General features: G+C 71.9%; 101 protein-coding genes, 4 pseudogenes and 1 riboswitch (1 of these 106 cut by a window edge). Of the genes and pseudogenes, 71 read left to right on the top strand and 34 right to left on the bottom strand.

Annotation, left to right across the window (positions count from 1 at the left end; translation table 11 throughout):
• A protein-coding gene (locus tag AC07AB_RS21415; protein ID WP_478569208.1) for a replication-associated recombination protein A crosses the window boundary here: on the top strand, positions 1-320 show its 3' portion. It extends 1069 nt beyond the left edge of the window; only the last 320 of its 1389 coding nucleotides appear in the window; its start codon lies off the left edge, out of view; it ends in the stop codon at positions 318-320.
• 100 nt (positions 321-420) lie between these two features.
• Here the strand turns inward: AC07AB_RS21415 and AC07AB_RS21410 are convergent, their stop codons facing one another.
• On the bottom strand, positions 421-1302 hold the full coding sequence (locus AC07AB_RS21410; protein WP_478569206.1) for a DUF2470 domain-containing protein: 882 nt from the start codon (positions 1300-1302) through the stop codon (positions 421-423).
• 55 nt (positions 1303-1357) lie between these two features.
• Between AC07AB_RS21410 and rpsD the strand changes: the two genes are divergently transcribed.
• The gene (gene rpsD / locus AC07AB_RS21405; protein WP_478569204.1) at positions 1358-1969 is read left to right on the top strand and encodes a 30S ribosomal protein S4; all 612 of its coding nucleotides are present in this window, start codon (positions 1358-1360) and stop codon (positions 1967-1969) included.
• A 20-nt stretch (positions 1970-1989) separates the two neighbouring features.
• On the opposite strand, the pseudogene AC07AB_RS21400 reads toward rpsD, so the two are convergent.
• Positions 1990-4198, bottom strand: a pseudogene (locus AC07AB_RS21400) (ATP-binding protein).
• 188 nt (positions 4199-4386) lie between these two features.
• On the opposite strand from AC07AB_RS21400, the gene AC07AB_RS21395 reads away from it, so the two are divergent.
• From AC07AB_RS21395 to ruvX, 4 genes are read left to right on the top strand one after another with little or no spacing between them, the layout of a single operon-like run.
• Positions 4387-4827, top strand: coding sequence for a DUF948 domain-containing protein (locus AC07AB_RS21395; protein ID WP_478569202.1), 441 nt, complete (start codon positions 4387-4389; stop codon positions 4825-4827).
• 8 nt (positions 4828-4835) lie between these two features.
• Positions 4836-5165, top strand: a complete 330-nt coding sequence (locus AC07AB_RS21390) for a DUF6167 family protein (protein ID WP_478569200.1) — start codon at positions 4836-4838, stop codon at positions 5163-5165.
• Positions 5165-7834, top strand: a complete 2670-nt coding sequence (gene alaS / locus AC07AB_RS21385) for an alanine--tRNA ligase (protein WP_478569198.1) — start codon at positions 5165-5167, stop codon at positions 7832-7834. The genes AC07AB_RS21390 and alaS overlap by 1 nt, the downstream gene beginning before the upstream one ends.
• Positions 7835-7839: 5 nt before the next feature.
• Positions 7840-8304 carry a Holliday junction resolvase RuvX gene (ruvX, locus tag AC07AB_RS21380; RefSeq protein ID WP_478569196.1) on the top strand — a complete coding sequence of 155 codons (465 nt, stop codon included), beginning with the start codon at positions 7840-7842 and terminating at the stop codon, positions 8302-8304.
• A gap of 288 nt (positions 8305-8592) precedes the next feature.
• Here the strand turns inward: ruvX and AC07AB_RS21375 are convergent, their stop codons facing one another.
• Positions 8593-8826: a hypothetical protein gene (locus AC07AB_RS21375; RefSeq protein WP_478569194.1), complete on the bottom strand. Its 234-nt coding sequence runs from the start codon at positions 8824-8826 to the stop codon at positions 8593-8595.
• 21 nt (positions 8827-8847) lie between these two features.
• Here AC07AB_RS21375 and mltG point away from each other — a divergent pair, with 21 nt between their 5' ends.
• The 10 genes from mltG to nusB all read left to right on the top strand — a co-directional run bounded on the left by mltG (position 8848) and on the right by nusB (position 18013).
• Positions 8848-10383, top strand: coding sequence for an endolytic transglycosylase MltG (mltG, locus tag AC07AB_RS21370; protein ID WP_478569192.1), 1536 nt, complete (start codon positions 8848-8850; stop codon positions 10381-10383).
• A complete protein-coding gene (locus AC07AB_RS21365) occupies positions 10383-11255 on the top strand; it encodes a shikimate dehydrogenase (RefSeq protein ID WP_478569190.1) in 873 nt (290 codons plus the stop codon). Before mltG ends, AC07AB_RS21365 begins: the two co-directional genes overlap by 1 nt.
• Positions 11256-11412: 157 nt before the next feature.
• The gene (gene aroC / locus AC07AB_RS21360; RefSeq protein ID WP_478569188.1) at positions 11413-12597 is read left to right on the top strand and encodes a chorismate synthase; all 1185 of its coding nucleotides are present in this window, start codon (positions 11413-11415) and stop codon (positions 12595-12597) included.
• On the top strand, positions 12594-13118 hold the full coding sequence (locus AC07AB_RS21355; protein WP_478569186.1) for a shikimate kinase: 525 nt from the start codon (positions 12594-12596) through the stop codon (positions 13116-13118). The genes aroC and AC07AB_RS21355 overlap by 4 nt, the downstream gene beginning before the upstream one ends.
• A 51-nt stretch (positions 13119-13169) precedes the next feature.
• Positions 13170-14261, top strand: coding sequence for a 3-dehydroquinate synthase (gene aroB / locus AC07AB_RS21350; protein WP_478569184.1), 1092 nt, complete (start codon positions 13170-13172; stop codon positions 14259-14261).
• Positions 14262-14266: 5 nt separating this feature from the next.
• The gene (gene aroQ, locus AC07AB_RS21345; RefSeq protein WP_478569242.1) at positions 14267-14746 is read left to right on the top strand and encodes a type II 3-dehydroquinate dehydratase; all 480 of its coding nucleotides are present in this window, start codon (positions 14267-14269) and stop codon (positions 14744-14746) included.
• A 137-nt stretch (positions 14747-14883) separates the two neighbouring features.
• Positions 14884-15768, top strand: a complete 885-nt coding sequence (locus tag AC07AB_RS21340) for an AAA family ATPase (protein WP_478569182.1) — start codon at positions 14884-14886, stop codon at positions 15766-15768.
• 74 nt (positions 15769-15842) lie between these two features.
• On the top strand, positions 15843-16961 hold the full coding sequence (locus AC07AB_RS21335; RefSeq protein WP_478569180.1) for an aminopeptidase P family protein: 1119 nt from the start codon (positions 15843-15845) through the stop codon (positions 16959-16961).
• A 48-nt stretch (positions 16962-17009) separates the two neighbouring features.
• Positions 17010-17576 (top strand): elongation factor P, encoded by a 567-nt coding sequence (gene efp, locus AC07AB_RS21330; protein WP_478569178.1) that lies wholly within the window; start codon positions 17010-17012, stop codon positions 17574-17576.
• A gap of 2 nt (positions 17577-17578) precedes the next feature.
• Positions 17579-18013 (top strand): transcription antitermination factor NusB, encoded by a 435-nt coding sequence (gene nusB / locus AC07AB_RS21325; protein WP_478569176.1) that lies wholly within the window; start codon positions 17579-17581, stop codon positions 18011-18013.
• Between the two features lie 113 nt (positions 18014-18126).
• Here the strand turns inward: nusB and bldD are convergent, their stop codons facing one another.
• Positions 18127-18627 carry a transcriptional regulator BldD gene (bldD, locus tag AC07AB_RS21320; RefSeq protein ID WP_478569174.1) on the bottom strand — a complete coding sequence of 167 codons (501 nt, stop codon included), beginning with the start codon at positions 18625-18627 and terminating at the stop codon, positions 18127-18129.
• Between the two features lie 196 nt (positions 18628-18823).
• Here bldD and pyrR point away from each other — a divergent pair, with 196 nt between their 5' ends.
• From pyrR to metK, 13 genes are all read left to right on the top strand, one after another.
• Positions 18824-19432, top strand: a complete 609-nt coding sequence (gene pyrR, locus AC07AB_RS21315; RefSeq protein ID WP_478569172.1) for a bifunctional pyr operon transcriptional regulator/uracil phosphoribosyltransferase PyrR — start codon at positions 18824-18826, stop codon at positions 19430-19432.
• Between the two features lie 110 nt (positions 19433-19542).
• Complete coding sequence (locus AC07AB_RS21310) at positions 19543-20565, top strand: aspartate carbamoyltransferase catalytic subunit (RefSeq protein ID WP_478569170.1); 1023 nt, start codon at positions 19543-19545, stop codon at positions 20563-20565.
• Between the two features lie 2 nt (positions 20566-20567).
• A complete protein-coding gene (locus AC07AB_RS21305; RefSeq protein WP_478569168.1) occupies positions 20568-21854 on the top strand; it encodes a dihydroorotase in 1287 nt (428 codons plus the stop codon).
• Positions 21851-22414, top strand: coding sequence for a PH-like domain-containing protein (locus AC07AB_RS21300; RefSeq protein ID WP_478569166.1), 564 nt, complete (start codon positions 21851-21853; stop codon positions 22412-22414). The genes AC07AB_RS21305 and AC07AB_RS21300 overlap by 4 nt, the downstream gene beginning before the upstream one ends.
• Positions 22411-23562 (top strand): glutamine-hydrolyzing carbamoyl-phosphate synthase small subunit, encoded by a 1152-nt coding sequence (carA, locus tag AC07AB_RS21295; protein ID WP_478569164.1) that lies wholly within the window; start codon positions 22411-22413, stop codon positions 23560-23562. Before AC07AB_RS21300 ends, carA begins: the two co-directional genes overlap by 4 nt.
• A complete protein-coding gene (gene carB / locus AC07AB_RS21290) occupies positions 23555-26866 on the top strand; it encodes a carbamoyl-phosphate synthase large subunit (RefSeq protein WP_478569162.1) in 3312 nt (1103 codons plus the stop codon). Before carA ends, carB begins: the two co-directional genes overlap by 8 nt.
• A gap of 91 nt (positions 26867-26957) precedes the next feature.
• Positions 26958-28067 carry a quinone-dependent dihydroorotate dehydrogenase gene (locus AC07AB_RS21285; RefSeq protein ID WP_478569160.1) on the top strand — a complete coding sequence of 370 codons (1110 nt, stop codon included), beginning with the start codon at positions 26958-26960 and terminating at the stop codon, positions 28065-28067.
• Positions 28064-28915 carry an orotidine-5'-phosphate decarboxylase gene (gene pyrF, locus AC07AB_RS21280; protein WP_478569158.1) on the top strand — a complete coding sequence of 284 codons (852 nt, stop codon included), beginning with the start codon at positions 28064-28066 and terminating at the stop codon, positions 28913-28915. Before AC07AB_RS21285 ends, pyrF begins: the two co-directional genes overlap by 4 nt.
• Before the next feature lie 214 nt (positions 28916-29129).
• The gene (locus tag AC07AB_RS21275) at positions 29130-29453 is read left to right on the top strand and encodes an integration host factor (RefSeq protein WP_478569156.1); all 324 of its coding nucleotides are present in this window, start codon (positions 29130-29132) and stop codon (positions 29451-29453) included.
• Between the two features lie 38 nt (positions 29454-29491).
• Complete coding sequence (gene gmk / locus AC07AB_RS21270; protein ID WP_478569154.1) at positions 29492-30097, top strand: guanylate kinase; 606 nt, start codon at positions 29492-29494, stop codon at positions 30095-30097.
• Between the two features lie 55 nt (positions 30098-30152).
• Complete coding sequence (rpoZ, locus tag AC07AB_RS21265; RefSeq protein ID WP_030879741.1) at positions 30153-30425, top strand: DNA-directed RNA polymerase subunit omega; 273 nt, start codon at positions 30153-30155, stop codon at positions 30423-30425.
• 120 nt (positions 30426-30545) lie between these two features.
• A complete protein-coding gene (gene coaBC / locus AC07AB_RS21260; RefSeq protein ID WP_478569152.1) occupies positions 30546-31763 on the top strand; it encodes a bifunctional phosphopantothenoylcysteine decarboxylase/phosphopantothenate--cysteine ligase CoaBC in 1218 nt (405 codons plus the stop codon).
• A gap of 172 nt (positions 31764-31935) precedes the next feature.
• Positions 31936-33159, top strand: a complete 1224-nt coding sequence (metK, locus tag AC07AB_RS21255) for a methionine adenosyltransferase (protein ID WP_478569150.1) — start codon at positions 31936-31938, stop codon at positions 33157-33159.
• A gap of 73 nt (positions 33160-33232) precedes the next feature.
• Here the strand turns inward: metK and AC07AB_RS21250 are convergent, their stop codons facing one another.
• The 4 genes from AC07AB_RS21250 to AC07AB_RS21235 are packed head-to-tail and all read right to left on the bottom strand — an operon-like array spanning position 33233 to position 38477.
• Positions 33233-34420, bottom strand: a complete 1188-nt coding sequence (locus AC07AB_RS21250; protein ID WP_478569149.1) for a hypothetical protein — start codon at positions 34418-34420, stop codon at positions 33233-33235.
• 22 nt (positions 34421-34442) lie between these two features.
• Positions 34443-36398, bottom strand: coding sequence for an ABC transporter substrate-binding protein (locus AC07AB_RS21245; RefSeq protein WP_478569147.1), 1956 nt, complete (start codon positions 36396-36398; stop codon positions 34443-34445).
• Positions 36398-37156: a TIR domain-containing protein gene (locus AC07AB_RS21240; protein ID WP_478569145.1), complete on the bottom strand. Its 759-nt coding sequence runs from the start codon at positions 37154-37156 to the stop codon at positions 36398-36400. The genes AC07AB_RS21245 and AC07AB_RS21240 overlap by 1 nt, the downstream gene beginning before the upstream one ends.
• Positions 37157-37181: 25 nt before the next feature.
• Entirely contained in the window at positions 37182-38477 is a 1296-nt protein-coding gene (locus AC07AB_RS21235; RefSeq protein WP_478569143.1) for a helix-turn-helix domain-containing protein, read from the bottom strand.
• A 291-nt stretch (positions 38478-38768) separates the two neighbouring features.
• Between AC07AB_RS21235 and AC07AB_RS21230 the strand changes: the two genes are divergently transcribed.
• A complete protein-coding gene (locus tag AC07AB_RS21230; RefSeq protein ID WP_478569141.1) occupies positions 38769-40940 on the top strand; it encodes a primosomal protein N' in 2172 nt (723 codons plus the stop codon).
• A gap of 157 nt (positions 40941-41097) precedes the next feature.
• Here the strand turns inward: AC07AB_RS21230 and AC07AB_RS21225 are convergent, their stop codons facing one another.
• On the bottom strand, positions 41098-41733 hold the full coding sequence (locus AC07AB_RS21225; protein WP_478569139.1) for a hypothetical protein: 636 nt from the start codon (positions 41731-41733) through the stop codon (positions 41098-41100).
• A gap of 360 nt (positions 41734-42093) precedes the next feature.
• Between AC07AB_RS21225 and fmt the strand changes: the two genes are divergently transcribed.
• From fmt to AC07AB_RS21190, 7 genes are all read left to right on the top strand, one after another.
• Positions 42094-43029 (top strand): methionyl-tRNA formyltransferase, encoded by a 936-nt coding sequence (fmt, locus tag AC07AB_RS21220; protein WP_478569137.1) that lies wholly within the window; start codon positions 42094-42096, stop codon positions 43027-43029.
• Between the two features lie 52 nt (positions 43030-43081).
• Positions 43082-44548, top strand: coding sequence for an RsmB/NOP family class I SAM-dependent RNA methyltransferase (locus tag AC07AB_RS21215; RefSeq protein WP_478569135.1), 1467 nt, complete (start codon positions 43082-43084; stop codon positions 44546-44548).
• Positions 44549-44891: 343 nt separating this feature from the next.
• The gene (locus AC07AB_RS21210) at positions 44892-45698 is read left to right on the top strand and encodes a class I SAM-dependent methyltransferase (protein WP_478569133.1); all 807 of its coding nucleotides are present in this window, start codon (positions 44892-44894) and stop codon (positions 45696-45698) included.
• Between the two features lie 138 nt (positions 45699-45836).
• Complete coding sequence (locus AC07AB_RS21205) at positions 45837-46967, top strand: DNA polymerase III subunit beta family protein (RefSeq protein WP_478569131.1); 1131 nt, start codon at positions 45837-45839, stop codon at positions 46965-46967.
• 39 nt (positions 46968-47006) lie between these two features.
• Positions 47007-47699, top strand: a complete 693-nt coding sequence (locus AC07AB_RS21200; protein ID WP_478569129.1) for a hypothetical protein — start codon at positions 47007-47009, stop codon at positions 47697-47699.
• A 234-nt stretch (positions 47700-47933) separates the two neighbouring features.
• Positions 47934-48629 carry a ribulose-phosphate 3-epimerase gene (gene rpe, locus AC07AB_RS21195; RefSeq protein ID WP_478569127.1) on the top strand — a complete coding sequence of 232 codons (696 nt, stop codon included), beginning with the start codon at positions 47934-47936 and terminating at the stop codon, positions 48627-48629.
• Positions 48630-48791: 162 nt separating this feature from the next.
• Positions 48792-49781 carry a sugar-binding transcriptional regulator gene (locus AC07AB_RS21190; protein ID WP_478569240.1) on the top strand — a complete coding sequence of 330 codons (990 nt, stop codon included), beginning with the start codon at positions 48792-48794 and terminating at the stop codon, positions 49779-49781.
• Between the two features lie 180 nt (positions 49782-49961).
• Here AC07AB_RS21190 and AC07AB_RS21185 read toward each other — a convergent pair whose 3' ends face one another.
• Entirely contained in the window at positions 49962-51359 is a 1398-nt protein-coding gene (locus tag AC07AB_RS21185) for a tetratricopeptide repeat protein (RefSeq protein ID WP_478569125.1), read from the bottom strand.
• A gap of 317 nt (positions 51360-51676) precedes the next feature.
• Between AC07AB_RS21185 and AC07AB_RS21180 the strand changes: the two genes are divergently transcribed.
• Positions 51677-52633 (top strand): GDSL-type esterase/lipase family protein, encoded by a 957-nt coding sequence (locus AC07AB_RS21180; RefSeq protein WP_478569123.1) that lies wholly within the window; start codon positions 51677-51679, stop codon positions 52631-52633.
• A 27-nt stretch (positions 52634-52660) separates the two neighbouring features.
• Here the strand turns inward: AC07AB_RS21180 and AC07AB_RS21175 are convergent, their stop codons facing one another.
• The 3 genes from AC07AB_RS21175 to AC07AB_RS21165 are packed head-to-tail and all read right to left on the bottom strand — an operon-like array spanning position 52661 to position 54473.
• Positions 52661-53329, bottom strand: coding sequence for a hypothetical protein (locus AC07AB_RS21175; protein ID WP_478569121.1), 669 nt, complete (start codon positions 53327-53329; stop codon positions 52661-52663).
• Complete coding sequence (locus AC07AB_RS21170) at positions 53326-53811, bottom strand: DUF6114 domain-containing protein (RefSeq protein ID WP_478569119.1); 486 nt, start codon at positions 53809-53811, stop codon at positions 53326-53328. Before AC07AB_RS21170 ends, AC07AB_RS21175 begins: the two co-directional genes overlap by 4 nt.
• Positions 53808-54473 carry a DUF6230 family protein gene (locus tag AC07AB_RS21165; protein WP_478569117.1) on the bottom strand — a complete coding sequence of 222 codons (666 nt, stop codon included), beginning with the start codon at positions 54471-54473 and terminating at the stop codon, positions 53808-53810. The genes AC07AB_RS21170 and AC07AB_RS21165 overlap by 4 nt, the downstream gene beginning before the upstream one ends.
• Before the next feature lie 211 nt (positions 54474-54684).
• Between AC07AB_RS21165 and AC07AB_RS21160 the strand changes: the two genes are divergently transcribed.
• The 6 genes from AC07AB_RS21160 (at position 54685) to AC07AB_RS21135 (ending at position 61959) form a co-directional block, all read left to right on the top strand.
• Positions 54685-56151 carry a GuaB1 family IMP dehydrogenase-related protein gene (locus AC07AB_RS21160; RefSeq protein WP_478569115.1) on the top strand — a complete coding sequence of 489 codons (1467 nt, stop codon included), beginning with the start codon at positions 54685-54687 and terminating at the stop codon, positions 56149-56151.
• Positions 56152-56283: 132 nt separating this feature from the next.
• Positions 56284-56988, top strand: coding sequence for a class I SAM-dependent methyltransferase (locus tag AC07AB_RS21155; RefSeq protein ID WP_478569113.1), 705 nt, complete (start codon positions 56284-56286; stop codon positions 56986-56988).
• Between the two features lie 243 nt (positions 56989-57231).
• The gene (locus AC07AB_RS21150; protein WP_478569111.1) at positions 57232-58740 is read left to right on the top strand and encodes an amino acid permease; all 1509 of its coding nucleotides are present in this window, start codon (positions 57232-57234) and stop codon (positions 58738-58740) included.
• A gap of 20 nt (positions 58741-58760) precedes the next feature.
• A complete protein-coding gene (locus AC07AB_RS21145; RefSeq protein WP_478569109.1) occupies positions 58761-59210 on the top strand; it encodes an Lrp/AsnC family transcriptional regulator in 450 nt (149 codons plus the stop codon).
• Between the two features lie 194 nt (positions 59211-59404).
• Complete coding sequence (locus AC07AB_RS21140; RefSeq protein ID WP_478569107.1) at positions 59405-60205, top strand: carbon-nitrogen hydrolase family protein; 801 nt, start codon at positions 59405-59407, stop codon at positions 60203-60205.
• A 53-nt stretch (positions 60206-60258) separates the two neighbouring features.
• Positions 60259-61959 (top strand): flavin monoamine oxidase family protein, encoded by a 1701-nt coding sequence (locus tag AC07AB_RS21135; RefSeq protein ID WP_478569105.1) that lies wholly within the window; start codon positions 60259-60261, stop codon positions 61957-61959.
• Between the two features lie 318 nt (positions 61960-62277).
• Here AC07AB_RS21135 and AC07AB_RS21130 read toward each other — a convergent pair whose 3' ends face one another.
• The 3 genes from AC07AB_RS21130 to AC07AB_RS21120 are packed head-to-tail and all read right to left on the bottom strand — an operon-like array spanning position 62278 to position 63075.
• Positions 62278-62499, bottom strand: a complete 222-nt coding sequence (locus tag AC07AB_RS21130) for a hypothetical protein (protein ID WP_478569103.1) — start codon at positions 62497-62499, stop codon at positions 62278-62280.
• Complete coding sequence (locus tag AC07AB_RS21125) at positions 62500-62745, bottom strand: Cif family virulence factor (protein ID WP_478569101.1); 246 nt, start codon at positions 62743-62745, stop codon at positions 62500-62502. It abuts the gene before it with no gap.
• Positions 62746-62802: 57 nt separating this feature from the next.
• A complete protein-coding gene (locus AC07AB_RS21120) occupies positions 62803-63075 on the bottom strand; it encodes an SDR family oxidoreductase (protein ID WP_478569238.1) in 273 nt (90 codons plus the stop codon).
• A gap of 15 nt (positions 63076-63090) precedes the next feature.
• Between AC07AB_RS21120 and AC07AB_RS21115 the strand changes: the two are divergent.
• From AC07AB_RS21115 to AC07AB_RS21085, 7 genes and pseudogenes are all read left to right on the top strand, one after another.
• Positions 63091-63189 (top strand): annotated as a pseudogene (locus tag AC07AB_RS21115) (TetR/AcrR family transcriptional regulator); the annotation flags it as partial.
• Between the two features lie 70 nt (positions 63190-63259).
• The gene (locus tag AC07AB_RS21110) at positions 63260-63685 is read left to right on the top strand and encodes a TetR family transcriptional regulator C-terminal domain-containing protein (RefSeq protein ID WP_478569099.1); all 426 of its coding nucleotides are present in this window, start codon (positions 63260-63262) and stop codon (positions 63683-63685) included.
• Between the two features lie 116 nt (positions 63686-63801).
• A pseudogene (locus AC07AB_RS21105) lies at positions 63802-63960 on the top strand (IS5/IS1182 family transposase); the annotation flags it as partial.
• 401 nt (positions 63961-64361) lie between these two features.
• Positions 64362-65000: an aminotransferase class V-fold PLP-dependent enzyme gene (locus tag AC07AB_RS21100; RefSeq protein ID WP_478569096.1), complete on the top strand. Its 639-nt coding sequence runs from the start codon at positions 64362-64364 to the stop codon at positions 64998-65000.
• A gap of 189 nt (positions 65001-65189) precedes the next feature.
• Positions 65190-66620, top strand: a complete 1431-nt coding sequence (locus tag AC07AB_RS21095; protein WP_478569093.1) for a cytochrome P450 — start codon at positions 65190-65192, stop codon at positions 66618-66620.
• Positions 66621-66799: 179 nt separating this feature from the next.
• Positions 66800-67825: a terpene synthase family protein gene (locus tag AC07AB_RS21090; RefSeq protein ID WP_478569090.1), complete on the top strand. Its 1026-nt coding sequence runs from the start codon at positions 66800-66802 to the stop codon at positions 67823-67825.
• A gap of 61 nt (positions 67826-67886) precedes the next feature.
• A pseudogene (locus AC07AB_RS21085) lies at positions 67887-68060 on the top strand (IS5/IS1182 family transposase); the annotation flags it as partial.
• Positions 68061-68202: 142 nt separating this feature from the next.
• On the opposite strand, the gene AC07AB_RS21080 reads toward AC07AB_RS21085, so the two are convergent.
• On the bottom strand, positions 68203-68895 hold the full coding sequence (locus AC07AB_RS21080; protein ID WP_478569087.1) for a DUF5995 family protein: 693 nt from the start codon (positions 68893-68895) through the stop codon (positions 68203-68205).
• A gap of 741 nt (positions 68896-69636) precedes the next feature.
• Between AC07AB_RS21080 and AC07AB_RS21075 the strand changes: the two genes are divergently transcribed.
• On the top strand, positions 69637-71070 hold the full coding sequence (locus AC07AB_RS21075; RefSeq protein ID WP_478569084.1) for a uracil-xanthine permease family protein: 1434 nt from the start codon (positions 69637-69639) through the stop codon (positions 71068-71070).
• 166 nt (positions 71071-71236) lie between these two features.
• Positions 71237-71533 (top strand): hypothetical protein, encoded by a 297-nt coding sequence (locus AC07AB_RS21070; RefSeq protein WP_478569081.1) that lies wholly within the window; start codon positions 71237-71239, stop codon positions 71531-71533.
• Positions 71534-71711: 178 nt separating this feature from the next.
• On the opposite strand, the gene AC07AB_RS21065 is transcribed toward AC07AB_RS21070, so the two are convergent.
• The gene (locus AC07AB_RS21065) at positions 71712-72905 is read right to left on the bottom strand and encodes an MFS transporter (protein ID WP_478569078.1); all 1194 of its coding nucleotides are present in this window, start codon (positions 72903-72905) and stop codon (positions 71712-71714) included.
• 117 nt (positions 72906-73022) lie between these two features.
• Here AC07AB_RS21065 and AC07AB_RS21060 point away from each other — a divergent pair, with 117 nt between their 5' ends.
• The 12 genes from AC07AB_RS21060 (at position 73023) to AC07AB_RS21005 (ending at position 85109) form a co-directional block, all read left to right on the top strand.
• Positions 73023-74216, top strand: a complete 1194-nt coding sequence (locus AC07AB_RS21060; RefSeq protein ID WP_478569075.1) for an ROK family transcriptional regulator — start codon at positions 73023-73025, stop codon at positions 74214-74216.
• Positions 74217-74583: 367 nt separating this feature from the next.
• Positions 74584-76095, top strand: a complete 1512-nt coding sequence (locus AC07AB_RS21055) for a UDP-N-acetylmuramoyl-L-alanyl-D-glutamate--2,6-diaminopimelate ligase (protein WP_478569072.1) — start codon at positions 74584-74586, stop codon at positions 76093-76095.
• A 71-nt stretch (positions 76096-76166) separates the two neighbouring features.
• Positions 76167-76297, top strand: a riboswitch (FMN riboswitch).
• Positions 76298-76483: 186 nt separating this feature from the next.
• Positions 76484-77617, top strand: coding sequence for a bifunctional diaminohydroxyphosphoribosylaminopyrimidine deaminase/5-amino-6-(5-phosphoribosylamino)uracil reductase RibD (gene ribD, locus AC07AB_RS21050; protein WP_478569236.1), 1134 nt, complete (start codon positions 76484-76486; stop codon positions 77615-77617).
• Positions 77618-77626: 9 nt separating this feature from the next.
• Entirely contained in the window at positions 77627-78235 is a 609-nt protein-coding gene (locus AC07AB_RS21045; protein ID WP_478569069.1) for a riboflavin synthase, read from the top strand.
• Positions 78232-78888, top strand: a complete 657-nt coding sequence (locus AC07AB_RS21040) for a nicotinamide mononucleotide transporter family protein (protein ID WP_478569066.1) — start codon at positions 78232-78234, stop codon at positions 78886-78888. Before AC07AB_RS21045 ends, AC07AB_RS21040 begins: the two co-directional genes overlap by 4 nt.
• Positions 78885-80165, top strand: a complete 1281-nt coding sequence (locus AC07AB_RS21035; protein ID WP_478569063.1) for a bifunctional 3,4-dihydroxy-2-butanone-4-phosphate synthase/GTP cyclohydrolase II — start codon at positions 78885-78887, stop codon at positions 80163-80165. Before AC07AB_RS21040 ends, AC07AB_RS21035 begins: the two co-directional genes overlap by 4 nt.
• A 77-nt stretch (positions 80166-80242) precedes the next feature.
• A complete protein-coding gene (ribH, locus tag AC07AB_RS21030; RefSeq protein ID WP_478569060.1) occupies positions 80243-80728 on the top strand; it encodes a 6,7-dimethyl-8-ribityllumazine synthase in 486 nt (161 codons plus the stop codon).
• 35 nt (positions 80729-80763) lie between these two features.
• Positions 80764-81036: a phosphoribosyl-ATP diphosphatase gene (locus AC07AB_RS21025; protein ID WP_478569057.1), complete on the top strand. Its 273-nt coding sequence runs from the start codon at positions 80764-80766 to the stop codon at positions 81034-81036.
• 69 nt (positions 81037-81105) lie between these two features.
• On the top strand, positions 81106-81954 hold the full coding sequence (gene hisG, locus AC07AB_RS21020; protein ID WP_478569054.1) for an ATP phosphoribosyltransferase: 849 nt from the start codon (positions 81106-81108) through the stop codon (positions 81952-81954).
• A 36-nt stretch (positions 81955-81990) separates the two neighbouring features.
• Positions 81991-82455, top strand: a complete 465-nt coding sequence (locus AC07AB_RS21015; RefSeq protein ID WP_478569051.1) for a PH domain-containing protein — start codon at positions 81991-81993, stop codon at positions 82453-82455.
• A gap of 189 nt (positions 82456-82644) precedes the next feature.
• Positions 82645-83976, top strand: a complete 1332-nt coding sequence (locus AC07AB_RS21010; RefSeq protein WP_478569048.1) for a hemolysin family protein — start codon at positions 82645-82647, stop codon at positions 83974-83976.
• A complete protein-coding gene (locus tag AC07AB_RS21005) occupies positions 83973-85109 on the top strand; it encodes a hemolysin family protein (RefSeq protein WP_478569045.1) in 1137 nt (378 codons plus the stop codon). Before AC07AB_RS21010 ends, AC07AB_RS21005 begins: the two co-directional genes overlap by 4 nt.
• 83 nt (positions 85110-85192) lie before the next feature.
• Here AC07AB_RS21005 and AC07AB_RS21000 read toward each other — a convergent pair whose 3' ends face one another.
• A complete protein-coding gene (locus tag AC07AB_RS21000) occupies positions 85193-87091 on the bottom strand; it encodes an AAA family ATPase (protein ID WP_478569042.1) in 1899 nt (632 codons plus the stop codon).
• Between the two features lie 465 nt (positions 87092-87556).
• On the bottom strand, positions 87557-88159 hold the full coding sequence (locus tag AC07AB_RS20995) for a uridine kinase family protein (protein WP_478569039.1): 603 nt from the start codon (positions 88157-88159) through the stop codon (positions 87557-87559).
• A gap of 176 nt (positions 88160-88335) precedes the next feature.
• On the opposite strand from AC07AB_RS20995, the gene AC07AB_RS20990 reads away from it, so the two are divergent.
• Positions 88336-89745: a peptidase C39 family protein gene (locus tag AC07AB_RS20990; RefSeq protein WP_478569036.1), complete on the top strand. Its 1410-nt coding sequence runs from the start codon at positions 88336-88338 to the stop codon at positions 89743-89745.
• A 33-nt stretch (positions 89746-89778) separates the two neighbouring features.
• On the opposite strand, the gene AC07AB_RS20985 is transcribed toward AC07AB_RS20990, so the two are convergent.
• Both AC07AB_RS20985 and dnaE read right to left on the bottom strand, forming a co-directional pair.
• The gene (locus AC07AB_RS20985) at positions 89779-90729 is read right to left on the bottom strand and encodes an NAD-dependent epimerase/dehydratase family protein (RefSeq protein ID WP_478569033.1); all 951 of its coding nucleotides are present in this window, start codon (positions 90727-90729) and stop codon (positions 89779-89781) included.
• A gap of 103 nt (positions 90730-90832) precedes the next feature.
• Positions 90833-94414: a DNA polymerase III subunit alpha gene (gene dnaE / locus AC07AB_RS20980; RefSeq protein WP_478569030.1), complete on the bottom strand. Its 3582-nt coding sequence runs from the start codon at positions 94412-94414 to the stop codon at positions 90833-90835.
• Positions 94415-94745: 331 nt separating this feature from the next.
• On the opposite strand from dnaE, the gene AC07AB_RS20975 reads away from it, so the two are divergent.
• A complete protein-coding gene (locus tag AC07AB_RS20975) occupies positions 94746-95570 on the top strand; it encodes an SAM-dependent methyltransferase (protein WP_478569027.1) in 825 nt (274 codons plus the stop codon).
• 23 nt (positions 95571-95593) lie between these two features.
• A complete protein-coding gene (locus AC07AB_RS20970) occupies positions 95594-97753 on the top strand; it encodes a putative bifunctional diguanylate cyclase/phosphodiesterase (RefSeq protein WP_478569024.1) in 2160 nt (719 codons plus the stop codon).
• A 48-nt stretch (positions 97754-97801) separates the two neighbouring features.
• Here the strand turns inward: AC07AB_RS20970 and AC07AB_RS20965 are convergent, their stop codons facing one another.
• From AC07AB_RS20965 to AC07AB_RS20950, 4 genes are all read right to left on the bottom strand, one after another.
• Positions 97802-98206 carry a DUF779 domain-containing protein gene (locus tag AC07AB_RS20965; RefSeq protein WP_478569021.1) on the bottom strand — a complete coding sequence of 135 codons (405 nt, stop codon included), beginning with the start codon at positions 98204-98206 and terminating at the stop codon, positions 97802-97804.
• Positions 98207-98310: 104 nt separating this feature from the next.
• A complete protein-coding gene (locus tag AC07AB_RS20960) occupies positions 98311-98913 on the bottom strand; it encodes an AAA family ATPase (RefSeq protein WP_478569018.1) in 603 nt (200 codons plus the stop codon).
• Positions 98914-98985: 72 nt separating this feature from the next.
• Positions 98986-100593, bottom strand: a complete 1608-nt coding sequence (locus tag AC07AB_RS20955) for a SufS family cysteine desulfurase (RefSeq protein WP_478569015.1) — start codon at positions 100591-100593, stop codon at positions 98986-98988.
• Entirely contained in the window at positions 100580-101962 is a 1383-nt protein-coding gene (locus AC07AB_RS20950; RefSeq protein ID WP_478569012.1) for a family 2B encapsulin nanocompartment shell protein, read from the bottom strand. The genes AC07AB_RS20955 and AC07AB_RS20950 overlap by 14 nt, the downstream gene beginning before the upstream one ends.
• Positions 101963-102461: 499 nt before the next feature.
• Here AC07AB_RS20950 and AC07AB_RS20945 point away from each other — a divergent pair, with 499 nt between their 5' ends.
• On the top strand, positions 102462-102767 hold the full coding sequence (locus AC07AB_RS20945) for a hypothetical protein (RefSeq protein ID WP_478569009.1): 306 nt from the start codon (positions 102462-102464) through the stop codon (positions 102765-102767).
• A gap of 212 nt (positions 102768-102979) precedes the next feature.
• Here AC07AB_RS20945 and AC07AB_RS20940 read toward each other — a convergent pair whose 3' ends face one another.
• The gene (locus AC07AB_RS20940) at positions 102980-103792 is read right to left on the bottom strand and encodes an SDR family NAD(P)-dependent oxidoreductase (protein ID WP_478569006.1); all 813 of its coding nucleotides are present in this window, start codon (positions 103790-103792) and stop codon (positions 102980-102982) included.
• A gap of 157 nt (positions 103793-103949) precedes the next feature.
• Here AC07AB_RS20940 and AC07AB_RS20935 point away from each other — a divergent pair, with 157 nt between their 5' ends.
• The gene (locus AC07AB_RS20935; RefSeq protein WP_478569003.1) at positions 103950-104735 is read left to right on the top strand and encodes a PTS sugar transporter subunit IIAB; all 786 of its coding nucleotides are present in this window, start codon (positions 103950-103952) and stop codon (positions 104733-104735) included.
• A 98-nt stretch (positions 104736-104833) separates the two neighbouring features.
• Positions 104834-106426 carry a PTS ascorbate transporter subunit IIC gene (locus tag AC07AB_RS20930; protein ID WP_478569234.1) on the top strand — a complete coding sequence of 531 codons (1593 nt, stop codon included), beginning with the start codon at positions 104834-104836 and terminating at the stop codon, positions 106424-106426.
• Between the two features lie 152 nt (positions 106427-106578).
• On the opposite strand, the gene AC07AB_RS20925 is transcribed toward AC07AB_RS20930, so the two are convergent.
• The 7 genes from AC07AB_RS20925 to AC07AB_RS20895 form a co-directional block, all read right to left on the bottom strand.
• A complete protein-coding gene (locus AC07AB_RS20925; RefSeq protein ID WP_478569000.1) occupies positions 106579-107940 on the bottom strand; it encodes an MFS transporter in 1362 nt (453 codons plus the stop codon).
• Positions 107941-108230: 290 nt separating this feature from the next.
• Entirely contained in the window at positions 108231-109139 is a 909-nt protein-coding gene (locus tag AC07AB_RS20920; RefSeq protein WP_478569232.1) for a glycoside hydrolase family 19 protein, read from the bottom strand.
• A gap of 279 nt (positions 109140-109418) precedes the next feature.
• Entirely contained in the window at positions 109419-110627 is a 1209-nt protein-coding gene (locus AC07AB_RS20915; RefSeq protein ID WP_478568997.1) for a cytochrome P450, read from the bottom strand.
• A gap of 297 nt (positions 110628-110924) precedes the next feature.
• On the bottom strand, positions 110925-111761 hold the full coding sequence (locus AC07AB_RS20910; RefSeq protein ID WP_478568994.1) for a DUF4097 family beta strand repeat-containing protein: 837 nt from the start codon (positions 111759-111761) through the stop codon (positions 110925-110927).
• A gap of 93 nt (positions 111762-111854) precedes the next feature.
• On the bottom strand, positions 111855-112397 hold the full coding sequence (locus AC07AB_RS20905) for a hypothetical protein (protein WP_478568991.1): 543 nt from the start codon (positions 112395-112397) through the stop codon (positions 111855-111857).
• Positions 112398-112674: 277 nt separating this feature from the next.
• Complete coding sequence (locus tag AC07AB_RS20900) at positions 112675-114045, bottom strand: phenylacetate--CoA ligase family protein (protein ID WP_478568988.1); 1371 nt, start codon at positions 114043-114045, stop codon at positions 112675-112677.
• On the bottom strand, positions 114038-114706 hold the full coding sequence (locus tag AC07AB_RS20895) for a TetR/AcrR family transcriptional regulator (RefSeq protein ID WP_478568985.1): 669 nt from the start codon (positions 114704-114706) through the stop codon (positions 114038-114040). Before AC07AB_RS20895 ends, AC07AB_RS20900 begins: the two co-directional genes overlap by 8 nt.
• Positions 114707-114957: the final 251 nt, after the last annotated feature.

Here is a 114957-nt window from a genome sequence, read left to right as displayed (position 1 = left end):
CGGCCTATCTGGCGATCGACGCGGCGCTCACGGACGTACGGGCCGGGCTCGCCGGCCCCGTGCCGCCACATCTGCGCGACGGGCACTACAAGGGCGCCCAGAAGCTCGGCCACGCGCAGGGCTACCTCTACCCGCACGATCTGCCGGGCGGCATCGCCGCTCAGCAGTACGCGCCGGACGCGGTGCACGGCAAGCGCTATTACGAGCCGACGCGCTACGGCGCCGAGGCGCGGTACGCGGACGTGGTGGAGCGGGTCCGCGCGCGGCTGCGCGGGGAGCAGCCGCCGTCCGCCGGGGACGGCGCGCCCGAGGGGCGCTGACGCCGTCCGCGGGCCGTCGGCTCCCGGCCCCCGCGAGCCGGGGCGCGGAGCCCTTCCCGGCGGCCTTCGCCGCCGGGCCCCGCCGCCCGTCGCCCTGTTCCTATCCGGCGGCGGCGTCGAAGAGCGCGTGCATGGCCCGCCGCAGCTCCGCGACGTCCCGCACCGGCTCCGGGAAGTCGAACCGCGCGTCGAAGGAACGGTCCGCGGGGTCGGTGAAGCGCACCCGGAGCCCGAAGCGGTCCAGGGCCACCGGCACGGCCCGGTCGCGCGTGCCGCAGAGTCCGGCGGCGCGCTCGCCGAGCAGCCCGCACAGCCCGCGCACCTGGTCGCCGTGGGCGGTGTGCAGATGCTGGAGCAGGTCCGCCTCGTGGGCCACGAGCGGGTCGGCGACGGCCGCGGCGAACTCGTCGGGCTCGACGCTCTGCGCGCCCCACAGGTCGTCCACGCACGCCTCGCCGACCTCCAGCCGCAGCAGCGTCCAGGCCGGCCGGCCGTACTGCCCCGGCACGGGCTCCGGCTGGAGCGCCTCGTCGATGCCCAGCAGCTCGCCGACCGGGTGGCGCTCGGCGAGCAGCATCGCGTAGGCGGCCCGCTGCTCGCCGCGTACGGGCGTGAGCCAGCCCGCGATCCAGGCGCGTCCGCGGATGCGGTGCGGTACCGAAACAGGGGCCACATCGGTGATCTCCATCACGGCGGCGAGATCGTCGTCCTGGGCGTGCGCGGCGGCTCGGGCCGCCGGAGAGTCGCCAGGAAGCAGCAGGAGCACGTCACCCTCGGGGGTGATAGTTCGCGCCGCGAGTGACCCGAGAGAGGGTTCCGGGCCCTCCTCGATTCCCGGAATCGAGAGAGAGGCCGTAGCGTTGGATTCGGCGAGGGTGCGTACGCGCTCGGCGGCATCTGGCCGCTGGGCGTCTTCTACGGGACGCGGCTGACTCGACTCGGTGCTATCAGTGCTGGGCAGGGGGCTCCCAGGTCGAAACATGCGTTCTCCTCCGCTAAGGTAAGCCTAACCTAACCTACACGGAGGTCCGTTCCACGTGAACCAGTCGCGTCCCAAGGTCAAGAAGTCACGCGCGCTCGGCATCGCGCTGACGCCCAAGGCCGTCAAGTACTTCGAGGCCCGTCCCTACCCGCCCGGCGAGCACGGCCGTGGCCGCAAGCAGAACAGTGACTACAAGGTCCGCCTGCTGGAGAAGCAGCGTCTGCGCGCTCAGTACGACATCAGCGAGCGCCAGATGGCCCGTGCCTACGACCGCGCTCGGAAGGTCGATGGCAAGACGGGCGAGGCCCTGATCGTCGAGCTTGAGCGCCGTCTGGACGCGCTCGTCCTGCGGTCGGGTATCGCCCGCACGATCTACCAGGCCCGCCAGATGGTGGTCCACGGCCACATCGAGGTCAACGGCCGCAAGGTCGACAAGCCCTCCTTCCGCGTCCGTCCCGACGACGTCGTGATGGTCCGCGAGCGCAGCCGCGAGAAGCACCCCTTCCAGGTCGCGCGCGAGGGTGGCTACGACACCGACGGCGAGACCCCGCGCTACCTGCAGGTCAACCTGCCGGCGCTGGCCTTCCGCCTGGACCGGGACCCCAACCGCAAGGAGATCCCGGTGATCTGCGACGAGCAGCTCGTCGTTGAGTACTACGCCCGCTGATCCAGCGGACCGCAGCACTCTCAGCCCGCCGTCTCCCCGCCGCTCGCGGAGGGGGAGGCGGCGGGCTGCTGCGTGGGCGGCGGCACCGCCGCCACCGCGCCGCGAGCGGCGGACACCGCCGCCGGCCTCGCCCGGCAGCCGCGCAGCGCCCGCGCCACCGCCGCGTCCGGCTCCAGCGCGGCCCCCTCGCGCACCAGCCGCCCGTACCGCTCCGCGCCGATCCGCCGGCGCACCGCCTCCTCGCACAGCGCGTGCGGCGCGTTGAAGAACCGCGAACCGAACAGCGGCAGCCCCACCGACCGCCAGATCCGCCCCGCCGCCCCCTGCAGCACCGCGGCCTCCGCCGGATCGCCGCCCTCCGCGGCCAGCAGCGCCAGCAGCTCGACCGCGAGCACCGCGCCCACCAGATCGTTGAAGGCATGGTCGATGACCAGGCACTCCTCCAGGAACGCCCGGGCCCGGGCCGGCTCGCCGCGGGTCCAGGCGGCGAACCCCAGCACGTACAGCGCGTAGGCCAGGGTCCACCGCTCGCCGTGGTCCTCGCAGATCTCCCGGACCTCCTGGCACAGGTCGACCGCGCCCGCGACATCGCCCTGGAAGGCGATCGCCATGGCCAGCTCGACCTGGCCCATCAGCACATTGCTGTTCAGCTCGCCGATCTCGCGGTACCGCGCGAGCGCCGCCCGCAGCAGCTCCTCGGCGCGCGGCATGTCGTCGGAGACCAGCGCGAGACACCCCATGCGGTGCAGCGCGTACGCCCCGGCCGGCTCGCTGCCCGTACGCTCCGCCTCGTCGCCGCACTCCTGGAGCGCCCCGAGCGCGGCGACCGTGTCCCCCTGGAGCAGCGACACATAGCCCGCCACCCACAGCGCCTTCAGCCGCGCCTCGTCATGACCGGTGTCCAGCTCCAGCGCGCGGTCCAGCCAGAGCCGCCCCTCCGCCAGCCGCCCGCAGCCGACCCAGAAGAACCACAGCGTGCCCGCCAGATACTGGCCCAGATGCGCGTCCTCCTGCGTCAGGCCGCACTCCAGAGCGGCCCGCAGATTCGGCAGCTCCACATCGACGCGCGCCGCGACCTCCGCCTGCCGGGGGCTGAACCACTCCAGCTCGCACCACGTGGCCAGCCCCATGTACCAGTCGCGGTGCCGGCGGCGCATCCGCTCGGCGTCCCCGAGCGAGTCCAGCCACCCCGCCCCGTACATCCGCACGGTGTTCAGCAGCCGGTAGCGGACCCCCGTCGGGTGCTCCTCCCGGCTGAGCACGGACTGGGCGACCAGCCCGGTGAGCACATCGAGCACCTCGCGCTCCGGCAGATCCGGCCCCGAGCAGATGTACTCGGCCGCCTCCAGATCGAAGTGGACCGCGAAGACGGTGAGCCGCGCCCACAGCAGCCGCTCCCGGGGCGTGCACAGCTCATGGCTCCAGCCGATGGCCGTCCGCAGCGCCTGATGGCGCGGCAGCTCGCCGCGGGCCCCGCCGGTCAGCAGCTCGAAGCGGTCGTCCAGGCGGTGCAGCACCTGCTCCACGGAGAGCGCGCCGAGCCGGCCGGCCGGCCGCCAGCTCCAGCGCGAGCGGAATCCCTTCCAGCCGCCGGCACAGCTCGGCGACGGCGGCCCGGGCCGCGGTCCCCGGCCGCGCCGCGAACCCGGGGGCGACGGCCCCCGCCCGGTCCTCGAACAGCGCGACCGCGGCCGGCTCCGGCAGCGGCCCCAGCGGGAAGCGCCGCTCGCCCGCGACGTCCAGCGGCCGCCGGCCCACCGCCAGCACCCGCAGCCCCGGCGAGCGCCGCAGCAGCTCCCGGGCGAGCCCTGCACACTCCTCGACGAACTGCTCGCAGCCGTCGAGCACCAGCAGCAGCCGCCGGTCGGAGAGATGGCCGGCGAGCGCGGCGCGCGGCGCGCGGTCCGTGGCGTCGGCCAGCCCCAGCGCCTCCGCGACCGTGTGGTCCACCAGCGCGGGGTCGTGGAGGGCGGACAGCTCGACCAGCCACACACCGTCGCAGAAGCGATCCTGCACTCGCGCCGCGGCGTGCGCGGCGAGACGCGTCTTGCCCACCCCGCCGACGCCGGTCACCGTCACCAGCCGCGCCTCGTCCAACTGCCGCGTCAGCGCGGCCAGTTCATCCTCCCGCCCGATGAACCGGTTGAGCTCCGCGGGCAGATTGCCCGGCCTGCTGGGGTGCGTGGTGCTGGAGCCGGGGAAGAGCCCGGAGCGCGGAGAGCGTCGCATGAGACACGTAGCGTACTCATAGGTATGCGGACCGTAAACACCTGTGCCGCGACGACCGTTGACCCAGGTCGGTCCGTGTTCTCCGGGGTTCTCCGGGTGCGCACCGGGCGGTAATGCGGTACGGGCCCTTCGCCCCGGCGCGATAGGGTCGGTACCCGACGTTTACGACCAGCAGGGAGCGGTGCAACGTGTCCGGTGGAGAGGTGGCCGGGATTCTCGTGGCCGTCTTCTGGGCGATCCTCGTGTCCTTCATCGCACTGGTGCTGGTGAGGCTCGCGCAGACCCTGAAGGCGACCACCAAACTCGTCTCGGACGTTTCCGAACAGGCCGTGCCGCTGCTGTCCGAGGCGTCCGCGACCGTACGGTCCGCCAACAGCCAGCTCGCCCGCGTCGACTCGATCGCGGCGGACGTCCAGGAAGTCACCGCGAACGCCTCCGCGCTCTCCTCGACCGTCTCCTCCGCGTTCGGCGGCCCCCTGGTCAAGGTCGCCGCGTTCGGCTACGGCGTCCGCCGCGCCATCGGCCGCAAGCCGGCCGCGGCGCCCGCGCCCGAGCGCACCGTCGTCATCGGAAAGAGCCTGCCGTCCGCCCGGCGCGGCAGCCGCCGCCGCACCCGTGGGAAAGGCTGACCCGAGGAATGTTCCGCCGCACCTTCTGGTTCACGACCGGTGTCGCCGCCGGCGTCTGGGCCACCGCCAAGGTCAACCGCAAGCTGAACCAGCTCACCCCGGAGAGCCTGGCCATGCAGGCGGCCGACCGCGCCGTCATCGCCGGCCGGAAGGCCAAGCTCTTCGCCCTCGACGTGCGCGACGGCATGGCGGACCGGGAGGCGGCCCTCAAGGACGCGCTCGGCCTGAGCGCCCCGCCCGGCGGCCCCGAGCCGCAGGCGCTCCCCGCGCGGCGCGGGTTCGCCGCCCTGGACCAGCAGCAGACGAAGTACCCGTACAACCGGAATGAGGACCACTGATGGAGTCGGCTGAAATCCGCCGCCGCTGGCTGCGCTTCTTCGAGGAGCGTGGGCACCATGTCGTGCCGTCGGCGTCGCTGATCGCGGACGACCCGACACTCCTCCTGGTCCCCGCGGGCATGGTCCCCTTCAAGCCGTACTTCCTCGGCGAGGTCAAGGCCCCCTGGCAGCGCGCCACCAGCGTGCAGAAGTGCGTCCGCACCCCGGACATCGAAGAGGTCGGCAAGACCACCCGGCACGGCACCTTCTTCCAGATGTGCGGCAACTTCTCCTTCGGCGACTACTTCAAGGAAGGCGCCATCACGTTCGCCTGGGAGCTGCTGACCAGCTCCGTGGCGGACGGCGGCTACGGCCTGGACCCCGAGAAGCTCTGGATCACCGTCTACCTCGACGACGACGAGGCCGAGCGGATCTGGCGGGATGTCGTCGGCGTCCCCGCCGAGCGCATCCAGCGCCTCGGCAAGACGGAGAACTACTGGTCCATGGGCGTCCCCGGACCCTGCGGCCCCTGCTCCGAGATCAACTACGACCGCGGCCCCGAGTTCGGCCCCGAGGGCGGCCCGGCCGTCAACGACGAGCGCTACGTGGAGATCTGGAACCTGGTCTTCATGCAGTACGAGCGCGGCGCCGGCGACGGCAAGGAGGACTTCCCGATCCTCGGGGACCTGCCCAGCCAGAACATCGACACCGGCCTCGGCCTCGAACGCCTCGCGATGATCCTGCAGGGCGTGCGGAACATGTACGAGACCGACACCCTGCGCGTCGTCATGGACAAGGCCACCGAGCTGACCGGCGTGGCCTACGGCGCCGACTCCGGCTCGGACGTCTCGCTGCGCGTGGTCGCCGACCACCTCCGTACATCCGTCATGCTCATCGGCGACGGCGTCACCCCCGGCAACGAGGGCCGCGGCTACGTGCTGCGCCGCATCATGCGCCGCGCCATCCGCAACATGCGGCTGCTCGGCGCCACCGAGCCGGTCGCCGCCGAGCTGGTGGACACCGTCCTCAAGACGATGGGCCGGCAGTACCCCGAGCTGCTGACGGACCGTAAGCGCATCGAGACCGTCGCCCTCGCCGAGGAGGCCGCCTTCCTCAAGGCCCTCAAGGGCGGCACCAACATCCTCGACACCGCCGTCACCGAGACCAAGGCCGCCGGCGGCCGAACGCTGGCCGGCGAGAAGGCGTTCCTGCTCCACGACACCTGGGGCTTCCCGATCGACCTCACCCTGGAGATGGCCGCCGAACAGGGCCTCTCCGTGGACGAGGACGGGTTCCGCCGCCTGATGAAGGAGCAGCGGGAGCGGGCCAAGGCCGACGCCAAGGCCAAGAAGACCGGCCACGCCGACCTCTCCGCCTACCGCGAGATCGCCGACAACTCCGGCGTGACCGACTTCACCGGCTACACCGCCACCGAGAACGAGTCGACCGTCGTCGGCCTGCTCGTCGGCGGCGTGCCCTCGCCCGCCGCCGCCGAGGGCGACGAGGTCGAGGTCATCCTCGACCGCTCCCCGTTCTACGCCGAGGGCGGCGGCCAGCTCGCCGACACCGGCCGCATCAGGCTGGAGACCGGGGCCGTGATCGAGGTCCGCGACGTCCAGAAGCCGGTGCCCGGCGTCCACGTCCACAAGGGCGTCGTCCAGGTCGGCGAGGTCGTGGTCGGCGCCCCCGCGCTCGCCGTCATCGACGTCAAGCGCCGCCGCGCCATCGCGCGCGCCCACAGCGCCACGCACCTGACCCACCAGGCGCTGCGCGACGCCCTCGGCCCGACCGCCGCCCAGGCCGGCTCGGAGAACTCGCCCGGCCGCTTCCGCTTCGACTTCGGCTCGCCCAACGCCGTGCCCGGCACGGTCCTCACCGACGTGGAGCAGCGGATCAACGACGTGCTCTCGCGCGAACTCGACGTCCAGGCCGAGGTCATGAGCATCGACGACGCCAAGAAGCAGGGCGCCATCGCCGAGTTCGGCGAGAAGTACGGCGAGCGGGTGCGGGTGGTGACCATCGGCGACTTCTCCAAGGAGCTGTGTGGCGGCACCCATGTGCACAACACCGCCCAGCTCGGCCTGGTGAAGCTGCTCGGCGAGTCCTCCATCGGCTCCGGCGTGCGCCGCGTCGAGGCGCTGGTCGGAGCGGACGCCTACAACTTCCTCGCCCGCGAGCACACCGTCGTCGCCCAGCTGACCGACCTGGTCAAGGGGCGCCCGGAGGAGCTGCCGGAGAAGATCTCCGGCATGCTCGCCAAGCTCAAGGACGCGGAGAAGGAGATCGAGCGGTACCGCGCCGAGAAGGTCCTCCAGGCCGCCGCCGGGCTGGCCGAGGGCGCCAAGGATGTACGCGGGGTGGCGCTGGCCGCCGCGCGGGTGCCCGACGGCACCTCCGCGGACGACCTGCGCAAGCTCGTCCTCGACGTGCGCGGCCGCATCCAGGGCGGCCGGGCGGCCGTCGTGGCCCTGTTCACCGTCGCGGCCGGCCGGCCGCTGACCGTCATCGCCACCAACGACGCCGCCCGCGAGCGCGGCCTCAAGGCCGGCGACCTGGTCCGTACGGCCGCCAAGACGCTCGGCGGGGGCGGCGGCGGCAAGCCGGACGTCGCCCAGGGCGGCGGCCAGAACCCCGAAGCGGTCGACGAGGCCATCGCCGCCGTCGAGCGCCTCGTCGCCGAAGCGGCCTGAGCGCCGTGCGGCGCGGCAGACGCATCGCCGTCGACGTCGGGGACGCCCGGATCGGGGTCGCCTCGTGCGACCCCGACGGGGTCCTGGCCACACCGGTCGAGACCGTGCCGGGGCGGGACCTCCCGGCGGCGTACCGGCGGCTCGTGGCCCTCGTCGGTGAGTACGAGCCGATCGAGGTCGTCCTGGGCCTGCCCCGCTCCCTGAAGGGCGGGGAGGGGCCGGCCGCGGCCAAGGTGCGGGCGTTCGCCCGGGAGCTGGCGGTGCGCGTCGCCCCGGTGCCGATCCGGCTGGTGGACGAGCGGATGACCACGGTCACGGCGGCGCAAGGGCTGCGCGCGTCCGGAGTCAACGCGAAGAAGGGCCGTTCCGTCGTCGACCAGGCGGCCGCGGTGATCATCCTGCAGAACGCGCTGGAGACCGAACGGACCTCGGGGGAGGCGCCCGGGGAGGGCGTAGAAGTGGCCGACTGATGGAGGTACGGTAACGTTCCGCGCGAAACGGCAGTCGTTCGAACGCCGGCCGTACAGGAACCAGGCGGCCGGTAGCCAGCTCTATGGAGCGCCGGCCGGCGGCCGACACGCGGCTCTAGGGGATCGATGACTGAGTATGGCCGGGGTCCTGAGCCCCAACCGTGGCACCCCGAGGACCCCCTCTACGGGGACCAGGGGTACAGCGGGCATCAGCCGACGGGCACCCAGGGACCGTACGACGGCCGGCAGGACCCCTACGGCGGTCATCCGCAGCAGTACGCGGATCAGTCACAGCACCCGCAGTACCAGCAGTACGAGCAGCAACACCCCCAGCAGTACGGACAGCAGCAGTACCCCGATCACCAGCAGCAGTACCCCGGTCAGCCGTATCAGGGCCAGCAGTTTCCGGGGTACGGGCAGCAGCAGGATCAGCAGTACCAGAACCAGCAGTACCAGAATCAGCCATACGAGGTCCAGCAGTTCACGGACCCGCATCAGCAGTACGGCTGGGATCCCCTGCAAGGGGCGCCCGTCCAGTACGGGATGAACCCCCAGGATCCGTACAACCAGCCCGTCGACCCTTACGGCGGCGGGCACCCGGACTACTACGGCACCCAGGACGCGTACCCGCCGCCGCAGCCGCAGCACCTGCGGGAGGGGCAGCAGCAGTACGCGCCCCAGCAGGCGCCCGCGCCCCAGCAGGAGCCCCAGCAGCCGCCCGTGGACCAGTCGGCGCAGCGGGAGCAGGGGGAGCAGCCGGAGAACCCGCTGGAGCGGACCCAGGCCCAGCCGCAGGTCCCCGAGCAGGTCGAGGAGTGGGACGCGGAGCCGGACGGCCCCGACGAGCACCCCTTCTTCTCGGGCCGCGGCGACGACGACCCGGATGAGAAGTCCGGGAAGGGCGGGAAGTCAAGGAAGTCCGGGCAGTCCGGGAAGTCCGGGAAGGACGCAGAGGAGGGCCGCGGCGACCGCGAGCGCCGCGGCAAGAAGACCAAGCGCCGCTCCGGCATGGCCTGCATGGTCGTCGTCGTGGTGCTGGTCGGCGGCGTCGGCGGGGGCGGCTATTTCGCCTACCGGTTCTGGCAGAGCCACTTCGGTACCGCGCCCGACTTCCCGGGCGAGGGCACCGGCGAGGTCCAGGTCGAGATTCCGGCGGGCGCGAGCGGGATCGACATGGGCCGGGTGCTCAAGGAGAAGGGCGTCGTGAAGAGCGTCGGCGCCTTCACCGAGGCCGTCGGCAAGAACCCCAGAGGCAAGACCCTCCAGGCGGGCGCCTACACCCTGCGCAAGGAGATGTCGGGCGCGGCGGCCGTGGCGATGATGACGGACCCCAAGACCCGCAACGCTCTCACCATCCCCGAGGGCAGGCGCAACGTCCAGGTCTACGCCGCGATCGACAAGAAGCTCGGCCTCAAGGACGGTACGACCAAGGACGTCGCCAAGAGCGAGGCCAAGAACCTCGGGCTGCCCGACTGGGCCGGCGGCGACCCGGAGATGAAGGACCCGCTGGAGGGCTTCCTCTTCCCCTCGCAGTACAGCGTCAGCAAGGGCGCCAAGCCCGCGGACGTGCTGCGGGAGATGGTCAGCCGCGCCAAGAGCCGGTACGCCAAGTACGACCTGGAGGGCAAGGCCGGCGAGCTGGGTCTCAAATCGCCGCTCCAGCTCATCACGGTGGCCAGCCTGGTGCAGGCCGAGGGCATGACGCACGACGACTTCCGCAAGATGTCGCGCGTCGTCTACAACCGCCTCAAGCCCACCAACAGCGAGACGAACGGCAAGCTGGAATTCGACTCGACGTACAACTACGCGACGGATCAGAGCAGGATCAATCTGAGTCCCCAGAAACTCCGGGCCTTCCAGCACCCGTACAACACGTACTACGTCAAGGGGCTGCCGCCCGGCCCGATCGGCAACCCGGGCAGCGACGCCGTGGAAGCGGCGATGGACCCGGAGCCGGGGGACTGGTACTACTTCGTCGCCATCGACGGCAAGGTCACCAAGTTCGCTAAGACCCTCCCAGAACACGACAAGCTCGTGCAGGAGTTCAACGCGAACCAGAAACACAAGAACGGCGCATGATGACGGACGAGCAGAACCGGGACCGGAGCGGAAAGAACGGGCGGCAGGGCCGTCGGGCGGCCGTCCTCGGCTCGCCGATCGCCCACTCGCTCTCGCCGGTGCTGCACCGCGCCGCGTACGCGGAGCTCGGCCTCACCGACTGGACGTACGACAGCTTCGAGGTGACCGAGGCGGGGCTCCCCGCCTTCGTGGAACCGCTCGACGCCGCCTGGGCCGGGCTGTCGCTGACCATGCCGCTCAAGCGCGCGGTCCTGCCCCTGCTGGACGAGGTCAGCGACACCGCGGCCTCCGTCGAGGCCGTCAACACCGTCGTCCGCACCGCCGACGGCCGGCTGCTCGGCGACAACACCGACATCCCCGGGATGGTCGCCGCGCTGCGCGAACGCGGCGTCGAGCGGGTCGGGAGCGCCGCCGTGCTGGGCGCCGGAGCCACCGCCTCCGCCGCGCTGGCGGCGCTCGCCCGGATCTGCGCGGGCGACGTCACCGTGTACGTGCGCAGCGCGGCCCGCGCCGCCGAGATGCGGGAGTGGGGGGAGCGGCTCGGGGTGCCCGTGCGCACCGCCGACTGGGCGGACGCCGCGGCGGCCCTCACCGCGCCGCTCGTCATCGCGACCACCCCGGCCGGCACCGCGGACGCGCTCGCCGGCGCCGTCCCGAACGGCGCGGGCACCCTCTTCGACGTCCTGTACGAACCGTGGCCGACGCCGCTCGCCGCGGCCTGGGCGGCCCGCGGCGGCGCCGTCATCGGCGGCCTGGACCTCCTCATCCACCAGGCCGTACTCCAGGTCGAGCTGATGACCGGCCGGGCCCCGGGGCCGCTGGCCGCCATGCGCGCCGCGGGCGAGTCGGCGCTGGCGGCCCGTACCGCCTGAGCCGTCACCGCGAGGCACGGCCGCGACGCCGCCGGTCCACGCTCCGGACCGGCGTCCGGACCGCCTCGCGAACCATGGGAGGATCGGGGGCGGCGGGCCAGGGCCGCGCACCGGGCCGCGCCGACCTACGTCCGAGGCGCGAGCAAGAGGAGCACCGTTGAGCAGGTTGCGCTGGCTGACGGCGGGGGAGTCGCACGGCCCCGCACTGGTGGCGACGCTGGAGGGCCTTCCGGCCGGCGTGCCGATCACCACGGACATGGTGGCGGACGCCCTGGCGCGGCGGCGGCTGGGCTACGGCCGCGGCGCGCGCATGAAGTTCGAGCGCGACGAGGTGACCTTCCTCGGCGGCGTCCGGCACGGCCTGAGCCTCGGCTCGCCCGTCGCGGTCATGGTCGGCAACACCGAGTGGCCCAAGTGGGAACAGGTCATGGCGGCCGACCCGGTCGACCCCGACGTGCTCGCCGAGCTGGCCCGCAACGCGCCGCTGACCCGGCCCCGCCCCGGCCACGCGGACCTCGCCGGCATGCAGAAGTACGGCTTCGACGAGGCCCGTCCGATCCTGGAGCGCGCCTCCGCCCGCGAGACCGCGGCCCGTGTCGCGCTCGGCGCGGTGGCCCGCTCCTTCCTCAAGGAGACGGCCAGCATCGAGATCGTCTCGCACGTCGTGGAGCTGGCCGCGGCCAAGGCCCCGTACGGCGTCGTCCCCGAGCCCTCCGACGTCGAGCGGCTCGACGCCGACCCGGTGCGCTGCCTGGACCCGGCCGCGAGCGAGGCGATGGTCGCCGAGATCGACCAGGCCCACAAGGACGGCGACACGCTCGGCGGCGTCGTCGAGGTGCTCGCCTACGGCGTGCCGGTGGGGCTCGGCAGCCATGTGCACTGGGACCGCCGCCTCGACGCGCGCCTCGCCGGCGCCCTGATGGGCATTCAGGCCATCAAGGGCGTCGAGGTCGGCGACGGCTTCGACCTGGCACGGGTGCCCGGCTCGCAGGCGCACGACGAGATCGTCTCCACCGACGAGGGCATCCGCCGCACCTCCGGCCGCTCCGGCGGCACCGAGGGCGGCCTGTCCACCGGCGAGCTGCTGCGCGTACGGGCCGCGATGAAGCCGATCGCGACCGTGCCCCGCGCCCTGGCCACCGTGGACGTCGCCACCGGCGAGGCCACCCAGGCCCACCACCAGCGCTCCGACGTGTGCGCGGTGCCGGCCGCCGGGATCGTCGCCGAGGCGATGGTCGCGCTGGTGCTGGCCGACGCGCTGGTGGAGAAGTTCGGCGGCGACAGCGTGCCGGAGACCCGCCGCAACGTGCGGAGCTTCCTCGACGCCCTGGCCATCAAGTGACGCCGCCCGCCGTGGTCATCGTGGGCCCGCCGGGGGCCGGCAAGTCCACCGCCGGCGCGCTCGTCGCCGAGCGGCTCGGCACCGGCTACCGGGACACCGACGCCGACATCGAGCGGACGGCCGGCAAGCCGATCGCGGAGATCTTCATCGACGAGGGCGAGCCGCACTTCCGTGAGCTGGAGCGGGCGGCCGTACGCGCCGCCGTCGCCGGCCACGGCGGCGTGCTCTCCCTCGGCGGCGGCGCGATCATGGACGAGGGGACCCGCGCCCTGCTCGCCGGGCTGCCGGTCGTCTTCCTCGACGTCTCCCTCGCCGACGCCGTGCGCCGGGTGGGCCTGGACGCCCCGCGCCCGCTGCTCGCCGTCAACCCGCGGCAGCGCTGGCGCGAGCTGATGGACGTGCGCCGTCCGCTCTACACCGAGGTCGCCCGCGCGGTCGTCACCACCGAAGGCCGCACCCCCGAGGACGTCGCCGAGGCGGTCCTCGACGCCCTGGAGCTGAGCGATGCTCCCAAGGACTGATCCACGGCCGTACCCGGCCGCGGGCACGAGGCAGTACGCAGTGAGGAACGTATGACCGAGGCACCCACCCGTATCCAGGTCGCCGGCAGCGCGGGCAGCGCACCGTACGAGGTCCTGGTCGGCCGGCAGCTGCTGGGCGAACTGCCCTCGCTGATCGGCTCCGCGGCCAAGCGCGTCGCGATCCTGCACCCCGAGGCGCTCGCCGAGACCGGTGCGGTGCTGCGCGAGGACCTGGCCGCCCAAGGCTACGAGGCCATCGCGATCCAGCTGCCGAACGCCGAGGAGGCCAAGACCGTCGAGGTCGCGGCGTACTGCTGGAAGGCGCTCGGCCAGACCAACTTCACCCGCACCGACGTCATCGTCGGCGTCGGCGGCGGCGCCACCACGGACGTCGCGGGCTTCGTCGCCGCGACCTGGCTGCGCGGCGTGCGCTGGCTCGCGGTGCCCACCACCGTGCTGGGCATGGTCGACGCGGCGGTCGGCGGCAAGACCGGGATCAACACCGCCGAGGGCAAGAACCTCGTCGGCGCCTTCCACCCGCCGGCCGGGGTGCTCTGCGACCTCGCCGCGCTGGACTCGCTGCCCGTGCACGACTACGTCAGCGGCCTCGCCGAGATCATCAAGGCGGGGTTCATCGCCGATCCGGCCATCCTCGACCTGATCGAGGGAGACCCGGAGGCGGCCCGCACCCCCGGCGGCCCGCACACCGCCGAACTCGTCGAGCGCTCCATCCGCGTCAAGGCCGAGGTGGTCTCCTCGGACCTCAAGGAGTCCGGCCTGCGCGAGATCCTCAACTACGGGCACACCCTCGCCCACGCGATCGAGAAGAACGAGCGCTACAACTGGCGGCACGGCGCGGCCGTCTCCGTCGGCATGGTCTTCGCCGCCGAACTCGGCCGGATCGCCGGGCGGCTGGACGACGCCACCGCCGACCGGCACCGCGCGGTCCTGGAGTCGGTCGGGCTGCCGGTGACCTACCGCGGCGACCAGTGGCCCAAGCTGCTGGAGACCATGAAGGTCGACAAGAAGTCGCGCGGCGACCTGCTGCGCTTCATCGTGCTCGACGGGCTGGCCAGGCCGACCGTGCTGGAGGGCCCGGACCCGGCGATGCTGCTGGCGGCACACGCCGAGATCGCGGCGTGAGCGGGATGAGCGGCGGGAGCGGCTCGGGGGCTGCCGACCGTACGGGCCCGCGCCGGGTGCTGGTCCTCAACGGCCCCAACCTCGGCCGCCTCGGCTCCCGCGAGCCCGACGTCTACGGCGCGACCTCCTACGCGGGTCTCGTCGAGGCGTGCGCCACGCTGGGCGCCGAGCTCGGCTTCGAGGTGGACGTCCGCGAGACCAACGACGAGGGGGAGCTGATCCGCTGGCTGCACGAGGCAGCGGACGGACGCCTTCCGGTGGTCATCAACCCCGGGGCCTTCACGCACTATTCGTACGGAATGCGCGATGCGGCGGCCCAGCGCACCGCGCCCCTGATCGAGGTGCACATCTCCAACCCGCACGCCCGCGAGGAGTTCCGGCACAACTCCGTCATCGCGGCCGTCGCCAGCGGCACCGTCGCGGGGTTCGGCATCGGCTCGTACCGCCTCGCGCTGCGCGCCCTCGCCGACGAACTCGCAGGCTGACGGCGTACGCGGGCACGCTCCGGGCCCCTGGGCCGTTCACACTCCGGTGGCCGGGGCGGGTACTCTCCGGTACCGGCCCGGCCTCGCGGCCGCTTGACACGGCGCCAGACGCCCGCACGAGACGGAGTGCCACCGGAATGCAGCACGCAGTGGGAGCGCCGGAGCCGCCGGCCCCCGGGCACGGAACGGGCGTCGGCGGGCACGGGAACGCGGCACACCCCGCCCCGTCGCCCGGCCCGGTCGCGGGCCCCGGCGGGCACGTACCGCCGCCCGGCGCGCCCCCGGCCGTACCGGCGCCTCCCGCAGCACCCGCGCCCCCGGCCGCGCCCGGCTGGGAGGCCCCGCTCGGCGGGCCGCCGGTCCATCAGCCGCCGGCCGAGCCGACCGGCCACGTCCAGCTCCCGCCCGGCGCGCCGGTGGCGGTGCCCGGCACCGGACCCGGCACGGCCGCGGCGGACGCCGCGCACGCCGCCGTGGCGGTGCTGCTGATCGGCCCGGCCGGGGCGGGCAAGACCACCGTGGCGCGCCACTGGGCGGACACCCGGCGGGTGCCCACGGCCCACATCAGCCTCGACGACGTCCGCGAATGGGTGCGGTCGGGCTTCGCCGACCCCCAGTCCGGATGGAACGACCACTCCGAGGCCCAGTACCGGCTCGCGCGCCGCACCTGCGGCTTCGCCGCCCGGAACTTCCTCGCCAACGGCATCTCCTGCGTCCTGGACGACGCCGTCTTCCCGGACCGCCCCGTCGTCGGCCTCGGCGGCTGGAAGCGCCACGTCGGCCCCGGCCTGCTCCCCGTCGTCCTGCTGCCCGGCCTGGAGGTCGTCCTGGAGCGCAACGCCGCCCGGTCCGGCAACCGCCGCCTCAGCGACGAGGAGGTCGCCCGCATCCACGGCCGGATGGCCGGCTGGTACGGCTCCGGGCTGCCCATCATCGACAACACCCAGCAGGATGTGGCGACCACCGCCCGCCTCCTGGACGACGTGGTGGCCCGCTCACTGGCCTCCCCGCCCAGCTGGTAGCCCACGCGACGGGCCGCCGCCCGGTCGGACGCGCTGAACCGGCCGTCCCGGGCCAGTGATCGTAGGCTCGGCGCATGTCCGAGGTGTACGAGGCCCGACGCACCCGTCTGCGCGACCGGTGCGCCGCCGCCGGCAGCGAGTCCGTCCTGGTGTCCCGTCCCGCCAACGTCCGCTATCTGGCCGGTGGCGCGCCGCCCGGCGCGGCCCTCCTCCTCGGCCCGCCGGGCGGCGACCACGACCTCCTGATGTGCCCCCAGGACCCCTTCGGCGACCCGCGGCCCGCCGGCCGGCCCGCCGAGGGGCTGCGGGTCGCCGTCCTGCCCGCCCCGGACGCGGACCCCGCCGTCGCCGCCGCGGCCCGCGCCGCGGCGGCCGGCACCGGCTCGCTCGCCGTCGAGGAGCACCATCTGAGCGTCGCCCAGTACCGGGCGGTGAGCTCGGTCGTGCCGGGGCTGCGCCTGGCCGACCTCGGCCGCGCCGTGGAGCAGCAGCGGGTCGTCAAGGACGAGGAGGAGATCTCCTGTCTGCGCATCGCCGCGGAGATCACCGACCAGGCGCTCGGCGAACTCCTCGAATCGATCCTGGTCGGCCGCACCGAACGGCATCTGGCACTGGAGCTGGAGCGCCGCCTCGTGGACCACGGCGCGGCCGGGCCGGCCTTCGCGACCTCGGTGGGCGCGGGGCCGAACTCGGGCTCGCCGGACCATCCGCCGACGGACCGCCGGGTGGAGGAGGGGGATTTCCTCAGCGTCCGGATGGGCGCCGACTACGGCGGCTACCGCTGTGAGATCGGCCGTACTTTCGTCATCGGCACGTCCCCGGCGTCCTGGCAGATCGAGCTGTACGAGCTGGTGTTCGCGGCGCAGCGGGCGGGCCGGGAGGCCCTCGCACCGGGTGTGGCGTGCCGGGATGTGGACCGGGCCGCCCGCCAGGTATTGCAGGCCGCGGGCTATGGTGAGGGGCTCGAAGCCCGTACCGGGCACGGGGTGGGGCTCGAAATTGACGAGGACCCTCGGCTGGAGCCTTCGGCCATGGGTAAACTGGATGCCTGCGTGCCGGTCACCGTCGAACCGGGGGTCCACCTCCCGGGACGGGGTGGTGTCCGGATCGATGACACGCTCGTCGTCCGCCCCGAGGCGGACGGCGGCCCCGAGCTACTCACCATTACGACCAAGGAGCTGCTCGCGCTCTAGCGCGCACCTTCTGGTTCCACCAGCTTCAGTCCAGGAGATTCCGCAACCGTGGCATCCACGAACGACCTCAAGAACGGCCTGGTGCTCAAGCTCGACGGGGGCCAGCTCTGGTCCGTCGTCGAGTTCCAGCACGTCAAGCCCGGCAAGGGCCCCGCCTTTGTGCGCACCAAGCTGAAGCACGTGCTTTCCGGCAAGGTCGTCGACAAGACGTTCAACGCCGGTACCAAGGTCGAGACGGCCAATGTCGACAAGCGCGGCATGCAGTACTCGTACAAGGACGGCGAAAACTTCGTGTTCATGGACACGGAGACCTACGACCAGATCTTCATCGCTCCGGAGGTCGTCGGCGACGCCGCCAACTACCTCCTTGAGGGCTTCGACGCCGTCGTCGCGGTGTACGAGGAGAACCCCCTCTACATCGAGCTGCCGGCCTCCGTCGAGCTCGTCATCAAGTACACCGAGCCCGGTGTGCAGGGCGACCGCTCCACCGGCGGCTCCAAGCCCGCCGAGCTGGAGACCGGTTACGAGATCGCGGTCCCGCTCTTCATCACCACCGGTGAGAAGATCAAGGTCGACACCCGCTCCGGCGAGTACCTCGGTCGGGTGAACAGCTAACCGTGGCTGCCCGTAACAAGGCCCGCAAGCGCGCCTTCCAGATCCTCTTCGAGGCCGACCAGCGCGGTACGTCCGTGCAGAACGTGCTCGCGGACTGGGTACGGCATTCCCGCTCGGACGACCGGCAGCCGCCGGTCACCGAGTACACGATGCAGCTCGTCGAGGGATACGCGGAGTTCGCGCCCCGCATCGACGAGCTGATCGCCACCTATGCGGTCGACTGGACGCTCGACCGGATGCCGGTGGTCGACCGGAACATCCTGCGGCTCGGTACGTACGAGCTGGTCTGGGAGGACGAGACGCCGGACGCGGTGGCGATCGACGAGGCGGTGCAGCTCGCCAAGGAGTTCTCCACCGATGATTCGCCCGCGTTCGTCAACGGTCTTCTCGGCCGTTTCAAGGAGCTCAAGCCGAGCCTGCGGCGCGATCCGCGGTAGAGCGGCAGCACATGCAGGACCGCCGCCCTCGGCGGAACCCGGAAGGGGTTCCGCCGAGGGCGGCGGCACGTTTCTGCAGTGAGGCGGTGAGACGGTCGAAGGCCGCAGGGGCCTCAGAGGTCCTCGTTCTGCACGGCACGGCGCGCGTCGGCGTCGAGCACGCCCCAGCTGATCAGCTGCTCGGTCAGCACCGAGGGCGACTGGTCGTAGATGACGGCGAGGGTGCGCAGGTCGTCCTGGCGGATCGACAGCACCTTGCCGTTGTAGTCGCCGCGCTGGCTCTGGATCGTGGCCGCGTACCGCTGGAGGGGGCCGGCCTTCTCGGCCGGCACGTGGGCCAGCCGCTCCAGGTCGAGCACCAGCTTCGGCGGCGGCTCGGCGGCTCCGCCGGGCGTGGTGCCGGGCAGCAGTTCCTGCACCGGGACGCCGTAGAAGTCGGCCAGCTCGGCCAGGCGCTGCACGGTGACGGCTCGGTCGCCGCGCTCGTACGAACCGACCACCACGGCCTTCCAACGGCCCTGGGACTTCTCCTCGACGCCGTGCAGCGAGAGGCCCTGCTGGGTGCGGATGGCGCGAAGCTTGGCTCCGAGCTGTTTGGCGTATTCGCTGGACATAAAGCTCCCCGGACGAAGACTGGTAACTCACTGTGAGGTTACGCAGCGTAATCTGACTTCGTCAAGCCGAACGGTCCATGCCGTCCCCCGTCAGGGGTGTTGACGTCAGCCCCGCACGACCCTGGTAACGTGAATGGCGTAAACCCGACGTCCTTTAAGGTCCGTCCCGTGAGGCGGAGAAGGAGGTCCGTTTCCCATGGACACCAACAGCCCGAACTTCACCGGTTCGGACACCGGCAGCCCGGAACCGGCACGCCCAGTGCTGGAGGCCCCGGACATCGCGCGGGTCCTCACCCGCATCGCCCACGAGATCGTCGAACGCGCCAAGGGCGCCGATGACGTGGTGCTGCTCGGCATCCCCACCCGCGGCGTCTTCCTCGCCGACCGGCTGGCCGCCAAGCTCGAAGAGATCACCGGCCGGAAGATGCCGGTCGGCTCCCTCGACATCACCATGTACCGCGACGACCTGCGGCTCCGCCCGGCCCGCGCCCTCGCCCGCACCGAGATCCCCGGTGACGGCGTCGACGGACGCCTGGTGATCCTCGTCGACGACGTGCTCTTCTCCGGCCGCACCATCCGCGCCGCGCTCGACGCGCTCGGTGACATCGGCCGCCCGCGCGCCGTCCAGCTCGCGGTCCTCGTCGACCGCGGCCACCGCGAACTCCCGATCCGCGCCGACTACGTCGGCAAGAACCTCCCCACGTCGCTGCGGGAGACGGTCAAGGTGCAGCTCACCGAGGAGGACGGCCGCGACAGCGTGCTCCTCGGCGTCAAGCCCACCCCCCAGGCCGGCGGCGAGCGGTAGCGCGGACGCCCCCGCGGACCCGGCACGGCCGGGGTCCGCGGCTCCGTCTGCCTGCTCCCGCCCGCCCTGCCCGTACCCACGCACGCCTTTAGCACCCACGGAGTACCCGGATGGATCGTCACCTCATCTCGGCCGCCGACCTCACCCGCGACGACGCCGTACGGATCCTCGACACCGCCGAGGAGATGGCCCGGGTCGCGGACCGGCCGATCAAGAAGCTGCCCACGCTGCGCGGCCGGACCGTCGTCAACCTCTTCTTCGAGGACTCGACCCGCACCCGCATCTCCTTCGAGGCCGCCGCCAAGCGGCTCTCCGCCGACGTCATCAACTTCTCGGCCAAGGGGTCCTCGGTCTCCAAGGGCGAGTCGCTCAAGGACACCGCGCTGACCCTGGAGGCGATGGGCGCCGACGCCGTCGTCATCCGCCACCACGACTCCGGCGCGCCGCACCGCCTCGCCACCTCCGGCTGGATCGGCGGCTCCGTCGTCAACGCCGGCGACGGTACGCACGAACACCCCACCCAGGCGCTGCTCGACGCCTTCACCATGCGCCGCCACCTCGCGGGCGCGGCCGACGGCGGCCCGACCAACCACCGGGGGCCGGGCGATGGCACCGGCCGCGACCTGGCCGGACGGCGCATCACGATCGTCGGGGACATCCTGCACAGCCGGGTCGCCCGCTCCAACGTCCATCTGCTGACGACGCTCGGCGCCCACGTCACCCTGGTCGCGCCGCCCACGCTGATCCCGATCGGCGTCGGGCAGTGGCCCTGCGAGGTCTCCTACGACCTCGACGCGGTGCTGCCCAAGTCCGACGCCGTGATGATGCTGCGAGTGCAGCGCGAGCGCATGAACGCCGCGTTCTTCCCCACCGAGCGTGAGTACGCACGCCGCTACGGCCTCAATGGCGAGCGGATGGCCCGGATGCCCGAGCACGCCATCGTCATGCACCCCGGCCCGATGAACCGCGGCATGGAGATCACCGCCGAGGTCGCCGACTCCGTCCGCTGCACCGCGGTCGAGCAGGTCGCCAACGGCGTCTCCATCCGGATGGCCGTCCTGTACCTGCTGCTCGGCGGCGCCCCTGCCCCCACCACCCCTCCGAACACCGCCCGCACCGAGGAGACCGAGTAACCATGAGCAAGATCCTTATCCGCGGTGCGCGCCCCCTCGGCGGCGAGCCGCAGGACGTGCTGATCGACGGCGGGGCCATCGCGGCGGTCGGCGCCGTCGTGGAGGCCGCCGACGCGCGGGTCATCGAGGCCCCGGAGCAGATCCTGCTGCCCGGCCTCGTCGACCTCCACACCCATCTGCGCGAGCCCGGCCGCGAGGACTCCGAGACCGTCCTGACCGGCACCAAGGCCGCCGCCGTCGGCGGCTTCACCGCCGTGCACGCCATGGCCAACACCTTCCCGGTCGCCGACACCGCGGGCGTCGTCGAGCAGGTCTGGCGGCTCGGCAAGGAGTCCGGCTACTGCGACGTGCAGCCGATCGGCGCCGTCACCGTCGGCCTGGAGGGCAAGAAGCTCGCCGAGCTCGGCGCGATGCACGACAGCGCCGCCGGCGTCCGGGTCTTCTCCGACGACGGCAAGTGCGTGGACGACGCGGTGATCATGCGCCGCGCGCTGGAGTACGTGAAGGCGTTCGACGGCGTCGTCGCCCAGCACGCCCAGGAGCCCCGGCTCACCGAGGGCGCCCAGATGAACGAGGGCGCCGTCTCCGCCGAGCTGGGCCTCGGCGGCTGGCCCGCCGTCGCCGAGGAGTCGATCATCGCCCGCGATGTGCTGCTCGCCGCCCACGTCGGCTCGCGCGTGCACATCTGCCACCTCTCCACGGCCGGCTCCGTCGAGATCGTGCGCTGGGCCAAGTCCAAGGGCTGGAACGTGACGGCCGAGGTCACCCCGCACCACCTGCTGCTGACCGACGAGCTCGTACGGTCGTACAACCCGGTCTACAAGGTGAACCCGCCGCTGCGCACCGAGGCCGACGTGCTGGCCCTGCGCGAGGCGCTCGCCGACGGCACCATCGACTGCGTCGCCACCGACCACGCCCCGCACCCGCACGAGGACAAGGACTGCGAGTGGGGCGCGGCGGCCATGGGCATGGTCGGTCTGGAGACCGCCCTCTCCGTGGTCCAGCACACCATGGTCGACACCGGCCTCCTCGACTGGCACGGCGTCGCGGACCGGATGTCCGTGCGCCCGGCGGCCATCGGCCGGCTCAGCGGCCACGGCCGCCCCATCGCCGCCGGGGAACCCGCCAACCTCACCCTCCTCGATTCCGCTTACCGTGGACCCGTGGACCCCGCGGGCTTCGCCTCCCGCAGCCGCAACACCCCCTACGAGGGCCGCGAGCTGCCGGGGCGCGTCACCCACACCTTCCTGCGGGGCCGGGCAACGGTCGTGGACGGGAAGCTGACGTGACACTTTCGACAATCCTCGCTGCGGAGCAGAAGTCGCAGCAGGTCACCGACTGGGCCGGACGGATCGGCTGGGTCGTCGGGCTGCTGCTCTTCATCGCGCTCGTCTACTGGCTGATGCGCGAGGGCTGGAAGTGGCGCGGCTCCCTCCAGGGCGACCTGCCCGAGCTGCCCGCCGCTCCCGAGTCGCCGGGCGAGCCGCGGCTGGCCATGACCGGCCGCTACCACGGCTCGACCACGGCCGGGCAGTGGCTCGACCGCATCGTCGCCCGGGGCCTGGGCACCCGCAGCCGCGTGGAGCTCTCCCTGACGGACGCGGGGCTGGACGTCGTCCGCCCCGGCGCGCAGGACTTCTTCATCCCCGCGGACCGGCTCCGCGGCGCCCGGCTCGACAAGGGCATCGCGGGCAAGGTCCTCGCCGAGGGCGGCCTGCTGGTGGTCACCTGGGAGCACGGCGGCAAGGAGCTCGACTCCGGGTTCCGCTCCGACCAGGCGGCCGAGCATCCGGCGTGGACCGAGGCCGTCAACACCATGATCAACGCAACGGAAGGCACCGCACGATGACGACCTCCAAGCCGGGGAACGCCTCGCAGAGGCAAGGGGCGTCCCCCGCCGTACTCGTCCTGGAGGACGGCCGCAGTTTCCGCGGCCGTGCTTACGGGGCCGTGGGGGAGACCTTCGGCGAAGCGGTCTTCAACACCGGCATGACCGGCTACCAGGAAACGCTGACCGACCCCTCGTACCACCGCCAGGTCGTCGTCATGACCGCGCCGCACATCGGCAACACCGGGGTCAACGACGAGGACGACGAGTCGAAGCGGATCTGGGTCGCGGGCTATGTGGTGCGCGACCCCGCCCGTACGCCGTCCAACTGGCGCTCCCAGCGCTCGCTGGACGAGGAGCTGGCCGGGCAGGGCGTCGTCGGGATCTCCGGCGTCGACACCCGGGCGCTCACCCGCCACCTGCGGGAGCGCGGCGCCATGCGGGTCGGCATCTTCTCCGGCGAGAGCGTCGCGGACGAGGCGGCGCTGCTCGCCCGCGTCCGCGAGGCCCCGCGGATGACGGGCGCCGACCTCGCCGCCGAGGTCGCCACCGAGGAGCCGTACATCGTCCCCGCGATCGGCACGAAGAAGTTCACGGTCGCCGCCATCGACCTGGGCATCAAGGGCATGACCCCGCACCGGATGGCCGAGCGCGGCATCGAGGTGCACGTGATGCCGGCGACCGTCACGGCCGAGCAGCTGTACGCGGCCGGCCCCGACGGCGTGTTCCTCTCCAACGGCCCGGGCGACCCGGCCACCGCGGACCTGACCGTCGTCAAGGAGGTGCTGGCGCGGCGGACCCCGCTCTTCGGCATCTGCTTCGGCAACCAGATCCTGGGCCGTGCGCTCGGCTTCGGCACGTACAAGCTCAAGTACGGCCACCGCGGCATCAACCAGCCCGTGCAGGATCGCACCACCGGCAAGGTCGAGATCACCGCGCACAACCACGGATTCGCCGTCGACGCGCCGCTCGACGCGGTCTCCGAGACGCCGTACGGCCGCGCCGAGGTCTCCCACGTCTGCCTCAACGACGGCGTGGTCGAGGGCCTGCGGCTGCTCGACCAGCCGGCATTCAGCGTCCAGTACCACCCCGAGGCAGCAGCCGGTCCGCACGACGCGGCCTACCTGTTCGACCGCTTCGCAGAGCTCATGGAGGGCCAGCGTGCCTAAGCGCTCCGATATCCAGTCCGTCCTGGTCATCGGCTCCGGCCCGATCGTCATCGGCCAGGCCGCGGAGTTCGACTACTCCGGTACCCAGGCGTGCCGCGTGCTCAAGGCCGAGGGCCTGCGCGTCATCCTGGTCAACTCCAACCCGGCCACGATCATGACCGACCCGGAGATCGCCGACGCCACGTACGTCGAGCCGATCACCCCCGAGTTCGTCGAGAAGATCATCGCCAAGGAGCGCCCCGACACGCTGCTGCCCACCCTCGGCGGCCAGACCGCGCTCAACACAGCGATCTCCCTGCACGAGGCCGGCGTCCTGGAGGCGTACGACGTCGAGCTGATCGGCGCCAACGTCGAGGCGATCAACAAGGGCGAGGACCGCGACCTGTTCAAGGGCGTCGTCGAGGCCGTCAACGCCAAGATCGGGTACGGCGAGTCCGCCCGCTCCGTCATCTGCCACTCCATGGACGACGTCCTCGCGGGCGTCGAGCAGCTCGGCGGCTACCCCGTCGTCGTCCGGCCCTCCTTCACCATGGGCGGCGCGGGCTCCGGCTTCGCGCACGACGAGGACGAGCTGCGCCGCATCGCGGGCCAGGGGCTCACCCTCTCGCCGACCACCGAGGTGCTCCTGGAGGAGTCCATCCTCGGCTGGAAGGAGTACGAGCTGGAGCTGATGCGCGACCGCAACGACAACGTCGTGGTCGTCTGCTCCATCGAGAACTTCGACCCGATGGGCGTGCACACCGGCGACTCGATCACCGTCGCCCCGGCGATGACGCTCACCGACCGGGAGTACCAGCGGCTGCGGGACATCGGCATCGCGATCATCCGCGAGGTCGGCGTCGACACCGGCGGCTGCAACATCCAGTTCGCCATCAACCCGGATGACGGCCGCGTCATCGTCATCGAGATGAACCCGCGGGTCTCGCGCTCCTCGGCGCTGGCCTCGAAGGCGACCGGCTTCCCGATCGCCAAGATCGCGGCCCGGCTCGCCGTCGGCTACACCCTGGACGAGATCCCGAACGACATCACCGAGAAGACCCCGGCGTCCTTCGAGCCCACGCTCGACTACGTCGTGGTCAAGGTGCCCCGCTTCGCGTTCGAGAAGTTCCCGGCCGCCGACGCCACCCTCACCACCACCATGAAGTCGGTGGGCGAGGCCATGGCGATCGGCCGCAACTTCACCGAGGCGCTGAACAAGGCGCTGCGCTCGCTGGAGAAGAAGGGCTCGCAGTTCACCTTCGTGGGCGAGCCCGGCGACAAGGCGGCGCTCCTGGAGACCGCCAAGGTCCCCACCGACGGCCGGATCAACACCGTCATGCAGGCCATCCGCGCCGGGGCCACCCAGCGTGAGGTCTTCGACGCCACGAAGATCGACCCATGGTTTGTCGACCAGCTCTTCCTGATCAACGAGATCGCGGACGAGATCGCGGCGGCCGAGAAGCTGGAGCCGGGGGTTCTCGGCGAGGCCAAGCGGCACGGCTTCTCCGACGAGCAGATCGCGGCGATCCGCGGGCTGGGCGAGGACGTCGTGCGCGAGGTGCGGCACGCGCTGGGCGTGCGGCCGGTCTACAAGACGGTCGACACCTGCGCCGCCGAGTTCGCCGCCCGTACCCCGTACTTCTACTCCTCGTACGACGAGGAGAGCGAGGTCGCGCCGCGCGAGAAGCCCGCTGTGATCATCCTCGGCTCAGGGCCCAACCGCATCGGCCAGGGCATCGAGTTCGACTACTCCTGCGTGCACGCCTCCTTCGCCCTCTCCGACGCCGGGTACGAGACCGTGATGGTCAACTGCAACCCGGAGACCGTCTCCACCGACTACGACACCTCCGACCGGCTCTACTTCGAGCCGCTCACCCTGGAGGACGTCCTGGAGATCGTCCACGTGGAGACCCTCGCGGGCCCCGTCGCGGGCGTCATCGTCCAGCTCGGCGGCCAGACCCCGCTGGGCCTGGCCCAGGCGCTCAAGGACAACGGCGTGCCGATCGTGGGCACCTCGCCGGAGTCCATCGACCTCGCCGAGGAGCGCGGCGCGTTCGGCCGGGTGCTGACCGAGGCCGGGCTGCCCGCGCCGAAGTACGGCACCGCGTTCTCCTTCGACGAGGCCAAGGAGATCGCCGCCGAGATCGGCTTCCCGGTCATGGTCCGCCCCAGCTATGTGCTGGGCGGGCGCGGCATGGAGATCGTCTACGACGAGCCGTCGCTGGGCGAGTACCTCACCCGCCACGCCGGGCTGATCGACCAGCACCCGGTCCTCATCGACCGGTTCCTCGACGACGCCATCGAGATCGACGTCGACGCGCTCTACGACGGCCACGAGCTCTACCTCGGCGGCGTCATGGAGCACATCGAGGAGGCCGGCATCCACTCCGGCGACTCCGCGTGCGCGCTGCCCCCGATCACTCTCGGCGGCTACGACATCAAGCGGCTGCGGACCTCCACGGAGGCCATCGCCAAGGGCGTCGGCGTGCGCGGGCTGATCAACATCCAGTTCGCGATGGCCGGGGACATCCTCTACGTCCTCGAAGCCAACCCGCGCGCCTCCCGCACGGTGCCCTTCACCTCGAAGGCGACCGCCGTGCCGCTGGCCAAGGCCGCCGCCCGCATCTCGCTGGGGGCGACCGTCGCCGAGCTGCGCGCGGAGGGCATGCTCCCGAGGACCGGGGACGGCGGCACGCTGCCGCTGGACGCGCCGATCTCCGTCAAGGAGGCCGTGCTGCCCTGGTCGCGCTTCCGGGACGCCTCCGGCCGCGGTGTGGACACCGTCCTCGGCCCGGAGATGCGCTCCACCGGCGAGGTCATGGGCATCGACTCGGTCTTCGGCACCGCGTATGCCAAGTCGCAGGCCGGCGCGTACGGGGCGCTGCCCACCAAGGGCCGGGCCTTCGTCTCCGTCGCCAACCGCGACAAGCGCTCGATGATCTTCCCGGCGCGCGAGCTGGTCGCGCACGGCTTCGAGCTGCTCGCCACCTCCGGCACGGCCGAGGTGCTGCGGCGCAACGGCATCAAGGCCACCGTCGTGCGCAAGCAGAGCGAGGGGGAGGGGCCGAACGGTGAGAAGACGATCGTCCAGCTCATCCACGACGGTGAGGTCGACCTGATCGTCAACACCCCGTACGGCACCGGCGGCCGCCTCGACGGCTACGACATCCGCACGGCCTCCGTGGCCCGCGGCGTCCCCTGCCTGACCACGGTGCAGGCGCTCGCCGCCGCCGTGCAGGGCATCGAGGCGCTGACCCGCGGGGACGTCGGGGTGCGCTCCCTCCAGGACCACGCGGAACATCTGACCGCGGCCCGCGAGGCGTAGAGCGCGAGAGGGGGACACCGGCCGGTGTCCCCCTCTCGCGAGACCCGCCTCTCCGTGATTCCCGTGCAGCCCTATGCCTAGAAGGCCCGATATGTACCGAATCTTCTTCCAGTTGATCTTCCGACGCATGGACCCGGAGGCCGCCCACCACCTCGCCTTCGCCTGGATCCGCGGCGCCGCCCGCGTCCCCGTCCTGCGCACCTTCATTGCCGCCCTCCTCGCTCCGCGCCGCAAATCGCTGCGGATCGAGGCCCTGGGGCGGCGGATGCACGGCCCCTTCGGCCTCGCCGCCGGCTTCGACAAGAACGCCGTCGCCATCGACGGCATGACGATGCTCGGCTTCGACCACGTCGAGATCGGCACGGTCACCGCCGAGCCGCAGCCCGGCAACCCCAAGAAGCGCCTCTTCCGCCTCGTGCAGGACCGCGCGCTGATCAACCGTATGGGATTCAACAACGAGGGCTCCGCGGCCGTCTCCGCCCGCCTGGCGGCCCGCAACCCCGTCTTCACGGCCACCGTCGGCGTCAACATCGGCAAGACCAAGGCGGTACCGGAGGAGGGCGCCGTCGCCGACTACGTCGCCTCCACCGAGCGCCTCGCCGCCCACGCCGACTACCTCGTCGTCAACGTCAGCTCGCCGAACACCCCCGGCCTGCGCGACCTCCAGGCCGTCGGTCACCTGCGCCCGCTGCTCTCCGCCGTACGCGAGGCCGCCGACCGCACCGTGCCCGGACGCCGCGTCCCGCTCCTGGTCAAGATCGCCCCCGACCTCGCCGACGAGGACGTGGACGCCGTCGCCGACCTCGCCGTCGAGCTCGGCCTGGACGGCATCATCACCACCAACACCACCATCGTCCGCGAGGGCCTGGGCCTGAACTCCGCCCCGTCCCTGACGAAGGAGACCGGCGGCCTGTCCGGGCAGCCGCTGAAGGCCCGCTCCCTGGAGGTCCTGCGCCGCGTGTACGCCCGAGTGGGCGACCGGGTCACCCTGATAGGGGTAGGCGGCGTCGAGAGCGCCGACGACGTCTGGGAGCGCATCCTGGCCGGTGCCACCCTCGTCCAGGGCTACAGCGCCTTCATCTACCAGGGCCCCTTCTGGTGCCGCACCGTCCACCGCGGCCTCGCCGAGCGCCTCGCCGCCAGCCCCTACGCCACCCTCGCCGACGCCGTCGGCGCCGAGCACCGGAAGGTGACCGCATGACCACTGCCCCGGAGCCCTTCGGAGCCCGCCTGCGCCGCGCCATGGACGAGCGCGGCCCGCTGTGCGTCGGCATCGACCCGCACCCCTCGCTGCTCGCCGACTGGGGGCTGGGCGACGACGTCGCGGGGCTGGAGACCTTCACCCGTACGGCCGTGGCGGCCCTCGCCGACCGGGTCGCCGTGCTCAAGCCGCAGTCCGCCTTCTTCGAGCGCTTCGGCTCGCGCGGCATCGCCGTCCTGGAACAGGCCGTCGCCGAGGCCCGCGCCGCGGGCGCGCTGGTCCTCATGGACGCCAAGCGCGGCGACATCGGCTCCACCATGGCCGCGTACGCCGCGGCCTACCTCGACCCGGCGAGCCCGCTCTTCTCGGACGCGGTCACCCTCAGCCCGTACCTCGGCTACGGCTCGCTGCGCCCGGCGCTGGACCTGGCCCGCGAGAGCGGCGCGGGCGTCTTCGTGCTGGCGCTCACCTCCAACGCGGAGGGCGCCGAGGTCCAGCACGCCGTACGGGCCGACGGCCTGAGCGTCGCCGCCACGGTCCTCGGCCATCTGCGGGACGAGAACGCGGGCGCCGCCCCGATGGGCTCGTACGGCGCCGTCGTCGGCGCGACCCTCGGCGACACGCTGGGCGCGGCCGGCCTCGATCCGGCGATCAACGGTCCCCTGCTCGCCCCCGGCATCGGCGCGCAGGGCGCGACCCCCGCCGACCTCCCGCGGGTCTTCGGCGCGGCCGTCCGCGACGTCGTCCCGAGCGCCAGCCGGGGTGTGCTGCGACACGGTCCGGACGCGGCCGGACTGCGCGCTTCCGCCGCGCGCTTCGCCGAAGAAGTGCGCGCGGCGGTCGGCTGACGTCAAAATTGTTGGTTGTTATGTCCTGAAAAGTACTGGTCGAGCGAGTCTGACCAGGACTTTTCACCTGTTCTCGCTGACTGGAGCGGGATCGGCCGCTAGTCTCCGACGAGAGCGAACGTGCAAGCGCGTTGCTCGTTGCTCCGTAGGTGTGGGGCGACTAGGTTCCTCACCGGTCCGTATCCGACAGTTCGACATCCGAGGTGACGTAGGCGTGGCTCTTCCGCCCCTTACCCCTGAACAGCGCGCAGCCGCGCTAGAAAAGGCCGCCGCGGCTCGCCGGGAGCGCGCCGAGGTCAAGAATCGACTCAAGCACTCCGGCGCCTCGCTCCATGACGTCATCGAGCAGGGACAGAAGAACGACGTCATCGGCAAGATGAAGGTCTCAGCCCTGCTGGAGTCGCTCCCCGGCGTGGGCAAGGTCCGCGCCAAGCAGATCATGGAGCGACTCGGCATCTCAGAAAGCCGCCGCGTCCGCGGTCTCGGCTCCAACCAGATCGCCTCATTGGAGCGTGAGTTCGGCGGCAAGGCGGCCTGACGTTCCCAGGCACTCCTGGGAACCGGGATAATCGCTGCATGAGTACACCAGTCTCCCGGGGGACGGCCCCCGTCCCTCCGGCCAGACGTCCGCGGCTGACCGTGCTCTCCGGCCCCTCCGGGGTCGGCAAGAGCACGGTCGTCGCGCATATGCGCAAGGTCCACCCCGAGGTATGGCTCTCGGTCTCCGCCACCACCCGCAAACCGCGGCCCGGCGAGCGGGACGGGGTCCAGTACTTCTTCGTGGACGACGAGGAGTTCGACAAGCTCATCGCCAACGGCGAGCTGCTGGAGTGGGCCGAATTCGCGGGCAACCGCTACGGCACGCCCCGGCGGGCGGTCCTGGAACGGCTGGAGGCGGGCGAGCCCGTCCTCCTGGAGATCGACCTCCAGGGCGCGCGGCTGGTCCGCGAGTCGATGCCCGAGGCCCGTCTGACCTTCCTCGCCCCGCCGAGCTGGGACGAGCTGGTGCGCCGGCTCACCGGCCGGGGCACGGAGGCGCCCGAGGTCATCGAGCGCCGGCTGGCGGCCGCCAAGGTGGAGCTGGCCGCCGAGGCCGAGTTCGACACCACCCTCGTCAACACCTCTGTCGAGGACGTGGCCCGTGAGCTGCTAGCCTTGATGTTGAATAACTCTGGGGAGTGATCCCCGAAAACTCTGGGGGACGACCCCCGCAGTACGACGCAGCGGAAGGCAGAGCGTGTCCTCTTCTATGACCGCGCCCGAGGGCATCATCAACCCGCCCATTGATGAGCTGCTTGAGGCAACCGACTCGAAGTACAGCCTCGTGATCTACGCCGCCAAGCGCGCGCGCCAGATCAACGCGTACTACTCGCAGCTCGGCGAGGGCCTGCTGGAGTACGTCGGCCCGCTGGTGGACACGCACGTCCACGAGAAGCCGCTGTCGATCGCGCTCCGCGAGATCAACGCGGGCCTGCTGACCTCGGAGGCCATCGAGGCCCCGGCGCAGTAAGCACGAACCTCCCGTCCACGGGCCCGGCAGCGCGGCTGCCGGGCCCGTGGTGTGTCATGGGTACCTGCGGGGCCTGCACGCGGCAGGCGGTACCGAGAAGCGCGGGGAGAAGCAAGAGCCATGGAGAAGCAGGACAAGCCCAAGGTCGTTCTGGGGGTGGGCGGCGGCATCGCCGCCTACAAGGCGTGCGAGCTGCTGCGCCGCCTCACCGAATCGGGCCACGCCGTACGGGTCGTGCCGACCGCCTCCGCGCTGCACTTCGTCGGCGAGGCGACCTGGTCCGGGCTGTCCGGCAGCCCCGTCTCCACCGAGGTGTGGGACTCGGTCCACGAGGTGCCGCACGTACGGATCGGGCAGGGCGCCGACCTCGTGGTCGTCGCCCCCGCCACCGCCGACCTGCTCGCCAAGGCCGCCCACGGCCTCGCCGACGACCTGCTGACCAACACGCTCCTCACGGCCCGCTGCCCGGTCGTCTTCGCGCCCGCCATGCACACCGAGATGTGGGAGCACCCGGCCACCCAGGAGAACGTCGCCACCCTGCGCCGGCGCGGCGCCCTCGTCATCGAGCCCGCCGTGGGCCGGCTCACCGGCGTCGACACCGGCAAGGGCCGCCTCCCCGACCCCTCGGAGATCTTCGAGGTCTGCCGCGGCGTCCTGGCCCGCGGCCCGGAGGAGCGGCACGCCGATCTCGTCGGCCGCCATGTGGTCGTCAGCGCCGGCGGCACCCGCGAGCCGCTGGACCCGGTGCGCTTCCTCGGCAACCGCTCCTCCGGCAAGCAGGGCTACGCCCTGGCCCGTACGGCCGTGGCGCGCGGTGCCCGGGTGACGCTCATCGCGGCCAACTCCGGCCTGCCGGACCCGGCCGGGGCCGATGTGGTGCGGGTCGGCACGGCGCTGGAGCTGCGGGAGGCGGTACTCGGGGCCGCCGCGGACGCCGATGCAGTAGTGATGGCCGCGGCGGTAGCCGATTTCCGGCCAGTTCAGTACGCCCAGGGGAAGATTAAAAAGAAAGACGGACAGGATCCTGCCCCTATCGATCTCACCCGCAATCCAGACATTCTGGCGGAGATCTCCGCGTCACGGGCGCGTCCGGGACAGATCATCGTCGGATTCGCCGCCGAGACCGACGATGTCCTCGACAACGGCCGCGCGAAACTCGCCCGGAAAGGCTGTGACCTGCTCGTTGTCAATGAAGTCGGAGAACACCGCACCTTCGGCTCCGAGCAGAACGAGGCCGTCGTGCTCGCGGCCGACGGAACCGAGACTTCCGTGCCGCACGGGCCCAAGGAGGCGCTGGCCGACACGGTCTGGAGCCTGGTCGCGCCCCGTCTGGCCTGAGCGGATCGCGTCTCGTTCGAGGGTGTCGCAGGTCACGACGTTCCCATAGACCGAGACGCGATGCCCAGCTCGGGAGAAGGCCGGATAAACTGGCCCCGGATCGGCGTCGGGCGCAGCCCCCGACCGATCCGTCAATGATCAGCCAGCAGCCGCTGCAACCCCAGGGAGCGATGTGTCCCGCCGCCTGTTCACCTCGGAGTCCGTGACCGAGGGTCACCCCGACAAGATCGCTGACCAGATCAGCGACACGATCCTCGACGCTCTCCTCAAGGAGGACCCGTCATCGCGGGTCGCCGTTGAGACGTTGATCACCACCGGCCTGGTGCACGTGGCCGGTGAGGTGACGACGAAGGCATACGCGCCGATCGCCACGCTCGTGCGCAACAAGATCCTCGACATCGGCTACGACTCGTCCAAGAAGGGCTTCGACGGAGCCTCCTGCGGCGTGTCCGTTTCCATCGGGGCCCAGTCCCCGGACATCGCGCAGGGCGTCGACGACGCCTACGAGAAACGAGTCGGAGGCGTCGACGAGGGCGACGAGGGCGACGCACTCGACCGGCAGGGCGCGGGCGACCAGGGCCTGATGTTCGGCTACGCCTGCGACGAGACACCCGAGCTGATGCCGCTGCCCATCAACCTGGCGCACCGGCTCTCGCGCCGCCTCTCGGAGGTCCGCAAGAACGGGACCATCCCGTACCTGCGCCCCGACGGCAAGACCCAGGTGACCATCGAGTACGACGGCAACAAGGCCGTCCGCCTCGACACCGTCGTCGTCTCCTCCCAGCACGCCTCGGACATCGACCTGGACTCGCTGCTGGCACCGGACATCCGGGAGTTCGTGGTCGAGCACGTGCTGGGCGAACTCCTCCAGGACGGCATCAAGCTCGACACCGAGGGCTACCGCCTGCTGGTGAACCCGACCGGGCGCTTCGAGATCGGCGGCCCGATGGGCGACGCCGGCCTCACCGGCCGGAAGATCATCATCGACACCTACGGCGGCATGGCCCGCCACGGCGGCGGCGCCTTCTCCGGCAAGGACCCGTCCAAGGTCGACCGCTCGGCCGCGTACGCCATGCGCTGGGTCGCCAAGAACGTCGTCGCCGCCGGCCTCGCCTCGCGCTGCGAGGTCCAGGTCGCGTACGCGATCGGCAAGGCCGAGCCCGTCGGCCTGTTCGTGGAGACCTTCGGCACCGCGACCGTGGACGTGGAGAAGATCGAGACGGCCATCTCGGAGGTCTTCGACCTCCGCCCCGCCGCGATCATCCGCGACCTCGACCTGCTGCGCCCGATCTACGCGCAGACCGCCGCGTACGGGCACTTCGGACGCGAGCTCCCGGACTTCACCTGGGAGCGCACGGACCGCGTGGACGCACTGCGGCGGGCGGCGGGGCTGTAGCCTTCCCCGCGTTTCGCACTGCTTGCGTGCTTGGCCCCGGACCTTTAGAGGTCCGGGGCCAAGCACGTGTGGGTCAGAAGGGCGGGGTGTCGGGGCTCGGGGGGCCGGGGGTGGGCGGGGGCCCGTCCGAATCCGGATCGGGCTTCGGCTCTGCCCCCGGATCGGGTCCGTCGAAGCCGGGTTCGTCGGAGTCCGGCGAGGGCGTCGGGGCGTCGAAGCGGCGGCGGATCTCGTCGGCGGCGTCCGGCGCGTTCGCGGCATCGAGATCGCCTGCGATCCGGTGGGCGAACAGAGCGCGATCGGGGGCGTCCTCGGCCATCCCGGCCTGGTCCATCAGTTTGTTGAGCAGATCCGTCAGGCTCGTGTCGCCCGATGGCTCGTCGCCGAAGAAGGCGTCGCCCGCTGGAGACGGCTGCCCGAAGGGGGCCGACCACGCCCCTGCGAACTGCGGCTCCGGTTCGGGGCGCGACCCGGGCACCAGGCGCTGGAAGGGCTCGGGGACATCCTCGTTGTTGGCCGCCGAGGTGAGCTGGGCGAGCGGGCCGATGAGATCCACGGTCCTCTCGACTTCGTCCTCGTTACGGGCCATCCACCACACCACGGCGCTGCCGGTGTCCTTGAGCACGTCCTTCCCCAGGTACTCGCGCTTGTTGCGCTCCCAGTTGCGCTCGTGCTCCCAGACGTCCTCGTCCTTGCGCACGGCGGAGAGTTTGGTCAGCCGCTCCGCGTCAGTGTCGGAGAGGCGGAGCACGACGTTCTCGGCCATGGCCTCCACACGGCACGTCGGGTCGGGGCGCATCGTGCCAAGTGCGCCGTTGAGCTGGTACTGGGCGAGCGAGCTGCGGTGGGGTGGCTGGAGGACGGTGATGTGGCGGGCCCGGGCGAGTACGGACTCGATGGCCAGCGCTCCCGCGTTGATGTGCGGGGCGTCGGACGGGGCGTCCAGGGGGCACCAGCGGACGGTGGCGGAGAAGAGGAAGTCGTAGTCGTCGACGCGGCTCGGCAGCGCCACCCGGGAGACGGCCTGCTCCCAACGCTCCGTCTGCGGGATCGGCCAGTCCGGTTCCAGCGCGTGTTCCTGCGGAACCGGGCCCTGGGGGCGAGGGGCGGCCTCGATGACAAGGGCCGCGCTGATCAGCAGGGCTGCGGCGGCCACTGGCCATGCCCACAAGGGCCAGTGCAGGGCCAGCCCGGAGATGACCAGGATCAGCCCGCAGATGATGGTGAGAAAGAACGTCATGGTCTTGTGGCCAGAACTCATAGCGCGGTCTCCTGCGTCCGAATCACATGCCGAGGGTGAGAGGCTCGATGCCCTGCGCGGCGTCGAGCGCGCGCGAGAAGCGGGAGACGAGCGCGGCACGCTCCGGGTCCGCGTGCGCCCAGTCCCGGAAGACGACGTGGAGGCGGCCCGGCGTGCCAGGGTGTCGTGCGCCCGCCCGGGCGAGGACGTCCAGCAGCCGCTCACCGCGCCTCTCGACCAGGGCGTCGGCAGCCATCAGCCAACGGCAGGCGGGCTCGCGCCACTCCTCGTGCGAGCGGTGCAGGAAGACGTCGGCCCAGCCGGTGATGGTCCGCTCGCGTACGGCCACACTGGAGTAGAGGGCCCGGGTGCGGGAGGTGTAGTCGGCGAGCGCGTAGAAGGCGATGGCATCGCGCGGCCATTTACCGGGCTCCAGCCGGTCCAGGAGCAGGCGGAAGAGGCGGCCGTCGCTGCCGGCGAGGGCGAGCAATGCGTCGAGCGCCGGGCTTTCCTTCGCGGGCCTCTCCCGACGGGCGAGATGGTGCAGCCGCACGAGTGCCTGGTCGGGATGGGTCTCCGACATGACCTTGGAGCACACCATGACCAGGACGCGCCTGCGTACCGCCGTCAGGTAGGCGTTGAGGGACCAGTCGTAGATCTGCCTCCGGAACGCCCGGCCGTGCCGTTCATGGCGTAGCCCCAGTGCCAGGAGCTGGACCGTGTCGGGCAGGAGCCGAGCCGAGTCGCCATGCGTCCACCGCTCGGCCAGGGCCCATAGGTCTTGGGGGCGGTCCGTGCGTAAGCACTGTTCGGCGAAGTGCGGGATCAGGACGGTGCGTTCGGGAGCGTCGAACTCCGGGTCAAGGACACAGTCCTTGACCCAGTTCCTGAAGTTGGTCCGCACGTCGGGGAAGAACGTCCAGAAGTGGGTGCGGATCGCCTGGGCGTACGCCGGTACACGGAAGCGCACCATGCCGTCCGGCTGCGTCTCGGCCCCGATGTCCGCGAACTGGGCGGTCAGATCCAGGTGCTCCAGCCGAGGGCGCTCGTCCGCCGGATGACTGATGACTTTCAGCAGCGTCTCCGTGGCACGGAAGACCGCGTCCGGCCTGCGCCCGTGGAGCATGGCCAGCGACAGCGACAGCGCCCGTTGCCGTCCCTCCGACCTGGCGATGAAGCCCGCCACTTCCGGGGCGCGGTCGGTGACCGAGCCCAGGGCGCGTGCGCACCACTGAGGGAACGTGTCGTCCTTCTCGTGGCCGTCGTCCCGCTCCTGGCGTATGCGATCCGCCAGTCTGGCGATTTCGCGCATGGGCTCGCGACGCACGTACTCCTGCAAGTCGGCGATGGAATCCACCTCGCTCCGGGCACAGGTGACGCGGTCAAGTCGCAGATACCGCATCAGCACCTCGTGCCCGGACGGCCGTCCGACCTCCACCGCGAACGGACGCTGTTCGGGCCGCTGGAGGTAGCCGAAGTGGGCGGGCAGCACCACCACGAGTCGCGCCGAACGCTCCATCAACACCGTTCGAAAGGCGGACAGTTCGCTCTGCACGGCGATGTATCTGGCCTCGTCGCTGTTCGAGAGGTCCAGCAACAGGCGGTCGCCCTCTCCGATGGCCGAGGTGTCCAGAGCCTGGGAGCCCTCGTCGTCCTGGGTGTCGGGCAGCTCGTGGAGACTGCCCTCGTTCCCGGGCGACCGGTGCAGCAGCATCACGCCCGCCGCCCGCCGGCCGCTTCCCGGCTGACCGCCGAGCAGGACGCTGCCGTGGTCGCGCAGCATGTCGCGCGCCTGGCGGTACCGGTCGGGCTCGATGAAGCGGCGGTCGAGGCACTCGCGTTCGTCCTGGGCGATGATTCGTGGACTTCTGCCCAGATTGCGAAGGCGCGAAGTGGCCTGCTGCATATAGAGATTGAACTGGGTGCCCTCACCGGTGTGCGTCGCGCCGTAGGACTCGGAGATGAAGGTGGTGTTGTCCTCCTGCGCCGGGTCGGCCATCAGCGTTCACCCTCCTTGTCCCGAGGGGAGGAGCCGAACCGCTGCTGGATGCCGCCCTGATTGTCGTGCGCGATGTAATTGGTGCCGTCGCCCTTGATCTGCGTTCCGTTGATCTGCTCGCCGCTCCCTGTACTGAGCGGCCCGTGCGACTCGTGGACGTAGGTGTCGACCTTTCCGCGCATGTTGCCGATGCCGCCGCTCTGCCCGGTGTTGCTCATCGTCGGCCCTTGAGGCGTCGCAGACTTTTCGCGAGGGGTCGGCGGGCGCTTGTCCAGAGAAGCCAGTTCCGGCACCTGCCGAGCCAGCCGGTCGCCCAGCCGGGCGAGGTCCGTGTCGCCGGTGCGGTCGTGGAAGCGCTCGAACTGGCACTCCGCCAGCCTGGCGATCGACTTCGGCAGCCGCCGCGGGTCCAACTGGTCCGTGTGCCGTTCGAGCAGGACCGGTACGACCAGGACTCCACACCCGAACGCCTCCTCCAGCTCCCGGCGGACCCAGTCGTCCGGGTTGTTGAGCGCCCTGCGGCCCCTGCGCCGCGGGTCGGGGGCGTCGAGCCAGTCCGGGCCGACGAGGGCGAGGAGGACGCTGCATCGCCGGATCTTGTTGACGAGGGAGCTGATGTAGTTGGCGCCGAGGTCGATGGATTGGTGGCTGGCAAGGAAGACGCTGTCCGGTCCGAACCGCTCGGTCAGAGCGCGCTCGAATGTATGGGCCGTCGATTTGGCGCTCATGACGCGGTAGTTGACGAACAGTTCATGCATGATGTGCGGTCCTCTCCATCAGGTGTCACTGAAGAACGGTCATGGTCAGCACGCCGGAAAGCTCCGGGCTCAGCGCCCGTACCGCCGCGTTGCGCGGATGGCGCCCGAGCACTCGCGCCAGCCGCCGCAGATCCGTCGTGATCGTCGCGGAACGCACCAGCCCGACGGCGTCGAGCAGCCCCTGGGTCACCGCGCACGCCTGCTCGATCTCCCCGGCCGCGGCGTGCGCGAGAGCGAGCCGCACCCCGTACCGCGAGCGTGTGCGCAGCGCGTCGGCCGGGAGCTGGGCCGTCTCCCGGTCGAGGGCTTCGGCGGCCCGGTGCGGGTGGCCGAGTTCGTATAGGCACCAACCGGTGAACATCGAGACCACATCGGGCAGATGAGACGCGCCGATCACCGGCGACGACGGATCCGCGGCGTCGAGTGCGAGCAGATCGCGGGAGCGGTCCAGGCTGCGCATGCAGGCGTCGTAGTCGCCGGCTACGGCGTGGCTCTGGGCCAGGTGCTGCGCCGCCAGGCCGCGGATGCGGGGCGAGGCGGCGCTCGCCAGGGCGCGGTCGGACAGGTGGATGGCCGAGGTCACGTCGGCGCGGAAGAGGCTGACGAGCGCCCGGCGTACGAGCGCGTACACGGCGAGTTCGCGGTCGCCTCCGGCGGTCGCGAACTCCACGGCGCGGTCCGTCCACCACAGCGCGGCCCCGTCGTTGCCCGACTCCTGCGCCATCCAGCCCGCGTACTCCGCGTACCGGGAGGCCAGCACCAGCAGTTCGAGCCGGGTGGCCGGGCCGGAGCGGGCGGCTTGCTGTTCGAGGCTGTGGGTCTGGGCGATGAGCGGGGGCAGGATGCCGCCGGGGCCCGAGAGCTGGCCCAGCCGTCGGAACTGGTCGAACATCGACCGATGGGCGTCGACCAGGGTCGTCGCCCCGGTGTCGGCGGTGATGTGCACGCCGCCGACGCCCATGGCGAGAACCGAGGCGGCTCCCGCCGTGAGGACTCGGCGGCGGTTCATCGGGCGGAACGAACCCGTTCCGTCTTTACCCAGGCGCATGAGCCACACCTCATCGTCGTGATGTGCGTCGGAATCCGGAAGGCCGGCCGCCGGGGGCCGGCCGGGGACCAGGGCGGTCAGCGCGCCCCCGGCCCCGAGTACGGTGTCGCAGAGCCGTGACAGCTCCGGCGTGGGGCGTTTGAGCCCCCGCTCCACCTTGCTGAGCTGGGCCTTGCTGTAATGCACCGACTGGCCGAGCCGCTCCAGCGACCACTTCGCGGCCAGCCGTCGTCTGCGCAGTTCCCGCCCGAACTCGTGCGGCTGCTCCGGCATTTCTACCTCCGTACTCCGTGCGCCGGGCAGCCGACGTTCGCCGCGAGTAGCGTGCGGCAGGCCCCCCGGCGGAACAAGGCGAATAGGGACGTTTCCCGTTTCCTGTTTCTGTTTCCTCTGATTCCTTCGCGGCTTCTTCGTGGCTTCTTCGCGGTTTTCTCGCGGGCCTCCGGCCGTGCTTCCCGCGACGAACGCAACAGGAACTCCCCCGAGGTGTCGATACGCCCCGGGCCGTACTCCGGCCCCGCTCACGAAACGGGAGTGTCAGTGGTGTCTGCTAAGACTGGAGCCGTGAGCAGCGAGAACGGGCGGCCGGAGCGGAATCCGGCGCAGGCGGCGGACGCGGCCCCGGCGGGTGACCCGGCCGGGGGAGAGCAGCTCGCGCTCATTCGGGAGACCGTGCGCGAGGCGAAGGTGCCGCGTGCCAAGCCGCGCACCTGGCGGGGCGCCGCGCTAGCCGCGGACCGGCCCGTCGCCCGCGTCCTGGTGGACAAGGGGCTCATCCACCTCGACCAGTTCTTCGACTACGCCGTGCCCGAGGCCATGGACGACGAGGCGCGGCCCGGTGCCCGGGTGCGGGTGCGGTTCGGGGCCCGGGTCGCCAAGGGGCGTCGCGAGGGCGGCGAGCTGCACAACGGCTTCATCGTCGAGCGCCGGGCGGAGAGTGACTACCGCGGCCCGCTCGCCCCCATCGCCCAGGTCCTCTCCCCGGAACCGGTGCTCGGCCCCGAGCTGCTGGCGCTGTGCCGCGCCGTCGCCGACCGCTACGCGGGCACGCTCGCCGACGTCGTCCAGCTCGCCGTCCCGCCCCGCCGCGCCCGCCCCGAGGCCAAGCCCTCGCCCGAACCGCTGCCCCCGCCAGCCCCGCCCGAGCCCGACAGCTGGTCCCGGTACCCGACCGGCCCCGCCTACCTCGACGCCGTCCGCCGGGGCGAGCGCCCGCGCGCCGTATGGACCGCGCTGCCCGGTCCGCACTGGCCCCAGGAGCTGGCCCGCGCCGCCGCCGCGGCCCTCGCCTCCCACCGCGGCGCGCTGATCGTCGTGCCGGACGGGCGGGCCGCCGCCCGCGTGGACGCCGCGCTGACCGAGCTGCTCGGCGACGGCCGGCACACGCTGCTCACCGCGGACGCCGGGCCCGAGGAGCGCTACCGCCGCTGGCTCGCGGTCAGCCGCGGCAGCGTACGGGCGGTGGTCGGCACCCGCGCCGCGATGTTCGCGCCCGTACGCGACCTGGGCCTCGTCGCGATCTGGGACGACGGCGACGCCAGCCACAGCGAGCCGCACGCCCCGCAGCCGCACGCGCGCGAGGTGCTGCTGCTGCGCGCCGCGCACGAGAAGGCGGCCTTCCTGCTCGGCGGCCACGGCTGCACGGTCGAGGCCGCCCAGCTCGTGGAGACCGGATGGGCGCTGCCGCTGGCCGCCGACCGCGCCCAGGTGCGCGCCGCGGCGCCCATGATCCGTACGGTCGGCGACGGCGACCAGGCGCGTGACGAGGCGGCGCGCGCCGCCCGGCTGCCCACCCTGGCCTGGCAGGCGGTGCGGGACGGGCTCAAGAGCGGCCCGGTGCTCGTCCAGGTGCCGCGCCGGGGGTACGTACCGCGGCTGGCCTGCGAGCGGTGCCGTGAGCCCGCGCGGTGCCGGCACTGCGCGGGCCCCTTGGAGGCGCGCGGCGGCGACGGCGAACTGCACTGCGGATGGTGCGCGCGCGAAGCCCACGACTGGCACTGCGGCGAGTGCGGCGGCTTCCGGCTGCGCGCCCAGGTCGTCGGGGCCCGGCGCACCGCCGAGGAGCTGGGCAGGGCGTTTCCCGCCGTGCCCGTACGGACCTCCGGACGCGATCACATCCTGGACACCGTGCCCGACGGGCCCGCCCTCATCGTCTCGACGCCGGGCGCGGAGCCCATCGCCGAAGGGGGCTACGCGGCGGCGCTGCTCCTCGACGGCTGGGCGCTCCTCACCCGTCCCGACCTGCGCGCGGGCGAGGAGGCGCTGCGCCGCTGGCTGGGCGCGGCCGCGCTGGTCCGGGGGCAGGAGGCGGGCGGCACGGTGGTCGTCGTCGCCGAGCCCACGCTGCGGCCCGTACAGGCGCTGGTGCGCTGGGACCCGGCCGGGCACGCGGTGCGGGAGCTCGCGGACCGCGCCGAGCTGGGGTTCCCGCCCGTCTCGCGGATGGCCGCGGTGGCGGGCCCCCCGGAGGCCGTGGCGGACCTGATCGAGATGGCCGAACTCCCCGGTGATGCCGAGGTGCTGGGCCCGGTCGCGCTGCCCATGACCGACGCGGGCCGGCCGCGGCGCACGGGCGATCCGCCGCCGGGGGAGCAGTGGGAGCGGGCGCTGCTGCGGGTGCGTCCCGGCAACGGGGCCGCCCTGGCCGCCGCGCTGAAGGCGGCGCAGGCGGCGCGGCTGGTGCGCCGCGAGGGGGCCCCGGTGCGTATCCGTGTCGATCCGCCGGACATCGGCTGACGGAGCGTCGGTCGGGGGAGGGGGAGGGGGAGAGGGTGAAGCGGCGCTGCCCCGTGGTCCGGCGTGGGCCGGGCCTCGGGGCAGTGAGCGTCAGGGCGGCGAGACGGTCGGAGTGACGGGAGGAGCGTCAGGAGGAGCGTCGGGAGGCGGCGTGCGGTCAGCCGTTGCGGGGGCCGGGGAAGGCGCTCGGCCGCGGCTCCTCCCGCAGCGCCGAGTCCCGCAGCGCCGCATCGCGCAGACCGGGCTCTCGCAGGCCCGGATCCCGCAAACCCGGATCCCTCAGACCTGAATCCCTCAGTGCCGGGGCCGACTGTCCCGGCATGGAGCGGGCGGCGGGCACGGCTGCGGGCAGCTGAGGGCCGACGGATGCGGCCGGCAGCCCGGCCGTATCCGTCGTACGGACCGGCTCGCCGCCGTGCCCGCCGCCCGCGGCGTTCTGCGCGCCGGCCCGGCGGGTGCCGTAACGACGGTGCACCGCCTGTTTGGTGACGCCGAGCGCCGAACCCACCGCGTCCCACGAGAAGCCCAGCGAGCGGTCGAAGTCCACCGCCGCGGTGACGAGCGTCTCGATGCTGTCGCGCAGCTCCTGCGCGAGCCGTACGGTCGGCGCGGGCGCCCGCCCGTACACGACGAAGCCCGCGGACGGGCCGGTGCGCCGCGGGCGGTAGACGTTTCCGAGCTGGGCGGTGAGGGTGCGCAATGCGTCCACCTGTCGGCGGACCCGCTCGATATCCCGCACCAGCAGATGCAGGCTGGCCCGTGCCTGGGCGTCGTGGGTTGCGTGGTCGGCCATGAACAAGCCTCTCGAACCGGCGTGGAATGCGGAAAGTGGAAGGTGCGGAAAGTAGAAGGTGTGGAACGCGGACATCAGGGCAATGGATCGGATGGCCATCGGAAGCGAACGAGGGCCGGCCCGTGCCGCGGCCCGTTCCGGTCAATCTCTCTTGACCTCAACGCGAAACGTGCCCCGTGGGTCACGGTGAGGGGGCGTACGGCCTGCGCGGCGGGGCGCGAATTGCCCCGTACGCCCCCTACGGCCGGAGCCCCGGCCTCCCCCCAGGCTCCGCCCCGGCCTGTCCGAACTCGGCCCGCCGGACAGGCCCTAGACTGGTCCGCCGTTCCGCTCGGCGCGTTGAGAGGTAGATCGTCACCCATGAGGCTCGTCTTCGCCGGTACCCCCGAGGTCGCAGTGCCCGCCCTCGACGCGCTGCTCGCGTCGGACCGGCATGAGGTCGTCGCCGTCGTCACCCGGCCCGACGCCCCCGCCGGGCGCGGCCGCAAGCTGGTCGCCAGCCCCGTCGCCCAGCGCGCTGAGGAGGAGGGCATCGAGGTGCTCAAGCCCGCCAAGCCGCGTGACGAGGACTTCCTCGCCCGGCTGCGGGAGATCGCCCCCGACTGCTGCCCCGTCGTCGCCTACGGCGCGCTCCTGCCCAAGGCCGCGCTGGAGATCCCCGCCCACGGCTGGGTCAATCTGCACTTCTCGCTGCTGCCCGCATGGCGCGGCGCCGCCCCCGTACAGCACGCGGTGCTGGCCGGGGACGAGGTCACGGGCGCGTCGACGTTCCTGATCGAGCAGGGGCTCGACTCCGGACCGGTCTTCGGGGTGCTCACCGAGGAGGTCCGCCCCACCGACACCAGCGGCGACCTGCTGACGCGGCTGGCCTTCGCCGGGTCCGGACTGCTCCTGGCCACCATGGACGGCATCGAGGACAACACCCTGGAAGCCGTGCCCCAGCCCGTCGAGGGCGTCACCCTCGCGCCGAAGATCAACGTCGAGGACGCCGAGGCCGACTGGACCGCGCCCGCGCTCCGCGTCGACCGGGTGGTGCGCGGCTGCGCCCCCGCCCCCGGAGCGTGGACCCTCTTCCGCGGCGAGCGGCTCAAGCTGATGTCCGTGGCCCTGTGCCCGGACCGCGTCGACCTGGCGCCCGGCGAACTGTCCGTCGCCAAGAACGCCGTGTACGCCGGGACCGGCTCGCACGCCGTCGAGCTGCTGTGGGTGCAGCCCCAGGGCAAGAAGCCGATGAAGGCCGCGGACTGGGCGCGGGGCGTCCGGATCGCCGCGGGTGAGCGGCTCGGCGCCGAGTAGGGCGCGGGGCGTAGCCTGAATCCCTCGTCATCCCAGCTCCGGAGCACATTTCGTGAACGATCAGGCCCCCCGCCGCCGGCCCGCCAAGCCCGCGAAGCCCCACCGCCGTCCCAAGAAGGACCCCGTGCGGATCCTCGCCTTCGAGGTGCTGCGCGCCGTGGACGAGCGGGACGCCTACGCAAACCTGGTGCTGCCCCCGCTGCTGCGCAAGGCCCGCGACAAGGCCGCCGCGGGCAAGGACGGCACGACCTTCGACGCGCGGGACGCGGCGCTGGCCACCGAGCTGGTGTACGGGACGCTGCGCCGCCAGGGCACGTACGACGCGATCATCGCGGCCTGCGTGGACCGGCCGCTGCGCGAGGTGGACCCGCCGGTCCTCGACGTGCTGGGCCTGGGCGCGCACCAGCTGCTCGGGACCCGCATCCCCAGCCACGCGGCGGTCTCGGCGACTGTGGAACTGGCCCGGGTCGTCCTCGGCGACGGGCGTGCGAAGTTCGTCAACGCGGTGCTCCGCAAGATCGCCGCCGATGACCTCGACGGCTGGCTGGAGAAGGTCGCACCGCCCTACGACGCGAACGCCGAGGACCACTTGGCGGTCGTCCACTCCCACCCGCGCTGGGTCGTCTCCGCCCTGTGGGACGCTCTCGGCGGCGGCCGGGCCGGCATCGAGGACCTCCTCGAAGCGGACAACGAACGCCCCGAGGTGACGCTCGTGGCCCGCCCCGGGCGCGCCACCGTCGACGACCTGATGGACGAGCTGGGCGAGGACTCGGGGCTGCTCGGCCGCTGGTCGCCGTATGCCGTGCGGCTCGCCGAGGGCGGCGAGCCCGGCGCGCTGGAATCGGTCCGCGAAGGCCGGGCCGGCGTGCAGGACGAAGGCAGCCAACTGGTCGCGATCGCCCTGGCGAACGCCCCGCTGGACGGCCCCGACCAGCGGTGGCTCGACGGTTGCGCGGGCCCCGGCGGCAAGGCCGCACTGCTCGCGGCGCTCGCCGCCGAGCGCGGAGCGGCGCTGCTCGCCTCCGAGAAGCAGCCGCACCGCGCCCGCCTCGTCGAACGGACGCTGGCCGGCAACCCCGGCCCGTACCAGGTCATCGCGGCGGACGGCACCCGCCCGCCCTGGCGCGAGGGCGTCTTCGACCGAGTCCTGGTCGACGTGCCGTGCACCGGCCTCGGCGCGCTGCGCCGCCGCCCCGAAGCCCGTTGGCGGCGGCGGCCCGAGGACCTGGACGGCTTCGGCCCGCTCCAGCGCGGGCTGCTGCGCGAGGCGCTGCGGTCGGTGCGCGTCGGCGGCGTCGTCGGCTACGCGACCTGCTCGCCGCACCTCGCCGAGACCCGTGCCGTGGTCGACGATGTGCTCAAGGGGCGCGGCGGCCCGGCGCCGAGCGCCGAGTTGATCGACGCGCGCCCCCTGATGCCGGGCATCCCGGCGCTCGGGGACGGCCCGGACGTACAGCTGTGGCCGCATCTGCACGGTACGGACGCGATGTATCTGGCCCTGCTGCGCCGCACGGCCTGAGCGGGGCGGGCCTCGCCAGGCTCGCCTTCGCGCGTCCCCTTCTTGTCGAAGGAGGAGCCCCGGGCCGTGGGGCCTCGGCCTGTTCTGTGGCGAGTGCTTCTTCTATTCGGACCAGGCCAGGCACCAGGACGCGGCGGTCCGGGCGCCGCCTTCAGCAGGTTGGCGCCCGTGCGGTTGCGGCCCGCACATTGTGTGAACACGATGACGTAAAGGCGGGCCGCCCTAAACCGGCACTCGTCCGCTCTCAGATGCCCACAGTGCGTGCCTCTGGGGGACAGAGTCACACGGCTCGCCCGTGGCCTGATCTTTTCCGCCCCTGACAGCAGAGCTGTTGAGGATTTCCATGCCTTCTACGTCTTCTACGCCTTCCGCGCCGAGTGGGATTTTCGCCTCAGCGGCGCCGTATTACGCCCGATACCAACCGCTGTACCCGCGGGAACTGTACGACTCGATCAGTGAAAAGTTCGAGCTGAACGGAGCCCGGACAGCTCTCGACCTCGGGTGCGGGCCGGGCGTCATCGCCCTGCCGCTGTCCAGATTGGTCGAGCAAGTAATCGCCGTGGACCCGGAACCAGGCATGCTCGAACAAGGCGAGATGATCGCCGGGCTTCAGAACGTCGGCAATATTCAGTGGCGGCTAGGAGATTCCTCCGGATTGCGTGTGCTGAACCTGCCTCCTCTTGACCTCTGCGTCATGGGCAGATCGTTTCACTGGATGTCCCGCGACCAGGTCCTCGCCGACCTCGACTCGCTCATCAGCCGCCAGGGCGGCGTGGTCATCGCCGCCATGAAACCGCCCGAGACGGAGTGGGCCCGTGTCGTCGCCGGTGTGCGGGACCGGTATCTCCTCCCCTCCGGCAGCAAAGACGACGGCACCTATCCGGAGCAGGAAGAGCCGCACCATGAAATCCTTCTCCGCTCTCCTTTCCCTTGTGTCACGGCCGAGAGTTGGACGTACCGCGTCGACCACACTCTCGACGAACTCATCGGGCTCCAGTTCTCGCACTCCTCTTTCACTCCCGCTCGGCTCGGAGACCGGAAAGACGCCTTCGAACGAGACCTCCGAGCAGCGTTGGAAGACTCCAATCCGAATGGCCGCTTCGGACAGGTCATCCACGTTGAGGCACTGATAGCCACGCGGAGGCGGTGAGCCTTTTCCGACCCGGGCCGGCGCCAGGGGGCATGACATCCCGAATGCGGGCCCGCGGGTCTCGCACCGCGGGTTCGGGTCCGTCGAGTCGATGCGCGAGTTGACCTTCGAGCCGGTTGAACGCCCACCATCGCACCCATGGACGACATCGCATCGATCAGCGCCATCGCATTCACCCACGCCATCACGCCCTTGGACGATGAGGACGGCGCCCTGCTGAGCATCGGCGCCTTCGCCCGCTGCGTGGGGCTTGCCCCCAGCGCGCTGCGGTTCTACGACGACTGCGATGTGCTGCGCCCCGCCCGGGTGGACGAGGCCACCGGATACCGCTACTACGCCCGTGCCCAGCAGCCTCGGGCCGTCGCGCTGCGCAGGCTGCGCGCGGCCGGGCTGCCGCTGGCCGAGGCGGCGGCGGTGCTCGACGGGGAGCCCGAGGAGGCCCGCCGCGTGCTGCACGGCCATCTGCTGCGGACCCGGGACCTGGCCGAGGCGACGCGCGCGGCGGTCGAGGAGATCCTGCACGCGTTGCCGGGCGGCGGCGGGCGCGCGGCGGCCGTCGTCGGCGGGCCTGAACTCGCGAGCGCGTTGCGGCAGGTGGCTCCGGCCGTCGCGCGCGACGCGGCCCGTGAGGAGTTCCCGGTGCTCGGCAACGTACTGATCGAACTCGACGGCCACGAGGTACGGCTGGTGGCCACCGACCGCTACCGCCTCGCCGTCCGCGTCCTGCCGGGGCGCTCGATGGCGGGCGGGCCCGGCCGGGCGCTCGTGGACGCCGGCCTGCTGGCGGACGTCGGCGGCTGGGCCCTGAGCGGCACGGACGTCCGTATCGAAGTCGACGGCGGGCGGGCCGTGCTGCGCGCCGACGACGATTCCCGGCGTTCCCTGCCGGGGGCCGACGGCACATTCCCTTCGTACCGCACGATGCTCGACGCCCTCGCACCCGTACGGACCCGGGTGATCACCGACCGGAGCGCGCTGCGGTCGGCCCTCGGCGGCCGGTACGGCGAGGGCGTGGTGCGCGTCCGCGCGCGGGATCGGGAACTCGCCCTGATCCAGGGCGACTCCACACCGACGGCCCTGCCTGCCGTGTGCACGGGGCCGCCGCAGACCCTCGCCTTCGACCCCTCTGTGCTGCTGTCGGCGCTGGAGGCGAGCGTCGGCCCCGACGTCCTGCTGGAGATCGCCTCCGCCACCGAGCCGGTCGTCGTCCGCTCCGCGGACCAGGGCAGTTTCACCACTCTGGTCATGCCGGTCCACGACGGTTTTTGAGCGGCAGAGGAAGCGGCAGAAGAAGCGGCAGAGGAAGTGATGGAGGAGATGAAGACCATGATGGACCCCGGAAATCCCGTCGTGCGGCTCTGCGTCGAGGGCATGGAGGCCGAGGCCCGCGGCGCCGACGCCGACGCGCGGCGGCTGTTCGCCCGCGCCTGGGAGACGGCCACCGACGACTACGAGGCGTGCGTCGCGGCCCACTACGTGGCGCGGCACCAGTCCACCGCGCGGGCGACGCTGAGCTGGAACGCGGAGTGCCTGCGCCGGGCGGAGCTGGTGGACGACGAGCGGGTGAGCGGCTTCTTCCCGTCGCTGCACCTGAACATGGCGCGGGCGCACCACGAACTCGGGGACCGCGGCAGCGCGCACGAGCACTTCCAGCGGGCCGCCCGGCGGCTGGTGGACGCGCCCCCGGGGCCGTACGACGACTGGAGCCGCTACGCCGCCGCCGAAGGGCTGCGGGCGACGGGCGGCGAGGACGGGCGTGACGGGCGGCTGCGGGGCCTGCTGACCGAGTTGTGCGCCCGCGCGGATCTCACGTCGCTGGCCCTGGTGCTGCCCGCTTTCGTGGGCGACCTCGGTACGGACGACGACCGCGCTCGGCTGCTGACCGCGCTCGGCATGCTCCACGCGGGCCGGCGGCTGCCCGACGCGGAGCGGGAATCGCTCGGTGCGGTCATCGCCTCCCTCCGTGCGCCTGTCGCGCCGGTGGCTCCCGCCGCCTTGTGACGTGCGCGCATCAGAGGAGGCCGCGGTGCTCGGGGAGGAGGCGTACGGAGAGGCGGCCCGCACAGTGAGGCTGACAGTGCTGGCGGTACGGCGGAGGCGTACGGGCCCGTGCGCTGCCGATCGCGCACCTACCCGGTTCCCCGGCGCCGAATCCCGGGGCGTTATGTGCGGCTCGGTCGCAGAATGCGTGCCTCCGGAGTCGGGGGCGCGCCGCGGGCATGGCAGGCTTGGGGCATGGCCGTGCAGATCAACCCCAGCATCCTGTCCGCGGACTTCTCCCGACTCGCCGACGAGGCGAGTCGCGTAGGAGGCCCCGGCGGCGCCGACTGGCTCCACGTGGACGTCATGGACAACCACTTCGTCCCGAACCTCACGCTCGGCGTGCCGGTCGTCGAGTCGCTGAGCCGCGCCGCGGACGCCCCGCTGGACTGCCATCTGATGATCGAGGAGCCGGACCGCTGGGCGCCCGCGTACGTCGAGGCCGGGGCCGGTTCCGTCACCTTCCACGCGGAGGCCGCCGCCGCGCCCGTACGGCTCGCCCGCGAGATCCGGGCCAAGGGGGCGCGCGCCTCCATGGCGCTCAAGCCCGCCACGCCCATTGAGCCGTACGAGGACCTGCTGCCCGAGCTGGACATGCTGCTGATCATGACCGTCGAGCCCGGCTTCGGCGGCCAGGCGTTCCTCGACATCATGCTGCCCAAGATCCGCCGCACCCGGCAGCTGATCGCCAAGCACGGACTGGAGCTGTGGCTCCAGGTCGACGGCGGGGTGTCGGCCACCACCATCGAGCGGTGCGCCGAGGCCGGCGCCGATGTCTTCGTCGCGGGTTCCGCCGTCTTCGGCGCGGCGGACCCGGCGACAGCCGTACGCTCCCTTCGTTCGATGGCGGAAGAGAGCACCGGTCAGGCGGGCTGGTCGTGCGGGCACTGAGCCACCGGGAAGTGAACTCGAAGGTCAGGGCCTGAGCGGCGCGAGCCGCGTCTGACAGGATGACGGTGGTGTCCGCGCGTCGGACCCACTACGTGCCAGCTTGAATCACGTCTTGAACTAAGTAAGGAGACCGCGGTGTCGACGGGCCGTTCAGCCACGCGGATGGGACCCGCCGAGCTGGTTCAGGCGGCGGCCATGGCCCGCCGCTTCTACCTTGAGGGCAAGTCCAAGATCCAGATCGCCGAGGAGTTCGGCGTCAGCCGCTTCAAGGTCGCGCGCGTCCTGGAGACAGCGCTCGAACACGACCTCGTGCGGATCGAGATCAGGGTGCCCGCAGAGCTCGACGCGGAGCGCTCCGACGCGCTCCGGGCCCGTTACGGCCTGCGCCACGCCGTGGTCGTGGAGTCCCCGGCCGACGCCGGCGACGACGCGGCCGACCCGGAGAACCTCGGCGAGGTGGCGGCCGACCTGCTGGGCGAACTCGTCGCCGAGGGCGATGTGCTCGGCCTCGCCTGGGGCCGCTCCACCATCCACATGGCCGCGGCCCTGCACCGCCTGCCGCCGTGCACGGTCGTCCAGCTCACCGGCGTGTACGACGCGGGGACCGCCGAGCGCGGCTCCGTCGAGGCCGTCCGGCGGGCCGCCCAGGTCTCCGGCGGCGAGGCCCACCCCATCTACGCGCCGATGCTGCTGCCCGACTCGGCCACCGCCGCCGCGCTGCGCGGCCAGACCGGCATCGCCCGCGCCTTCGAGTACTTCGACAAGGTCACGGTCGCCGCCGTCTCCATCGGCTCCTGGGAGCCCGGCATCTCCACCGTGTACGACATGCTCTCCCCCGAGGAGCGGGCGCACTACGCCTCCTTCGGCGTCGCCGCGGAGATGTCCGCGCACCTCTTCGACGCGGACGGGCGCCGGGTCGGCCGGGACCTGGGGGAGCGCTGCATCACCGTCGAGGCCGACCGGCTGCGGCGGATACCGGAGGTCGTCGCCATCGCCGGCGGGTCGCGCAAGGCCGCCGCCATCGGGGCAGTGCTCCGCTCCGGGCTGGTGACCAGCCTGGTCACGGACACCGCCGCCGCCGACTACCTGCTGTTGGAGACCGGGCCCGGCCCGCGTCCCGCGCTGGACCGCGCGGACCCGGACGGCGCGTAACGCTCCGCGCGCGGACGCCTCGGACGTACGCCGAGCCTCGGGCGTACGCGTTCCGGACGCACGGACTCCCGAAGTGCGGCGGGGCGTACGTGCCTTGGGGCGTACGTACCTCGGCCGCACGCGTCCGGCCCAGCCGATCCCCAGCCCGGCCAAGCCCCACCCACCCCAGCCCCGCGCCCGTCACCGAGCGGCGGCGCGCGGGCCCCCCGGTAGCAGGCCGTGGAGGGCCGGGTGGCCGCGGTAAGGCGTGAGGCCGGCGCGCATGGACTGGACGGCGCTGCCCACCGTGTGGGAGCGCAGCCCGTCGCCGACCCGCAGGAACTCCCGCCAGGTGGCGCAAGCCTCCTCCAACTGGCCCATCTCCAGAAGGATTTCCGCCTGCCGGGCCAGGGTCAGCGCGCGGCCCCGGCGGTCCTCGGAGGCGCGGTGGCGCAACGATTGCTCCAACGCGCGGGACGCCGCCGCGCGCTGCCCCAGGCGGTGCAGCGTCTCGGCGGTCTGGAACGCCAGCGCCGCGGGCGGGTAGTGCACGAAGGGACCGGCGTCCTCCGGCGGCCGGTCGCCGGAGTGTTCCCAGGAGCGCTCCCCGGACCGTTCGGCGGCCGCGAGAGCGGTCAGCGCCGCGTGCTTCTCGCCGGTGGCCGCGCGGGTCAGCGCCAATTGCGCCAGGGCGAAGGCCCGTACCGCGTGCGGGGCGTGCGCGGGCAGTGCCTCCACCGCCGAATCCGCGCAGTGCAGCGCGGTCCGGTGGTGCCCCAGGGTCAGGGACTGAGCGCCTATCGCGCGCAGCGACACGGCCCAAGTGACCCGGTCCCGGGTCTGGTTGGCCAGCTCCATGGCGAGGCGCAGATACCGCTGCGCCAGGCCGTGCCCCGACATGTCGGAGTGCATCCGGGCCAGGACGAACGCCAGTCGGGCGGTCTCGGTGCGCAATGCGTCGCGCACGTCCTGCGGCCCCGGCGCGCGCAGCCAGGGCACGGCCGTGTCCGCGATGCAGGCGGCCAGCGCCACCCGGGCGTGCGCGCCGCCGTGCGCGTCCATCGAGGAGGCGAAGAAGCGCACCGCGCCGCGCAGCACGGTGATCTCGCACTGCCCGACGCGCATGCGCTCGGCGGACAGCGGATCCGCCGGGGCTTCCGCCGGCTCGACCCAGACCGGCACATGCGAGGCCGCCGCCCGAAAGGGGCGCAGCAGCAGCGGAGCCCTCGTCACGGGGTCCGTGTCCTGCCGGCTCAGTACGGCCAAGGCGCCGACGGTCCCGGACCGCCGGGCGGCCGGCGCCTCCTGGGGGTGCCGGGGTGACGGCGGTGGTTGGGGCGGCGTCTCCTCGAACCCCGCCGCGCTCGCCGTCATCGCCCGTCCCGTCCTGCGCGTGAGCGCCTCGACGATCAGTTGCGGCACGGGCGCGTTCGGCCGGGTGCCCGCCAGCCAGTGCGAGACGGAGCTGCGGTCGTACGCGAGGCTCAATCCGATCTCCGAGCCGACCGAGTTGACCGCTCGGGCGAATGCCTCATGGGTCCATCCAGCCTCGCGCAGCAACGCGCGCAATCGCTCGTTCGGGCACCGTCGCTCGGCCATCATGCCTCCGGAATATCGCGAATCATCATTACGGGCCGACTGCCGGGCGGCGGGCCGAAGGCGATGCGCACGTGTGGTCCGGCCATGGCGGCGGGGCAGCTCTCCTCATTCATCTCACAGCTGTGACCGGGCGTGAAAGGGCGCATTGGACCGTGCGCTGAGCCATATTCCGCCGCACCGGGCTTTCAACACTTTCAACACATGATGGTGTGTGGTTCGGTCTCATGGATTGACGATTGCGGGTAGTTCTTGGTCCATGCCACTTCTCATCATGAATTCGGACCGATGATGAATCCACTAGTGTTCCTGGAGTTCACATGACCCCCCGGTCCGCCCGCCGGCGGCCCATCAGGAAGGCGCTGTCGAGGCTCTGGGCGGTGGCGGTGCTCGCGCGTGGCGAGGAGCCCGGCCGGCAGTCCGAGGTCGCCTGCTCCGGCACGTACGGCGGCGATCCGGGCGAGCCGCTGCGGCTCGTACTGCTCGGCGACTCGGCCGCGCTGTCCATCGGCGTCGAGCGCCGGCCCGAGACCGTCGGATCGGTCCTGGCCACCGCGCTGTCGAAGGCCGCCGAGCGCCGCGTCGAACTACGGGTGCTGGCCCGCTTCGGGGCGCTCAGCGGCTCCCTGGGCCGCCAGGTGGACCGGATGATGCTCGCCCACCCCGGCGTCGCCGTCGTCGCCATCGGCACCACCGACGTACTGGCGCCCGTACGGACCCGGACCGCCGCGCGCCACCTGGAGGCCGAACTGCGGCGGCTCACCGACGCGGGCTGGTCCGTGACGATCGCGACCTGCCCGTACGTCCGTCAGCAGCCCGCCGTGCGGCGCTGGGCCCGATCGTTCACGGCCCGCCGCAGCCGCCGTCTGGCCCGCGCCCAGACCCATGCCGCGCTGCGCTGCGGGGCCCAGTCGGTCTCGCTGTTCGACCACCATCTCGACCTCGGCGACGGGCTGCTGTGCGCCGACGGCCTGCACCCCTCGGCGCAGGGGTACGCGCTGCACCTGCGGCGTCTGGTCCCCGCCGTCCAGGCCACCGCGCGCCTCGCCGCCGAGCCCGGGCGGCCACGGTCTCCGGAGCACCGGGCCATGCCCGAACCCCGCCGGTCGGCCGACGGTCCGATGAGCCCCGGGGCGCCCTGGCCGTACGGCCGCGAAGTGCCCCTCCGGACCGCCGCGGCGGCGGCGGTCATCATCCCCGGGCTGCAGTGCGCGCCGAGTCGCCCCGGGCGGGCGGTCGTGCGCCTGACGGACTTCCCCCTGCCGCAGAGCCCCTGACCCCGGCGGCCGCCGCCCCGGCCGCCGTCAGCCGCACTCGCCGCCGGTGCCCATGGTCACGCGGTCGCCGCGGATGTCGTCGGCGCTCAGGGCGATGCCGAGGGCGTGGACGCCGGTCAGCTGTACGTACGGCACGGGGACCGGGGGCAGGACGCGGGTGGAGAAGGCCACGGGGAGCAGGCCGAAGACGCGGCCGGTGAGCCATTCGGCGCGCAGCCGTACCGTGCCGCGGACCGTCAACCGCCTTGCCGAGGTGCACAGTTCGTGATCGCCGCCGTAGGACACCAGAGGGTCGTCCAGGACGACGGAGGCGGCCCGGCACACGCCGTGGGCGATGGGCAGGAGCGGGCACAGCAGGCCGGTCACCGTCATGGTCCGGGCCGTGAGCGAGACCGGTCCGCCGCGCGCCGCGTCGGCCGGGCGGCGGCCCCCGGTCAGGCAGTCGGCCAGCGCGGACGCGGCCTCGCGGGCCTGCTCGGGCGCCGCGGTGCGGAGCGGCGCGGCGCGGCGGCAGCGTCCGCCGTCCGGCGCGGGCCGGGCGGGGGCCGCCGGGGCGGCGACGGCGCGCGGTTTCGGCGAGGGGGCGGGGGCGCGGGCGCTCGGCGGGGGAGTGGCCGGCCAGGCGGGGGAGGCCGTCGCCAGTGAGGTCTGGATCAGGACCGCGAGGGCCGTCCAGCGAGTCGCCGCGCCGGTCACCGCGCCGGCGCGGGCTCGTCGGGCACGGGTGCGGACGCGGGCACGGGTGCGGACGCGGGCACGGGTGCGGGCACGGACCGCCAGGCCGTCGCGAACGCCCCGCCCAGCACGGCCAGCACCATGCCGACGAGGAAGCCCCCGAGGTTGGCCATCGGGCAGGACACCAGGCCCAGCACGATGGCCGCCGCGCCGCAGACCGGCGCCAGCCGGGGCCGCAGCAGCAGGAGGACGGCGCACCCGACGAGGGCGCAGGCGATGAGCACGGCGGAGGTCCCGCCGATCCCCTGCAGACCGAGCAGTTCGGGGCGGCGCAGCGGGAAGTACGCGAGTTCCACGCCGGCCGCGGCCATCAGCGCGGGGGCGCAGAGCGGGCGTTCCCGCAGTCGGCGCCCGCGGCGCGCGGGTCCGGCCGCGGCTGGGGAGGAGGCGTTCACGGACGCGTTCACGGACGCGTCCGCGGACGCGTTCACAGGCACGTTCACAGACACGAATGATCACCCGGGCTGATGGACATGCTGGCGTCCTTGAGGCCGAAGGTGCCCGCGGTGAGCGACCACGCGCGCAGTCGCATCCGGTCGATGTCCAGGGTGCGGGCCTGCTGTCCGTAACTGCCCCGGGCGCCCCGCACCCCCTCGACGGCGTCCAGCGTCCCGGCGTCCCGGCCCATCTGCACCCGGCCGAACCGCAGATCGCCGTCCAGCCGCTTGAGGTCGATGACCAGGTTCTCGGCTTCGACGGGGCGGTCCTCGCCCGACGTGATGGTCAGCGTCACGCTGCCGAACGGGGTGTGCGCGACGGACGACTGGCACAGGTGGGAGATGCGCGCGCTGCGGATGCCGGCCACCGCGACGGGGCGGCGCTCGCCGGCGGCGTCCGAGGCGAAGGAGGCGAATTGCACGGCGTCCTTGCCGGCCAGGTGGTCGGCGGCGACCTGGAACGTGCTGCCCGACACGGCGAAGGTGACCGGGACCGCCGAGGCGGTCGTCGCCCAGACGCTGCCCGCGGCGAGCGCCAGGGCCAGCGGCGCGGCCAGGGCGAGGCGCCGCCAGTCCGTACGGGCCCGGGGCGTGCCGTCGGCCGCCGCCTGGCCCCCGGGCACGGCTCCGCTCCCGGCCGCCGCTCCGCCGGGCTCTTGAGAGGTCATGCATTCCTCCACCGTCGTTATGGCCATGGCAGTGGCGATAACCCTCACGCGGGGCCGTAGGACACGTGGGCGGGAAGTTTTGGCGCCTTCTCCAGCCGATCGGGCCCATAAACGTCGGCGGTGCCACCGGATCGTCAGGTGTTCCTACAACCGGCGCTTCCCGCAATCGGACGATCGTATTGAGCGGGAAGTGGGCACGTACCCTGGTGGTATGCGATTCCTCAATCCGCGGACCGGTGCCGTGGAGAGCAGTTCTTCCGTGCCGTACGACCTGACGTACGACGATGTCTTCATGGTGCCGCGCCATTCCGCGGTCGGTTCCCGGCAGGGCGTGGACCTGTCCGCGCCGGACGGGACCGGCACGACCATTCCGCTCGTGGTCGCCAATATGACCGCCATCGCGGGCCGCCGGATGGCGGAGACGGTCGCCCGCCGCGGCGGGCTCGTGGTGATTCCGCAGGACATCCCGCTCGACGTCGTCACCGAGGTCATCGGCTGGGTCAAGACGCGCCATCACGTGCTGGACACCCCGATCGTGCTCTCGCCCGCCCAGACCGTCGCCGACGCGCTGGCCCTGCTCTCGAAGCGGGCGCACGGCGCGGGCGTCGTCGTGGACGGCGACCACAAGCCGGTCGGCGTGGTCACCGAGACCGACCTGACCGGCGTGGACCGCTTCACCCAGGTCTCCGAGGTCATGTCCCGGGAGCTGCTCCTCCTCGACGCGGACATAGACCCGCGCGAGGCGTTCAACCGGCTCGACGCCGGGCACCGCAAGCTCGCGCCCGCCGTCGACGCGGACGGCCGGCTCGCCGGCATCCTCACCCGCAAGGGCGCGCTGCGCGCCACGCTCTACACCCCGGCCCTCGACGCCGACGGCAAGCTGCGCATAGCCGCCGCCGTCGGCATCAACGGCGATGTGGCGGGCAAGGCCAAGGCGCTGCTCGCGGCCGGCGCGGACACCATCGTGGTGGACACCGCGCACGGCCACCAGGACTCGATGATCAGCGCGGTCAGGGCGGTGCGGGCGCTCGACCCGCAGGTGCCGATCGCCGCGGGCAACATCGTCTCCGCCGAGGGCGTGCGCGACCTCATCGAGGCCGGCGCGGACATCATCAAGGTGGGCGTGGGCCCCGGCGCCATGTGCACCACCCGGATGATGACGGGCGTGGGCCGCCCGCAGTTCTCCGCCGTGCTGGAGTGCGCCACCGAGGCGCGCGAGTACGGCAAGCACGTCTGGGCGGACGGCGGTGTGCGGCACCCGCGCGACGTCGCCATGGCGCTGGCCGCCGGCGCCTCGAATGTCATGATCGGCTCCTGGTTCGCCGGTACGTACGAGTCGCCGGGCGACCTCCAGCAGGCCGCCGACGGCCGGCTGTACAAGGAGAGCTTCGGCATGGCCTCCGCGCGCGCCGTGCGCAACCGCACCAGCGAGGAGTCCGCGTACGACCGGGCCCGCAAGAGCCTCTTCGAGGAGGGCATCTCCACCTCGCGGATGTTCCTGGACCCGGTCCGGCCCGGCGTCGAGGACCTGATCGACTCGATCATCGCGGGCGTGCGCAGCTCCTGCACGTACGCGGGCGCGGACTCCCTGGCGGAGTTCCAGGAGCGGGCCGTCGTCGGCGTCCAGAGCGCCGCGGGCTACGCCGAGGGCAAGCCGCTGCACGCCAGCTGGAGCTGAGAGCACCGGATCCCGTACGGGCCGGGCCGCCGCGATCTCCGCGGCGGCCCGGCCCGTCTCCGTGCGCCGTGCCGGGATTCGCCCCTGCCCGTATCTGTTTCCAGAGCCCCGGCCCGTGCTGTGCTGTGCCGTATGAGCGAACAGACACGCGCGGGAAACTCGGGAGCGGGACCAGGAACGATCACCCCGGACGGCTGCGCCGTCGAGATGTACGCCCGGATGGGGCCCGACGGGGAGCAGCACATCGTCGCCGGCGCGTTACGGGCCGGAGCCGCCACCCTCCTCGAACTGGGCGCGGGCGCGGGCCGGGTGACGCACGCCCTGCTGGAGCTCGGCTTCGAGGTGGTCGCGGTCGACGAGTCACCCGAGATGCTGGCCGGGATCCGCGGCGCGCGCACCGTGCGCGCCGCGATCGAGGGGCTCGACCTCGGCGAGCGCTTCGACGCGGTGATGCTCGCCTCCTACCTCGTCAACACCGCCGGACCCGCGCTCCGCGCCGGACTGCTGAGCACCTGCCGGCGCCATGTGAAGGACGACGGCTGTGTGCTGATCCAGCGCGAGGGCGCGGGGTGGAACGACCCCGCGGCGGTGCCGCGCGAGTGGCGGCGCGGCGCGCTGCGGATCAAGGTCGCCGCCGTCGAGCCGCTCGGGGCGGGCCGTACGACCGTACGCATGGAGTACGACGTCGAGGGGCGCCGGTGGAGCCAGACGCACACCTCGCACGACCTGGACGAGGCGGCCGTCGAGGCCGCCCTCGCCGAGGCCGGGCTCCGGGTGGACGCCTATCTCACCGACGACCGGACCTGGCTGCGGGCGGTGCCGCAATGTGCCGGTTGATGACGTGAGGAGCAACGTTTCCCCATGGGACCGCCCCCTGCGCAACGATCGTGCGCCGGTGCGCAAGAATGATGCATTACGGGCGTACGCACCCAGCTCGTAGGGTCGTGCGCTGTACGTGGAGTGGCGGGGACCGCCTGCTCGGCGGTCCCTCGGCTACGGGTTGCACGCGCCTTCCGCGCGCCCCCGCCCGGGCCCGCCGCCGGTCGCCGCCCGACCGGCAGCGATAAAGGAGCCACCCCAGTGTTGGAGCACGGCGCAGCGCCCCCGGCCGCGGACCCCGGGCGGCCCCCGCGGCCGCCCGCCGGCCCCCTCGGCCGCGTCATGCGGCGCAAGCCCGTCGAGCTGCTGGTCGCCGAGAGCGGACAGGGGGAGGGCGGCTCGCTGCGGCGCTCCCTGGGCATGTGGCAGCTCACGATGATCAGCATCGGGGCGACGCTGGGCACCGGCATCTTCGTCGTACTCGGCGAGGCGGTGCCCAAGGCCGGGCCGGCCGTGATGATCTCCTTCGTCCTGGCCGGTGTCACCGCGCTCTTCTCCGCCCTCTCCTACGCCGAACTGGCGGGCACCATCCCCGTCTCAGGCTCCTCGTACTCGTACACCTACGCCACCCTCGGCGAACTGGTCGCCTGGATCTGCGGCTGGTGCCTGATCCTGGAGTACGGGGTCTCCGTCGCGGCCGTCGCCGTCGGCTGGGGCCAGTACCTCAACGAACTCCTCGACGGCACGATCGGCGTCACCATCCCCACCGCGCTCGCCGGCCCGCCCGGCGGCGGCGGCGTCTTCAACCTGCCCGCGCTGCTCGTGGTGGGGCTGTGCATGGCCTTCCTGCTCGGCGGCGCCCGCGAGAGCGCCCGCGCCAACGCGATCATGGTCGGCGTGAAGATCGTGGCGCTGCTGCTCTTCTGCGCCGTCGCCTTCACCGGCATCCGCGCAGGCAACTACGCGCCGTTCCTGCCGCTCGGCCTCGGCGGCGTCAGCGCCGCCGGAGCCACCCTCTTCTTCTCCTACATCGGCTTCGACGCCGCCTCCACCGCCGGCGAGGAGGCCAAGGACGCCAAGCGCGACCTGCCGCGCGCGATCATGCTGTCGCTGCTGATCGTCACCGCCCTGTACGTACTGGTCGCGGCCATCGCGGTGGGGGCCATGCCCTGGCGGGAGTTCAAGGGCTCCGAGGCCGCCCTCGCCGGGATCATGAAGGATGTCACCGGGCAGGGCTTCTGGGCCGTGCTGCTCGCGGCCGGCGCGGTCATCGCCATCGCCAGCGTCGTGCTGACCGTGCTCTACGGCCAGACCCGCATCCTCTTCGCGATGGCCCGCGACGGGCTCGTACCGAAGATCTTCGGCACGGTCCACGCGCGCACCGGCGTCCCCCGCGCCAACACCGTCATCGTCTCCCTCTTCTGCGGCGTCCTGGCCGCCGCGATCCCGCTCGGCCAGCTGGCCGACGCCACCAGCATCGGCACGCTCTTCGCGTTCGCGCTGGTCAACGTGGCCGTCATCGTGCTGCGCCGGACCCGCCCCGAGATGCACCGCACCTTCCGGGTGCCGCTCTCCCCGCTCTTCCCGGCCGTCGGTTTTGTGCTGTGCGTCTACATGATGGGTAGTCTGTCCCCCATCACGTGGGCGGTCTTCGCAGCATGGATGGCCGTCGGCCTCGTGATCTACTTCGGGTACGGCGTGCACCGCTCGCGGCTGGCCCGCGACGCCCGGCCCGCCCGGGAAGACCCGCAGGCACCCGTAGAAAAGTGACCCGTCCGCACGTGCGCCAGATGAACGAGCTAGACCAGCGCATCGTCCACGCCCTCGCCCAGGACGCGCGCCGCTCCTTCGCCGACATCGGCGCCGAGGTCGGCCTCTCCGCGCCCGCCGTCAAGCGCCGCGTGGACCGGCTGCGCGCCGAGGGCGCCATCACCGGGTTCACCGTCCGGGTGGACCCGGCGGCCCTCGGCTGGGAGACCGAGGGGTTCATCGAGCTGTACTGCCGCCGCAACACCTCGCCCGAATCGATCCACCGCGGCCTCTCCCGCTACCCCGAAGTGGCGTCCGCCTCCACCGTCACCGGCGAGGCCGACGCGATCGTCCAGGTCTTCGCCTCCGACATGCGCCACTTCGAACGGGTGCTGGAGCGGATCGCGGGCGAGCCGTTCGTGGAGCGCACGAAGTCCGTCCTCGTGCTCTCCCCGCTGCTGCGCCGCTTCACCTCCGGCGCCCCCTCCTGACGCGATTCACCGCACCCGCGGGGCGCGGCGCAATGAATCGCCGCCCGGTCCGTACAACACGCAACGAATCCTCCGCGGACGCGCAACGGAGGCCGCTTGTCCGGCGACGAGCGGGAACCGTAGCGTCAAGACGTCCCGGCGACCGTCTCCTCGATCCCCGGTCCCGCTGCCCCCGAACCCGGTGAAGAGGCCCCATGCCGTCGCTGCGCATCGCGCTGTACCAAGGCCCCAGCGGCGTCCCCGCGACCACCGCCGACAGCCTCGCGGCCCTCGTCGCCGCCGCCCGCCGGGCCGCCGACTCGGGGGCCCGGCTGCTGCTCACCAGCGAGCTGTACCTCACCGGGTACGCGCTCGGCGAGGACGTCCACCGGCTCGCCGAGAGCGCCTCGGGGCCGGGCGCCGAGGCCATCGCGCGCATCGCCGCCGAGCACGGCCTGGCCGTCGGCTACGGCTACCCGGAGCGGGACGGCGCCTCCCTGTACAACTCCGTCCAGCTGATCGGCCCCGACGGCGAGCGGCTGGCGAACTACCGCAAGACCCACCTCTTCGGCCCGTTCGAGACGGACTGCTTCACCCCCGGCGACGACGTCCTGGTCCAGGCCGACCTCGACGGCGTCCGGCTGGGCCTGCTGATCTGCTACGACGTCGAGTTCCCCGAGACCGTACGGGCCCACGCGCTGGCCGGCACCGAACTGCTGCTCGCGCCGACCGCGCTGATGCGCCCGTACGAGATCGTCCCGCAGACGGTCATCCCGGCCCGCGCCTGGGAGAGCCAGCTCTACCTCGCCTACGCCAACCGCTGCGGTGCGGAGGGGGAGTTCGACTTCGCCGGGATGAGCTGCGTCGCCGCGCCCGACGGGACCGTACGGGCGCGGGCCGGCGCGGCCGAGGACCTGATCCTCGCCGACGTCGACACCCAGTTCCTGAAGGCGTCCCGCGCCGAGAACAGCTACCTCGCCGACCGTCGGCCGCGGCTGTACACCTCGCTCGTGTGAGCACCCTCTCTTGATGCCCCTCACCCCCCTTTGCCAGTAGGAGAGTCCAGCCGATGACGTCCACGGTGCCCACCGCCGTCCACGACGAGCAGGCCAAGCCCGCCCTGCCGCCCATCACCATGTTCGGCCCGGACTTCCCCTACGCCTACGACGACTACCTCGCCCATCCGGCGGGCCTCGGCCAGATACCCGCGACCGAGCATGGCACGGAGGTCGCGGTCATCGGCGGCGGGCTCTCCGGCATCGTCACCGCGTACGAACTGATGAAGATGGGCCTGCGGCCCGTCGTGTACGAGGCGGACCGGATCGGCGGCCGGCTGCGCACCGAGAACTTCGAGGGCTGCGACGAGACGCTGACGGCCGAGATGGGCGCGATGCGCTTCCCGCCGTGCTCCACCGCGCTCCAGCACTACATCGACCTGGTCGGCCTGCGGACCGAGCCGTTCCCCAACCCGCTGGCCCCCGACACCCCCTCCACCGTCGTCGACCTCAAGGGCGAGACGCACTACGCGGAGACCGTCGAGGACCTGCCCGAGGTCTACCACCACGTGATGCACGCCTGGAACGCCTGCCTGGAGGAGGGCGCCGACTTCTCCGACATGCAGCACGCCATCCGCGAGCGCGACATCCCGCGCATCCGCGAGATCTGGGCGCAACTCGTAGAGCGGCTCGACAACCAGACCTTCTACGGCTTCCTCTGCGACTCCCCGGCCTTCAAGTCCTTCCGGCACCGCGAGATCTTCGGCCAGGTCGGCTTCGGCACCGGCGGCTGGGACACGGACTTCCCCAACTCGATCCTGGAGATCCTGCGCGTCGTCTACACCGGCGCGGACGACGACCACCGGGGGATCGTCGGCGGCAGCCAGCAACTGCCGCTGCGGCTGTGGGAGCGCGAGCCGGGCAAGGCCGTGCACTGGGCGCACGGCACCTCCCTCGCCTCGCTGCACGGCGGCGATCCGCGCCCGGCCGTGACCCGGATGGACCGTACGGCGGGCAACCGCGTCACCGTCACCGACGCCTCCGGCGACATCCGCACCTACCGGGCGGCGGTCTTCACCGCGCAGTCCTGGATGCTGCTCTCCAAGATCGCCTGCGATGATTCGCTGCTGCCCATCGACCACTGGACGGCGGTGGAGCGCACCCACTACATGGAGTCGTCCAAGCTCTTCGTCCCCGTCGACCGGCCCTTCTGGCGGGACACCGACGAGGAGACGGGGCGCGACGTGATGAGCATGACGCTCACCGACCGGATGACGCGCGGCACCTACCTGCTGGACGACGGCCCGGACCGGCCCGCGACCATCTGCCTCTCGTACACCTGGTGCGACGACAGCCTCAAGTGGCTGCCGCTGTCCGCGAACGAGCGTATGGAGGTGATGCTCAAGTCGCTCGGCGAGATCTATCCCAAGGTCGACATCCGCAAGCACATCATCGGCAACCCGGTCACCGTCTCCTGGGAGAACGAGCCCTATTTCATGGGCGCTTTCAAGGCCAACCTCCCCGGCCACTACCGCTACCAGCGGCGGCTGTTCACCCACTTCATGCAGGACGGCCTCGCCGACGACAAACGCGGCCTCTTCCTCGCGGGCGACGACATCTCCTGGACCGCGGGCTGGGCGGAGGGCGCCGTGCAGACCGCGCTCAACGCGGTGTGGGGCGTGATGCACCACTTCGGCGGCGCGACGGACCCGGCCAACCCCGGCCCGGGCGACCGCTTCGAGGAGATCGCGCCCGTCGAACTCCCCGAGGACTGAGAGCCTGTGTCATCTCCCTGGTCGGATCGGCGCGCGGCGTCCGGTGCGTGCGATCGCCCGCCGACGTGCGCTCCATGCACGGGGCGAACGCGGCCGCGGTGGTGTTCCGGCTCAAGAAGCTCACTGTGCGAGCCGGCGAGCGTCGACCGGCTCAGCCACTCGAAGTGAAACGGGGAGGCCGTCGACCCTGCGTCCGGTGCTTGGCGTCCGGCGTTCCGCCACCCCGCGGCTGGGCGCCGAGGCGACAGGACTGAGCACTGCGACACCTCGTCGCCACGTGGCCCGTACCAGTGGCGACATCACGATGCGGGCTGCTGGCTACAGGCCGGCGATGCTGTCCTGCACCGCCGTGCCCCAAGCCACACCTTCGGCGTGCGTGTTGGCGAAGTCCGGGTCCACGTAGATGTGGATCCTCTTGATGAGTGCACCCTCGAAACCCTCGAACTCGAACACATTGCAGAACAGCCCGAAGGAGGAAACGCCGTCGGGGAAGTCCACGCCTGACGTCGTTGTTCCCTTTTCCGCGCCCTCGAAAATCACTTAGTTCCCGGACGACAACACGGTGAAGCCCTCGATCTCGTGCTCCAGCGACGCGATTCCCCGGCCGAGCCCCTGAGCGAACGCTCCGATCTGCGCCTTCCCGCGAGCGATGCCGAACTTCGGGTAGAACATATGAGCATCTTCAGTGAAGAGGTCGATGACCTCAGGGTTGCCGGCGCCCACCCTACGGAAGTAGTTGATGGCGGTCTCTTCGCGACGCTTCTGGATATCGCTGGTGGTGTTCACTTTTCCTCCTGGTACGTGGTGTGTGCGGTGCGCTCTCACGCTGGTTGAGCGGCGCGGTCAGACCTGCGCCTGGCCTCCGTCGACGAACCAGTCGACGCCGTTGACGAAGCTGGAAGCGTCCGAGGCCAGGAACGTCGCCACGGCGGCGATCTCATCCGGGCGGCCGATCCTGCCGAGCGGCACCTCCGAGGCGAGCTGGTGGTCCGGGCCCGCGGCGCCGATCAGGCCCGGGGTCTCGGTCGGGCCGGGGCTCAGCACGTTCACCCGGAACTTCCGTTCCTGCGCGCTGAGCGCCCAGCTGCGCACCGCCGCCTTCGATGCGCCGTAAATGGCTAGGTTGACCCCATGGCGCGACCTAGGAAGTTCGACGAGCAGCAGGTACTGGACACTGCCCGGGAGCGGTTCTGGTCGGGTGGGTACGCCGCCACGCGAATGGAAGACATCGCCGAGGCGACGAGGCTCGGCAAAGGCAGCCTGTACGGCGCGTTCGGCGGAAAGGGAACTGTTCCACCGTGTGTTCGACGATTACTGCGGCTCCGTCGTCGACGCTGTGAGACGGCAGTTGCGCGGCGACGACGCGGACGCCTACGCGCGACTGTCCGCCCACGTGTACGCGGTGGCGGCGGCGACCGCCGCGGACACCGCCCACCGCGGATGCCTGTTGGCCAAGGGCGCCGCCGAGCTGGCCGAACACGACAAGACGGTGGCCGAGCGGGCGCGCGCGACCATCGAGGCACTGCAAGCGCTGCTGGAGGGCGACATCGCGGCCTGTCAGCGCAATGGCGATATCGCCGCGGATGAGGATCCGAGAAAGCTGGCGGCGCTGATGCTCGCCGTGCTGCGCGGCATCGAAGCGCTGGGCAAGGCCGGAGCGAGCGAGGAGACGCTGACCGATATAGCCTGGACGGCCCTCGCTGTCCTGCCCCGCCCCGCTCACTGAACTTCTCCGGTCTGGCCGCCGATCGGGGGAGGGTCGAGGGTGTGTGACAGACGATGCCCCGGGTTGTTGGCGCAGACGTCTGACGTCCCAACCAATCAGCCAGCCCAGGTGCCTCGTTGATCACCTGTCCTGCCGCACTCGACGGGTCACATGCGCTTGTGGAGCTGGGCCACCGTGCCCATCGTCACCAGTGAGGGGGCCGACGCCGCAGGCTACGCCCGCCTCAACGCGCGATGGTGGCGCTCGGGTACGTGCGTGAGCACATCACGTTGGCCGATAGTCCGAGTGAACAGGACCCCCGCCGTCCGCATCGGGCCCACAGTCGCCGGACGCCACCAACTCGGCGATGTCAAAAAGAAGTTGCTCACGGGCCGAAGCGGCGTACTGAACCTGAAGGGAACGTCCCTACACCATTAATACGTACTCCGCTCCGCCCGCACCGGGACCACAGTGGACGCGACGGCACCGCCACTCGAAGAAATATCTCTTATCTCCCCACTTTCCGGACGCGCCGGAACGCTCACGGCCAGTGGGGGACAGTGCGGCACACCTGGTGGGGGCCGGTGCGTTCAAAGCGTTCACGCACTGGTCCGCGATGTGCCTTGTGCTGTGTGCCGAGCCGGTTGCCTGATGGAGACCACGGCCCTGTGCCTTCCCTGCCTCCTCGGAGTGCCAGATGACCGACGTCTCCTCAGCCTCCGGCTGTTCGTGCACCTGTGCCGCCCACGCGGCGTTCAACGCGCCCGTGGCGGACGCGGCGAACGGCACCTTCGACGCGCGGCGGGTCCGCGCGGACTTCCCCATCCTGCGGCGGACCGTCAACGGCGGCCGGCCGCTGGTGTATCTGGACAGCGCCGCCGCCTCGCAGAAGCCCCAGTCGGTGCTGGACGCGGAGGCGGACTCCTACGGTCTGCATAACGCCAACGTCCACCGCAGCTACCACGAACTCGCCCGCGAGGCGCGATGCCCGGCCCTACCGGCTCGCGAGGTTCGGCGGGCGCATCCCCGACGGACCGTCACCGCCTCCGCTGGGACATTCCTGTTCCGCCTGAGCGACCCGAACTCGCCGCCCGCCACTGCCTGGTGGGACGAGCCAAGGGCAACACCCCCACCGGCGGCGTCGGCGCCGCTACCACCGGCACCCTCACCGACGACAGATCGTCTCAAGAACCACATGACCCGGATGCGACACACGCTCAGAGCCTCACCGCACCGGCCACGGCAGCCCCAGTGCCGGTGCCGGCAGCTTCGAGACGGAGCGCGAGCGAGGGCTCCGGCCGTCCCGACGATCGCTTTCCGTGGCCCCGTGCCCTGACAAACCCCAGGCCCGCGTGGAATGCCCGGAGCCGGGCCTCGGGGGAGAGGACTTCGAGTCCTACAGCCGAGAACGGGTCCCGGCCCTTCCCAGCGCCACCCAACTGGAGTGCACAACGGCCACAGAACTACTGCTGGACACATCACTCCCTCCGCTCCCTCTCGGAGCACTCACACCCAGGTGAGGACCATGCCCCAGACCGCCGCGTACACCGTCGCCCGTGCCCCTGGTGCCCTGCCCCTCGTCGGCCACCTGGGACCACTGCTCCGCGATCCCTTCGCCTTCCTCGCCGCGCTGCCCCGGCAGGGCGACCTGGTCGAGATACGCCTCGGCAGCACCCGCGCGTACGTCCCCTGCCACCCCCGGCTACTGCGAGACGTTCTCCTCAACGACCGCGTCTACGACAAAGGAGGGCCCTTCTACGAGCGCGTCCGCGCCATGGCAGGCAACGGGCTGGCCAGCTGCCCGTACGAGGACCACCGGCGCCAGCGGCGGCTGATGCAACACGCCTTCCAAGGGACCCAGTTGCACAAGTACGCCCAGGTGATGGAGGAACAGATCGCCGACCTCACCCGTACATGGGGCCAGGACCAGGTCATTGACGTCTACCCCACCCTCTACCGCATGGCCCTGCGTACCGTGACCCGCACCCTCTTCGCGCAACCCGCGGCGGCTGCCCTGGCCGATGAGGTACGGCACTCCTTCGAGGCGGCCTTCAGCGGAACCTTCCGCCAGATGTTCATGCCGCCGTCCCTCATCCGTCTCCCCTTGCCTGGCAACATCCGCCACAGGCAGGCCGTAGCCCGGTTGCGGGGCACGGTGGAGCGCATCGTCGCCGGATACCGCAGTGACACCGACGCACCGGACGACCCCGCAGACCTCCTCGCCGTCATCCTCGCCGCCCGCGATGATGAAGCCCGGGCCATGACCGACGCCGAGGTACGGGACCAGGTCGTCAACTTCCTCGCGGGCGGTACCGAAACCGTCGCCGCCACCCTCACCTGGGCACTGCAACTGCTGGCGGACCACCCCGAGCAGCAGAAGGCCCTGCTGGCCGAGACGGATACCGTCCTCGGCGGCCGTGCCGCACGCTGGGACGATCTGCCTCACCTGGAATACGCCAATCGCATCATCCAGGAGACCGTACGACTGCACCCGCCCGCCTGGATGTTCACCCGCGGCACGACCCTCGACACCGACCTCGCCGGAATGCGCCTGCCCGCAGGCACCACCGTCGTCGTCTCCGCCGTCCCCATTCACCGCAACGCGGCGCTGTACCCCCGGCCCGATGCCTTCGACCCCGACCGCTGGTCCCCCGACCGCGCCGCCAAGCTGCCTCGCGGCGCGTACGTCGGCTTCGGCGCCGGTGCCCGCAAATGCATCGGTGACGCCTACGGCGTGACGGAGTCCGTTCTCGCCCTCACCACCATCGTCGGCCGCTGGGGCGTCAGCCCCGTCCCCGGCGCGGATATCCGCCCCTACCCGCTGGCAGCCTTCCACCGCCCCCGCCGGCTCTCACTGCGGCTGACCAGGCGGAACGCGGCGACAGACTCGACCAACCCCAGCACCAGCCCCGACCCCACCCAGGACCCGCTGCGTCCCGACCCAAGGCAACGGTGACTGCCACATCCCACAGAACCGAAGTCCAATCCCGCACCGGCCCACCGCCGTGAATGTGCGGCATACCCGCCGCACCGGTACGTCTCTCTCCCTCCACCGGGCGCATCGGGCAGAGGGCGCATCGGGCCGGTACGGAGACCCTGAAATGTCAGAGTCGGCTCAGAAACGCGTATCGGGTGATGCTGATGCACTATCGGGATCCAATCGACCTCGGAGCATTTCGCTTCCGTCCTCAGCAGGCCGCAGAAACAGAAGCCAGCGGCCGACGGGTACAAGGATGGGTTCGGGAACGGGAACTCACCGGTTCGGACGAGGCTTTCGCGTGGTTCTGCATGTGGGACACCGCCGGGCTCGTCGGCAACTGCTACCCGCATGCCCGCTCCGGCCCCGGAATGGATCTGGTCGGCAGGATGACGGCCGTCACGATCTTCCTGGACGATCAGATCGACGAGTCCACCTCTGTCGGCGCATGCGTCGATGCCATCACTCCCTTTCTGGAGATCGTGCGCGTCGGCGGCGAGGCGGTGCCGCGCACGAACAGGCCCTTGCACCGCGCTTTCGCCGAAGTCCTGCGCGATTCCCGCGCTTGCGCGTCAGACTCCTGGTGGCGGCGTGCAGCCCAGAACTGGGAAATGAGCTTGATTTCCGTAGCGCACGAGACACTCAACCGGCAGCAGCGCCGAGGACCTGCTGCTCGTGATGTCTTCCTGGCCACGCGCCGCGGAAGCGGATTCATGGGGCCGTTCCTGGACATTCTGGAGCCCGCCGCATCCCTTGAGCCCCCGGCCCTGGTCTATTGCTCCCCGCAGTTGGTGCTGATGCGGCACATCGTCGAGGACCTGGGCAGCTTCATCAACGACGTCTTCTCCGCGGAGAAGGAAATCGTTCGCGGGCAGGACGACAACCTTGTCCTCGTCTTGCGCCAGGAGGGGAAGCTCACTCTTGGGGAAGCCACCCAGCAGGCTCTGGACATGATTCGCGCACGGGTCAGTCGCTTCCTCGCGCTGCGCGACGAATTACCGAGCATCTGCACCTGTCTCGGGCTGACGTCGGCCGAGTCCGATCGCAGCCTGCATTACGCGGACGCTCTGGAAATGTGGGTGGCCGGGCTGGAACCATGGCATCGCACCAGCGCCCGGTACACCCAGGCCCTGGTTCGGAGGCCGAACACCGTGGCATGGGCGCATGAGGATTTGCTCGGCTGAGCCGGACCCCTGGAGCCTTATTCACGGGACCACCGGCCTTTCTTGTAGGAGGCGAGGGCCTTCCGCCGGTCGGCAGGTCGTCAGTCGATCCCCTACAAAAGTGCGGGAACTGGTCGAACAGGCCATCGGCACCCTCAAGTCCGGGAGGCTACTGCGCAAGTTCCGCTGCTCGACGAGTCGAATCACGAACCTCGTCCAGGCTGCCCTCACCCTCCATCTGGCCATCTCAGACTGAGGATGGAACGTCAAACGCCCCACGAACATCACCGAACGTAACGAGAGATATTAAGGAAAAAGCTGACGGCCGGACCCGCTCCTCCAAGACGTGGGCCGCTGCCGTGTTCAGGGGACGCGGCGGCGGCCCGCCCTACAGCGGTTCAGCGGCTCAGCGGCGTCAGCAGACAGCGGCCGACCAGACCCACGCTCGCGTCGATCCGCTCCGCCAGCTCCTCGGCGACATCGCCGAGCGCGCGTACCGCCCACAGCGCGCGGAAGGCCGACCACGCCCCCTCCCGCGCCGCCTGCAAGCTCCACGACCCCACCAGATGCGTCAGCGGATCGGCCACGTCCAGCAGATCGGGGCCGGGCATCAGCTCCTCGCGGATCGTCTCCTCCATCCCGACGAGCAGATCGCCGACCCGGTCGAAGTCGCCCTCCAGCGCGGCCGGCTCGACGTGCCGGGCCCGGCAGGTGTCGACGAGCGCGAGCGCCAGGTCGTGCCCGATATGCGCGTTGATACCGGCCAGCGCGAACTGGAGAGGCCGTACGGCCGGGTGGCGGCGCAGCTGGAACAGCGGCCGCCAGCAGGCGGGGGCCCGCCGCCCGGCCAGGGCCGCGTCCACCGCCGCCAGATACCGCCCGGCGAACCGGGCGTCCAGCTCCGCGGCCGAGGTCCGGTCCCGGAAGTGCCCGTCCGTGATCCGCCGGGCGATCTCCGCGGTGACCGACAGGTACACCCGGTTGAAGACGGCCACGCCGTCGCCCGGCGGCAGTGCGGCGTCCAGCGCCCGCATGCGCGCCAGCACGCCGTCGACATCGGTCAGGGCCCACTGCGACTGCGTCGTCGTCATGCGCTCAGCGTGGCACCCCCGTACCGGGCGCGGAGGGCGCCGGGCGGTGGATGACCGGAACGGATGAACCCCGCGGCCCGGCGGCGCGCCCGGCCCCGTCCGGCCCGGACGGCCACCGCTGCCCCCGGTGTCAGCGGTGGCCGGGGCGGTTGCGGCGGCGCCTCCGGCGGGGAGGCCGACGGAAGCGCCGGTACGGACCCGGCCGCCCACCGGGCCCGTACCGGCCGCGTGCCCATGCCGGCCGCACGCGGCCCCACCGGCCGCCCGCGCGGATGCGCTCCGGGCGGGGGCCGCCCCCTTCAGGTGCGTCTGCGCCGAAGGGGTATGACACAGCGTCGACCGCGTGTGACGCGAGCAACAGGGTGCGCGCGAGCAGAGAGCGGGCACATCGCGTGCGCGGGGCACGGACGCGACCACTCCGGATGATCCCCGGCCTCGCCGTCGGGCACGGGCTCGTCTCCTCCGAGCGGTCTCCGGCCTCGCCGTCGGGCACGGGCTCCTCTCCTCCGAGCGGTCTCCGGCCTCGCCGTCGGGTACGGGCGCCTCTCCTCCAGGTGGTTTGCGGTCTCGCCCGCCGGGCAGGGGGCGGCTCCAGCGGGAGACCGGCCGTGCCGGCGATTTCGTCACTGAGCGAATCCACTCGAATACCCCTTCCGGTTCGGTTTGTCCCCACCAGGGTGATCAGCTATTAATCACTTCGGCTCTGTGGCGTGCAGGGCGGCACAGATGTGGAGCGTGATCATGGCGGGCTTCGGGTGGAAGCTGCACGGCGACGGCAAACACCTGGGGCCGGACGAGGTGGTCAAACCAGGCGAGCGGCTGACGTGGGGCAGGACGGCCGGGCTCGGGGCCCAGCACGTGGTGTCGATGATCGGCGCGTGTTTCGTCGCCCCGGTGCTCATGGGGCTGGACCCCGGACTGGCGCTGATGGCCTCCGGCGTGGCGACGGTGCTGTTCCTCGTGATGACCCGCGGGCGCATCCCCAGCTACCTGGGGTCTTCGCTCTCGTTCGTCGGCGTGTCCGCGGTCATCGCGGGCCAGGGCGGGGACGCGGGCACCCTGACGGGCGCCATGCTCGTGGTCGGCGCCTGCCTGGCCGGGTGCGGCATCGCCGTGCACTTCCTGGGGGCGCGGGTCATCCACGCCGTGCTGCCGCCGGCGGTGACCGGCGCCGTGGTGATGCTGATCGGATTCGGCCTGGCCCCCGTCGTCGCGAGCACGTACTGGCCCCAGGACCAGTGGACCGCCCTCGCCACCATGCTCTTCACCGGACTCGCCCTGGTCGTGCTCCGCGGCTTCTGGGGCCGTATCGCGATCTTCCTCGGCCTGGTCTTCGGGTACGTGCTCTCTTGGCTCCTCGACGTCGTGCTGGGGCGGATCCACTCGGCGGACGGCTCCGGCAAGCTCGTCGACCACTGGCGCATCGACTTCTCCGGCGTCGCCAAGGCCGACTGGATCGGCGTCCCCACCTTCCACGCCCCCAACTTCCAGTGGTCGGCGATCCTGGTCGCGCTGCCCGTGCTGGTGGCGCTGATCGCGGAGAACGCCGGGCACGTCAAGGCCGTCGGCGAGATGACCGGCGACGCCCTGGACGACAAGATGGGAACGGCCATCATCGCGGACGGCACGGCGACCATGCTCTCCACCGCGGTGGGCGGCCCGGCCACCACCACGTACGCGGAGAACATCGGCGTCATGGCGGCCACCCGCGTCTACTCGACCGCCGCCTACTCCGCCGCCGCCTGCTTCGCCCTCCTCTTCGGCCTGTGCCCCAAGTTCGGCGCGGTCGTCGCGGCGATCCCCGGCGGCGTGCTCGGCGGCATCACCGTGATCCTGTACGGCATGATCGGCCTGCTCGGCGCGCAGATCTGGGTACGGAACAAGGTGGACTTCTCCCAGCCGCTCAACCTCGTGCCGGCGGCGGCCGGAATCATCATCGGCATCGGCGGCGTCAGCCTGAAGTTCACCGACAACTTCGAGCTGAGCGGCATCGCGCTGGGCACCTTGATCGTCCTCACCGGATACCACGCGCTGCGCTGGCTCTCCCGGGCCGCCGGCCGCCGGCAGCCTTCCCTGCTGGACGGCGGGACCACCGAGTACGACCACGTGGCCGACGGAGGGAACCGAGCGGACGGCGACGAGCGGACGGCCCTCTCCCACGAGGCCGGCGGCTGAGCTCTCGCACTGTGCCGGAGCGCGGCCGCCGCGCCCTGTCGAGCTGCTGCAACCGGCTCAATTCGGCACCCCATCGAATGTACTGACGCCGAGCCGGGAACCGTCCGGCGGCGCGGCACGGTAAGCGTTCGGTGTCACATTCTTCCTGCGCAACAGGAGACGCAAGATGCTGAAGTTCATCGGTCGCGCCGCGGCCGTCACGATTCTGGCCGGCGCTGTCGTAGTCCCCATGTCCGGCGTGGCCCAGGCCCACGACGGCTGGCGCCACGACGACTGCCGTTCCTACGGCAGCTACCACGACCTGCCTGCCCGCGGCTGGGGCAACAGCTGGAACAACGGCTGGGACAACGCCCTGTGGGGCCACAGCGGCCGCTGGGGTCACAGCAACCGCTGGGGCTGTGACGACCACCGCGACGGTTACCACCACAACCACCACAACCACCACCAGGGCTGGGGTTTCTGACGCCTGGCGGCTGACCGTCCGGCAAGACCGTGGGCCGTACCGCGCACTCCGTCAAGGGGAGCGGGGTACGGCCCACGGCGCGTGTCCGGTCCGGGGCCCGTACCGCCGCCAGGCTCTCGTACCGCCCGATTCCCCTGCGCCCCGGCCCGCTGCCCGTACGTCCCGGCGGGCCTCCGGGTCAGTGGTGCTCGACGGCCGTGGACGGCGCGCCGGCCGCGTCTCGGCCCGCGCCGCGCAGCACGCCCGCCCCCGCGACCAGCCCGAACGCGAGCACCGTGACCAGGCCGAAGGAGACCGTGAGCGACGTCGCGTTGGCGATCTGGCCGATGGCCGCCGGGGCGACGAGCCCCGAGGTGTAGGTGATCGTCGCGACGCCCGCGATGGCCTGGCTGGGCGCCGGACCGCTCCGCGCGGCGGCCGCGAAGGCCAGCGGCACGACGACCGCGATGCCGAGCCCGATCAGCCCGAACCCGGCGATGGCGGGCGCCGGGCCGTCGGCGAGGACCACCAGCAGGCCGCCCGCCGTCGCCAGCACCCCGCTCGCCCGTACGGTCCGTACGGGCCCGAAGCGGCGCACCACCGCGTCGCCCGCGAACCGGGACGCGGCCATCGTGCAGGAGAACGCCGTGGTGCAGGCGGCGGCGAGGCCCGCGTCGGAGTCCATCACCTCCCGCAGATAGACCGCCGACCAGTCCAGGCTCGCGCCCTCCGCGAAGACCGCGCAGAACCCGACGGCGCCGATGATCAGCGCGGAGCGCGGCGGCAGCGCGAACCGCGGCGGCGGATGCTCCTCGGCCGTGCGACGCAGATCGAGGACCCACCGGCAGGCGAGCGCGCCGAGCACGACGAGGACCCCCGCCGCGATGCCCAGATGCAGCCGGGCGTCCACGTCGGCCCGCGCGGCGAGCGTGCCCGCCGCCGAGCCGAGGAGCGCGCCCGCGCTCCACATGCCGTGCAGCCCGGACATGATCGAGCGGCCGAGCCGCTCCTCGGTCTCCACGCCCAGCGCGTTCATGGCGACATCCGCCGCACCGGCCGTGGCGCCGTAGACGAACAGGACCGCGCACAGCCCGACCAGGCCCGGGGCCGCCGCGGGCAGCGCGAGCGCGGCGCACCACAGGCCGAGCAGCCCGCGCAGCGCGGCCCGGGAGCCGAAGCGGTGGCTTATCCGGCCCGCGAGCGGCATCGCGCACGACGCGCCGATCGCGGGGAAGGCGAGCGCCAGCCCGAGCAGGCCCGAGCCGATCCCCAAGTGCTCCTGGATCCAGGGGACTCGGGTGGCGAAGTTGCCGGTGACCGCGCCGTGTACGGCGAAGACCACCGAGATGGCGACGCGCGCCCTGCGCAGTCGCGGATCCGTGCCCTTGGCCATGCCTCCGCATCCTCCCCGAAGGGCCCGCTCCGCCCTCCTTCCGCCCTGCCCTGTCCAGCTGAGGCGATAAACTATCAGGAACCCTGCCTGTTAAATAGCGTCCGCGAGGAGCCCGGCATGCGCACCGCGACCCCGAGCACGGCCCGCGCCATCAACGACCGCATCGCACTCGAACTCCTCCGCGACGAAGGCCCCTTGACCGCCGGCCAGCTCAGGGCCCGCACCGGGCTCGCCCGGCCCACCATCGCCGACCTCGTCGAACGGCTCCGCGAAGCGGGCCTGATCGCGGTCGTCGGCGAGGCGGGCGCCGAGCGCCGCGGCCCCAACGCCCGGCTGTACGGACTCGTCGCCGACCGCGCGCAACTGGCCGCCGTCGACGTCCGCACCCACAGCGTCACCGTCCGCGTCGTCGACCTGCTCGGCCGTCCGCTCGCCGAGGCGTCGCTGCCCGTCGACCCGGACGCGGATACGGGCCCGCCCTCCGCGGGCGTCCTGCGGAGCGCCGTCGAGCTGGTGGCCCGTACCGCCGAAGAGGCCGGCGCCACCCGTCTGCACAGCATCGGGGTCGGCGCCCCGGGCCTGATCGACCCGGCAACCGGGACGCTCTCGCCCACCGGCGGCCTGCCGCGCTGGCACGGTCAGCTGTCCGCCGCCCTGCACGACCGGCTGGCCGTCCCCGTCCTGCTGGAGAACGAGGTCAACCTCGCCGCCGTCGCCGAACAGCGCCTTGGCGCGGTCCGCGACCGCGACACCTTCGTGCTGCTCTGGCTCGGACTCGGCACCGGCGCGGCTGTCGTCCTGGGCGGCAGACTCCACCGCGGCGCGTCCGGCGGCACCGGCGAGATCGGCTTTCTGCCGGTCCCCGGCACCTCGGCCCTGCCGTCGGCCACCGCCTGCGACGGCGGCTTCCACTCCCTCGCGGGCAGCGCCGCCGTATGCGCCCTCGCCCGAGAGCACGGCGTCCCCGTGGCCGCCGGTGACACCACCGCCGCGGCGGAAGCCGCCGTACGGGCCGGGGCCGGGGCGGGGGAGCCGGGCGGCGGCTTCCTCGACGCGCTGGCGGACCGCGTCGTCCTCGGCGTCGCCGCCCTGTGCGCCGTACTGGACCCGGGCTGCGTCGTCCTCGGCGGCGAGACCGGCCGGGCGGGCGGCGCCGACCTCGCCGGCCGCGTCGAGCGGCGCCTCGCCCGGATGTCCCCGCTGCGCACCGAGGTGCGGGCCACGGCCGTGGGCGGCTCGGCCGTGCTGCGCGGCGCCGTCCTGACCGCGCTGGACGCCGCCCACAACGAGCTGTTCTCGCCGGACCGTTGACCCCGGTTCCGGCCCCGGTTCCGGCAGTGCGAGACGCGGGGCGTAGTGAACCGATGACCCGATGTATGCTCAGATGGCGTCGGGTCGGTCCTTGCCGTGCCCGACGGCCTGCGGACACGAATGCCGCTCTTCCTCCGGCCCCTGGCGGGCTCGGCTCCGATGCCGAGCCGGACGCTCACCGGAGTGCTTCGCGCCGTCGCAGGTAGCGGTCCTTTGCCGTCCCGGCTCCGGGCTCATCCGCAGATCTCCCCGCCCCGTGGGGTCCGCTCACCTTCCCAAGGCTCACCACCGCGATGCCGGAACGCCGCACGCCCGCCGGCCGAGCCGCGCTCGGCGCGCCGCAATCGCACTTCGAATGGGGACAGTTGTGAAGTTGAGCGAACTGCTGGACGGGCACGAACACCAGGTCCTCCAAGGCGACCCGAACACCGCGATCACCGGCGGCATCACCTTCGACGCGGACCGCTCGGCGCCCGGCTCGCTCTACATCGCGGTCCGCGGCCACGCGGAGGGCGGGCCCGAGGCCGTCGGCCGGGCCCTGGCGGGCGGCGCGGTGGCCGTGCTGACCGACGGCGAGGCCCTCGTGCTCCCGGGCGCGACGGACGGCGTATGCGTGGTGCGGGTGCCGGACGCCCGCGTCGCGGCCCCCGTCGTCGCCTCCCGCTACCACGGCGAACCCGGCCGGCGGATGGACCTGGTGGCGATCACCGGAACCAACGGCAAGACCTCGGTCTCGTACATGGTCGAAGCGATCCTCCAGCTCGCCGAGGGCGCGCGGGTGGGCGTCATCGGCACGTCGGGCAGCCGGGTCGGCGGCGAGCCGATCCCCATGCCGAGGTCGGTCCTGACCACGCCGGAATCCCCGGAACTCCAGTACCTGCTCGGCCGCATGCGTGATCGCGGGGCGTCCAGCGTGGTGCTGGAGGCCACCTCGATGGCCCTGCTGACCCACCGGGTGGACCGTACGTTCATCGATGTCGGGGTGTTCACCAACCTCACCCAGGACCACCTCGACGACCACGGCACCATGGACCGGTACAAGCGGGCCAAGCTCCGGCTCTTCCAGGGGCTCTGCCGGCGCGCGGTCATCAACGCCGACGACCCGGTCGGCGCCGAGATCCGGGCGCTGATGCCCGACGCGTCGGTCACCTACGGCATCGACACCGAGGCCGACTACCGGGCGAGTGACCTCTCCGTGGGCGCCTCCGGCAGCCGCTTCACCCTCCACCACGACGGCCAGAAGCACCCGGCCGCCATCCCCTTCCCCGGCCGCTTCTCGGTCTCCAACGCCCTGGCCGCCATCGCCGCCTGCCATCAGCTGGGCCACGACCTCGAAGCGCTGGTCGGCACGCTCGACCGGCTACCGCCCATACCGGGCCGGTTCGAGCGGTACGACACCCGGGACGGCACCTCGGTGATCGTGGACTACGCGCACTCCCCGGACTCGCTGGAGAAGGTCCTCACGACGCTCCGGGGCTTCGCGGCCGCCCGCATCCTGACCGTCTTCGGCTGCGGCGGCGACCGCGACACCACCAAGCGCGCCGCCATGGGCACGATCGCCGGGAACCTCTCCGATCTGTGCGTCCTCACCTCGGACAACCCGCGCACCGAGGACCCGGAGGCGATCCTCGACCACATAGAGACCGGCGTCACGGCGACCGGCACCCCCTTCGAGCGATTCGCCGACCGCCGCCGGGCGATCCGCTTCGCGCTGGCCATGGCCCAGCCCGGCGACATCGTCCTCGTCGCGGGAAAGGGCAGCGAGCCGTACCAGAGCGTCGGCGCGGAACTGATCCCCTTCAAGGACATGGACGTCGTCCGCGAGCTCGCCGAGCCCCCTCAGTCCCCGGGAGCCGGCGACCCGTCCTGCGACGTGTGACCCAGTGCACAACGGCTCGCCCGCATGCCCGGCGATCAGACGTGGCAGACTGGCTGCGTACTGATATACGCAAGCGCACTCCGGGGTCGGTGAAAGTCCGAACCGGCGGTTACAGTCCGCGACCCGGCCGCTTCCAGCGGCCGGTTGACCAGGTGAAACTCCTGGACCGACGGTTAAAGTCCGGATGGGAGGCAGTGCGCGGCGGGCTCGTTTCGGTATGCCGTCGCCGACGGCTCGTCCTCCCCTGGGCGGCCTGTATCCCGGCGCAGGCATCGCCGTTGCGTCGTTCCCGTTTTTGTCGTTCCGACAGCCCCGGAGTCCGTGCCTTATAAGGCAGGAGGACCCGGTGGCCACCTCAGCCGCAGCGCCCCTCGGGGAGCGCGACGCCATGCGCCGCGCCATCGCGCTCGCCGCTCGCGCCCTCGGCGCCACCAGCCCCAATCCCGTCGTCGGCTGTGTCGTCCTCGACGACCGGGGCCGCAGCGCGGGAGAGGGCTGGCACGCACACGCGGGCGGCCCGCACGCCGAGGTCGTCGCACTGCGCACGGCGGGGGAGCGGGCCCGCGGCGGTACCGCCGTCGTCACCCTCGAACCCTGCAACCACACCGGCCGCACCGGCCCCTGCGCCCAGGCCCTCCTCGACGCCGGGATCGCCCGTGTCGTCTACGCCGTCGCCGACCCCACCCCCGCAGCGACCGGCGGCGCCCGCACCCTCGCGGACGCGGGGGTCGACGTCGAGGGTGGCCTGCTCGCCGACGAGGCCGCGGCCGGCAACGAGGCATGGCTGACCTCGGTCCTGCGCCACCGCCCCTTCGTGCTGTGGAAGTACGCGGCCACCCTGGACGGCCGCACCGCCGCCGCCGACGGCACCAGCCGCTGGATCACCTCGCCCGAGGCCCGCGCCGACGTGCACCGGCTGCGCGCCGAGGCCGACGCCGTGATCGTCGGGTCCGGCACGGCCCGTACGGACGACCCGCAGCTCACGGCGCGCATGCCGGCCACCGAGGTCAGCCAGCCGCTGCGGGTCGTCGTGGACACCGCCGCCACCGCCGTGCGGCCCGGCGCCCGCGTCCTGGACGGCACCGCGCCCACCCTCATCGCCGTCGCCGAGGACGCCGACGCCGCGCACCTCGACGGGCTCGCCCCCATCGTCCGCCTGCCGCGCGCCGCCGGCGGCCGCGGCCTGGACATCCACGCCCTGCTCACCGAGGTGTACGGCCGCGGCGTGCGCTCCGTCCTGCTGGAGGGGGGCGCCACCCTCGCCGGCGCCTTCCTCGCCGCCCACGCCGTCGACAAGGTCGTCGGCTATCTCGCCCCCGCGCTGCTCGGCGCCGGGCCCGCCGTGCTGACGGACGCCGGAATCGGCACGATGTCGCAGGCGTTGCGCCTCGATGTGAGCGAGGTCAGCCGCCTCGGCCCCGACCTGCGCGTCACCGCCGTCCCCCGCGTCCGGCACGCCGCCGAACCCGGCCCGGGCCCCGCCGCCACCGGCCCCGCCACCGTCCCGTACTCCGCCCGCTAGGAGAGTCACGTGTTCACCGGAATCGTCGAAGAACTGGGTGAGGTCACCGCCGTCGAGGACCTCGGCGACGCCTCCCGCTTCCGCCTGCGCGGCCCCGCCGTCACCGACGGCGCCCGCCACGGCGACTCGATCGCCGTCAACGGCGTCTGCCTCACCGTCGTCGAAGCGGGCGGCGGCGAGTTCACCGCCGATGTCATGGCCGAGACGCTCGACCGTTCCAGCCTCGCCGACCTCGCCGTGGGCTCCCGCGTCAACCTCGAACGCCCGATGGCGCTCGGCGGCCGGCTCGGCGGCCATCTCGTCCAGGGCCACGTCGACGGTACCGGCACCATCGCCGGCCGCGAACGCTCGGAACACTGGGACATCGTCAGGATCACCCTGCCCGACGGCCTCACCCGCTACATCGTGGAGAAGGGCTCCATCACCGTCGACGGCATCAGCCTCACCGTCGTCGACGCGGGCCCGGACTACTTCACCGTCAGCCTCATCCCCACCACCCTCGCCCTGACCACCCTCGGCCTCAAGCAGCCCGGGGACCGCGTCAACCTTGAGGTGGACGTGCTCGCCAAGTACGTGGAGCGGCTGCTGGGCGCCGACCGTACGGAGACCGCCAAGTGACTGCCATCGGCTGGCTGAACGACGAGGCGTTCGCCGTCCTCGGCCAGCACGTCATCTGGTCCGACATGATCGGCAACACCGTCGGTCTGATCGCTCTCGCCCTCGGCTGGCGGCGCTCCATCTGGACCTGGCCGGCCCAGTTCCTCTCCGGCGTCGTCCTCGTCTCCGCCTACGCCTACGCGCATCTGTCCGGCGGTGTGGGCAAACAACTCCTGGTCATCGGGGTCGCGCTGTGGGGCTGGCGGCTCTGGCAGCGCGGCCGGCGCGACGCGCAGGACGGCTCCATCGCGGTCCGCTTCGCCACCTGGCGCGAGCGCGGACTGCTGGCCGGGGGCACGGCCCTGGGCACCCTCGCCGTCGGCGCGATCTTCAGCGCCGTCCCCGGGCTGTCCTGGAACCCCTGGCCGGACGCGTACATCTTCGTCGGCACCCTCGCCGCGATGGTCGCCCAGGCCCGCGGGCTCGTCGAGTTCTGGTTCGCCTGGCTGCTGGTCGACCTGGTCGGCGTCCCGCTCGCCTTCACCAGCGGCCTGGCCTTCTCCGGCCTCGTCTACGTCGTCTACCTCGGCCTCGTCCTGTGGGGCCTGCGCGACTGGTGGCTGCGGTCCCGCACGAGTACCCAGCAGCCCATCCCGGAAGGAGCGGCGGCATGACCGCATTGCACAGTTGGTACGGGGCCGAAGACCTCACCCTCGACCCCGTAGGGCGGGCGATCAGCGACATCGCGGCCGGCCGCCCCGTCGTCGTGGTCGACGACGAGAGCCGCGAGAACGAGGGCGACCTCGTCGTCGCGGCGGAGAAGGCCACGCCCGAGATCGTCGCCTTCATGATGAGCGAGTGCCGCGGCCTGATCTGCGCGCCGATGGAGGAGAGCGCCCTCGACCGGCTCGACCTGCCGCAGATGGTCGCCCGGAACACCGAGTCGATGAGCACCGCCTTCACCGTCTCCGTCGACGCGAGCGCCGCGCACGCCGTCACCACCGGCATCTCCGCCGCCGACCGGGCCACCACCATCCGGCTGCTGGCCGACGCGGGCTCCGAGCCCGGCGACTTCGTCCGCCCCGGCCACGTCTTCCCGCTGCGCGCCCGCTCCGGCGGCGTCCTGGTCCGGGCCGGCCACACCGAGGCCGGCGTCGACCTCGCCCGCCTCGCCGGGCTGCGTCCGGCCGCCGCCATCGTGGAGATCGCGGGCGAGGACGGCGCGATGCTGCGCCTGCCCGAGCTGGTGCCCTTCGCCCGCAAGCACGGCCTCGCGATCATCTCCATCGAGGACCTCGTCGCCTATCGCCGCTCCGCCGAGCCCACCGTCCGCCGCGAGGCCGCCACCAGTCTGCCCACCGCGTTCGGCGACTTCCGCGCGTACGGCTATCGCTCCACCGTCGACGGCGTCGAACACATCGCGTTGGTCAGCGGCGACATCGGGGACGGCGAGGACCTCCTGGTCCGCGTCCACTCCGAGTGCCTGACCGGCGACATCTTCGGCTCGCAGCGCTGCGACTGCGGCCCGCAGCTGCACGCCTCCCTGGAGCGCGTCACCGCCGAGGGCCGCGGCGTGGTCCTCTACCTCCGCGGCCACGAGGGCCGCGGCATCGGCCTGCTGTCCAAGCTGCGCGCGTACGAGCTCCAGGAGCGCGGCCGCGACACGCTCGACGCCAACCTGGAGCTGGGGCTGCCCGCCGACGCCCGGGACTACGCCGCCGGTGCGCAGATCCTCGCCGACCTCGGCGTGCGCAGCCTGCGGCTGATGACCAACAACCCCGACAAGGTCGCGGCCCTCGTCCGGCACGGCCTGGTGGTCACGGGCCGGGAACCCATGCCCGTACAGGCCCAGGAGCACAACCTGCGCTACCTGCGCACCAAGCGGGACCGGATGGGGCACGACCTGCCGTGGCTGGACGCCGAGCGCGCGTCCGCCTGCGGCAACCAGTAGCCGGCAGTACTCACCAGCACCAGCATCAGCACCAGAACAGCATCAGCATCAGCACAGCACCAGCACCGAGGAGAGACGTGAGCGGCAAAGGCGCACCCGAACTGAGTGTGAAGAACTGTGGCGACCTGCGCGTGGCGGTCATCGCGGCGCAGTGGCACGAGAAGGTCATGGACGGCCTCGTCGACGGCGCGCTGCGCGCCCTCGGCGAGCTGGGCATCGACGAGCCCACCGTGCTGCGGGTGCCGGGCAGCTTCGAGCTGCCCGTCGTCGCGAAGGTCCTCGCCGGCCGCGGCTACGACGCGATCGTCGCCCTCGGCGTCGTCATCCGCGGCGGCACCCCGCACTTCGAATACGTCTGCCAAGGCGTGACCCAGGGGCTCGCCCAGGTCAGCGTCGACACCGGCGTGCCCATCGGCTTCGGCGTGCTGACCTGTGACACTGAGGAGCAGGCCCTGGACCGGGCCGGCATCGCGGGGTCCACCGAGGACAAGGGGCACGAGGCGGTCACCGCCGCCGTCGCCACCGCGACCACGCTGCGCTCCGTGTCGGAGCCCTGGCGCTGAACCCCGGCCCGCGACCCCGTAGGCTTGGCTCCACCATGGCCAACAAGACATTCGAGGAGCTCTTCGCCGAGCTCCAGCACAAGGCCGCCTCCGGCGACCCCAGCACTTCCCGCACCGCCGAACTGGTGGACAAGGGTGTGCATGCCATCGGCAAGAAGGTCGTCGAGGAGGCCGCCGAGGTGTGGATGGCAGCCGAGTACGAGGGCGCCGCCGCCACCGCCGAGGAGATCTCCCAGCTGCTGTACCACGTTCAGGTGATGATGGTCGCCCGGGGGATCTCCCTCGACGACGTATACGCTCACCTCTGACCCGGCCCCGGCCGGGCCCCGCACACACCCCGACGTCCAACACCCCGACGTACAAAGGAAACAGACCTCATGCTGCGCATCGCCGTCCCCAACAAGGGTTCTCTCTCCGAGCCTGCGTCGGCGATGCTCCATGAGGCCGGTTACCGGCAGCGCAAGGACCGCAGGGAACTCGTCCTCGTCGACGCCGCCAACGAGGTCGAGTTCTTCTTCCTGCGCCCCCGCGACATCGCCGTGTACGTGGGCAGCGGCAAGCTGGACATCGGCATCACCGGCCGCGACCTCCTGCTCGACTCCGGCGCGCGCGCCGAGGAGATCATGCAGCTCGGCTTCGCCGGCTCCACCTTCCGCTACGCCACCCGCCCCGGCACCGCCAAGGACGTCGGCGACTTCGGCGGCATGACCGTCGCCACCTCCTTCAACGGGCTGGTCAGCAAGCACCTCGCCGACCACGGCGTGGACGCTGCCGTCGTCCACCTCGACGGGGCCGTCGAGACCGCCATCCAGCTCGGCGTCGCCGAGATCATCGCCGATGTCGTCGAGACCGGCACCACGCTGCGCAACGCGGGCCTGGAGATCATCGGCGAGCCGATCCTGGAGTCCGAGGCCGTCGTCATCCGCCGCACCGGCGAGGGCGTCGACGACCCCAAGGTCCGGCAGTTCCTCCGCCGGATGCAGGGCGTCCTCGTCGCCCGGCGGTACGTGATGATGGACTACGACATCCGGGTCGAGCACGTCGAGCGCGCCGTCGCCCTCACCCCCGGCCTGGAGTCGCCCACCGTCTCCCCGCTGCACCACGAGGGCTGGGTCGCGGTCCGCTCGATGGTCCCGTCCAGCGACGCCCAGCGCGTCATGGACGAGCTGTACGAACTGGGCGCCCGCGCGATCCTCACCACGGGCATCCACGCCTGCCGCCTCTGAGCACCCGGAAAGCCCGCCTACCCACCACGAGAGACGATGGCCGTGTCCGCGCCCCAGCCCGACCTCCCCGCCCTGCCGGTCACCTTCCGGCCCACCCGTACCCGGGTCGTCCTGCTGACCGTGGGCATCGCCGTGCTCGTCGCGCTCACCGTGATGTCGCTGATGCTGGAGACCCTGAGCGCCGGCGACAAGACCACCTTCATCGGCACCGGCGTGGTGATCTTCGCGGTGCTGGCGCTGCTCAGCCGCCCCAAGATCGTCGCCGGTCCCGACGGCATCGTCGTCGTCAATCTCACGACGACCCGCCGACTGGACTGGGCGCAGATCGTCCGCGTCAACCTGCGCCCCGGCGACGCCTGGGTCCACCTCGACCTCGCCGACGGCACCAGCCTGCCCGCCATGGGCATCCAGCCCGGCGTCGCCAAGGAGCAGGCCATCGGCGACGCCCGCGCGCTGCGCGCCCTGGCCGAGACGCACGGCGCGGGCGCGGCTTCCGTCTGAGGCGGCTGCCCCGTGCGGGGCCTCCTTGATTACTCTGGTGCCACGGGCACACACCGTGCTCCGCCCCGCATCCAAGCGGCCGCGTCCCAACCGGCCGGCGGGGGACCTGCGAACCGAGGAGTGACTCCCTCCAGCGATGGACGGATCGTCCTGTAGTACCTGCGCCGCCCCCCACCATGAGGCGGCGGCATGAGCGTCACCATGTCTCTCCTGCTGCTCGCGGCAGCCCTCCTTCTCATCCTGGCCAACGGCTTCTTCGTCGCCGCCGAATTCGGGCTGGTGACCGTCGAGAAGCCGGAGGCGGAGCGGGCCGCCGCCGGCGGTGACCGCCGCGCCAAGACCGTCGTCGAGGCGCTCCGCGAACTCTCCTTCCAACTCTCGGGCACCCAGCTGGGCATCACCATCACCTCGCTGGTGGTGGGCATGCTCGCGGAGCCCGCGCTCGGACGGCTGCTGGCCGCCCCCTTCTCGGCCGTCGGCCTGCCCGGCGGCGCCGGAGCGGGCGCCGCGGTCGTCGTCGGCATGCTGGTGGCCTCCGCCGTACAGATGATCATCGGCGAGCTGGTGCCCAAGAACTGGGCGGTCTCCCGGCCGCTTCAGGTCGCGCGGTTCGTCGCCGGCCCGCAGCACGCCTTCACCCGCTTCTTCCGGCCCGTGATCACCGCCCTCAACAAGGTCGCCAACCGGCTCGTACGGGCCCTGGGCGTCGAACCCGCCGACGAGCTGGCCTCGGCCCGTACGCCCGGCGAGCTCGTCTCGCTCGCCCGGCACTCGGCGCTCGCCGGGGCCATCGAGCAGGACACCGCCGACCTGTTCGTGCGGACGCTCTCGCTCGGCGAGCTGACCGCGCAGCACGTGATGACGCCGCGCGTGAAGGTCAGCGCCCTCCAGTCGTCCGCGACCGCCGAGGACGTCCTGAACCTCACCCGTGCCACCGGCCTCTCCCGCTTCCCGGTCTACCGCGAGCGCCTGGACGAGGTCGTCGGCATGGTCCACCTCAAGGACGCGCTGGCGGTGCCCGCGCACGAGCGGCTGCGGACCCCCGTGGGCCGCGTCGCCGTGCCCCCGATGCTCGTCCCCGAGACGCTGCCCGTACGGCCGCTGCTGGAGCGGCTCCGCAGCGAGCAGCCGATAGCCGTGGTCGTCGACGAGTACGGCGGCACGGCCGGGGTCGTGACCCTGGAGGACATCGTGGAGGAACTGGTCGGCGAGGTCCGTGACGAACACGACGGCCACGACCTCCCCGAGCTTGCCGCCGCCCTCGCCGAGGACGGGCGGCCCGCCTGGGACGCCGACGGCGGCTGCCGGGTCGACACCCTGCGCCGCATCGGGCTGCGCGCCCCGGACGGCCCGTACGAGACCGTGGCCGGCCTCGTCGCCACGCTGCTCGGACGCATCCCGGCCCCCGGCGACAGCGCCGAACTGCCCGGCTGGCGGCTGTCGGTGCGCCAAGTCGGCCACCACCGCGCCGAACGGGTGCGGATCGCACGGACCGGCGGCACGCAGGGAGAGAACCGATGAGCCTGCTGCAACTCTTCTTCGCCCTCCTGCTGGTGCTCACCAACGGCTTCTTCGTGGGGGCCGAGTTCGCGCTCGTCTCCGTACGCCGGAGCCAGATCGAGCCGCGCGCCGCCGAGGGCTCGGCGCGCGCCCGCACCGTCCTGACCGGACTGGAGAACCTGCCGCAGATGATGGCGGCGGCCCAGTTCGGCATCACCGTCTGCTCGCTGACGCTCGGCGCGGTCGCCGAACCGACCGTGGCGCACCTGCTGGAGCCCGTCTTCCACGCGGCCCACCTGCCCGAGCAGCTGATCCACCCCTTCGGCTACGCCATCGCGCTCGCCGTGGTGGTCTTCCTGCACCTGGTCATCGGCGAGATGGTGCCCAGGAACCTGGCCATGTCCGCCCCCGACCGGGCGGCGCTGTGGCTGGGGCCCGGACTGGTCGCCTTCGCGCGGCTGTGCCGGCCGGTCACCGCGCTGCTCGGCGCGTGCGCCCGCGGCGTGCTGAAGCTCTTCGGCGTCGAGCCCAAGGACGAGATCGAGGCGGTCTTCACCAGCGAGCAGCTGACCCACCTCGTCGACGACTCCCGGCAGGCGGGGCTGCTCGACCCCGAGGCGCAGGAGCGGCTGGAGGACGCGCTGGAGCTGGGCAGCCGCCCGGTCACCGACGTCCTCCTGGACGCGGCCACCCTGGTCACCATCGACCCGTCGGCCACCCCCCGGCAGATCGAGGAGCTGACCGTACGGACCGGCTACTCGCGCTTCCCGGTCCGTGCCCCCGGCGGTGCCTTCATGGGATATCTGCACGTCAAGGACGTACTGGAGCTGGAGGACCGGGACCGGGCGGTGCCGCAGCACGTCTGGCGGCGCATCGACACGCTACGGGCCGAACTGCCCCTGGACGACGCGCTCACCGTGCTGCGCCGGGCCGCAGCGCACCTGGCGGCCGTCGCGGACTCCTCGGGCCGGGTGCTGGGCCTCGTCGCGCTGGAGGACGTACTGGAGAAGCTGGTCGGCGAGGTCCGCGACCCGGCACACCGGACCGTGCCGCAGGCCCGGACCGACTCGGTCCCGGGCGACCTGCCGCGGCGGCCCCTGGCGGTGGGCGGCACGCCGCTGGTGCCCGCCGAGCGGGACGCGATGGCGGGCTGAGAAGCGGTGCGCGGGCTGCCGGACGGCGGCCCGCGCAGGCGCCGGGGGAGCGCCGGCGGGCTGCTGAACGGCGGCCCGCCGGGCTACTGCGGCTCCCGCGGGTCGCGGTCCAGCGGGCCGCGGCCCGAGAGGACCTCGCCGTACGCCTGCATCAGATCCGGCAGCCGCAGCGTGGCGAGGTCGGCGCGGGTGGGGGTGGCCGGGAAGCCCGACAGCCGCAGATCGCGGTAGGCGCAGCTCTTCTCGTAAAGGGTGCGCAGAAAGCGGCCGTTGCCCAGCTCGTCGATCCAGCCCTGCTCGACGACGTGCCCGCTGATGCTGCGCAGCTCCTCCAGGGACTCGTCGTCCCAGCCGTCGCCGTTCTCGGCGGCCAGCACCTCGCCGATGCTGGTGAGTTCGAGCGGACGGTAGCTGGGGAAGTCGACCCGGGTGGTGAAACGGGAACCGAGACCGGGGTTGGCGGCGAGCAGCCGGTCCATGCCCTCCGGATAGCCGGCCAGAATCACCACCAGCCGGTCGCGGTTGTCCTCGGCGCGCTTGAGCAGCACCTGGAGCGCCTCGTCGCCGTAGGCGTCGCCCTTGCTGTAGCCGGAGTTGGAGAGGCTGTACGCCTCGTCGACGAAGAGCACCCCGCCCAGCGCCGAATCGATCAGCTCATTGGCCTTGACGGCGGTCTGGCCGAGGAACTCGCCGACCAGATCGGCCCGCTGCGCCTCCACCAGATGATCGCCGCCGAGCAGCCCGAGCGCGTAGAAGACCCGCCCGAGGATGCGGGCGACCGTGGTCTTGCCGGTGCCGGAGGGGCCGGAGAAGACGAAATGCCGTTTCGGCGGCTGCACGGGCAGGCCCTGCCCGGCCCGCAGCCGCGCCATGTGCAACTGCGCGGAGAGCGCCCGCACCTGCCGCTTCACGGGTTCCAGCCCCACCATCCGCTCCAGCTCGCCGAGCGCCCGCGCGAGCAGCACGGGGTCGGAGGGGCCGGCGGGGGGCCCGTCGCCGGGCTGGACGGGCAGCCGGGCCTTCGCCCGTATGCCGTCGGAGTCGAGGGGCGCGGCCCCGGGCGGCGCGGCGCCGGGGAGCTCGGGGTCCAGACCGGCGAGCAGATCGCGGCCGTCCGCCGCGCCGTCGGCGGGCGACGTCTCGGGGTCGGCCGCCGCGTCCTGGCCGATCCCCGCCAGCGATACGGCCGCGAGGTCCGACTCGACGGGCCCGTCGAAGCCGTCCCCGTCGGCGATGGCGGCGAGCCGGGCGGCGGTGTCCATGAACGCCGTGTCGACGCGGTGCACGGCGCGGTAGAGGGGGAGCGCGGCGGCGCTGCGGCCGGTGCCCTCGTGCGCGCGGGCGAGCCAGTAGCGCAGCTCCTTGCGCTGCGGCTGCTCGCTGCGGCAGCGCATCAGGGCGGCGGCCAGCAGCGGCTCGGCCTGTCCGTACATCTCCAGCCGGACCCGGGCCATGCCGCCGAACAGCCCGGCTTCGATGCCCAGGACCGGATCGTCGAGGAGCGGTTCGGTATGGCGTACGAGCTGGTCCCAGTCCTTGACGAGATAGGCGCGGCACGCGTGCAGGAACCGCACCTGCGCGTCGGCCTCGACGGGCGGGCAGCCGGCCAGCGCCCGGTCCAGATCGGGTACGTGGCGGCCGTCGAGCCAGTGGGAGGCGTGGGCGAGCAGCAGATCGCGGCCGCTCTCCAGCACCGGCTGCACCCACCAGCCGAGCCAGTACCAGGAATTGAGGGAGCGCCGGTGGCGGGCGCGCTGCTCGCCGAAGCGGTCGCGGTGGCGGTGCATGCGCAGCAGTGCGGTGGTGGTGTCGGCGCGCAGCGCGTGCAGGCCGAGCCAGGCGTCTGCCATCGCCGGATCGATGCGGACCGCGACCCGGAACTCCTCCTCGGCCTGCGCGTACGCGCCCATGGTGTAGGCGTCGACGGCGCGCAGCCAGGCGAGTTCGGCCGGGGCGGGTGAGCCCTGCGTGCCGAATTCCATCACGTCCCCCACAAACCGTGCCCCCGTAGCGTGCCGCCGGGCGAGTGCCTGGCCGCGCTTTCTGACCGTTGTGCCGTGGACGGGAGTTGACCATTGCGTCGGCGCCCTCGTGCGGCGGCCCGCCGAGTACGCCGTTTGGCATCGTACCTGCGGAGTTGCCGTCGACCGAAGGGTGCCGCACGGCTGTTCGCGGTGCGAAGGGGAATCCTGGCTGTGGTAACCGAGGGTAAGGGCTGATATGCGCAAAGGCCGCAAATAACCGCCCGGGGGCAGAACGAAGCCCCCGATCACGGGGGAACAACCGGGGGCTTCGTGTCTGCCGGCGGCCTTCGCAGGCCGCACATTGAGAACGTAAGTCCTGTACGCCCCCCAGGTCAAGCGGAGTTGAGGCACTCGGCGGGGATCGCTCGGCGGCGAAAAACGGACCGATCGCACCCGCTCACGGAGCGTAAGGGAAAGGGCGGTTCAGCGGGGCCCGGCGGGCCCCGGCAGTACCTCATACCCCTGATCCCGCGAGAACACCAGAAGTTCGGCGTACGGACGTGAGGGGTCCGCGGCGAAATGTGACCGCTCCGCGCGCATCCAGCCGTCCCAGAATCCGGACAGCTCGGGACCGTCACGGAGTTGACCCCGCTCCCAGGAGTCGCCGGGCGGCATCTCCATCCACAGCAGACACGTCAGAAACGGCCGCAGCGCCCGCCGCCCGGCCCCCACGCCCTCGACGAGGACGACCGGCGCGGGGCCGACCTCCTTCACCTCGGAGAACCGCCGCCGCACCCAGTCGTACGCGCCGTACCGCGCCGCCTCCCCGCGCCCCAGCGGGCCGATCACCTGCTCGCACAGCCGGCCCGTCCAGCCGAACAGCTCCTCGTGCGTCGCGAGGTCGTCCAGATGCAGCACCGGAGCGCCGCCGAGCGCCTCGGACAGCCGCCCCGCGAACGTGGTCTTGCCGGAACCCGCGTGCCCGTCCACGGCGACCAGCCGCACCGGCCCGAGGGACGGCGGCAGCGCCCCGAGCCGCCGGGCGAGCACGTCGAGCGGAGCGGGGGGACCGAAGGGATCTTTCACCCGGACACCTTACGGGCCGCCGCCGGGCGGCCCGTAAGGCGCCGGCGGCGGCCCTCGCCCATATTCGCGGCGCGCCGCAAGGGGAATCACTGGTCCAGGACGGCAGAAGCGGGCGATAGTTGTGCCGCGCTCATGCAGTTCCCGCCCCATCCGCAGACGACTGGGGGACACCCGCCATGACCAGCAACCCCACTCCACGCCGCACCGTGCTAGCCGTCGCCATCGGCGTCGTCGCCGCGACCGCCTCCTCCACGGCCCACGCCGCGCCGCGCCGCGGTCCCCAGCAGCCGGAGGGCCCGGCAGATCCCGTGCCCGGCGCCCCGGACGAGAGTGCGACGACGGTCGCGGCCATCGACTTCCACGGCTGGACCAGCTACGGGGACTGGCGGTGCGGCACCGCGGAGGGGACCCGGGTCGAGAGCGGCGCCCGGCCGGGCGTGGTCATCGACCACCCTGTCGGCACCGCGCTCTACCCCGACCCGCACACCGGAACCCAGGCCACCTGGGAGTACGCGACCTGGACCTCTCCGCCGCGCACCCTGCCCGCGCCCGCCGGCGAGGCCGTGGTCTCCTGGAACGCGCACACCCCGCACGGCACCTGGCTCCAGATCGAGCTCCACGGCACGTATACGGACGGCACCAGCACCCCCTGGTACGTGATGGGCCGCTGGACCTCCGGCGACGCCGCCGGGGACATCCGGCGCACCTCCCTCGACGACCAGCGCGACGGCAAGAGCAGCATTTCCACGGACACCTTCGCCATGGACACCGCCGCCGGCCAGCTCCGCCTGGCCTCGTACGAGCTGAAGGCCACCCTCTACCGCACGCCGGGCACCCGGCTCACGCCCACCGTGTGGCGGCTCGGCGTGATGGCCTCCGACCTGCCCGACCGCTTCACGGTGCCCGCCTCGACGCCGGGGCCGGGCAGCGCGCGCGAGCTGAAGGTGCCGCGCTACTCGCAGGAGACCCACAAGGGGCAGTACCCGGAGTACGACAACGGCGGCGAGGCGTGGTGCAGCCCCACCTCCTCGCAGATGATCATCGAGTACTGGGGCCGCCGCCCCACCGCGGCGGACCTGGCCTGGGTCAACCCCTCCTACGCGGACCCCCAGATCTGCCACGCCGCCCGCTATACGTACGACTACCAGTACCAGGGCTGCGGCAACTGGCCCTTCAACGCCGCCTACGCCGCGACCTACCGCGACATGCAGGGCGTCGTCACCCGGCTGGGCTCCCTGAACGACGCCGAGAAGCTCATCCGCGTCGGCATCCCCCTCATCACCTCCCAGTCCTTCCTGGCCACCGAGCTGGACGGCGCGGGCTACGGCACGGCGGGCCACCTGATGACGGTCGTCGGCTTCACCGCCGACGGCGACGTCATCGCCAACGACCCGGCGTCGCCCACCAACGCGGCGGTCCGGCACGTCTACAAGCGCCGCCAGTGGGAGAACATCTGGCTCAGAACGAAGCGCTACAACGCCTCCAACAAGGTGGTCGGCGGCACCGGCGGGATCTGCTACCTCTACTTTCCCACCGATGTGAGCGCGGAGCAGCGGCGCGTCCTGCGGTCCTTCGGTATCCGCTGACCGGCGGGGCGAGGCCCGCCGCCGTAAGGGGCGTCAGCCGTTCGGCGCGGCGAGAGTGTCGCGGTACCACTGGATGGTGGTGCGCAGGGCGTCCCGCATGGGGGTGGCGCGCAGCCCCAGCGCCTCGGTGATGGCCGTGTCGTCCATGACGAACGGCTCGGTGTGCCAGTAGAAGAGCTCGGCGTACTCGTCCATGAACTTCGCGTCGAACGGGCCCCAGGGCTTCGGTTCGGTCAGGACCTCGGCGCGGACCGGGCGGCCGATCTCCTGCGCGACGAGGTCGTGCACCTGGCGGGTGGTCAGCGCGGGGGCCACCGGCAGGTGCCACAGCCGGCCCCAGGCGTCCTCGCGTTCGGCGAGGGCGGCGAGGCCGGTGGCGATGTCCGGGACGTAGCTGTAACTGTGCGGCAGGTCGATGTCGCCCATGGCGCCCACCGGCTCGCCGCTCAGCGCCGGCGGGAAGACGCCCCCGCCGAGGGACGACGTCAGCGTGCGGGGGCCGAAGAAGTCCGCGGCCATCCCGAGCACCACGCGGGCGTCGCCCCGGCGGTGCGCCTCCAGGTAGCGCTCGGCGATCCGGGCCCGTACCCGGCCCTTGAGCGACGTGGCGGCGAACGGGCTGCGCTCCGTCATGGGGACGCCGCCCGTCGGCCCGTACAGGTTGAGCGTCTCGACGGTGACCAGGACGGCTCCGCTGCGCCCGACCACCTCCAGAAGCGCGTCCTGGATGCGGGGGAGCGTCTCGGGCTGCTGCGCGTACGGGACGTGCGTGCAGTTGTAGACGGCGGTGGCGTCCTCGGTGACCTCGCGCAGCCGCGCGGTGTCCGTGACGTCCGCGGTGACGAGGGTCGCGCCCGCCGGCAGCGCGGCGCGGCCCGAGCGGTTGACGCAGCGGACGCGGTGGCCGCGGGCGAGGAGTTCGTCGGCGAGCGCGAGGCCCGAGGGGCCCGTGCCCAGGACGACATGCGATTGACGAGCGCTCATGAACCGATCCCCTTGGTTAGCTCTTCATGTCTTAGTTAGAAGCTATAACTAAAGCTACGATCAATCGTATGGGTGATGTTGTCAAGGGGGTTCGCCGTGGTCGTCATGTCACCCGCGTCACGGCCACGGCCGCCTTGAGGTCCGCCCAGAACTCGGGTCGCGCCTCGACCCGCTGACCCAGCCGGTAGACGGTCGTCCTGAGCTTCCCGCGCACCCTCAGGTGCACTTCGGTCCGCCCCGGGTGCGCGAGCAGAATCTCCTTGAGCTGGACGACCGAGGTGGGCGTCACGCCCGACTCCGGCATCTCCAGGCGTACGGGCGCGTTCGGCCCCGCGTCGCTCAGGTCGGGCACCGCCATCTCCATGGCGACGAGGCGGGGTACGTCCTCGCGCTTGTCGAGGCGGCCCTTGACGAAGACGACGGTGTCCTCGACGAGCTGGGTGGAGACGAGCTGGTACGTCGCGGGGAAGAACATGCACTCGATGGAGCCGGCGAGGTCCTCGACGGTGGCGATCGCCCAGGCGTTGCCCTGCTTGGTCATCTTCCGCTGGAGACCGGAGACGATGCCGCCGATGGTGACGATCGCGCCGTCCGGACGGTCCCCGCCGGTCAGAGCGGCGATAGCCGCGTCCGCCCGCTCGCCCAGCAACGGCCCGAGGCCGTCGAGCGGATGAGAGGAGACGTAGAGGCCCAGCATGTCGCGCTCGTTGGCCAGCAGATACGCGCGGTCCCATTCCTGATCGCGGAACTCCACGTCCAGCCCGAACCCGGGCTGCCCGGTCGCCGATCCGGCCGCGCCTGTGCCGCCGGCCGCGCCCGCCGTGCCCGCCGTGCCCGCCGTGCCCGCCGCGCCGAAGAGGTCGAACTGCCCCTCGGCTTCCCTCCGTTTGACCGCTACGACATTGTCGATCATCGACTCGTAATGCTCCATGAGCCCCTTGCGGGTATGGCCCATGTCGTCGAAAGCGCCCGACTTGATCAGGGATTCGGTGGTGCGCTTGTTGCAGGCGGTCGCCTCGACCTTGTCGAGGTAGTCAGGAAAGGAGCGGAACTTCCCCTTCGAGCCACGCGAGCGGATCACCGAATCCACCACGCTCTGCCCGACGTTGCGGACGGCCGTCAGCCCGAACCGGATCTGATCGTCGCCTTGCGGCGTGAAATGCGCGTCCGACTCGTTCACGTCGGGCGGAAAGACCCGGATGCCCATCTTCCGGCACTCATTGAGATAGAGCGCCATCTTGTCCTTGTCGTCACGTACCGACGTCAGGACGCCCGACATGTACTCGGCCGGATAATTGGCCTTGAGATAAGCCGTCCAGTACGAGACCAGCGCGTACGCGGCGGCGTGCGCCTTGTTGAAGGCGTAGCCGGCGAAGGGGACCAGGACGTCCCACACCGCCTGGACGGCCTCATCGGAATAGCCGCGCTCGCGGCAGCCCGCCCGGAAGGGGACGAACTCCCTGTCGAGCACTTCCTTTTTCTTCTTGCCCATCGCGCGGCGCAGCAGATCGGCCTGGCCCAGCGAATACCCCGCGAGGATCTGCGCCGATTTCTGCACCTGCTCCTGATAGACAACCAGGCCGTAGGTGATGCCGAGCACTTCCCGCAGCGGCTCCGCCACCTCGGGGTGGATCGGGGTGATGTCCTGCTGCTTGTTCTTGCGGAGCGCGTAGTTCGTGTGCGAGTTCATGCCCATCGGGCCCGGCCGGTACAGCGCGGTGACAGCCGTGATGTCCTCGAAGCGGTCGGGCTTCATCAGACGGAAGAGGGAGCGCATGGCGTTTCCGTCGAACTGGAAGACGCCGAGGGTGTCGCCGCGCCCCAGAAGGCCGAAGGCCCTGGCGTCGTCGAGCGGCAGTTCCAGGAGTTCGAGATCGATGCCCCTGTTCCTGCGGATGAGTTTGCGGGCGTCGTCCATGATCGTGAGGTTGCGCAGGCCCAGGAAGTCCATCTTGAGCAGGCCGAGCGACTCGCAGGTGGGGTAGTCCCACTGCGTGATCGTCACGCCGTCGGTATGCCGCACCCAGACCGGCACATGGTCGGTGACCGGCTCGCTGGACATGATCACGCCGGCCGCGTGCACGCCCATCTGCCGGACCAGGCCCTCGACGCCCTTGGCGGTGTCGATGACCTTCCTTACGTCCGGTTCGCTCTCGTACATCCCCCGGATCTCGCCCGCCTCGCTGTAGCGGGGGTGTTCGGGGTCGGTGATGCCGCTGAGGTCGATGCCTTTCCCGCCGACGTCGGCGGGCATGGCCTTGGTGAGGCGGTCGCCCATCGCGTACGGATATCCGAGCACGCGCGCGGAGTCCTTGATGGCGTTCTTCGCCTTGATCTTGCCGTACGTGCCGATCATCGCGACTTTGTCGGCGCCGTATTTCTCGGTCACATACCGGATCACCTCTCCGCGCCTGCGCTCGTCGAAGTCGATGTCGACATCGGGCATGGAGACGCGCTCGGGGTTGAGGAACCGCTCGAAGATCAGCCCGTGCGTGATCGGGTCGAGGTCGGTGATGCCCATCGCGTACGAAACCAGTGAACCGGCCGCGGAGCCCCGGCCGGGTCCGACCGCGATGCCGTTGGTCTTGGCCCACATGATGAAGTCGGCGACCACGAGGAAATACCCCGGGAACCCCATCTGGATGACGATGTCCATCTCGTACTCCGCCTGCTTCTGATAGGCCGCGTCCCAGCCGCCGGGAAAGCGCCGCCGCATTCCCCTGGCCACTTCCTCCCGGAACCAGGTGACCTCGGTGTACCCCTCGGGCACGTCGAACTTCGGCATCAGATCGCGCTTCTCGAACATGCCGGCCGTGTCGATCTGTTCGGCGACCAGCGACGTATTGGCGCACCCCTGCTGCCAGGCGTCCGAGGAGTCGATGGCGTACATCTCGTCCGTGGTCTTCAGGTAGTAGCCGGTGCCGTCGAAGCGGAAGCGGTCCGGGTCGGAGAGGTTCTTGCCGGTCTGGATGCACAGCAGCGCGTCGTGCGCCGTCGACTCGTGCGCGTACGTGTAATGCGAGTCATTGGTCACCAGCGGCGGAATGCCGACCTCTTTGCCGATCTTGAGCAGATCCTCGCGGACCCGGCGCTCGATCTCGATGCCGTGGTCCATCAGCTCCAGGAAATACCGGTCCTTGCCGAAGATCTCCTGGTACTCCCCGGCCGCCCGGCGCGCCTCCTCGTACTGACCCAGCCGCAACCTCGTCTGAAGCTCACCGGAAGGACAGCCGGTGGAAGCGATCAGCCCCTGGGACCACTGCGCGATGGTCTCCTTGTCCATCCGCGGCCACTTCTGCAGCCACCCCTCCGCATACGCGTCCGAGGAGAGCTTGAACAGATTGTGCAGCCCCGTACTGTTCGCCGCCCAGATCGTCTTATGCGTATAACCACCCGAACCGGACACATCATCGCGCTTCTGATGCGGCTGACCCCACTGCGCCTTGCGCTTGTTGCGCCGGGACTCCGGCGCCACATACGCCTCGATCCCGATGATCGGCGTGACCCCCGCCTTCTGGGCGGAATGGAAGAAGTCGTACGCCCCGTGCAGGTTGCCGTGGTCGGACATGGCGATGTGCGTCATGCCCATCTCGTCGCACGCGTTGAACATGTCCCGCAGTCGCGCGGCGCCGTCCAGCAGCGAGTACTGGGTGTGGACATGCAGATGGGTGAAGGGCTGCGGCATGCGGCACACCGTACCCCAGTTTTGAACATACGTTCAGGACGTATGTTCAGAACGCGAAGGCGCCCGGACGGACATTCATGCCGGATGTTCGGCGCGCGCGCTCAGAGCCTGCGCCCGGAGCGCGCGCCGGGAGGAGGATGTGCTGTGCGGCACTCCCGCGCGGCGTGCGCCGCGGGGGCTTGAGACCGTACGATTGACGGGCTCACGCCGTGTCACATGCGCCCCTCCATGGCCGAATGCGGACCGTAGTTTTCCGCTTCGGGGTTCCATTCGAACGGACGATCAGTAGCCTCGGCTCAACACACCCGCGATGAGCTGGAGCGACTGACTGATGGAGCGTCCCACCTGGGCTCCCCAGGGAATCGACCTGTCTGTGCCGAGCGTGTCCCGGATCTACGACTACTACTTGGGTGGCTCGCACAACTTCGAGGCCGACCGCGAGGCCGGCCGCAGGGCGATCGAGGCATTTCCCGGGCTGCCGAAGGTCATGCAGGCCAACCGCGCCTTCATGCGCCGTGCCGTGCGCTACGCCATCGGCGAGGGTGTGAACCAGTTCCTGGACATCGGCTCCGGCATCCCCACCTTCGGCAACGTCCACGAAATAGCCCAAGCGGCGGACCCCGCCGCCCGGGTGGTCTATGTGGACCACGACCCGGTCGCCGTCGCCCACAGCCGAGCCGTGCTCGACGGCGAGGTACGGGCCGCCATCGTCGCCGGTGATCTCCGCGCCCCCCAGGAGATCCTGGGCAGCGCCGAGGCCGGCCGGCTGCTCGACCTCGATCGTCCGGTCGCGCTCCTGCTCGTGGCCGTGCTCCACTTCATGGAGGACCAGGACGACCCCTGGAAGGCGGTCGCCCGACTGCGCGACACGCTCGCCCCGGGCAGCCTGCTGGTCCTGACCCACGCCTCCGTCGAGGGCGGTCCGCGGAAGCCGGAAGAAGGTGAAGGAGTGCAAGGTGTGTACCGCAAGGCCGGCTCGCCGCTGCTGATGCGCGCACGGGAGGAAGTGGCCCGGTTCTTCGACGGGTTCGAGATCGTCGACCCCGGTCTCGTCTCGATGCCGCAATGGCGACCGGACGCCGCCGACACCCCCGAGGGCGCGGACGAGGACCCGGTGATCTTCAGCGGATTCGCGGGCGTAGGACGTAAGCAGTGAACGTCGCACGGAGCGGCAGACAGATGCCACGGAGCGCCGCCGACGAGGACCGGCTCCAGCGGTTCGCCGCGATCTGGAGCCGCGCCATCTACCCGGCCACCACCACCTCCATGACGCGCGCCGAGTTCGAGGGCTACCTCGTCCCCCTGGCGGGCCGGCTCGGCGACGCGCTGCGCGCCGAGCCCTTCGACGCCGGGCCCGCCACCGACATCGGGGCAGCGCTCGTCGACGCCCACTGCACCGACCCCGAGGCGCTGCCCCGGATCCTCGGCGTCATCGACGCCTATCTGGTGCTCTACTGCCCGTCGGGCGAGGCGCTGCCCGCCGAGGAGGGCCGCTCCCGCTGCGCCCGCCTCCAGCACGGTGTCGCCGCCGGTTTCGCCCGCGCCCTGCGCGAGCGCACGCGCAGCGAGCAGGAGGCCATCACCCGGGCGGCGCTGGGCGCGCGGGCCGAGGCCGAACAGGCGCTGCACGTGAGCGAGGCCCGGTTCCGCGCGGTGTTCGAGGGCGCGGCCGTCGGCATCGGGATCGCCGACGTCGACGGCGAGGTCCTGGAGGTCAACGACGCGCTGACCCGGATGTTCGGCGGCATGGAGCACCTCGCCAGCGGCAGCAGGGCCACCGACTGGGGGCACCCCGAGGACTCGCCCGAGGTCTGGGGCCTGTACCACGAGCTCGTCCGCGGCGACCGCGACCACTACCGCATCGAGAAGCCCTACGCCCGCGGCGACGGCAGCGTCCTGTGGACCACGCTCACGGTCTCCCTGCTGCGGGGCGCCGACGGCGAGCCCAAGTACCAGCTCGCGCTGATGGAGGACATCACCGAGCGGCGGCGGCTGCACGAACGGCTGCGCTACGAGGCCCGCCACGACGCGCTCACCGGCCTGCCCAACCGCACCATGTTCTTCGAACACCTCGACCGCGCCCTCGTCGGCGGCCCCGACGGCGCGGGCGGCGACCGGGTCGGCCTGTGCTACCTGGACATCGACGGCTTCAAGGCCGTCAACGACAGCCTCGGCCACGCCGTCGGCGACGAACTGCTGGTCGCCGTCGCGGAGCGGCTGCGCGCCTGCGCCACCGCCCCCGGCGAACTCGTGGCGCGCCTCGGCGGCGACGAGTTCGTCGGCCTGGTCACCGGCGAGTCCGCGGGCGCCGACGTCACCGCGCTCGCCCGCCGGATGCTGCTCGCCCTCGCCGAGCCCGTGCACCTCGAAGGGCGCGAGCTGTCCGTACGGGCCAGCATCGGCGTCGTCGACGGCAAGACCGGCACGCGGGGCGCCGCCGAGGTGCTGCGCAGCGCCGACATCACGATGTACCGCGCCAAGGCCGCCGGCGGCAACCGCTACGAGCTCGCCGACGCGGACTGCGACGCCCGCGCCATCGCCCGGCACTCCCTCACCAACTGCCTGCCCGCGGCCCTGGACAACGGCGAGTTCTTCATCGAGTACCAGCCGCTGGTACGGCTCGGCGACGGCGTCGTACGCGGCGCGGAGGCGCTCGTACGGTGGCTGCACCCGGTGCACGGAGTCCTCGGCCCCGACCAGTTCATCCCCCTCGCCGAGTCCACCGGGCTGATCGTGCCGCTCGGCCGCTGGGTCCTCCAGGAGGCGGCCCGGCAGGCCCGCGCCTGGCGGCACGCCGAGGGGGACGGGCCGGACGCCGGGCCGCTGCGGGTCAACGTCAACCTCTCGCCGGCCCAGCTCTGCTACCCGGGCCTGGTCGCCGAGACGATCGAGGTGCTCGCGGACGCGGGGCTCGACCCCGCCGCCCTGTGTCTGGAGGTCACCGAGAACGCCCTGATCGGCGCCGACGAGGACGCCTTGCGCCCGCTGCGGCAACTCGCCGATCTCGGCGTGGACATCGCCCTGGACGACTTCGGAACCGGTTACTCCAACCTCTCCTACCTGCGCAGACTGCCCGTCTCCACGCTCAAGCTCGACCGCTCCTTCACGCGCGGCATGCAGTGCTCGCCCGCCGACCCCGTCGATGTGAAGATCGTCGAGGGAATCGTCTCGCTCGCCCACACGCTCGACCTGTCGGTGACGGTCGAAGGGGTGGAGACGGGGAGTCAGGCGGAGTGCCTGCGCGTGCTGGGCTGCGACACCGCCCAGGGCTGGTACTACGCCCGCCCCGGGCCGCCCGAGCGCCTGCACACGCTCTCGCTCGTGGACGCGGCGTCGTAGGCGAGCGAGGTCGCGAACGCACGTTACGGGCCTACGGGCGCACGACGCCTACGGGCCCACCGGAGGGTGTCGCGGGTCGTCGAGCTGTTCGCGCTCCTCATCGGTGAGCAGCCGCGAGCGGATCAGGAAGCGCACCCCCTCGGGGGCTTCGAGCGAGAAGCCCCCGCCGCGCCCCGGCACCACGTCCACCGTGAGGTGGGTGTGGTGCCAGCGCTCGAACTGGTCGGCCGACATCCAGAAGCCGACCGGTTCGGCCACCCCGTCGACGGGCAGCGAGGCGAGCAGGACGTCGGAGGAGCCCGTACGGAACTCACCGGCGGGGAAGCACATGGGCGAGCTGCCGTCGCAGCAGCCGCCGGACTGATGGAACATCAGCGGACCGTGCGTGTCGCTCAGCCGCCGCAGCAACTGAGCGGCGGCCGGGGTCAGCGCGATGCGTGACGCGACTGTCATGGAGGTCTCCTCCGTGGTCTCCGCCGGGAACCGGTTCGGTATCAGAAGAGCAGGGCGCCCGTTGCAAGGACGTTGCGAGTCCGCTTCCGGGATGTCGCGCGGATTCAGTCGAAGCGGATGTGCCGGGCGCTCGTCGCGTACTGGCGCAGCCGCGTACGCAGCGGGCCGTCGTGGTTCGCCGCGATCGGCAGCCCGGCCGAGCGCGCGATGTGCTCGGCGACGCGCGCGACCGGGGCGCGGTCGGTGTGGAGGTGCTCGGCGAACTCCCTTTCCCGCAGCCGCTTCAGGCAGTCGTCGAGCCGGGCCACGGCGAAGCTCTCGGTCCGCAGGCCGAGCCCGAACCCCCGCTGGCGCAGCCGCCGCAGCACCGTGGCGCGCTCGGCGAGCAGCGAGAAGTGGTGCACCTCGTGACCGCCGTCGCGGAGCCTGCCGACGATCTCGGCGAAGTAGCCGGAATCGACGAGCGTCATCGGCACGATGACCGGACCGGCGTGCTCGCGCAAGGCCAGGTCGAGCATGTCGTACACGCTCCGCCGCCAGGCCGGCAGATCCTGGAAGTCGCCGCGCAGGGCGGGCGGCAGCATGCGGTGCAGCCCGAACCCGGCGTGCTCGGGGTCGCATACGACGCTGCCCGCGATCCGCCGGCGCAGCTCGTAGGCGGTCTGGGTTTTACCGCCCCCGAAGGGGCCGTTGATCCACAGCAGCATGCGGCCGACGATACCGCCGACCCGGGCGGGGCGCCCCTGCCCGGCGCTGGCCGCCGGGACAGGGGTGCGAGATCACTGACTCTGCTGCATGCGGTGCAGGGAGGCCACCAGTTCGTCCACCTCCTGCGGGGTGTTGTAGAGCGCGAACGAGGCGCGCGCCGCGCTCTCCAGCCCGTAGTGACGCAGGGCCGGCTGCGCGCAGTGGTGGCCGGCCCGTACGGCTATCCCGTCCCGGTCCAGGCAGTCGGCGATCGCCGCCGGGTCCTGGCCCGCGAGCGTGAACGTCAGCACGGCGACCCGGTCCGGCGCGGCACCCAGGATCTCCAGGCCGGGCACGGTGGCCAGGGCCTGCTGGGCGTACCCCGTCAGCGCCGTCTCGTACGCGGCGACGGCGTCCCGGTCGAAGGAGGTCAGCCACTCCAGGGCGGACAGCAGCCCGACGACCCCGCCGATGTTCCCGGTCCCCGCCTCCAGCCGGTGCGGTACCGCCGCGAACGTCGTCTCGCCGAAGTCGACCGACTCGATCATGTTGCCGCCGCCCTGCCACACCGGCATGGCCGCCAGGATCTCCGGCTTCGCGTACAGGGCGCCGATGCCCGTGGGGCCGAACAGTTTGTGCCCGGAGAACGCGTAGAAGTCGGCGTCCAGTGCCTGGACGTCCACGGGCAAGTGGGCGACCGCCTGCGCGCCGTCCACCAGCACCTTGGCCCCGTACCGGTGCGCCAGCGCCGTCATCTGCGCCACGGGCAGGACGGTTCCGAGCACGTTCGAGGCGTGGCTGAGCGCGACGAGCTGCGTCCGCGACGAGAGGAGATCGGCGTACGCGTCCTGGTCGATCTCCCCCTCCGGCGTGAGCGGCACCGGCACCACCCGGGCCCGCCGCTCCTTGGCGATCAGCTGCCAGGGAACGATGTTGGAGTGGTGCTCCAGGACGGGGACGAGGATGTCGTCCCCGGGGCCGAGGTTGGCCCGGCCCCAGCTCTGGGCGACGAGGTTGATCGACTCCGTGGTGCCGCGGGTGAAGACGATGTCCTCGGGCGCGGCGGCCCCCAGGAAGTCGGCGACCGCCGCGCGCCCCGCCTCGTACGCCTCCGTCGCCTCGCGGGCCATCGTGTGTGCGCCCCGGTGGATGTTGGAGTTGGCGGCGCCGTAGAAGGCGGCGAGCGCCTCGATCACCTGGCGGGGCTTCTGCGTGGTGGCGCCGTTGTCCAGCCAGACCAGGGGGTGCCCGTTCACGGTGCGGTGCAGGATCGGGACGTCCTGCCGCGCCGCCTCGGGGGAGAAGCCGCCGCGCCGCGCTCCGGCCGCGCCAGGCGTGCCGGCCGCGCTGGTGGTCGGATACCGGGGCATGTCGGTCTCCGCGCCGAGACCCTGTGCCATGCCGAGGAGCGCCCCTTCGGACGCGCCATCGGGGAGCGTGGTGGGGGGCGGGCTCCCGGTCATGGTGCCGGGCGCGGCTTCGGGCACGGCCGAGGGGGCGCTTCCGGTCGCGGCGGCGGGAACGCCCGCGGCCCCGGCCGTCGGTGCTCCGCCGGTTCCGGCCGGGGTCGCGGGCGCCCCGCCGGTCCCGGTCGGCGGTACGCCGGAGGCTCCGACCGACGGCGCACTCGCGAACAGGCGCCCCGCGTCGGACAGGGCCCCGCTCCCGGGTACGCCCCTCCTGACGTCAGGAGTAGTCATGGTAGTTCGACACCTCGACGTTCTGGAGCACGGCGCTGGCGTCCTCCACCAGGACCGCGGTGTTGAAGTACGCCGTCATCAGATGCGAGGTGATGCCCTTCTGGTCGGTGCCCATGTTGCGCATGGACAGGCCCGGTTCGACCTCGTCGGGGATGCTCGCCGGGCGCAGGCCCACCACGCCCTGCTCGGCCTCGCCCACCCGCATCAGCAGGATCTCGGTGGTGCCGGCGGACTCGGATCCCGCGAACCGCACCTTGTCGGAGGGCAGCAGCGGGACGCCTCGCCAGGTCAGCAGCGGACTGCCGAACCTGTTGTCGGTGACCGGGGGCACACCCCGGCGGGTACATTCCCGGCCGAACGCGGCGATCGCCTTGGGGTGGGCGACGAAGAAGCCCGGCTGCTTCCAGACCTTGGCGAGCAGGTCGTCGAGGTCGTCGGGGGTCGGCGAGCCCGTACGCGTCTGTACGCGCTGGCCCGGGGCGACATTGTTGAACAGCCCGAACTCGGGGTGGTTCAGGAGCAGCGACTCCTGGCGCTCGCGGAGCGCCTGGATGGTCAGGTTGGCCTGCGACCGGGTCTGGTCCATCGGCTCGTTGTAGAGGTCGGCGACCCGGCTGTGCACGCGCAGCACGGTCTGCGCGAGGCTCATGTGGTACTCGCGCGGCGAGTCCTCGTAGTCGACGTACGTACCCGGGAGCATCGGCTCCCCGACGTGCCCGGCGCTCAGGTCCACCGGCACCTCGGAGCCCGGCTCGGGCATCTCCCCGGCGACGTACGAGTCCATCGCGGTCCGTACGGCCTGGCAGCGCTCGGCCAGCGAGGTCAGCGCGCTGTGGTCGGCGCAGAGCGCCACCCCGGCGGTGAGAGCCCTGACCCGGTAGGGCATGGGACAGGCGCGGGCCCACGCGTCGATGTCGAAGAACTGGCCGTCGCAGACCACTTCGAGCAGTGCGTCCTGCCCGTAGCGCCCGGTCACCCGCTTCTCGGCGCGGCCCCGCACGAGCACCCACAGCCGGTCGGCGGAATCGCCCTCCTGCGCCAGTAACTGCCCGGCCTCGAAGTTGACTTCGGTGAAGGCCCCGGCCAGCTCGGTGAGCAGTTCCTGGTCGGCGTCCCGCAGGTACGGGATCTCCCGCAGGTCCTCCGCGACGATGTGGTGCGTGTCGTTCTCGGTGTAGCTGCTGATCCGGTCGTCGCCGACGACGAATGTCCGCCGCCGGTTGACGCGGTAGACGCCGGACTCGACGTCGACCCAGGGCAGCGCGCGCAGCAGATACCGCGGGCTGATCGCCCGCATCTGCGGAGTGGTCTTGGTGGCAGTGGCCAACTGCCGTGCGGCATCGGGACTGAGACTCAACCGGTCGTTCATGGCAACCCCCTCATGGGCCGGTGCGCGATCCGGCTGGCAGGCCAAAAACCGCGCACGGAATGATGCCCGATGGTCTGCTCGACACCTCGTGTCCACAAGACGGCATTTTTCTGCAACAGGCTTGAAATATGCGCGGCGGTGCTCTTGCAAATTCGTACAGAGGTAAACGATTCATGGGCAAAAGGTTTCATGACCACGTACGCGGCCTCGCGGCTCCGCGTCGCGCCCGGTCGGCGATGCGCAGACCGGGTGCGGCGGCCGAGCGCGTACCCGTCCAGAACCAGCCCGTGGCGAATTCGACTGGCGCGGGAAAGCGCCCGGTTCAGGGGCCGGTGGGGCTCCGGCCCGACGGGCGAGGCGGCGATCGGCCGAGTGGGCCGGCCGTTGACGGTCGAACGGGTCGGCCGTTGACGGCCGAGAAGGGGCTTCGGCTACAGTGACCTGCTGTTATTCAGATGCGCCCGGGCCCGTGCGGCCCGGGAGACGGGAAGGAACAACTATGAGCCGACGTATGTCCACGCTCGCCGCGTCCGCGGTACTGGCCGGCGGACTCCTGTTCGCGGCTGTCCCCGCGCAGGCCGCGACCGCCGCCGACACCGCCACGATGGCGGCCCGCGGCAAGGTCACGTGCAACGTGAAGAAGATGCGTTCGGAGATCAACAGCCTCAAGTCCAAGGCCGCCAAGTACGAGCAGCTCGGCGACAGGCAGCGGGCCACCGAGACGCGCGCCAAGGCGAAGGCCAAGCAGCGGCAGCTCCAGGCGTGCATCGACGCCGACAACAACAACTCCGGCCCGTTCGGCTGATCAGCCGTTTCCCGGTCCGTAGCCGATAACCGGCGGCGGACCGGAACGCGAGCCCCGAAAGCCCCCGTTCGGCGATGCCTTCGCCGGGCGGGGGCTTTTTGTACGAGCGGGGGCTTTCATACGGGCGGGGACTTTTCGTGCGGGCGGGGCCTTGGCACGGGCGAACAGGGCTGCCCACCAGCCGGAGCCGGAGCCGCCGCTGCGGCCGGGGTTCAGGCGCCGCGCGGCTCGACGCGGAAGTCGAACGCGGCGGTACCCGGGTCGGTGATCGTCACCCCGCCGTCGACGGTGAGGGCCGCTCCATTGACGTAGGACGCGGCGGGCGAGAGCAGCCAGGCGATGGCCTCGGCGACCTCCTGCGGCTCGCCCGGACGGCGCGCGGGCGTGAGCCGGGTCGCCGCGTCGTACCCCGCCTCGGCGCTGCCGTCCCCCAGCCCCGCCTCGTCGGCGAAGCGGGCCATCCGCCGGTCGGCCATATCGGTACGGATCCAGCTCGGGCACACCGTGTTGGCGCGCAGCCCCTGCGGCGCGTAGTCGACGGTGAGCGAGCGGCAGAGCTGGAGGAGGGCGGCCTTGGACGTGCTGTACGCGGCGCTGCCCACGCCACTGCGCAGCGCGGCCACCGAGGCGACCGCGACGACGGAGCCCCGCGCCTGGAGCAGGTGCGGGAGTGCGGCTCGGATCAGCAGGAAGGGGCCGGTGACGTTGGTGCGCATGACCGCCTCCCAGTTCTCGACGGAGACGTCGCCCACGGCTCCGGCGCGCGCGACACCCGCGTTGAGGACCAGGCCGTCGAGCCGCCCGTAGGTGTCCACGGCCGCGTCGACGAGGCCGCGGACGGCGTCGGGGTCGCCGGCGTCGGCGGGGTGGGCGAGGGCTCCGGTCTCCTCGGCGAGCGCGTGCAGCGGCTCGGGCCGGCGACCGGAGATCACTACCTGGTGCCCGGCGGCGCGGAGCAGCCGTACGGCGGCGGCGCCGATGCCCGTTCCTCCACCGGTGATGATGACAACTCGCAGGTCAGTCATGATCGTTCACTCTCCGAACGTGATCGCGTGCAGGCCGTGCGAGCCTACGCGCGGGCCCCGCCGCCGGGCGAGAGCGCCTGCCGCCGGGCGGTACGCCGAAGAGAGAAGTGCGCCGGACCCGTGCCGGGCGGAGGGGGGACATGTCAAGATCCCTCGCATGGCCACACTGAGCGAGCTCCTTCCCGTCGAGGCCGTCCGGCTGGACGCCCCGGCGTCGGACTGGCGGGAAGCGGTCCGGGCCGCGGGCGATCTGATGGTCGCCACGGGCGCCTGCACCGCCGACTACACGGCGGAAATGATCCGCAACGTGGCCGAGAACGGACCGTACATCGTGGTCGCGCCCGGCTTCGCGTTCGCTCACGCCCGGCCGTCGCCCGCCGTGCTGAGGACCAGTATGTCCTGGGTCCGCCTCCGGCAGCCCGTGGAGTTCGGACACGAGACGAACGATCCGGTGACCCTGGTGGCCGGGCTCGCGGCACGGGACGCGAGCGCCCATACGGCCGCGATGGCCGACCTGGCGCGGCTGCTGGCGGACCCCGGCACCGGGCGGGCGCTCCGCGAGGCCCGTACGCCGCGGGCGCTGCACGCTGTGCTCATGGGGCACGCGGAGCCGGAATCCGGGGCGGGGCCGGGGCCTGCGGCGGGGGCCGGACCGGCCGTGCACAAGATCCTGACCGTGTGCGGCAACGGCCTGGGTACGAGCCTGTTCCTGAAGAACACGCTGGAGCAGGTCCTCGACCGCTGGGGCTGGTCCCAGTACGTCACGGTCGAGGCCACCGACACCATTTCGGCCAAGGGGAAGGCGTCCGAGGCCGTCGCCATCCTCACCTCCCGGGAGATCGCGGGGACGCTCGGCGACGTGGGCGTGCCGGTGAAGGTGGTCGAGGACTTCACCAGCACGGCCGAGGCCGATGCCGTGCTCAGAGACACCTACGACGTCTGAGCACGGGACGGCGTCTGAGAACGAGACGGCATCCGAGAACGGGACGGCAGAACGGGACGGCGTCCGAGAACGGGACGGGGACGGAAGGCATCATGGACATGGACTGGCTCGTATCCCTCGCGAAGTTCCTCGTGGACGAGATCCTCAGCCAACCCGCCTACCTGATCGGCCTCATCACGGCCGCCGGTCTGATCGCGCTGCGGAAGCCGATCGGGCAGGTCATCGGCGGTGCGATCAAGGCGACGCTGGGCTTTCTGCTGATCGGCGCGGGCGCGAGTCTCGTGGTCAAGTCCCTCGGGCCGCTGGGGGTGATGATCCAGGGGACGGCCGGGGCGCACGGCGTGATCCCGACCAATGAGGCGATCGTCGGCATCGCCCAGGCCCAGTACGGCGCGCGCGTCGCGTGGCTGATGATCCTGGGTTTCGGGGTCAGCCTGCTGCTGGCCCGGTTCACACCGCTGCGCTATGTCTTCCTGACCGGCCACCACATGCTGTTCATGGCCACTCTGCTGACCATGGTGCTGGCCACGGCCGGACTGCCGTCGGCGGCTGTGGTGATCGTCGGCGGGGTGCTGCTGGGCATCATGCTCGTCTCCATGCCGGCCTTCGCGCACCCGTGGACGCGGCGCGTCACCGGCAACGACACCGTAGCCATCGGCCACTTCGGTACGGCGGGATACGTCGTCGCGGGCGCGGCAGGGCAGTTGGTGGGCAGGCGCAGCCGCAGCACCGAGGACATGAAGCTGCCGGAAGGGCTGCGCTTCCTGCGCGACTCGATGGTCGCCACCGCGCTGTCCATGGTGCTGATCTACGGTCTGATGGCCGTCGGCTACCTCGCCAAGGCGGGCCGGGAGACGGCGTTCAAGGCGTTCGCCGCCGAGGGCGGCACAGCGGCCGGCGGCGTCGGCGACTACCTGATGCGGGCCGTCATGCAGGGGCTGCAGTTCGGCATCGCCGTCGCCGTGATCCTCTTCGGCGTCCGCACGATCCTGGCCGAACTCGTCCCGGCCTTCCAGGGCATCGCCCGCAAGGTCGTCCCCGGCGCGGTGCCCTCGCTGGACGCGCCGATCGTGTTCCCGTACGCGCAGAACGCCGTGCTCGTCGGCTTCGTCTCCAGTTTCCTCGGCGGCCTGGTCGGCCTCGGTCTGCTGTCCGCGGTCTTCGGCCCGGCCTTCGGTCTCTCCCTCGTCCTGCCCGGCCTCGTACCGCACTTCTTCACCGGCGGCGCGGCGGGCGTCTACGGCAACGCCACGGGCGGCAGGCGCGGCGCGGCGGTCGGCGCGTTCCTCAACGGTCTGCTGATCACCTTCCTGCCCGCGCTGCTGCTCAAGGTGCTCGGCGCCTTCGGTCGGGAGAACACCACTTTCGGGGACGCCGACTTCGGCTGGTTCGGCTCCCTGATCGGCAATGCCGCCAAGGCGGGCGGGGCCGGGGGAGTCGTCCTCCTGCTGCTGATCGGCGCCGTCGTGCTGGGCGGCGCGGTACTGGTGCAGAAGCGGGTCGTGGAACGGGGCTGGGACCCGGGCGCCCGTCGCGACGTCTTCTTCCCGAAGAGCGGTCGTCCGCCGGGCGACACGGCACCGCCCGGTGAGGCTCCGCACGCCGAGGACACCCGGTCGTACGGGCGGATCGCGCCCCCGCCCGGCGCACCGGCACCGCCTCCGCCGCCGCCTCCGTCTCGGGAGCGGTGACCCGCGCGACGGAGGGCAGCGCCTGGGCGGAACGGTTTGCCGCACGCCCTGCCCGTACTGGATGTCCGTACGGGGTGTTCGTACGGGGTGTACGCATTGGATGTCCGTACGGGATGGCGGTACGGGATATCGGTGCGGGCGCGAAGCCACCGCTACCGGCCCGACCTGCCCCACATCCGGGACGCCTTGGCCCGCCCGGCCGCGATGGGGGAAGCGGTCGGCGGCGAGGAGGGGAGCGGCGGCGGCCGAAGCTGAAGCCGCCGCGAACAAGTGCTCTTCTGCACGGCCGAGAGCCCTACGACCACCGCGCCCAGCATCAGCCACCCCACCGGCCCGGCCGCCATCACCACCCCGGTCAGCAGCGGCGGCCCGGCGGACTTCTGGATGGACTGGGACATCCCGGCCACCCCCAGATACGCGGCGCGGGCGTCCGGCGGCGCGAGCAGCACCGCCAGCTCCCACGAACTTACCGAACGCATCAGCTCGGCCAGCGTGACGAGCAACGCCCCGACGAGCAGGGCGGCCCCGGCCACCCAGGCCCCGCCCTGTGTGGCCGCCGCCACGACCGCACAGCACGCGAACATCATGACCCCGTACAGCAGCACCGCTCGCGTGGCCCGCCGCGGCCCCTCGGCCCGCCGCGACACGCTCAGCTGCAACACCACGACCAGCACGGTATTGATGATCAGGAAGGCCGGGACGAGCGCGTGCGGCGCCGACGTCCGGTTGACCAGCCACAGCGGCAGCCCGACGCTGAGGATCGAGTCGTCGAGATTCATCGCGATGTCCAGCAGCGCGAACCGCAGATAACCGCGGTCCCGCCACGGGCTCCCCGGCCGGACGGCCGCCTCGCTCCCCGCCTCGCTCCCGGTCGCGGCCCCGGCCGCGCCTTCGGGCGCCGCGCCGTTGGACCGTGCGACCTCGACGCTGGCGCCCCTCGGCTCCCGGGCGCGCCACACCAGCGCCGCGGCGGCGACGAACGACAGCGCGTCGCCCAGGATCAGCACCCGGTAGGCGTCGCCCGTCCCCACGGCGAGGCCGATGGCGGCGAGCCCCGCGCCGAACCCGTAACCCGCGTTCGCCGCGCTGCGCGACAGCGCCTGATAGGCCACGCGCCGCTCGCCCGCCGTCCGGGTGGCGAACAGCATCTCCAGCATCTTCGCCGCCCGGTCGCCCAGGTAGGTGACGGCGACGACCGGGAGCAGCGCCTCGAACTCGGTGCACACCAGCAGCAGGCTGAGCGTCACCAAGCGGAGCAGATGACAGCCGACCAGCAGCGAGCGCACCGGGAAGCGGCCCGCCAGCCGCCCGGCCAACGGGGAGCCGACGATGCCCGCCACCCCGGCCGTGCCCAGCAGTACACCGATCTGCTGGGCGCTCAGATGGGTCACGAAGGTGAAGTACAGGACCGAGGACGAGGCCCACAGCCCTGATCCGGCCCGGTCCAGGGCCAGAGCGAGCAGCATGACCCGCGCATTGCGGCCGCCCGGCGGATTGCGCAGTTGGGCGATCAAGCCCCGTCCGTCCTTCGGGCCCCGCCCGCCCGGTATGCCGCCGCGCCGCATTGCCCGCCCCCTCGGATGTATCTCGACGTCAAGAGATCAAGAGATCGAGGGGTAGCCTGCCGGGCGATTATCTCGATGTCAAGATACTTGATGTCGATAGACCTGATGGGTCCTGCCTCGCCCCGGCTGATCGCGGGGCCGGCGCGACGAGGGCCCCGCGATCACGTCCGGAACGAGTGGCGGCGAGCGGGCTGCCGCTCACATCGGGAAGGAGTGGTGGCGAGCGGTCTGACGCGGGCTCAGCAGCTCAGGTTGCCGCCCGTGGAAGTGCCCAATATCTGGGTGAACCTTCGGAAGGTGTCGATCCTGTTCTGGACCTGGCCCGGGTTGCCCCCGTTGCACTCCACCTTTCCGTTGATGCTCCGGATCGTCTCGCCGAAGCCGCGGTCGTTGACGATCGCGTCATGCGGCGTCATCGTGCCCGGGCCGCGTTGGGTGTTCCAGTACCACAGCCCCGTCTTCCAGGCCACGGCCGCGTCGGTCTGTACGAGATTCGGGTTGTGCAGCAGGTCGATGCCGAGCGCGTCACCCGCGGTCTTGTAGTTGTAGTTCCAGCTCAGCTGGATCGGGCCACGTCCGTAGTAGGCCGCTTGGCCGGCCGGACAGCCGTACGGCTTGCTGGGGTCGCAGTAGTGCGGATAGTTGCTGGTGTTCTGCTCCACGACATACACGAGACCGCCGGTCTCGTGGCTGACATTGGCGAGGAAGGCGGCGGCCTCCCGCTTCTTGATGGTGTCGCTGCCCGTCTTCGCGAAGCCGGGGTAGGCGCCCAGGGCCGCGGTCAGCCCCTTGTACGTATAGAACGAGTTCCTGTTCGGGAACATCTGCTTGAACTGCGCCTCGCTCACCACGAAGTCCGTCGAGGGCGAGGTCGGGCCGCAGTTGTACGGCTCCCAGAACCAGGTGCTGATGACCGGGTCGTACCCTGGGTTGTCGTGCGTGGCCCGGTAGTAGTTGCCATTCGTGTACTTGACGATATTGCCGGTCACATATGACTTGCCGGCGGTCCACGTGGTGTAGTTGCAACTCGCGACAGCGGTGCGGCCTGTGGCAGGGGTTGGGGCCGCGGTCGCGGACGGCGCCGCGACGACGAGAGCGGCGGTGAACGCGGTGGCGGAGAGGATGGCTGCCATGCGTTGTCTCAGCAACACTTGATCACTCCTCAGTGCGGCCGGAGCCGCATGGGGTCGGCGCCGGACGGCCCGACGCACGAGCGTGCACCCAGCGGGCGCCGTCCGGACCGGAAGCAACCGCAGAGATGAGTTACTCAACCGTTGCGGTCTGGACCAGTCAAGACCGCAGATCGGCTACGTGCCTCCTGACCGGCGCGACCAGGGCGCCAACTCCCGCCGAGCACCTCGGGGGAGGGGAGTGCGTACCTCCCGGCATCGAAGCGGCGCTCACGGTCGACGCCGACCTCCACCGGCCTACTCCTCGTCCCAGGCGACGGGGAGCCGCTCCACCCCGTAGATGTTCATGCTGGTACGCAGCGGAACCTCCTCCGGCGGAACGGCGAGCCGCAGCGACGGAAAGCGGGCGAAGAGGGTCGGGAGGGCGACCCGCATCTCCACGCGTGCCAGTTGCTGGCCCAGGCACTGGTGGATGCCGTGACCGAAGCCCAGATGCCCGGTGGCCTTTCGCCGCAGGTCCAGGGAGTCGGGGTCGGGGAATCGCAGTGGATCCCGATTGGCGGCCTGGAACGAGAGCGTGACGCACTCACCGGCCTTGATCAACTGACCGTCCAGCTCGATGTCTTCAAGCGCCGCCCGCACCCCGGTGTCGGCGACGGTCAGATAGCGCATCAGCTCCTCGACGGCCTGGTCGGCGAGGTCCGGATCGGCACGCAGAGCGGCGATCTGGTCCGGGTTGCTGAGGAGGGCGAAGGTACCGTGGGCGATCATATTGGCGGTGGTGTCCAGACCCGCGACCAGCAACAGGCCGCCGATGCCGGCGATCTCCTCATCGGTGAGGTCGCTGGCGGTCAGGTCGCTGAGCAGATCGTCGGTGGGTCCGGCGCGCTTGGCCAGCACCAGCTTGTGCAGGTACTCCTGAAGCGCGGTCATGGCCGCGTCCCGCTCCTGCTCACCGGCGCTCTGGGTGAGCAGCGTCGATGCGTGGCGGTGGAAGAACTCCCGGTCGGCGTAGGGCACTCCCAGCAGTTCGCAGATCATCAGCGCGGGTACGGGCCGGGCGTACGCCTCCACCAGATCGACCGTCGGGCCTCGGCGCTCCATCGCGTCGAGGTGTTCGGCGGTGATCTGCTCGACCCGCTCGGTGAGTCCGCGCATCCGGCGTACCGTGAAACTCCCGATGAGCAGCCGCCGGTAACGGGTGTGCTCCGGCGCGTCGATGCCGGTGAGGTCGCCGACCGCCGCCGGGGGAAGCTCACCGAAGTCCACGATCGGGGAGTGCAGAAGCTCCTGGCGCGAGCTGAACCGCTGGTCCGCGAGTATCGCCCGGACCACGGAGTGTCCGGTGGCCAGCCAGCCCAAGTGCCCGCCGGGGTACCGCATCCGGACGAGCGGCCCTTCTTCGCGCAGCCGCGCCAACTCGGCGGGCGGGTCGAACGGACAGCCTTCAGGGCGGTCCACCGGCAGCGTGACCGGCTCGGAGTGCGTCGGTAGTGTGCGGTGCATGGGGGTCCTCCGGTTCAGAGTGCAGAGTGACGTGCCATGTGCGGTGCGATGGGCGGCGAGTGAAGTGATGCGGGGCGCATGACGCGAGGTGCGTGATACAGCGCGCGGCGCGCGGAGTGATGTGCTGCGCGAAGCTGCTTGTACTGGCCGCTCTGCGCAAGCCGGCTCACCGCCCGGCGCCGATACCGGCAACGGCCGAGGAGCGTTCGACAGGGTCGGCGGAGCCCCAAAGGGCTGCTGCGGGGGTTAATTGGGCGGCCAGGAGTGCCGGTGGGGCTGTTTGCCCGGCGCGGTGGCTCAGGCGCGATGGATCACGATGTCGCCGATTCCGGTACTGGCGCGCACCTCGACCGTCTCGTCGGAGGTGTCGGGGCCGTCCGCGGACTTCAGGGAGTTGCGCACGCCGCCGACACCGGTCTTCACATCGAGCCAGGCGGCGGTGGACTCGCCGATGCCGACCTCGACATCGCCGACGGCGGCCTGGAGCGCGATGTGGCCGCGCGTCACTTCGCCGACCCGGATGCCGCCGTTGGCGGACTTGGCGTCGACCCCGGCGTGCGCGACATCGATGGAGATGACGCCATTGGCGGCGTTCACCCGGAGGTCGCCGGTGGCCTCGCCGACCTTGGTCTCGCCGTTCCCGTTCTTGATCCTGGCCGCGGCCCCGAACGTGTCGACTTCGATCCGGCCGGCTCCGATGACCTCGGCATCCCCGGTCACGCGGGCCGCGTGGATGTCCCCGTGGCCCGTCTTGAGGAACGCGGCCGCCACCTCGTCGACCCGGATATCGCCGAGCGACGTCTTGAGCCGGCACTCGCCGAGGCGTCCGGTACAGGTGAAGTCCGCCATCGGGGTGGTGCCGTGGACGTCCGAGCCGGCCGGCAGCTCGACGCGCACGTCGACCGACCCGCTCTTGCCGAACAGGGAACGCTTCTTGGGCCCCTTGATCCGCAACTTGCCGTCCGCATAGGTGACTTTGGTCTGCTGGGCGTCGCGCACGTCGGCGGCTTCGGCCTCATTGCTCGGTAGTACCTCGACGACCGTGTCGATGCGCTCGGTCGCGGCGATCCGGGTGGAACCGACGTCGAATTCAAGGGTGACGGAGATCGGTCCCGGAGTGTCGAAGGTAGGCATGGCTGTCCCGTCCTCATGGCTCAGGTATGCGTTCCCGCTGGTGGGGCGGGTGAAGGAGAAGTGGTGCTCGAACGCCGTCCCGGCTGCGCCCGGTTAGCGGACCCAGCCCGTGAAGCCCTGTCGGCCCATATGGCGCCTATGCTCCGGCGTCCGGCCGCGCTCAGTGGGTTCCAGCGCGGCGCCGACAGCCCGTACGAGCCAGGCGTTGACCGAGAGCCCCTCCTGCCCGGCCGCCTCCTCGGCGCGGGCCTTGAGGTGGGCGGGAAGCCGCAAGTTGACGCGTGCCGTACCGCCGTCGTCGCCGTCCGGGGCCGAGTGAACGGGTGCCATGGGCGCCCGCGCACCGCTTGGCGGGCCCTCATGGCCCTCAGCTTCCCCGAACCCCTCCAGGGCCGGTGGTGGCGTCACGACGAACTCGGGATCGAGTCCGCGCAGCCGTACGTCGACCGAGCCCGGTGCCAGGTCACGGGTGACCTCGCCCATGGCGCTGGACAGCGCGTCCAGCAGCATGAGCCGGACGGCCGACTCCAAGGGGGTGGTGAGTCGCTCGGCCAGCTCGCGCGTCTCGTCCCCGCCCGTATCCGCGGCGACCGCGAGCTCGTGCCGGAGGTTGTCGACATACGGCGTGAGGTCCATGACGCCATAATGGCACCATCGTGACGCCATCGCAAGAGGGGTTGGCGCACACCTGGTGCCAGTGCCTGGCCGGCGCATCCGGGAGCACCGGCCGGTCTGCCTGCCGGCGCCTGTCGGTGCCTGCGAGGAAGGTGCGCCACCTCCGGCACCTGATGGTGTGCCACGCCCGACACCTGATGGCGCGCCACACCCGATCACCGATACCGCTCCACGCCCGACTGTCGACACCACGCCACCCCCGACCACTGACGGCAGCCCAGGGGAGGGGCGGCGGCGGTCAGCCGAGCGGGATGACCGTACGGTACTTCCCGCCGGGCGCCTGCCGGGGCGGCTCCTCGGCCCGTTCGACAGTGACGCCGTCCAGCTTGTTGTCGGCGAGCAGGCGGGTCAGCTCAAGGCGGGCGGCCTGCCATACGCGGTCCGGGTCGGCGCCAGCGGCCGTGAGCAGCCGCACCCGCAGTGTCGTACGGGTGGTCTGCTCGATCTGGAACAGCTCGATTCCGGGCGTGCGGTCGAAGAGCGTGCCGAAGGCCAGCGGAGCGAGGCTGATGTGCTCACCGCGGCCGGTGGGGAAGGTGAGAACGTCCCCGGCGCGCCCCTGGACGCGGATCGCCGGCAGGGGGCTGCCGCAGGGGCAGGGATCGGGCCTGACCAGAACGCTGTCGCCGAGGTCGTAGCGGAGGAACGGTTGCACCTGATTGGCGAGGTTGCTGACCAGGACGGTGTGCGAGAACTCCCCGGGCGGAGTGGGCCGGTGGTCCGCGTCGACCGGCTCGACCACGGCCCAGTCGCTGTTGATGTGATACCACCCCTCGGTGCAGCCGTAACTGAGGTACGCGCACTCGGTCGCGCCGTATACCGTGCGGACCTTCGTGCCGAAGGCGGCCGCGATGCGCTCCGTGTCACCGGTGGTCATGGTCTCGCCCGCGGGCTCGATCAGGAGCGGATCGATGCGCAGCCGGCCCGCCTCCTGCTCGGCGGCGAGCAGCATGATCGTGCTGGCGTATCCGATGACGACGGCCGGGCGGTACGCGTTGAGCCGGCCGACCAGCTCCCCCATCGGGGTGTGCACCGAGAACGCCCGGATCAGCTTGGCGCGCCATCCGCCTTCGCGGACCATGCGCGAGTACCCGGCGAACCCGGCGTAGTGCCCGCCGGTGGCGACCAGTTGGGCGAAGCGCCCGCCGCGGGCAGTGGCCCGCAGGATGTCGGCGGGGCCCAGCCAGGAGGTGAGCGCGTGGGAGGTCAGCGCCGAGGTCACGTCCATGTACCGGTCGTCGAGTATGAACAGGCCGCGCCGGCCGCTGGTGCCCGAGGTGGTGGCCACCATGTACTTCCCCAGGAACCGCTGTCCGATCAGCGCCGGATCGTCGCCGAAGGCGGACACCTTCTCGTACGTGATGTCGCGGTCGCTCACCCAGTCGTCGAAGCTCGCCATCAGCTTCTTCTTGTCGGTGACCGGCAGCAGCGACGGATCCGTCACGCGCTCGGGCAGACCGCGGTAGAGCTCGCGGTAGTAGGGCGACGTGGCGCGGGCGTGGGCGACGATATCGGCCAGCCGTTCCTCCTGGCGCCGCGTGATCGCGGGCAGGCCCTGCCTGCGGGCCCGGCGGATGTCCCGCCCCAGCCGCGACGTGCTTTCACTCATGTGCTTCGTGCTCCTTCCGGGACCCGGCCCGCTCGGTGTCCGGCCGGTGGCCGGCCTGCCGGAGTATGGCGAGGAGGTACGCCTTCACCTCGTCCGCGCCAGTGGTGTCGGGATAGGCGGCGAGGTGCTGCAGCGCCGCGCCGCTGAGCAGTTGTTGGAGGATTTCCGGATCGCTGTCCGCGGGGAGGCGGTCGGCCGCGCGGGCCCGTTCGAGGGTGGCGCGGACCGCCTGGCCGCGGAGTCGGCCATGGGCGCTGTCGTAGGCGCGCAGCAGTTCGGGGAGGTCGTCCACCGCGCCGTAGAGCCGGCGGATCAGCCGGCGCGCACGGGGCCGGCTGAGGTAACCGGCCCAGTCCGTGACCATCCCGTCGATGTCCGGCCAGCGCAATGACGCGGCGTCCACCTCCCGGTACTCCCACTCGATCGCCCGTACCAGCAGATCGGTGAGGTTCGGGAAGCGCCGGTAGACCGTGGCGCGAGTGACCCCGGCCCGGCGGGCGATCTGCTCGATGCTGGCCCAGCCGATGCCCCGCTCGATCAGCAGGTCGAGAGCGGCCGCGAGGATCGCCTCGTCCGCCTCGCGGCTGCGGGGGCGGCCGGGGGGTCGGGGGGACCGTGCGGATGGGTCGGCGGAGTGCGTGTCGTTGTCGCCAAGCTTCACGGAAGAAACAATACAGTACAGCTCTGTATTGAAACTAGAGAGGGGCGATGGGTACGCGCCCCACGCCCCGGAACCGGGCCGTGACCCCGCGCCCCGTGCCCGGGAAAGGGGGCGCCGCCCCGCGCCCCGTACGCGGGAAAAGGGCCGCCGGCCCCGGGGGGGGAGGGGGGGGTGGGGGGGGGGGGTGTGGGGGTGGTCATCGAAATCGACCCGATCAACGGGACCTATCTGGGTGTGCCCGAGAGCGCCCG

The organism is Streptomyces sp. NPDC044033, assembly GCF_056434425.1.
Note: the sequence above shows the minus strand (reverse complement) of the source record. Positions and strands in the feature narration are given on the sequence as shown.

Coding starts and splice junctions, on each gene's coding strand:
- AC07AB_RS21410 (WP_478569206.1), bottom strand. CDS start 1,302: ATGTTTCGACCTGGGAGCCCCCTGCCCAGCACTGATAGCACCGAGTCG.
- AC07AB_RS21390 (WP_478569200.1), top strand. CDS start 4,836: ATGTTCCGCCGCACCTTCTGGTTCACGACCGGTGTCGCCGCCGGCGTC.
- alaS (WP_478569198.1), top strand. CDS start 5,165: ATGGAGTCGGCTGAAATCCGCCGCCGCTGGCTGCGCTTCTTCGAGGAG.
- mltG (WP_478569192.1), top strand. CDS start 8,848: ATGAACCCCCAGGATCCGTACAACCAGCCCGTCGACCCTTACGGCGGC.
- AC07AB_RS21365 (WP_478569190.1), top strand. CDS start 10,383: ATGACGGACGAGCAGAACCGGGACCGGAGCGGAAAGAACGGGCGGCAG.
- aroB (WP_478569184.1), top strand. CDS start 13,170: ATGACCGAGGCACCCACCCGTATCCAGGTCGCCGGCAGCGCGGGCAGC.
- aroQ (WP_478569242.1), top strand. CDS start 14,267: ATGAGCGGCGGGAGCGGCTCGGGGGCTGCCGACCGTACGGGCCCGCGC.
- AC07AB_RS21340 (WP_478569182.1), top strand. CDS start 14,884: ATGCAGCACGCAGTGGGAGCGCCGGAGCCGCCGGCCCCCGGGCACGGA.
- AC07AB_RS21335 (WP_478569180.1), top strand. CDS start 15,843: ATGTCCGAGGTGTACGAGGCCCGACGCACCCGTCTGCGCGACCGGTGC.
- bldD (WP_478569174.1), bottom strand. CDS start 18,627: ATGTCCAGCGAATACGCCAAACAGCTCGGAGCCAAGCTTCGCGCCATC.
- pyrR (WP_478569172.1), top strand. CDS start 18,824: ATGGACACCAACAGCCCGAACTTCACCGGTTCGGACACCGGCAGCCCG.
- AC07AB_RS21310 (WP_478569170.1), top strand. CDS start 19,543: ATGGATCGTCACCTCATCTCGGCCGCCGACCTCACCCGCGACGACGCC.
- AC07AB_RS21305 (WP_478569168.1), top strand. CDS start 20,568: ATGAGCAAGATCCTTATCCGCGGTGCGCGCCCCCTCGGCGGCGAGCCG.
- carA (WP_478569164.1), top strand. CDS start 22,411: ATGACGACCTCCAAGCCGGGGAACGCCTCGCAGAGGCAAGGGGCGTCC.
- AC07AB_RS21285 (WP_478569160.1), top strand. CDS start 26,958: ATGTACCGAATCTTCTTCCAGTTGATCTTCCGACGCATGGACCCGGAG.
- pyrF (WP_478569158.1), top strand. CDS start 28,064: ATGACCACTGCCCCGGAGCCCTTCGGAGCCCGCCTGCGCCGCGCCATG.
- gmk (WP_478569154.1), top strand. CDS start 29,492: ATGAGTACACCAGTCTCCCGGGGGACGGCCCCCGTCCCTCCGGCCAGA.
- coaBC (WP_478569152.1), top strand. CDS start 30,546: ATGGAGAAGCAGGACAAGCCCAAGGTCGTTCTGGGGGTGGGCGGCGGC.
- AC07AB_RS21250 (WP_478569149.1), bottom strand. CDS start 34,420: ATGAGTTCTGGCCACAAGACCATGACGTTCTTTCTCACCATCATCTGC.
- AC07AB_RS21245 (WP_478569147.1), bottom strand. CDS start 36,398: ATGGCCGACCCGGCGCAGGAGGACAACACCACCTTCATCTCCGAGTCC.
- AC07AB_RS21240 (WP_478569145.1), bottom strand. CDS start 37,156: ATGCATGAACTGTTCGTCAACTACCGCGTCATGAGCGCCAAATCGACG.
- AC07AB_RS21235 (WP_478569143.1), bottom strand. CDS start 38,477: ATGCCGGAGCAGCCGCACGAGTTCGGGCGGGAACTGCGCAGACGACGG.
- AC07AB_RS21225 (WP_478569139.1), bottom strand. CDS start 41,733: ATGGCCGACCACGCAACCCACGACGCCCAGGCACGGGCCAGCCTGCAT.
- fmt (WP_478569137.1), top strand. CDS start 42,094: ATGAGGCTCGTCTTCGCCGGTACCCCCGAGGTCGCAGTGCCCGCCCTC.
- AC07AB_RS21210 (WP_478569133.1), top strand. CDS start 44,892: ATGCCTTCTACGTCTTCTACGCCTTCCGCGCCGAGTGGGATTTTCGCC.
- AC07AB_RS21205 (WP_478569131.1), top strand. CDS start 45,837: ATGGACGACATCGCATCGATCAGCGCCATCGCATTCACCCACGCCATC.
- AC07AB_RS21200 (WP_478569129.1), top strand. CDS start 47,007: ATGGAGGAGATGAAGACCATGATGGACCCCGGAAATCCCGTCGTGCGG.
- rpe (WP_478569127.1), top strand. CDS start 47,934: ATGGCCGTGCAGATCAACCCCAGCATCCTGTCCGCGGACTTCTCCCGA.
- AC07AB_RS21190 (WP_478569240.1), top strand. CDS start 48,792: ATGGGACCCGCCGAGCTGGTTCAGGCGGCGGCCATGGCCCGCCGCTTC.
- AC07AB_RS21185 (WP_478569125.1), bottom strand. CDS start 51,359: ATGGCCGAGCGACGGTGCCCGAACGAGCGATTGCGCGCGTTGCTGCGC.
- AC07AB_RS21180 (WP_478569123.1), top strand. CDS start 51,677: ATGACCCCCCGGTCCGCCCGCCGGCGGCCCATCAGGAAGGCGCTGTCG.
- AC07AB_RS21165 (WP_478569117.1), bottom strand. CDS start 54,473: ATGACCTCTCAAGAGCCCGGCGGAGCGGCGGCCGGGAGCGGAGCCGTG.
- AC07AB_RS21160 (WP_478569115.1), top strand. CDS start 54,685: ATGCGATTCCTCAATCCGCGGACCGGTGCCGTGGAGAGCAGTTCTTCC.
- AC07AB_RS21155 (WP_478569113.1), top strand. CDS start 56,284: ATGAGCGAACAGACACGCGCGGGAAACTCGGGAGCGGGACCAGGAACG.
- AC07AB_RS21145 (WP_478569109.1), top strand. CDS start 58,761: ATGAACGAGCTAGACCAGCGCATCGTCCACGCCCTCGCCCAGGACGCG.
- AC07AB_RS21140 (WP_478569107.1), top strand. CDS start 59,405: ATGCCGTCGCTGCGCATCGCGCTGTACCAAGGCCCCAGCGGCGTCCCC.
- AC07AB_RS21135 (WP_478569105.1), top strand. CDS start 60,259: ATGACGTCCACGGTGCCCACCGCCGTCCACGACGAGCAGGCCAAGCCC.
- AC07AB_RS21100 (WP_478569096.1), top strand. CDS start 64,362: ATGACCGACGTCTCCTCAGCCTCCGGCTGTTCGTGCACCTGTGCCGCC.
- AC07AB_RS21095 (WP_478569093.1), top strand. CDS start 65,190: ATGCCCCAGACCGCCGCGTACACCGTCGCCCGTGCCCCTGGTGCCCTG.
- AC07AB_RS21090 (WP_478569090.1), top strand. CDS start 66,800: ATGCTGATGCACTATCGGGATCCAATCGACCTCGGAGCATTTCGCTTC.
- AC07AB_RS21080 (WP_478569087.1), bottom strand. CDS start 68,895: ATGACGACGACGCAGTCGCAGTGGGCCCTGACCGATGTCGACGGCGTG.
- AC07AB_RS21075 (WP_478569084.1), top strand. CDS start 69,637: ATGGCGGGCTTCGGGTGGAAGCTGCACGGCGACGGCAAACACCTGGGG.
- AC07AB_RS21070 (WP_478569081.1), top strand. CDS start 71,237: ATGCTGAAGTTCATCGGTCGCGCCGCGGCCGTCACGATTCTGGCCGGC.
- AC07AB_RS21065 (WP_478569078.1), bottom strand. CDS start 72,905: ATGGCCAAGGGCACGGATCCGCGACTGCGCAGGGCGCGCGTCGCCATC.
- AC07AB_RS21060 (WP_478569075.1), top strand. CDS start 73,023: ATGCGCACCGCGACCCCGAGCACGGCCCGCGCCATCAACGACCGCATC.
- ribD (WP_478569236.1), top strand. CDS start 76,484: ATGCGCCGCGCCATCGCGCTCGCCGCTCGCGCCCTCGGCGCCACCAGC.
- AC07AB_RS21035 (WP_478569063.1), top strand. CDS start 78,885: ATGACCGCATTGCACAGTTGGTACGGGGCCGAAGACCTCACCCTCGAC.
- AC07AB_RS21025 (WP_478569057.1), top strand. CDS start 80,764: ATGGCCAACAAGACATTCGAGGAGCTCTTCGCCGAGCTCCAGCACAAG.
- hisG (WP_478569054.1), top strand. CDS start 81,106: ATGCTGCGCATCGCCGTCCCCAACAAGGGTTCTCTCTCCGAGCCTGCG.
- AC07AB_RS21015 (WP_478569051.1), top strand. CDS start 81,991: ATGGCCGTGTCCGCGCCCCAGCCCGACCTCCCCGCCCTGCCGGTCACC.
- AC07AB_RS21010 (WP_478569048.1), top strand. CDS start 82,645: ATGAGCGTCACCATGTCTCTCCTGCTGCTCGCGGCAGCCCTCCTTCTC.
- AC07AB_RS21005 (WP_478569045.1), top strand. CDS start 83,973: ATGAGCCTGCTGCAACTCTTCTTCGCCCTCCTGCTGGTGCTCACCAAC.
- AC07AB_RS21000 (WP_478569042.1), bottom strand. CDS start 87,091: ATGGAATTCGGCACGCAGGGCTCACCCGCCCCGGCCGAACTCGCCTGG.
- AC07AB_RS20990 (WP_478569036.1), top strand. CDS start 88,336: ATGACCAGCAACCCCACTCCACGCCGCACCGTGCTAGCCGTCGCCATC.
- AC07AB_RS20985 (WP_478569033.1), bottom strand. CDS start 90,729: ATGAGCGCTCGTCAATCGCATGTCGTCCTGGGCACGGGCCCCTCGGGC.
- dnaE (WP_478569030.1), bottom strand. CDS start 94,414: ATGCCGCAGCCCTTCACCCATCTGCATGTCCACACCCAGTACTCGCTG.
- AC07AB_RS20975 (WP_478569027.1), top strand. CDS start 94,746: ATGGAGCGTCCCACCTGGGCTCCCCAGGGAATCGACCTGTCTGTGCCG.
- AC07AB_RS20970 (WP_478569024.1), top strand. CDS start 95,594: ATGCCACGGAGCGCCGCCGACGAGGACCGGCTCCAGCGGTTCGCCGCG.
- AC07AB_RS20965 (WP_478569021.1), bottom strand. CDS start 98,206: ATGACAGTCGCGTCACGCATCGCGCTGACCCCGGCCGCCGCTCAGTTG.
- AC07AB_RS20960 (WP_478569018.1), bottom strand. CDS start 98,913: ATGCTGCTGTGGATCAACGGCCCCTTCGGGGGCGGTAAAACCCAGACC.
- AC07AB_RS20955 (WP_478569015.1), bottom strand. CDS start 100,593: ATGACTACTCCTGACGTCAGGAGGGGCGTACCCGGGAGCGGGGCCCTG.
- AC07AB_RS20950 (WP_478569012.1), bottom strand. CDS start 101,962: ATGAACGACCGGTTGAGTCTCAGTCCCGATGCCGCACGGCAGTTGGCC.
- AC07AB_RS20945 (WP_478569009.1), top strand. CDS start 102,462: ATGAGCCGACGTATGTCCACGCTCGCCGCGTCCGCGGTACTGGCCGGC.
- AC07AB_RS20940 (WP_478569006.1), bottom strand. CDS start 103,792: ATGACTGACCTGCGAGTTGTCATCATCACCGGTGGAGGAACGGGCATC.
- AC07AB_RS20935 (WP_478569003.1), top strand. CDS start 103,950: ATGGCCACACTGAGCGAGCTCCTTCCCGTCGAGGCCGTCCGGCTGGAC.
- AC07AB_RS20930 (WP_478569234.1), top strand. CDS start 104,834: ATGGACTGGCTCGTATCCCTCGCGAAGTTCCTCGTGGACGAGATCCTC.
- AC07AB_RS20915 (WP_478568997.1), bottom strand. CDS start 110,627: ATGCACCGCACACTACCGACGCACTCCGAGCCGGTCACGCTGCCGGTG.
- AC07AB_RS20910 (WP_478568994.1), bottom strand. CDS start 111,761: ATGCCTACCTTCGACACTCCGGGACCGATCTCCGTCACCCTTGAATTC.
- AC07AB_RS20905 (WP_478568991.1), bottom strand. CDS start 112,397: ATGGACCTCACGCCGTATGTCGACAACCTCCGGCACGAGCTCGCGGTC.
- AC07AB_RS20900 (WP_478568988.1), bottom strand. CDS start 114,045: ATGAGTGAAAGCACGTCGCGGCTGGGGCGGGACATCCGCCGGGCCCGC.